Source organism: Chryseobacterium sp. CFS15 (assembly GCF_031118795.1).
GTDB lineage: Bacteria > Bacteroidota > Bacteroidia > Flavobacteriales > Weeksellaceae > Chryseobacterium > Chryseobacterium indoltheticum.
Genome location: NZ_JAVHYL010000001.1, coordinates 346,029 through 461,371, shown reverse-complemented (window position 1 = coordinate 461,371; position 115,343 = coordinate 346,029). Strand labels below are relative to the sequence as shown.

The following is a 115,343-nucleotide window of genomic DNA, read 5'->3' as shown; positions in this document are numbered from 1 at the left end:
TTCAGAAATTATAAGTGTTGAAAGTAAAATTATCTCTCTTAGTATTTCAAATACAGTCGCAAAACGCCGTCAAAAAGTAAGCCAGCTTTTAAATTTTGTTAAAATCTGTAGATAATGAAGTAAAAACCTTATTTTCGCACTAATTGATTTTATACTATGAAAAACTGGACTTTTAGGCAATGGAACACCCTCCTCGGATGGGTGACTTTCGTTATTGCATTTTTCACGTACTTATCGACTATAGAACCCAATTTTAGTTTTTGGGATTGTGGTGAGTACATTTCTTCAGCAGTAAAATTAGAAGTAACACATGCTCCCGGAGCTGCATTATTTCAGATTGTGGGAGCAGTAGCTGCCATTTTTGCTTTAGGTAAAGGTGAAAATTATTCTATCGTTATCAACGCAATGTCTGCATTATTCAGTGCATTTACAATTTTGTTTCTGTTCTGGACGATCACTCATTTTGTGAGAAGACTTCTTAATAAAGATTTTGAAGAAATCACAAAGCATCAGGAAATATCTATTCTTTTTGCTGGAGTTATCGGGGCTTTATGTTTTACTTTTTCAGATACATTCTGGTTTTCTGCAGTAGAAGGTGAAGTATACTCAATGGCGTCTATGTTTATTGCGCTTTTAGTTTGGTTAATTACAAAATGGGAAAACGAATATCTTGAGAAAGATAATGAAAGATGGATTATTTTAATCTTTTTCATTTTAGGCCTTTCTGTAGGAGTTCACATGATGGGTATGCTTGCAATTCCTGCAGTGTGCTTAGTTTACTACGCAAGAAATTACAAATTTACCTGGAAGAATTTCATTTTTGCAAACCTGATTACTTTAGGAATTTTAATTATCGTATTTAAAATTATTTTCCCGGTAATCATGTCACTATTCGGAAGACTTGAAATATTCTTTGTGAATGGTTTAGGATTGCCTTTCCATTCCGGAACGATTGCAGGCTTTATCATTATGGTGGCGCTTTGCTATTTCTTTATAAAATATGCGAGACAATCTAAGAAAAATATTTATCAGACCGTAGCTTTATCAGTGGTTTATATGATCATTGGTTTTTCTTGCTGGATGGTAATTCCGATCAGAGCGAATGCAAACCCGCCAATGAACCTTAATGATCCTGATACTGCAATTGGTATGCTTGATTATTACAACAGAGAGCAATACGGAGACTGGCCAACAATCTACGGACAGAACTATACTGCTTTTCTTGATGCAAACGGAATTCAGAAGAATGAAGACGGTAGTTTTAAAACTAAAAAAACAGGCGAAGTTTACGAGAAAGACGAAAAAACAGGAACATACAGAAAAACAAGTGAGCGTTTCAATTATATTTTTGATAAGTCGCATGTGAGTTTAATGCCAAGGATGTTTAATGATGATAAAGATGTAATGAGCAATTACATTTCTATGTACGGTGCGCCAGATTTTCAATTTAATTATGCAAATGAAGATGTTGCAGACAGCCCGGAAGCAAAACAAATTTTTGACGAATTGAGAGCTAAATATGAAGACGGATCAATCACCGCTTCAGATTATTTAAAAGTAAGACCTTATAACTTAATCACTGTTCAAAAGCCATCTTTGATGCAGAATATGGATTATTTTATATCATTCCAAAATGGTTATTATTTCTTAAGATATCTGATGTGGAACTACGTTGGAAGACAAAATGACCTTGAAGGAAACAGCGAAAATACAAAAGGTAACTGGATTTCTGGAATTGCACCAATCGACAATGCCCTTTGGGGAAATCAGGATGCGATGCCTGCAAAATTCAAAAATGAAAGTACAGTAGCATTTTTCTTTTTACCATTATTATTGGGGATTTTAGGATGTTATTTCCAGTTTAGCAGAGACTTCGGAAGATTCTATGCAATATTATCTTTATTTATTTTAACGAGTGTCGGAATTATTTTCTACACCGGAGTAAAACCTTTCGAGCCAAGAGAAAGAGACTACGCAATGGTTGGTTCTTTCTACGCTTTTGCCATCTGGATCGGTTTGGGAGCGGGAGCAATTCTCTGGTATCTGCAGTCTAAAGTAAAATCAAATGCAGCAAATATCGGTTTCGGAGTATTATTATTAGGAATTCCGTTTATGATGGGCTTCCAAAACTATAATGTACACGACAGAAGCAACAGATATACAGCATACGATTATTCTTATTCTGTATTAAAATCATTACCAAAAGAAGATATTTTATTTGTTTATGGTGATAATGATACATACCCTGTTTGGGCAATGCAGGAAACTGAAAGATTCCGTGATGATGTGAAGGTGGTTAACTTTACTTTGCTTTCGACTCCTTGGAATATCGATCAGGTAAAAAGAAAGACATACAATGCAAATGCAATTCCTAGCCAGCTAAATCATGAAGACTACAGAGATGGTGTGAATGACCAGATTTATCTGATGAAAAAGAGCGATTGGAAGAATATCATTTCCAATCTTCAGGATGCGGGAGCTCCGGAAAGTGCGTTACAGCCTTTCCAGAAATATCTGGTTCAGGATTCTATGACTTTGAAGGAAGCAATGAATTTTATTAAAATGAAATCTCCTGAAAAAGATGAAGTTTTAAAAATGATTTTTGGTGAAGAGCGTTACGAAAAATATAATTTTCTTCCGGTAACTAAATTTGTCATTCCGGTAAACAAAGCAAATGCTGTAAAAGCAGGAATAATCAATGCTTCAGATCTTCCGAATGCAGTAGACCAGATTGTCGTTGACTATAAATCTGGAACTTTGTACAAAAATAACCTGATGATGTTTGATATTTTGGCAAACTTCGACTGGAAAAGACCAATTAACTTCTCTTCCGGAGGTGTTTACGAAAGCGAAAATATTTTCTTCTTAGACGATTATCTACAGTTTGATGGTTTCAGCTACAGATTGGTTCCGATCCATACACCGAGAAGCAGTGATGGAGAAATGGGAAGAGTAGATGCAAACTCATTATATAACGTAGTAAAAAATTACAGATGGGGTAATTTCAAAGATTTGAATGTTCATTTCGATGAAACGGCAACTTCAAACATTATGAGCTACAGAAGCTCTGCAAGTAGAGCAGCAGCAGCTTTGGCATTATCTGGACAAAAAGCAAAAGCTTTAGAAATATTAGATATTGCAGCAAAAGAAATTCCTGCTGACAAATACAATGATCCTCGTTCTTTAAGCTCAATGGTTTACGGATATATCGTTGCAGGACAAGAAGAAAAAGGCTTAAAATTGGCTGAAATTCTTAAAAAAGGAATCTTTGAAGAATATGATTATTATCTGTCTTTAAGTCCGGCTGAACAGAGATTTGTAGGAAGACCAATGAGATCAAAACCTATGGAATATTCATTAGTTGTGACTTCGGTAACCGATGCTTACAAAAAAATAGGTCAGAACGAGAAAGCTTACAACTATCTTGTGAAATCTATTGAGCCGATTGATAAGAAATTTAATGTATTCATTAAAGATCTTCAGCAAATGGGCAAAGAGAAAGCAATGAAAGAATCTGAAAAAGTACAGAGAATTACACCTTTCTATCAATATTTGTTTGATGTGATGGAACCATTTGACTCCACTTATTCTAAAGAAAAAGAAGATCAGATTACCACAGCAATTATTAAAGCAACTCAGTAAAATAAATACTAAAAACGGAACTTCGGTTCCGTTTTTTTATGTTTGATATTCCTGAAATTTAGGATTATCTTTGTGTAACTAAAAAAACGCAATGGCTGAATCTCAAAACAAGAATCTCCCAATCTACGCCGTATTTTTTGCAATTATTGCAAAGCTTTATTTTTTGCTGACGCATCACATTCAGGAAGATGCATTTATCACCTGGAGAGTTGCTCAAAACCTGATGGATTATGGAGTAATCGGCTTCAACGGAGCTACAAAAATTTCAGCATCCACAACACATTTGTACGTTTTTGTTTCATATATTTTTAACCTGATTTTCGGTAAAGAAAACTTTATAGAGCCGTTGCTTATTTTCAATACCACGCTTTTCACCATTGGAAGTTTATTTCTGTCACATCTTTTATTTAAAAACAATTGGCATAAAGCAATTTTCATCTTTTTATTTGGAATTTTACCACCTTCCATAAAAATCTCGATTCTCGGAATGGAATACGGAATCTTGTTCTTCCTTGAAATGGCATTGCTGTATTATGGTTTTAAAAAAGAAAAAAAATGGGCTTTTATTTTACTTCCCACATTCATATTATTCACAAGAATTGACACCGTTATTTTTCTCGGAATCGTATTTTTAGTGGATATTTTTTGGAACAAAAAAATCAGATGGAGTTATATGTTAGGTGGGTTTTTGGGAGTTGCTGTCTGTATTTCTTTCAATTGGTTTTATTTCGGTGAATTGGTCAATAATACAATTGTTGCAAAAAAGTTAGCGTATGACAAAGTATTTACTTTACAGCAAAATATAGAATATTTCAGAGTAAACTACGGAAACTTTTGGGGAATGTTAAAATTGCCTGGAGATTTTAATCCGATTACTATTGTAATTGCTCTTTTTGAACTTCTTTGTTTTATTTATTTAATAAGGCAGCGTGAAAAAAGAAATTATTTTCTTTGGATAATTTTTCTTTTCGCATGGACAAAACAAATTGTTTTTCTTTCACAAAAAAGCTTGTTCGATTGGTATTACTGGGTTCCGCAGATTTTACTTTTTGTTCCGGTTTTGATCTTTGTTTTAGAACAGAAAGTGAAGAGACATCTTTGGCTGACTTTATTGATTTTGATTTATATATTACCGATGCTGGCTTTCCAAACCGTACATTCTATTGCAACAGGAAATGGCGAATGGAACTACAGAAGAACGATCGGATTGTTTCTCAATGTCTACGAGAAAGATAAAAAACAATGGATTTTGCTAGAACCAGCTGGCTATGTTCCTTATTTTTCTGGTTTAAAAACGATTGATGAAGTCGGATTGGTTGACAAACAAATTCAGGAAGAAATAAAAAAAGATAAACCCAATTATTGGTTAAACACCGTTAAAAACAGAAAACCGAAATATTTACTTTCCTACATTAATCTTTTTGAAGGTAAAGATTCGGTGTATTATAAAACACATTACCGTCTTTTGAACGAATTCAGAATAGATAATCATCTGAAAAGTGAATATCCTATTTTAGAAAAAATTTATAAGCTGAAACCGTCGGGAACAGACTATAATCTGTATGAAAAAATAAAAAAGTAATTTGGCTGGAAGCTGGATGTGGGATATTGAAAGTTTACAACTTAATGTATATTTTCAACATTTTAAAAAAACTAAGATAAGTCTAAACCTTAAACTCAACCTAAATTTATGCAATATTGTGCTTTTCTCCGTGGCGTCAATGTAAAAGGAAGCAATATGAAAATGGCGGAAGTCTGCCAAGTTTTCAAAGATGCAGGAATGGAAAATGTAAACTCGGTTCTAGCTTCGGGAAATATCATTTTTAGCTCAGATAAGAATAAAGATGAGCTTAAAACGGTTCTCGAAAAAGCAATGTCTGAATATTTTAATTATGAAGCATTCTTATTTGTAAAGACAGCAGATGAAACAGGGGTATATTGGGTTAAAAATCCTTTTGATAAAATTGATGAGTTTCATACATACGCTTTTGTAGGAAGCGAAAATGTAGAGAATATACTAATGAATGAGTTTAAAAATGCTTCAAAATCTGAAAATGAAAAAGCGAAAATTGTTGATAATATCTTTTATTGGCAGGTTTCAAAAGGAAATACATTAGACTCCAGCTTTGGAAAAGTTTTAGGTAAAAAAAGTCTGAAAGATCAGTTTACCAGCAGAAATATTAATACTTTTGAGAAGATTTTGAAAAAAATACACTTATGAAAAAAATATTTATTAGTTCACTAGTTACATTAAGCTTATTTGCTTATTCTCAAAAGTTTTCAGACTTGAAATTTGAAACTAACGTTCCGGATGCAGAAAACCATTATATCGTTTTGCCTGTAAAACAAGGTGAAAAGAAATTTAATTTTGGATTTATGTATTTTGACGAAGCCGCAGGCTACACGTTTGATTATATGGGGGATCTTTATGAAGAAGATGGTGTATTAAAATTTAGAGAGAGAGAAAATGCTAAAGCTTCATCAATGAAAGTTAGGATTGAAAACCTTTCATTTAAAAGTGCTATAGTTTTAGACGAGATGCTGAAAAAATTTAGTTTACCAACTCAGCCTGAATGGTTAAAAATTTACTTAAGCTCTGCACCCGAAAATGAAAAATCTCTGCGAAGAGCTAGTTTAATGAATGGAGCAAATTTCCCTCAATTGGCATTACCAAAACTTCTTCAACTTTATAATAATAATTACCGAACAGAAGCGTTATATTTCGAATTGGTTTTTTCGTATAATGCAATGGGGAAATTTGCAGAAGCTGAAAAGATTTCTGCTGAAGCAATAAAGAATAAAAAGGCAGATGATCTTGTAAAAAAAGAATATATTTATGCACTTGTACATCAAGAGAAATTAAAAGAAGCAGATGATTTTTTAACTAAAAATTTATCCTCTTTTACTACAGAAAATAATAAAATTGAAGCGATGATAAACACTATAGCATCTAGTGCTCACAATAGCAATTTTATAATTGCTGAGAAGTGGTTAAAAGAACTGAAATCTCAACCCAATATCAATCGTTATCAAAAAAATATCAATCAATTAGAAAGTATAATTAAAGAAAAACAAAGCAAAGTTCAATGATTCAACATTTAGATAACATACAGCACAAAGACTCAAAAAACTTTTTCTTAATTGCAGGACCATGTATTATTGAGGGCGAAGATATGGCATTAAGAATTGCCGAAAAAGTAATTGAGCTAACCAATAAATACAATATTCCTTATATTTTTAAAGGAAGTTTTAAAAAAGCAAACCGAAGCAGAGTCGATTCTTTCACGACAATTGGTGAAGAGAAATCTTTGGAAATTCTTAAAAAAGTAGGAGAGACGTTCAATATTCCTACAACAACTGATATTCACGAAAATGAGCATGCTGCTCTTGCTGCACAATATGTTGATGTTCTTCAGATTCCGGCATTTCTGGTTCGTCAGACCGATCTTTTGGTTGCAGCAGCTGAAACAGGAAAATGTGTAACGTTGAAAAAAGGGCAATTTCTTTCACCGGAATCAATGAAATTTGCAGTTCAGAAAATTACAGATTCAAACAACGAAAAGGTGGCGATCATTGAAAGAGGAAATTCTTTCGGATATTCTGATTTAATCGTTGATTACAGAGGAATTCCTACCATGAGAAATTATGCGCCGGTAATTCTGGATGTTACGCATTCTTTGCAACAACCCAATCAAAGTTCGGGAGTGACAGGAGGAAGACCAGATTTAATCGAAACCATTGCTAAAGCTGGAATTGTAGTAGGAGCAGACGGGCTTTTCATTGAAACCCATCCAACTCCGGAAACAGCACTTTCTGATGGCGCCAACATGTTAAGACTAGATTTATTAGAAGATTTATTGCAAAAACTAACAAGAGTAAGAGAATCTATACTATAATTGTTAAAAAATACTTAATTTTAGAAATTATAAATAATTCCTTTTGAAAAAACTAGTTTTGCCACTAAGCCTTATGGTGCCGGTTTTGATATTCTCACAATCAAGAAAAAGAGATACCACGACGACAAGGGTTACCAATATTGAGGAAGTTGTTTTCCAGAAAAAAGTTACCGGGAAAACCAACGATGTTACCGCAGTAAGAATTTCAGCCAAAGACGCCAAAAATGTCGCAAGTATTTCTGGCGGTGTAGAAGGAATGTTAAAAACACTTCCGTCGGTAAATTCAAACACTGAGCTTTCTTCACAATACATGGTGCGTGGTGGAAACTATGACGAAAACCTTATTTACATCAACGATATTGAAATTTACAGACCTTTCCTGATTAGAAATTCTCAGCAGGAAGGTTTAAGTATTATCAATCCGGATATGGTTTCGGCAGTTAACTTTTCAGCGGGAGGTTTTGAACCGAGATATGGTGATAAAATGTCTTCTGCTTTAAATATTTATTATCGTGAACCTAAAAAGTTTGAACTTTCAGGTGAAGCGAGTTTAATTGGCGGAAGATTAACGACAGGTTTTGCATCCGGAAAAGAAGACGAAAACGGAAACAAAAAATTTACGGCTTTATTTTCGGGAAGATACAGAAATACCAATCTGGTTCTGAATACCTTAAATGAAGATACCGATTTTAATCCTACATATTATGATTTTCAGTCGTATCTGAATTATCATGTTAACAGTAAACTTTCACTTTCATTTATCGGATATTATTCTAAGAATGATTACGAAATGGTTCCTAAAGAACGTAGTGTAGATTTTGGAACGATAAACCAGCCAATTAATCTGTCTGTTTTTTATAATGGTAAAGAAAATGATCAATATAAAAATATGATGGGTACTGTTTCTGTAAACTATAAACCGTCGGATAAATGGAGATTTACACTAGACAGTTTTTCTTATCAGAATCGTGAAAGAGAATATTATTCTATTGCATCAAGTTATATTCTGCAGACTTTTGACCCAATTACAGGAAATCCGATAACGTCTTATGATGTGGGTGGACAAATAGAGCATGCCAGAAATGATCTTTTTGTAAGAACATACGGAGCACAGTTAAGAGCCCGTTTTTCACCGAATGTGAATACGGACGTTGAATTTGGTTTTAAATATGAAAAAGAAAATCTTCGAGATTTAACCAACGAATGGAAGTTAGTAGACTCTTCGGGGTACAGCATTCCGCATCCGGTTGATGATCCTAGGTTTCCGGATGCTTCAGATTTAGATCTATTTTACAGTATTTCAGGAGCTAACCATATTCAGCCAACAAGATTATCGGCTTATGCACAGTATTCTCAGAAGTTTTACTGGGGTGCAAGTAAAGTTTTGGTAAATGGTGGAGCAAGAGTTGCACACTGGAGTTTCAATGATGAAACTATTTTCTCACCAAGAGCTCAGTTTGCGATAAAACCTGATTGGAATACAGAAATGTGGTTCAGGCTTTCTGGAGGTGTTTATTATCAGGCTCCTTTTTATAAAGAAATTAAAGATCTGAACGGTAATTTTAATCCTAATATAAAATCTCAGCGATCAATTCAGGCAATTTTAGCCAATGAAACCGAGTTTGAGTTTGAAAACAGGCCATTTAAATTAACGACAGAATTATATTACAAAAAGATGGATAATGTAATTCCTTATTATATGGATAATGTGAGAATTCGCTATTCTGGTCAAAATAATGCTTCAGGTTACGCTTACGGGATTGATACAAGATTATTCGGCGAGTTTGTTCCTGGTGTAGATTCTTGGCTTTCTGCAAGTTATGCACGAGTTTTTGAAAATATTGATGGAAGAGGAAATATTCCGAGACCAACAGATCAGAGATTCAGATTTGCGATGTTTTACCAGGATTATATGCCTAAATTTCCACAAATGCGTGTGAATCTTACCTTAACTTACGCAATGGGATTACCAAACGGAGCACCGGTTTTTACAGATCCTTATCAGTATCAGAAAACTTTGCCTTCTTATAAAAGGGTAGATTTAGGACTTTCGTATGCATTTGTAGATGCTGAAGCAAAAAAACAAACCTATGGTTTCTTGAGCAATTTTGATGAATTAACTTTAGGTGTTCAGGTTTTCAATGCATTTAATATCAATAATACAATTGCTAATCAATGGATTACCGATGCGAATAGTAGTATCATGTATCCAGTTCCGGTACGTTTGACGGGAAGATTTTTTAATGTAAAGCTTGAATTTAAGCTTAAATAAAATATATAAAAGTTTTTTGCCACGAATACACGAATTTTGTATTTAAATTAATTTGTTAAAAATGATTCGTGCATTCGTGGCATTTAAAAAACCATAATTTGTGAAATTAAAATGAAAAAACATATCATCACCTTTTTGTTTTCAGTATTTGTCCTTTTATCTGCAAACGCGCAAACGAAAGCAAACCCTCAATTATCAAAACTATATCAGAATTACATTTCTGTAAAATCTGCTTTAGCTTCTGATGATTTTAAGAAAACTTCAGTTGCAGCAGGAGAATTTCTTAAAACTGTATCTTCAATAAATTCAAAATCTTTAGATGAGAAAAAATTGAATTCATTAAAATCTGATGCAAAAATAATTTCTTCAGCAAAGAATATCGATGCACAGAGAAAACCGTTTTACAGATTATCTGAAGTAATGATTACCGTGGCTAAAGAAAACAAGATTTCGGATAAAACCATTTTTGTACAATATTGTCCGATGGCTGAAGGCAGCTGGCTGAGTAACGAAAAACAGATTATCAATCCTTACTACGGAAGCTCAATGCTTAAATGCGGCTCAGTAAAATCTGAAATAAAATAATAAAAAAAGAAACTCAAATTGAGTTTCTTTTTTTATATCTCCAGTTTTAAAATCTTTTCTACCATTTTCTGATTAATACTTTCAGGAATTGAGCACATCAAAAAATTCCGGATCTGATTTCCTTTTTCCCACTGAGAAATTTTTCCGATTGTCCAGCTGTTTTTAACGATCGTATCAACTTTTTTTCTTCTGATTTTCTGAAACTCTTCAAAGACTGAATTAAAATCTCTATTTCTTCCTAACAATTTTCCAATGACATACGCATCTTCAATCGACTGACAAGCGCCTTGTCCCATATTTGGAGTAGTTGCATGAGCTGCATCACCAATCAGACAAAGATTTTCAGCAAACCATTTAGGAATAGGAGCGAGGTCGATGATATCATTCAGAATAATATTTTCCGGTTTTGTTGCTTCTAAAATTTGCAAAACCAATGAGTCAAAATCTTTGAAGGTTTCAATTAAATCAAGGTTTTCTCTGAACTTATTTTCATTCACCAAAGCATACCAATAGACTTTTTGATTTGAAGTTTTCACAAAACCAAAACGTTTTCCTTTTCCCCAGATTTCCAACGCATGATTGTTGTATTTTTCGGGAAGTTCGAAATTGGTTAAGCCGCGCCAACATTTTTGACCAGCATTTCTGATATTTCCAGTTTTAAAAATCTGATTTCTGACTTTAGAGTGAATTCCATCGGTTCCAAAAACGATTTTACTTTCTGCTGTAAAACCATTTTCAAACCCTAAAAGATAATTTTCTTTTTTATGAATTTGCTGTAAAGAATGATTAAGTTTAATGTTTTCAAAACCTAAATTTTCAGCTAAAATATTTTGAAGTTCGGCACGGTGAATCGCAACATTACAAGAATTGAATTTCTTTTCTAAAGCTAAAACATTCGTTGTAGAAATAATTTTCAGCTTTTCATCTGTAATAAAGATTCCGTGAATTTTATTTCCTGCATTTTCAATTTTCTCTTTTAAACCCAATTTGTCAAAAATCTGCATCGCATTCACAGCCATCATAATTCCTGCTCCGACAGGTTTTATTTCTGGTGCAGATTCATAAATGGTGAAATCAAAATTTTGTTGCTTAAGAATGTTTCCTAGAGTTAAGCCGCCGATTCCTGCTCCGATGATTGAGATTTGATTCATTGTACTTTATTTATAAGCCGCGAATTCACAAATAATTTTAAATTACATATAAAAAAAAAATCGTGCATTCGTGGCAAAGATTTACTTCAAGTTTTTCAATTCATTCAACAATTGATTTTGCTTGTTGATGAAATTATTTAAGCTGTCCGTTTTCAAAGGATGAGCGTTTTGATATTTTTCAATTTCAGGAAGTGTTTTTTTGATTTTGAAAGTAATGTACTGATCTTCTATAGTGCTACTGTTTTGATTAATTTTCACAATTAAATCTTTGACTTTTTTTGTTTTTAAATCATATTTTTCAGAACTAAATTTAATTTCTCTTTCAATTTCTTTTTTCATCAAAGAATCATTGATAGATCTGGTTAATTGTTTTGCATCATTATAATAACTATCAGACTTATAAATTATTTTTTCATATTCAGAAATTGTAGATTGAGTTTCAGTTCTTACTTTTTCAATTCTTTGTTCTAAATCCTGTAATTTTTTGTCGTTTTTGAGGAGTTCAGAATAAATTTCAAGAACCATATTTCCTTTCCCCCGTGCACTTTTTAATGAATTTGAAACTGATGATTCTACATTATCAACCGCATTATTTTCTAACGGATTATTTTCTGATTTTTTTGAACAAGAAACTATTAATAAAAATAGAGTACAAGTAATAAGTATTTTTTTCATATATGTTTTTTTATTGGGTTTTTATTTTGACGATGAGAGAAATCTCTTAATCTTCTATTTATTGTAGAGATTCTTCACTCCGCTAAGCTTCATTCTGAATAACAGACGTTATGGTTAATTCATTATCTTAATGAGTTGAAGATACTCAAAAATTGTCACAAAAAAACGGAGTCTGAAAAATCAAACTCCGCTAATAATTATGTAAACTAAAAATTATTTACCTAAATAAGATTTCAAAATCTTACTTCTGGTATTGTGTTTTAGTCTTTTAATTGCTTTTTCTTTAATCTGACGAACTCTTTCTCTGGTAAGATCAAAAGTTTCACCGATTTCCTCCAAAGTCATTGGATGTTTTCCGTTCAATCCGAAATACAATCTTACCAAATCTGCCTCTCTCGGTGTTAAAGTGTTTAATGCTCTTTCAATCTCAATTTGAAGAGATTCAAGCATCAAATCTTTATCCGGGCTTGGAGATTCTCCAGAACGTAAAACGTCATAAAGGTTAGAATCTTCACCTTCTACCAAAGGCGCATCCATAGACAAATGTCTTCCGGAGTTTTTCATAGATTCTTTGATATCTTCCTCGCTCATGTCAAGAACTTCAGCCAATTCTTCCGGAGAAGGTGGTCTTTCGTTTTCCTGCTCAAGGTGAGCGTAAGCTTTGTTGATTTTGTTGATCGATCCAATTTTGTTCAATGGCAATCTTACAATTCTCGATTGCTCTGCCAAAGCCTGTAAAATCGACTGACGAATCCACCAAACTGCATAAGAGATAAATTTGAAACCTCTTGTTTCATCATATCTTTTTGCAGCTTTCATTAATCCTAAATTCCCTTCATTAATTAAATCGGGCAAAGAAAGACCTTGGTTTTGGTACTGCTTAGATACAGAAACTACGAAACGAAGGTTGGCTTTGATTAATTTTTCCAATGCGGCTCTGTCACCTGCACGAATTCTCTGCGCCAAATCTACCTCTTCGTCTGCCGTAATTAGTTCTACTTTACCAATTTCCTGCAAATACTTGTCTAGTGAAGCGGTTTCCCTGTTGGTAACCTGCTTGGTTATTTTTAATTGTCTCATTTATTTTATGCTCAAAAATAGAGTTGCTATTACATTATACGTTCGAAACATTAAAAAGGTTACACAAGTTACAATAATTTTTTATTCAGTTAAGATAATGTTGAGAATTTAGTTGTAGATTATCTGAAATTTTTTATAAAGAGCTTTTTCCCGCTATCCACTGTATCTTTTTGGTACCGATCTCCGCTTCGCTACGTCCGCCACCAAAAAGGATGTCGTTACTATCGGGGCTATGGTTGTAGTCATAAATTCAACATTCGGAAAAATATCCGCATAGTTTGTCATCCTGAAAGGATCTAAACTTGAATGTTTTCATTCTTTTTCTAATATTATATTGAGATGCTTCCAGCATGACAAAGTATTATAAATTATTACATTTAAAACAAAAAAGCGAAACCGAAGTTCCGCTCTATAATTTAAGGTAAAAATAAAATTGACTTTTAAAATTTACCATTGACTATTCACTTTTTTAGAATAAATCGTTTAATAATTTGGCCAATCTTAAACCTCCGTAAAGAAGTTGTCTTTCCATGGTATCATTAAATTTATACTGATAATCATAAGACAATTTTGATCCGTCCGGCGTTTGAGCATAGATTTTATTGGCAATCTGATGAGAATCGTACAACCAGTTTTCTAAAGTCCCGGATTGAATTTGTTTTACTTCATCTTTAGATTTAATATCTAAAAGCTTTGCATATTCTGTGTAGCTGTATTTTTGTGAATCTACTAATTTTCCGTCCCAAACTGAATGAAGATTTGTTTTATCACCAAAATAAGTAACGTTGATTTTGTTTCCACCCAAATCTTCAGATCTTCCGGTGTGCATTGGCTGTGCCAAGTCTCCCATCATATGAATAAGGAATATCAAAGCAATTTTTCTGTCTTTTTCAGAAGTTTTTTCATCCTTGATCTGACTCGATAATACTTTGATCTGCGAATAAAGATTGGCTCCGGCCTGAGCTTTCAAATCTTTTTCAAACGCTGTAAAATCTGTTTGTGGATCAATGTTTACATAATGCCATGCTGAAGCTTGTTTCCAGGCTCCCGTGGTATCAGATTTAATAAAATCTGGCCAGTTTGCCCAATACGCCATTCTTTCTTGCCCCAACATTTTTCTGATTTCTCTCTTTGCTTTTCCCGAAAGATGATTTTCTGCAATCTCCGCAATCACTCGATGACCCGTTAATCCCCATGCATAAGAATAAACTGAACTTGCAACGAATGCCAAAAGCAAAATTTTAGAATAAATACTTTTCATTTCTTTAATTAATTTTCGAGTTGCAAATATAAGTCAGCCACATGGAAATTTAGCTTTAAAATGATTTTTTGTTGGTTGGGGAACTGTTAATTTTACGTAAAGTATATTTCCAAATATCGCCGTAATTTCCATTAAATTTAAAACATTTCTATTTTAATAAAGATTAATACATAAGGAAATCAATAATTTATATTAAATTACATCATTAAACATAAAAATTTGAGATAAATACTTTTTCAATATAAAGAGATATTTTATCTTTACGATACCAAACATGATCACAGGAAAAAAATATGTACGATAACAGCACGATAGATATGCATTACAACAAGCTGCAGACAGATTTTAAAGCTGAAGCAGTTGCTGTAAATCTCTTAAAATATCACAGATCTGTAAGCAATATTTTTATTGACAGAATAGGAATAAACGACAGAGCTTATCTTAAAGACATTAAAAGTATTTCAAGTCATTACTTAGGTTTTGACGAGGAAGTTCTCAATATTAAAACGTATCGCGAAGGCATTTACGATTATCTTCCGGAAGGTGTTTTTCATCCGCCGTCACTCAATACATCAAGAAAAAATGTAGAAGGTGTTGTAAAAGAAATTCGTAAACAGAAACGGATAGAAGACGATGCGCGAAAGTTTTTCAGGCCTTTTGAATTAGAAATTTTTTTCACTGAAATAAGTGCTTTACTCAAAGAATATGATTTCGATCTGGCGAGTGATACCGATTCACTTCTTAATATCTTCAGTGAACTTTGGCCAATCATTAAAATGCTGGACAAGCAGAATGCGTACATTTTTCTTCATGTTTTACCATTTTTCCACCAGATCAGAGGCAATAAAAAATGGTTTGAACGTTGCATGACTGCGTTTCTGAAAGTTCCCGTTGAGATTACTTTTACGCCCAATGAAATCGACAGAATGAAAGAAGACGATTCATCAATACTTCTGGGAAATTCAAGATTGGGTGTCACTTACATTGCAAGCGGAAAACATATGGATGGCGAAAGAAACTGGATTGTAAATATAGGCCCGATCCCGTATGACGAGATGAAAAATTATATTCCCGGTCATCCTTTTAGAAAAGTTTTACAGGCTTTGTACGATTATTGCCTCCCTGTTTCTGCAGATATTGAAGAAAATTTTATCACAGAAAAAAGAGATTATTCTTTTGTGTTGGAAGACGATCAAAGAAATACAAACAGGCTTGGTTATTCTACTTTTCTGTAAAATATTTTAATTATATTTACATTCATCAATCAAACTAAATATTAAAAGAAATAAATGGAAATTTCTTCAGTAAAAGGTATATTTTTAAGGTATATTTTGGTCCCGCTTATTGCTGTTATCATGATGGTAATTTTGGGGGTCATCAGAAAAAACAAACCTGCCATAAAAATCAGAGTTATTATTGTTTATGTACTCTTGTGCAGTTTGTGTCTTGCTCTGCCTGGTCTTTTCGGCTTTTCAGGAAATTCGTTTAATCCGTATTGGTATCTTATTTCTCAGATAATTTATCTTATTTTCGGGATTATTCATGTCAATTTAATGCATACGTTTTTCAGAAAGCACTTTCAGTCGCAGACTACAAGCATTACTTTCGAGTCTATATTGTCGGTAACTTGTGCTCTTGTGGGGGCTTATCTTTTTGTTCTTATTTTCGGATTGATCAGTAAAGGAGCAGGATATCCTGTAATGTCTGCAACCAGTGTACTTATATTTTTTGTGCCGTTGGTATTCTATTATTGCTACATTCAGTTTATCAGTATTCCTGTTGATATTTATAAAACATGGAGATACTCTCCGGATCAGAAACCACCCGATTTTGACGGAGCAGACTTTGACCGTTTAATGGTTTTAAATGTTGAATTGAGCAAAAATCTGGAAGATGCAAACCGTTTTAGAATTAAGGCTAAAACTTTACCGACCGGAGTAACTTTTGGAGACTGGTTTTTCCGTGTTGTTGACGATTACAATCACAAAAACCCTAAATCAATTATTCATCTTACAGATGAGCAAAGACAACCTTATTACTGGATATTCTATACTAAAAAATCGTTTTTCAGTTTTAGAAAATACATCGATTTCGATCTGGATATTACAACGAATACTATTTCGGAAAACGAAGTGGTAATTTGTAAAAGAGTTATTCAGCACGAAGAAGAAGGAAAAAGATAAATAAAAATCACACAAATAACAATATTACAATATGATACAGCCCATAAAACATTTTGCTATCAACTGGGTTGATGGAATGAAAGTTTCGCAGAAACATCTCAACGACCAGGATAATTTTTTAATAGATACGATAAGAGACGGTAATTCGCTTGGGATAACCAATTATAACTACGGTTTGCTGCCTCTTTCGAATGAGTTTACCGATAAAACTATTTTTGATGTTCACAATACAGCAACCAACGATGTGCAATTATTTATTAAAAATTGCAGTGCTGTAACGTTGGCAGGCTATAGATTGGAATTGAAAGACAGGAGAGTGAGCGTAAAATCTTTAGCTAAATCTTTAAATCTTGATGAAAACCAGATGGATGGAGAATATTATATTTTAATATCCGTAAATCCGTTTGATAAAGTACCTTTTGGAGATATTGATCCTGAAGAAATTCCGCCAAGACATCCGAATTCACACGCCAATTATCATATCGAATTGCTTCCGGTAAGTTCACTGAACAGTAATCATTCGGGAGGAAATTATTTGGTAGTGGGAAAGGTTGATTTCAAAGGCAATATTGCTCAGGTAAACACCAATTTTATTCCGCCGTGCACTTCGATTCAGAGCCATCCGGTTTTAATTGATTATTACAACGGATATGCAAAATCTATTGGAAATTTACAGCAATACGCATTTAAAATCATCCAGAAAGCTTCACATAAAAACCAGAATACAGCTTTAGCATTGAATGTAAAAGCTTTGTGTAATGTATTGGTCAATACTTTTGGAGATATGTATTTTCAGTTCAGGAATATTATTCCGTATCAACCGCCGGTTTTCTTGATCGAAACTTTTGCTACACTAGCTTTAAGAATGTACAATTCAACACAGATTTTAGTTCCCGGAGAATTGGAAGAGATGCTGAATTATAGCTTAGAATGGAGCGAAATTGCACCGCACACTTTATTAAATCAGCTTTCTACTGTTGCAGAAACCAATTATGACCATCACAATTCCGGCGAACCACTTTTATACATCAGTCAGATGCTGAGAAGCCTGGAAACTATTTTCTCAAAACTGAGCGAACTGGATTACATCGGACAGAGAAAAGAAAATATCATTGTTAATGAACAGGAAGTTTCTTCAAACACCAATCCAAAAAGAGGTTGGAGTGTTTTAGATTAACAAAAATCATTTTTTAAATAAATAAATCCCGATACTTCAAATTCGGGATTTATTGTATAAAATTGTCTGCTCTAATTAGAAGAAAAAGTAAACACGATCTTGTCATTCTGCAAGAATCTAGGCAAAGATTTTAATATTAGATTCATGCAAATAGATCTAGATTCCTATGGATTGACAAAGTTGGCGGATAAGAAGTGTAAATAAATTACAGCACAATCATTCAAATTAAATGTAAAAAATGAATACAGATAAAATAAGACAGGAAATAAGAGGTTTATCAGACGGAAAATTATTCTTCAATAATGCTGGTTCTTCGTTAATGCCAAACACTGTAGTAGACTCAATGATCGATTATTTGCGACAGGAAGAACAGTTGGGAGGTTATGAAGTGGCCAATAGAAATGCAGAATTACTTGATAATTTCTATGCCGAAACTGCAAGACTGATCAATTGTAAACCTTCAAATATCGCTTTTATGACAAGTGCTACAGAAGCATTTGCGAAAGCGCTTTCGAGTATTATTTTTGAAGAAGGAGATACGATTATTACAACAGTTGATGATTATATTTCTAATCAGATTACATTTATTTCGCTTCAGAAAAGACTGAATATAAACTTACTCCGAATTAAAAAACTGGAGAATAACGAACTGGATTTGGAAGATCTTGAAAACTTAATCAAAGAACATCATCCGAAACTGGTTGCAGTCACACATATTCCGACCAATTCAGGATTGATTCAGGATATTGAAGCAGTAGGAAAAATCTGCCGACAATATGATGTTTTATATTTGGCAGATTGTTGTCAATCGGTCGGACAAATGGTTGTTGATGTCGATAAAATTGGTTGTGATTTTTTAACGGCAACAGGAAGAAAGTTTATGAGAGGACCAAGAGGAAGTGGTTTTTTATATGTTTCAGACAGGGTTTTAGAGCAAGATTATGCTCCGATTTTGTTGGATATGAGAGGCGCACATTGGTCGGAATACGATAATTACGAATTGTTTAAGACGGCTAAAAGATTTGAGCATTGGGAAGTTTCTTACGCTGCAGTTTTAGGGATGATGGAAGCTGTAAAATATGCCAATACGATTGGTCTGAATACTATCGAAAATTACAACAGAAAATTAGCTGAAACGCTTAGAACAAATCTTAAAAACAGTGGTTTTAAAGTTTTAGATATCGGACAAAACCTGAGCAGTATTGTAACTTTCTGCGGACCGGATAATGATCTGGAAAATATACAGAAAGTGTTGAGAGAACATAATGTTTTCTTTTCGGTAAGCTATAAAAATTCAGCATTAATTGACTTTACGGATAAAAAAGTTGATGGTGCAGTAAGACTTTCACCTCATTATTTTAATACTTTAGAAGAAGTCGAAAAAGCTTCTGAAGTCCTTAGAAATAGTTTATCATAAGTAAATTATTTTGTCTTCGCTGAGTGAAACGCCTTTGAGAATTTAAGAATATCGAACTGCACAAAGAAAAACCTTTGCGCACTTTACGCTAAAATTTTGGATTATTATGATGCATCAAAAACTTTAATTACTTTTCATTAAATTCGTAAAAAATCAAAAAGATAATGAAGATTAAATTAACTATCTGTCTTCTTGCGTTTCTTAATTTCTATGAAGCCCAGGAAAATATAACGTATCAGAAACCGTCTGCCGAAATTTTAAAGCTTGCAGATTACGACCGACCACCAAGTGTTTTGACCAATTCTAAAAAGGACTGGGTTGTTTTTGTATACCGGCCAACCTATAAAACGTTAGATGATCTCAATCAGCAGGAAATGAAATTGGGAGGATTAAGAATTAATCCTGTGACCAATATTTCGAGCTCTGTTACGTATTCCAACAATTTGAAAGTGCGTAAAATGAACGATAAAACGGAAGTTCAGGTTAAAAATTTGCCTGCAAATCCGAAGATCAGCAATACGTCATTTTCGCCGGACGAGAAAAAACTAGCTTTTACACATACTACAGATAAAGGAGTTGAACTTTGGGTCGTTGATCTTGAAACGGCAACCGCAAAAAAAGTCACTAAAGATAATCTGAATGCCAATTTAGGAAGTCCTTACAGCTGGATGAAAGATTCTCAGAGCTTCCTGATTAAAGTTCTTCCCGAAAACAGAGCCAAACTAACAGATTCTTCAAAAGACCTTCCTACAGGGCCAATTGTTTCAACAGCAGATGGAAAAGTTTCTCAAAACAGAACATATCAGGATTTACTTAAAAATCCACAGGATGAGAAGAATTTTGAAATTCTTACTGCTTCCGAATTATATAATGTAGATCTAAACGGAGGCTTAAAAAAGATAAAAGATCAGGATTTATATTCAGGAATAAGCTATTCTCCAGATGGAAATTATCTGATGCTGACTACGATTAAAAAGCCTTTTTCATACATCGTTCCGCTAAACAGATTTCCAATGACCACTACGGTTTATGATGCAAAAGGAAATATAGTAAAAACGGTGAATGAAGTTCCTTTAAATGAAATTATGCCGAAAGGATTTTCATCAGTAAGAACCGGAAAAAGAGATATGGGGTGGAGATCTGATCAGCCTGCAACCCTGGTTTACGCTGAAGCTCTGGATGGAGGAGATCAGTCGAAAACTGTTGATTTCAGAGATGAAGTTTTCACTTGGGAAGCTCCGTTTACGGCTCAGCCAAAATCTTTCTTTAAAACAAAACAAAGATATGGTGGTGTAAGCTGGACAAACAATCATTATGCTATCGTTGGTGAAAGCTGGTACGATACAAGAAACACAAAATCTTATTTAGTTGATTTAAATACAGGTAAATCTGAAGTCATAGAAGATAGAAATTACCAGGATGTTTACAGTGATCCAGGAAATTTTAACACGACAAAAAATGACTTCGGAAGATATGTTGTAGATATGAAAGGGGAGAAATCTTATCTAATTGGAGATGGCTTTACAAAAGATGGTCAGCATCCTTTCATCGATGAGATGGATATGAAATCTTTGAAAAAGAAAAGACTTTATACCTCAAATCTTAAAAATGCCAAAGAGGAAATAATTGATATTATTGATCCTAAAAAAGGAGAAGTATTGACGATTCAGCAGTCGGCAAGTCAGTATCCTAATTATTTTAAGAAAAATATTAAATCTAATAAATCGGAAGCGGTAACCAATTTTGCCAATCCTTTTGAAAGCATCAAAGATGTTTATAAAGAAGTGATTACCTACAAAAGAAATGACGGAGTTACTTTGACAGGAACGCTTTATTTACCTGCAAACTACGATAGAAAAGCTAAAAAAGAAAAACTTCCGTTATTAATCTGGGCTTATCCTACAGAATATAAAGACAAGAATACAGCAGGACAAAATACTCAGAACCCGAACGATTTTACATTCCCGTATTACGGTTCTTTTGTGTATTGGACGGCGAAAGGATATGCCGTACTTGATGATGCTGCATTCCCAATTATCGGTGAGGGAAAAACAGAGCCGAATGATACTTTCATTCCCCAACTGGTTGCCAACGGAAAAGCTGCGATTGATGCTGTAGATAAATTAGGATATATCGACAGAACAAAAGTGGCAGTTGGAGGGCACTCTTACGGAGCTTTTATGACGGCGAATCTTTTGACACACTCTAAAGATTATGCTTGCGGAATTGCAAGAAGTGGAGCTTATAACAGAACGTTGACGCCTTTTGGTTTCCAGAGTGAGCAGAGAAATTATTGGGATGTTCCGGAAATTTACAACACGATGTCGCCATTTATGAATGCCGATAAAATGAAAACGCCAATGTTATTGGTTCATGGTGATGCCGACAATAATCCAGGAACTTTTACTTTGCAGACCGAAAGATATTTTCAGGCTTTGAAAAACCTCGGAGCGCCTGTGAAAATGGTTCTTCTTCCAAAAGAATCTCATGGCTATGCTGCCAAAGAAAATATTCTGCATTTGCTTTGGGAACAAGATCAGTTCTTGGAAAAATGTTTGAAGAAATAAATGATAAAACCTCGCTTGAATAAGCGAGGTTCTTGTTTATTGCTGATCAGGCAAAATATAAAACATAAAAAATGATTTTATTTTTTCAAATTATTGATGATATCCTGTAGCTGGTCTATCATCTTATCTTTATCTTTTAGGCGCTCTTCATACAAAGATTCTATCTTTTCTGTTTTGTCCTTATTTTCCTGATATAGATTTTGAATTTCTTGATGTCCTACTGAAGCATCATAAAAATTTTGTTGATTATAAATATTGTTAGGATTTACATCTAAAAGTTCATAAACTGGAGTTTCTAAAATTTCAGCAATCTGATACAATCTGTCTACCGTGAGCTTGGTTTCGTTCTTTTCGATTTTACTATATGCAGCTTGGCTAATGTGAAGTTCATTTGCCATATTTTCATGGGAAAAGCCTTTCTTCTTGCGATATTCTTTTATTTTTTCAATAATGACTTCCATCGTTTCCATAACTAAAAATTGTAATTATTACTACAAAAGTAATAATTTTTTCGAAAAAGTTATGTGATTACTAGAAAAAATGTTTTATTATTGTATTCTTAAATCATAAAACACACAAATATGAAAAAAATTAATTTCCTAATGTTTTTCGCATTAGTTTCTCTATTATCGCAATGCAGAACTGAATTCGATTCTACAACAGATAATTCTTTACTTAATACTACCCTTAAGCCTGACTCCACCGGAATGTACAGGATGGAAGATGTTCCTATATTCAAAAATTATTTAAAGAAAAACTCGCCAGATACCTATCTTAAAAATGATAATAATACTGGAATTTATGAAAATAATAGACTTGTTGATGTCATTAATAAAAATGAAAGAGTCTCATATAGTACTCTTGTGAAAAAAGAAAATAATGTTTATCAGATATGGGTTTATACAGTTGGGAAAAATGAGTCTTTTTTCATTGCAGAATATGTTTCTTCAGTTTCTTTCGAATATTTTGAATTGGCAAAATTTACTGGTATAGTTGAGTACAAGGCTATGGATGGAGAACTACTGGGAACTGAAAATTTTGAAAATGGCAGACCTGTAAAAAATGTTTTAAATAAAGCGGTCTGCGGTGCCATAACAACTCCCATTTCTTGTATTGAAGGATTGCATTTTGGGAATGAGCCATGTGCATGGGCAGGAACTTCGAGTGCTGCATACTATGAAACTGAAATTATAAGATGTAAAAATTATCAAAATACAATTTATAATGATGGTGGAGCTGGTTATGGCTCTTCAGGAGGCGGAACTAATCCGGCTTATCATTTACCTGCCCCTCAAGCACTTAATTATATGCTTGCACAGATTGGTATGCCTTCATTAAATTCTCAACAGTTTAGTTACGTAAAGAATAATATTCCAATTGCGGAAAGACTCAGAACCTTTTTCTTTACAGATCAAACAGTTAACGGGTCTAATTTCTTATATTGGGGAATTGATTTCCTTAGACAAAACCCTTCTGTAACTTGGCCACTATTTGAAAATTGGTTTATAATAAATCCTATACTAAACAACACTCTACAGAACGAACTATTTGAAGATTGGGCTGATCCCAATAGAGTGAAACCAACAAGCAGATTTAAAAACCATACAAAACTTAATGGTATTTATAATAAAATTAAAACAGCTGCAAATTTTAAACAATATCTTGAAAATTTTGAACCTACTTTTTCTGTGGCGCATTTAATGTTCGATCTTGACGCTACTCAGAATCCAAATGCACTAGCAGAAACTAATCCTCCAAGTAATTATTGGATAAAAATTATATTTAATAAAAATAAAGATTGGGAAAATACTCCTAAAGCAGTAATTGCTGATACTTTTATGCACGAAATGATTCATGCGGAAATTTATAGAAAATTAATTTCACTTGCCTCTACCAATGGAAATATTGATGTAAATAAAATAACGGCTGATCTTTTGCAACATAATTATCCAGGACTTTTTGACTATTATGTTAGATTTACTAAGGGTGATGCTGATGCACAACATCAATTGATGGCAGCGCATTACGTAAATATTATGGTCAATTTTTTAAAACAGGTTTATGGAAGTCAATACACGGATATTGAATATAGAACAATCGTTTGGATGGGAATGCAAGATACTAAAGCATGGAATTTATTACCTGAGGTTGACAGAAAATTATATATTAAAACATGGAATGAAAATTATTGGTCATGGGAAAAATAGTAATACTAATATGTTTTTTAATTTGTCAGATAAATTTAAAATCACAAATTATTAAAATAGAGAAAACAGACTCATTTAAATTAGGCAAATTGAAGGAGTTTAAAGAAGATGGAGTTATTTTTAATAGAAACGAATATAATCTAATTATTTATAATAAAGATAATATTAATTTCAATAAAAAACATGGATATATATATCAGGAGCTTGCTGGTGGAAGAACATATTGTGAAAAATGTAAAAAAGAAGTTTACTATTTCAGAGTAAAAAAAACAAATTCTAAACCGAGTAAAAATATTACTGAAGTATATAGCTTTAATAAGCTATTTAAACTTCCGAGACAAAAAAATAATATCTTTAGCTCAATACAAAATTTTAATCTTAGTGAAGGTTATTTTCTAATAAATGGTGATTTTTATAAAAACTTGGGAACAGCTATAGAATGATATAACAGTTAAGGCGTGAAGTTATAGCCTAAGTTAAAGAACCATGAAATTAAAGCTCACTCAACCAAAACAATTTATAAACGGAGAAAGGATGGCTTTTTGAGAATGTACTTTTTATAGATTATAATAAGGGAAAAGAGATAAATTAGAACATCAAAAAGCTATTTTAAAAAAGGTTAACATACATATAAATACTACTTTGTAGATCATATCTTCAGAACAATAAGAGATTAATTTTTAGATCTTTATATTTTTAAACCGCAGAAATTCTGCGGTTTACTATTTAGTCTAATGCATTTAGTAAAATCTCTTCGAGGATTATAACAAAATCTCCCGTCGACTTATACAAATCCACAGGAGCTTTTAGAAAATGCAGGCGTGCAATTTTGAAAAGCTCGCCTACTTTTTTAAAATTGTTTACTTAGCTTTTCAATCTTTGAAAATAATTATTTTGATCCTAAAACGGCAGCTAAATAAAAAAAGCGATCCAAAGACCGCTTTCACTATTATATTTTGTTTGATTTAATTCTTCGGGCAGACATATCGAGAAAACGCTTAACCAGCATAAATGCTGAAATCGTTAATCCCAATCCAAGTGCAATCCACATTCCGAAAGCACCCATTTCTAAGGTTACACAAAGGAAATATCCTAAAGGAATTGTAATCAGCCAATAGGCAATAAATGTAATGATTGACGGAATTTTCACATCCTGTAAACCTCTCAACATTCCTAAAGCTGTCACCTGAATTCCATCAGAAAGCTGGAATAATGCTGCAATAATCATTAGTTTTGATGCTAACATAATTACTTCTACTTCTTCGGGTTTTGTAAAAAATGTAGGTAAAATATTTCTTCCTAAAATAAATATAACTCCACAGAAACACATAAATAGAAAGGCAATTTTTAAATTGTTGATTCCTATTTTTCTTAATTCCACAAAATTTTGTTCACCCAATTTTCTACCGATCATAACCGTTGAAGCGACACTGAAACCGATACATAAATTAAAGGTAAATGATGCCATACTTAAAGCGATCTGGTGTGAAGCAATATCGTGCGATGAAATTAATCCGCAGATAAACGCTGCTCCTGCAAAAGCGGTTACTTCAAAAAACATCTGCAATGCAGTCGGGAAGCCTAATCTTACCATTTTTTCAAACATTTTCTTAGAAAAAACCTGCATTTTTAATGAAAAATCTTTGATGTACTGTTTGGTTTTTGGTTCTTTCATTAAAACAAAATAAAGAAAGACAACCATAAAAATTCTGGCGATTAAACTTGCCAAGGCAGAACCTTTTACACCCATTTCAGGGAAAATCCAAATTCCTTCAATTAATACGTAATTCAGTACAATATTAATCACATTGGCGATAATGGTAGCTTTAGTCACTCCAATCGTATATGATAATCCTTCAGAAACTTCTCTCAAAGTCTGAAATGCCATAAACGGAACAATGCTGATGGCCATAATCCATAAAAAATCTACGGTATCAGGAATAATTTTTGCCGGCTGACCAGAGTGATAGAGTAGAGGTAATCCCAAAAATAAGATAATCATCAGAATAATTCCGACTGACATATTGATGATAAAACCGTGACTGAAAACAGAATTAATGGTTTTGTGGTCATTTTTTGAATGTGCCTCAGAAACCAATGGCGGGATGGCAAAAGAAAAACCAAGCGCCAAAACAAACATCGAGAAAAATACGGCATTCCCCAAAGATACCGATGCCAAAGCGTCTGCTCCCAAGAGTTTACCTACAATGATATTATCAAAAAGGTTGACAGACACCTGCCCAACCTGCGTAAGCATTACCGGAAGAGCCAGCGTTAAGGCTTCTTTCGTGTAATTTTTATTTAAAAAGCTCATAATAGTTCAAAAAAAATTTGCAGTATAGTTACTGCAAATTTTTATAATGTATTTTAATTAATAATTAAATTATTTTCTAACAAAACTTGCAACATCCTCTTCGGAAACCGTAGCTCCTCCAAGAATAATTAATCTTTCAACAACATTTCTCAGCTCTCTGATATTTCCCGTCCATGAAAGTGCTTTTAATGCATCAATCGCAGAATCATCAAATTTTTTCAACGCAGTACCGTGTTCATCAGCAATCAGTCCCGAAAAGTGATTCACCAAAAGGTTGATATCTTCTTTTCTGTCATCCAAAGGCGGTACATATATTTCAATTACAGAAAGTCTGTGATACAAATCTTCTCTGAATCTACCAGCCTCAATCTCTGTCTGCATATTTTTATTGGTTGCTGCCAAAACTCTCACATCAACTTTGATTTCTTTGTCGCTTCCTACCGGAGAAACTTTGCTTTCCTGTAGTGCTCTCAAAACTTTTGCCTGTGCAATTAAGCTCATGTCTCCAATTTCGTCTAAGAAAATAGTTCCGCCGTTTGCCTGCTCAAATTTCCCTTGCTTATCTTTGATTGCTCCTGTAAATGATCCTTTTACGTGACCAAAAAGTTCAGATTCAATCAATTCAGAAGGTATTGCCGCACAGTTTACTTCCACCATTGGTCCCCTAGATCTTTCACTTAGATTGTGAATAGCATGCGCTACCAATTCTTTTCCTGCTCCATTGGGTCCGGTAATTAAAACTCTCGCATCAGAAACAGCTACTTTTTCAATCATTTCCTGAATTTTCTTTAAAGCCGCAGATTCACCAATCATTTGGTATTTTTTGTTGACTTTCTTTTTCAGGGTTTTATTTTCGGTCTGAAGATTTTTATTTTCTTTTTTTAATGTTTCTTTCACCAAAGCGTTCTTCACACTTGTAATCAATCTATTGATATCAATTGGTTTAGAAATAAAATCGTATGCCCCGTCCTTTAAGCAAGAAACTGCAGAATCGATGTCGGCGTGCCCGGAAATCATGATAAAAGTGGATTCTGGCTTTAGAGCTAAACTTTGCTTTAAAAGCTCAGTTCCTGAAAGTTTTGGCATTTTGATGTCTGAGATCACCAATGCGAAATCTTCTTTCTCTATTTGTTTATAGCCTTCCAAACCATCGTCGGCAATGACAAATTCATAGTCAGTTAGTTCATCCGAAAGGATACTGTGAAGTACTCCGGAGATTGCTTTTTCGTCTTCTACAATAAGGATTTTTTGCATAGTTGCAAATTTAAGTATTTTTTGCTTGAGTATTAGCAAAAATCATTCCCAAAAGTCTATTTTGAGTAATCTCTTCGCCCAAAAATTGAAGAACCTACGCGTACAGAATTGGCACCACACTCAATAGCAATAGGGAAGTCATCACTCATTCCCATTGATAACGTTTCGAGTTTTTTGATCTGGCTTAGTTCATCAAACAGATTTTTTAAAACTGAAAATTCTTTTTTGATTTGATTTTCATCTTCGGTGAAAGTTGCCATTCCCATCAATCCTGTGATTGCAATATTTTCGAATTCTCCGTTGACAAATTTTTCAAATAAAGGTTTGGCTTCTTCTATTTCCAACCCGAATTTTGTATCTTCTTCGGCAATTTTCACCTGAAGTAGAACTTTTATTGTACGGTTGTACTTTCCGGCTTCTTTATTAATTTCTTTCAGAAGCTTTTCAGAATCTACACTTTGAATGGTGTCAACAAATTCGGCAATATATTTAACCTTATTAGTCTGAAGATGCCCGATGATATGCCATTGAATATCTTTCGGAAGGAGAGGGTATTTCTCAACCAATTCCTGAACTTTATTTTCACCAAAAACTTTCTGCCCCAAATCGTAAACCTCCTGAATAGCAGAAGTGGGATGCGTTTTTGAAACTGCAACCAATTCTACATTTTCCGGAAGACGGCTTTTTATATCGTTGTAATTTTCCTGAATACTCATAATTGCAAATTTCTGAATTTTAAATATGAAAAGCGAATGAAATTTAAATTTAGTTGATTGTTGTTAGTTTCTGGATTTTAAAGTTGCTTGAAAGGTTTATTGTAAAAAAACTTCCACTCCGCTCAGCATGACATGGGTTCAAATAAACTTTGATAAGACAGTTATTATTAAAGATGTCATGCTGAACGAAGTCGAAGCATATATTATAAGTGAAAAATATTAATTCAAAATCTCATTGATCTTAGGATAAGCCGAGACTTTTCTGAAAACAAACCGGTTTGATTTCTGTAATTTTTCTATAAAAAAATCCAGCTCGTTAATCGAATCTGAATCGTTAAGATATTGATCGTGGGTAAGCAGAACCAAATGTCTTGGTGTTTTTTCTAGATCATTAAAGAAAATGCTGTCTACTTTTTTTAGCATCGCTTCATGATTTCCTTTTAAAGTCATTTTATTGGTCGGTTTCCATTCCAGATCCCAACCTATTACCTTGTAGCCTGCTTTTTTTAATCTGTTTGCTGCTTCAGAAGAACTTTTAATATCGGTAACATTAATATTATTAAGCCTCCAAATATTTCTTCCGGGTGTTCTTGCAATTTTCCCGGGAAGTTTTAAGCTGTCTTTGGCAATATTAAAATCATTAACGACTGCCTCAGGATTTTTGTAAAAATCTGAATACCTGTTGTGAGCGTGAGTATGACTGTGATTGGCAAGCTCAATCAAATGGTCTCTTCTCATCTTTTCGAAATCTTCTTTTTGTCTTTTACTGTCTGATGCATGTTTTCCTACAACAAAAGCCGTTGCACAAACATTTCTTTTGTGTAATATTTTTAATAGATTTTCAGTGCCACGATTGGGGCCATCGTCGAAGGTAAGGTAGATTACTCTTTTATCGGTGGGTACATTCTCATCATCTATTTGAGCGACTTTTGCGACGGGAGGCAGTTTGGTAAGAATTTTTTCGGTTTCTTTTACTTCAGTTTTCTGATTGCATCCTGTAAATAATGTTGATGTTACAGTCAATACTGTAACCATCCTTAGAAAAGTCTTATTGATAGACTTTTCCGCAAAAGTTTTTTTCATAAAGATTAATGGGAATTAAATTGTTAAAAAATGTTAATTTTTACAAATTTTAGTTAACAAAGGTAATGCCAATTTTCCTATAAATATCACTTTTTAAGGATTTTTTAATTAAAATTATTTATCTAAATATTTTTTAAGCTGAATAGCATTTTTGATCGCTGCATTTCCCCAGGTATTATTAAAAAATACAAAACCTTTTTTTCCTGATTTTAAGATGTTTTCACTTAAAGATTTTATTTCATCTTCCGAATATTCAGATTTATAGAGTATAGGTTTTCCGTGAAGTCGGTAATAGAATAATTCAGGGTGATTGACGATGAAATTGTCAGGAAGATTCCCAGGAAAACTTACTCCGGAAAAGATGATGTTTTTTGAACTTAAAACGTTGTAAATTTCTTCACGCCACCAAGTTTCATGACGGAATTCAATAACATTTAAATACTTAAAATCTACATTATTTAAAATTAAATCCAGATTCTCTTCTGTATTTTTAAACGATGGCGGAAACTGATACAGAAATCCTGATAGCTTTTTACCTAAGTTATTTTGAATATGCAAACAGAATTCTGCAATTTCCTCTTTGCAATCTTTCAATCGTTTTTCGTGAGAGATCGTTTTAGGAATTTTAATAAAAAATCGAAAATCATCAGGCGTTTCGCCAAACCATTTTTGGAGTGTTTTTGCAGTTGGTTTTCTGTAAAATGTGGAATTAATCTCAACAGCATTAAATTCCTTCGAATATAAAACTAAAAAGTCTTTACTTTTGGCATCTTCCGGGTATAGCGAACCTTTCCAGTCGTTATTGTAGAATCCTGAACAGCCGATATAGAGATTTCCTTTTTTCATAGTTTACTTAGAGTTTTAGGTTGTTGATTTATTTATGTTCAAATAAATTATTATTTGCTTTAAAATCAATTATTTACCTGAAATAGTCAAACGTTCAATAAAATAATCCGTACATTTAGAAATGTCAAACAAAAACACTTATGATAAAAAAATTCAAAATTGCTTCTATTAATGTACTTTAGAGAGATTTGGGTTCCTTTATTAAATATTTAAAATAATAAAATCAAATCTTTTATATCGGAGCATCTCTACAAAATTTATTTAGATCCTATTACTACGCTGAACTAAATATTTCTAAATCGTCAACTTACTGTTTACACAAAGCGTTTAAAGTTATTTTCTTTGAAAGATTATAATAAAATAAATATACATCATTATAGTATATTTTAAAATAGCACATTACTAAAATTATAAAATATGAAAATTTTGAAAAAAAGTCTATTCTTATTATTTGTGCCTGTTGCTCTTGTTCTTTCGACATCAGGACATCATTTTGAAACTGATCTTGCGAAACAATATCCTCAAATGGATTTAACGGATTTATTTGTTTTCGAATCGAATCAACCTAATAAAACTGTTTTCCTTTTGGATACAAATCCACAATCAAGAAAAGATAGTTTTAATTTTGCCCCAAATGGAATTTATAAATTTCATGTAGCCAATAATAAAGCTTTTACTGAAGGACAAACTTTTAGTTTTACTTTTAAGGACAATAAAGTGCAATTTTATTGGGATGGAAATCCTGAAAACGAATTAAGTCAGACCGGTACGCTTATAGCACAAGGTCCTGTAAATCGTATTTTGGAACTCAACAACGGTATTAAAATCTGGACAGGAACTACCCAAGATAATTTTCAGGGAAATGCCGTAGGAGCCGAGCTTTTCAAGCATAAAGTACTAGACGAAGGCGTATATGACTTATCTGCCTTTGATGTAGGAGAAAAAGGGAATTATTTTGGAATAGGAAAATCTTCGGTTATAGTTTTTGAGGTTCCTAATGAGCTTTTATCAGATAATATATTTTATTATGCATCCACTGCTTTTGAGGAAGAGGCTAATCATTGGCATCAGGTAAATCATATCGCCAATGTATTATTTCCCCATTTTTACATGGGCTACGACAACAAATTGAGAAGTAAATACGGTTCTCAAGGAGCGGTGGAAGATGATGAAATAAAGCAAAATGTTATCAATAATCTCACTAAATATGTTACGACTGCTGGAATTCAAAAAGATCCAAAAGCCTATGTAGCAAAATTGACGGAGCGCGTTTATCCCGACGTAGTTCCTTATGAAGTGGGCACTAAAGCGTCTTATACGGTAGATAAATTTAACGGAAGACCATTGCTTGATGATGCGATGAATGTATCTTTAGGACTTTTGGTGGGTTCCGAAACTGCTTTAGACGATCAGGTGAGTATAAAGCCCGAAAGATATCAACCAAACTTTCCGTTTACCATTCCAATTGATGATGATTATTTAAAAGCTTCACAAAAATCGGTTACGATAAATGTAGAAAATCAAATCGGAACCGAAAAAAAGAATACTCAAAATACAAAAACTCCTCAAACTCCTATTAATAATTGGATATATTATATTGTAGGTGGTTTGTTTATCGTATTGCTTATCTATTTTTTTACAAGAAAAAAGAAATAATATAAAATATTTTAATAGCTAAATTAACAACTTCTCATTCTAATCAGAGTGAGAAGTTGTTATATTTAAATCCACAGAATTTAGTCGTAATGAGTTTAATATTACCGATAAAGAACTAAGGCTCATTGCCGCTGCCGCAATCATTGGTGATAACAAAATTCCAAAAAATGGATACAACAATCCTGCCGCAACAGGGATTCCCAAGACATTATAAATAAAAGCAAAGAACAAGTTTTCTTTGATATTTCTCAATAGTTTTTCGCTTAATATTTTTGCTTTGGCAATTCCTAAAATATCACCTTTCAATAACGTAATTTCTGCCGTTTCTATGGCTACATCGGTTCCTGTTCCCATCGCAATTCCGACATTAGATTGCGCTAAAGCAGGGGAGTCGTTGATTCCGTCTCCGGTCATGGCAACGATTTTTCCCTGTTCCTGAAGTTTTTTTACTTCATTTAATTTATCTTCAGGAAGACAGCTTGCTTTGTAATTTTTGATTCCTAATTCGTCTGCTACAGCTTTTGCTGTATTTTCATTATCACCGGTCATCATAATTACTTCAATTCCTTCATTGATTAAATGCTGAACAGCTTTTTTCGAGCTTTCTTTAATCTTATCGCTAAAACTTATAAACCCTAAAGCTTCGTTTTCCTGAGCAATAAAAGAGATTGTATGCGCCTTTGATTGAATTTCCTTCGCTTTTAATTTTAAATCTTTCGGAATTTGAATTCCATTAGAAACTAAAAGATTTTCGTTTCCTAAATAAACAGTTTTACTATTGATGATTCCTTTTACGCCTTTACCGGAAATATTTTCAAATTTTGCCACTTTTTCGGCTGAAATATGATCGGTTTTCGCTTTCTTGATCACAGCACTTGATAAAGGATGTTCTGAATTTTGATTTAATGAATAAGCCAGTTTCAAAATTTCCTTTTCAGAAGAGTTATTAACAGTTTCTATATGTTCTAAAGATGGTTTACCCTCGGTTAAAGTTCCTGTTTTATCGGTGATCAGAACGTTTACTTTGTGCATTAATTCAAGAGCTTCTGCATTTTTTATAAGGATTCCGTTTTTGGCACCTTTACCAATTCCCACCATCAGAGACATTGGAGTTGCCAAACCTAAAGCACACGGACAAGCGACAATAAGAACGGCAACTGCATTGATAAAAGCAAATAAAGTTTTCTGACCTTCCGGACCGAAAATCTGCCATAAAATAAAAGTAATGACAGCAACAACAATAACGGTCGGAACAAAAACTTTAGCCACTTTATCAGTCAGCTTCTGGATTGGAGCCCGGCTTCTGCTTGCGTCATTTACCATTTTTATAATCTTCGAAAGCAAGGTTTCGTCACCTACTTTTTCGGCTTTCATTATAAAAACCTGATTTCCGTTAATCGTTCCTGAAGTTACCTGATCATCAATATTTTTCTCAACAGGAATCGGTTCTCCTGTAATCATACTTTCGTCAACTACAGAATTTCCTTCGATAATTTTTCCGTCAACAGGAATTTTTTCGCCTGGTTTTACTTTCAGTATATCCCCAATTTTCACTTCCGAAAGCGGAACTCTTTTTTCTTCATTATTTACTATGATATTGGCTTCATCAGGTGAAAGATTCATCAGTTCTTTGATGGCATTTCCTGTTTTTTTGTGAGCTAAAGCTTCCATCAGCTGTCCTAAAATAACCAACGTCATAATCACGCAAACCGCTTCAAAATATAAAGGAATTTCATGGTTGTGACCTCGGATTTCATGTGGAAGCAGATCTGGAAAAGCTAAAGCAATGATGCTGAAAATAAATGCCGCAGCAACACCTAAAGCAATTAAACTGAACATATTCAGGTTCCAGGTTTTAAATGAAACCCAGCCTCTTTTCATCAAAAACCATCCGGAATAAAATAAAACAGGAAGCGTCAAAATCAATTCAAAAATCGCCTGTATATTATGTGAAAAAGGAAAATCGATCAGCATTCCGCCCATTGAAAGAATAAAAACAGGAATGGTGAAAGCTAAAGAAATAATGAATTTTCTTTTTAAAATAAGATAGGTATCATCAGTTTCTTCTTCGCCTTTTTCAGGATATTTTACCAGATCCATTCCGCAAACAGGGCAGCCAACATTACTGTCGTAAGTTTTATCGCCTTCGCAGAACATCGGACAATAATATCTTCCGGCCATATCATCTGTAACTTTTGGGGTTTCGTGATGTTGATGATTGTGGTGTTGATAGGAGTGGGAAGTAGAATTTTTAACCAAATCTTCTGTAATTTCTTCGAGATGCATGTGACAAACCGGGCAATCTGTTTTTTCGTCATACGTTTTATCACCTTCACAGAACATCGGACAATAATAATTTCCGATATTATCTTTGAAACTTTCTGGTAAATTAGTTGAAGAATAGGTCGGTTTATGATTGGGATCTTTTGCTAATTTTTCCTCAATCGGAACCAGATACATATTGCAATCCGGACATCTTTTTCCCTGTTGAAAATATACTTTATCACCTTCGCATTCCATCGGGCAGTAATAAACTGAGGATGGAGAAACACGGTCTTGAGGCCTTACAAAAGTATTTTCTGGCTTATTTGGATCTTCCAGTTTGTAATTTCCTATTTCTGAAAGTGATTTATTGAGATCATTAAGGTTAATTTCTTTATCAGAAGTGATTTCAACAGAGCTGTTTTCAAGATTTACTTTTGCTGAAATATGGTCTAAACTATTCAGTTTTTCTGAAATCTTTTTTTGACAACCCGAACAGGTCATCCCCAAAACTTTATATTGTTGGTACATAATTCTAAATTTATGTTACAAATTTCCAAAAATATAGAGAGAGGCTGTTATAGATTTAAGGATAATTGTTATAAAATTTGGCGGTTAAGATTTTGAAAATGAAAAGTCGAAAATAATATTACACTTTATCCAAGGATTTTCTGTTGTGAACTTTAAGTTTTTTAAATTCGGTAGGCGTGAAGCCTGTACTATTTCTGAATTGTGATGATAAGTGCTGCACACTTTTATAGCCCAGTTTTCCGGCAATTTCAGTTAAGGTAAATTCATTATAAAGAAGCAGCTCTTTTACTTTTTCAATTTTCTGAAGAATAAAAAACTGCTCAACCGTGATATTTTCATTTTGTGAAAAGGTTTTTGATAGTGAACTGTAATCTTTGTGAAGCTCAGAACTTAAAAATTTTGACAGTAAAAAGTTTTCATCAATATCAAGCTTTCCAATTTTAATAATGATAAGATTTTTAATTTTATCAACCAATTGATGAGTCGCATCTTTTATTCTTTCAAAACCGGTTTCCTTTAAACGATTTTCAATGAGCTGAATGTCTGTTTTTGAAATTTCAGCCACAGTTTCTACTTCTCCTAAGGCGATTTGAGTGATTTTTATATTAAATTCTTCAAAAATGGTTGAAACAGCTGCAATACACCTTCCACAAACCATATTTTTTATGAAAATTTTCATAGCAAATTACTCAATCTGTCTTTTACAAACTCTACTTTTGTTTTTCCGTGTGCTGCAGGATTTCCGTTTTCATCAAGGTTTACCATTACAATTTTATCAACAGTAATGATGGTTTGATGGGTCATTTTGTTTCTTACATCACATTTCAGTGTGAGAGAAGTAGATCCAAAAGATGAGACTTCTATTCCGATTTCGATAATGTCGCCCTGTTTTGCTGAGCTTACAAAATTTATTTCTGAAATAAACTTAGTGACTACTTTTTTGTTTTCTAGCTGAATGACTGCGTACAATGCAGCTTCCTCATCAATCCATTGCAAAAGTTTTCCTCCGAATAGTGATTGATTGGGATTAAGATCTTCCGGTTTTACCCATTTTCTGGTATGGTAATTCATTTTTTATGATTGTTTTCAGTACAAATTTAGTTTTAAAAATAAGTTTTTCAAAAGATTATTTAATGAAAAATTCATCAGTTATTTGCGATATTATTACAAGTTTATATTACAAGTGAATTAATCTATTAAAAAGTTTTGATTTGTAGTTTTTAATTGTATCTTGCACCTGTTTATATTTGGAATCAATATCATGTTCATTATTATGTTGCTTTTCTATTTATATACCAATCTTATATATTAATTTTTAATTTTTTTTTAAAATGAACATTTTTGTTTCAAACATCAATTACGCAACTAAAGAATATGAGTTGCACGATTTATTCGCAGAATTTGGCGATGTATCATCAGCTAAAATTGTAACAGACAGAGAAACTGGTCGTTCTAGAGGTTTCGGTTTTATCGAAATGGGGGACGAAGAAGGAGGTCAAGCTATTGAAGCTCTTAACCAGAAAGAATTTAACGGAAAAATTCTTAACGTATCTGAGGCTAAGCCAAGAGAAGAAAAACCAAGAAGAAGTTTTGATAATAACAGAAGCGGTGGTGGAAGTTATGGTAACAACCGTGGAGGAGGTAACTCTGGAGGTGGTTACGGAAGCAACAACAACCGTGGAGGTAACGGAGGCGGCGGAAGTCGTTGGTAAAAAAATTGAAGCGGCTTTTAAGCCGCTTTTTTTATGTCTTTATTTTTAAGAATTAGTTTAAAGTTATCTTTCAGTTTTGTGTTACATCAATTAACTAAAAACCAACAACCACCAACTAATTGTCATTCTTCTTTTTCTTCTTTTTCTTATCCTTTCCTTTCTTGTCTTTTTTAGGGTTTAGGATTTCTTCAGCATACTCCAATTTAGGTTGCTTTATTTTTACAGGTTTCATTTCGATCTTAAGGTCAAAATAAGTTTTAAGATCATTTTGTGAAATCAGATTTTCATTAAATAAGAATTCCAAAATTTCTTTTCCCGAATTGTTAAAGAAATTAAGTGAAAGTTCTTTAAGCAAAAACTTTTTATAATCTTCAAGAGGTACAATTACAGAGTATCTGAAAATTCTGCCTTCTTTTTCGGTAGACAAATATCCTTTTTCAACAAGTATTTTCAGGTAAGTTGAGACCGTATTCTGATGAGGTTTTGGTTCCGGGTGATGTTCCATAACTTCCTTTAGATAAAAGCTTTGCAGTTTCCAGAATAACTTCATTAGATTTTCTTCGGCAGAGGTAAGATGATTTATTTTCATATTTGAATTTAAATTTTATAAAGTAATAAGCTTACTATTTACACAATAATGTTACTTAATTGTAGTTTCCACCGGGATCACTTCGGTTGGCAAATCATTGCGCTGATACTTATTGTTGCAATAAAGATAAATAAAAGAAACCAAAACCGCGATGCCTGCGCCCATAAATACTTCTTTTACGGTGTGTCTTTTCAGAATAATTCTTGTAACTCCCACCAAAATGGCAATCCCAAGCCATACAAAACCTATTTTCACATCAAAAGCAAAGAATAATGCAGAGACCAATACATTGAATGCCGTATGCATCGAGCTTTTAATATATAAATTGCTGAATTGTAAAGCGAAAAGGAGAATTAAAATAAACAACATCACAAAGTCGATGAATCCGTTTTTAATATAGTTGAATGTTAAATACGAAACAATACACACCGCAATGAAGATATACAGTGTTTTTCTTTGAACCCTGTTTGACACATCCATATTCGTGTATCGCCCTGTTTTTACATTCCAGACAATCCAGATAATTACCGGAAGAATGGTAATCAGTAAAATGGGCAAAAAGTGTGTGAAGGCCTCTGTAAACGTATAATTCTGAATACTGAAATACACAAAATAAATAACCAGAGAAACTAAAGGATTGAAAAAGTCTGAGATAATTCTTGAAATAATGTGTAATAAAGAGGTCTTTTTTTCTTCCATAATTAAGTTTGAAATGTAAATATAACATTATAAGTAAAAAACAATTGCTGTGCATGTAATAAAAAACAAAGTTTTTTTTATATTTTTGCTCAACTATTTCATAATAAATAAGCAAAGGCTAGCACATGAAAGAATTTTCTAAAGAGATATACCTGAAGTGGTATGAAGATATGACAATGTGGAGAAGGTTTGAAGACAAATGCCGTTCTCTTTATCTAAAACAAAAAATCAGAGGTTTTTTACATTTGTACAACGGTCAGGAAGCTATTCCTGCAGGTTTTACGCATGCAATGGATTTAACTAAAGACAGTATGATCACTGCTTACAGATGTCACATTCATCCGATGGCAATGGGAGTAGACCCTAAGAGAATCATGGCAGAGCTTTGTGGTAAAGCTACAGGTACTTCCGGTGGTATGGGTGGATCTATGCACATTTTCAGCAAAGAACACAGATTTTATGGGGGACACGGTATTGTAGGAGGTCAGATTCCTTTGGGAGCAGGTATTGCTTTTGCAGATAAATTCTTTGACAGAAAAGCTGTAAACATTTGTTTCTTCGGAGACGGTGCTGCAAGACAAGGATCTCTTCATGAAACTTTCAACATGGCAATGAACTGGAAACTTCCTGTAGTATTTGTCGTTGAGAACAATCAGTATGCAATGGGAACTTCTGTAAAAAGAACAGCTAACCATGAAGATATCTATAAATTAGGTTTAGGATACGAAATGCCATGTCTTGCTGTAGACGCAATGGATCCTGAGAAAGTGGCTGAAGCTGCTTACGAGGCTATCGAAAGAGCAAGAAGAGGTGATGGGCCTACTTTTATCGAAGCTAGAACTTACCGTTTCAGAGGACACTCAATGTCTGATGCTGAACCATACAGATCTAAAGACGAAGTTGCTATTCATAAGAAAGATGACCCGATTGAATTGATCAAAGAAAGAATCTTGGCAAACAGCTGGGCAACTGAAGAAGAATTGGAAGCTATGGATAACAAATCGAGAGATTTCGTGGAAGAGTGTATCGAGTTTATGGAAAACTCTCCGTATCCTGATGCAGAAAAAGTATATGAGTATGTATATGCTCAGGAAAACTATCCGTTCTTAGATAAATTAGAAAATTAAAAATATAATAATAATTAATTTGATATTCGTATTTGAGTTTCCCTAATCTCAAATCTCGAATCTCGAATCTCAAATCAATATAAATTATGGCAGAAGTGATTACAATGCCACGTCTTTCCGATACAATGACGGAAGGAAAAGTGGCTAAATGGCATAAAAAAGTAGGAGATAAGGTAAAAGAAGGAGATATTTTAGCCGAAATCGAAACTGATAAAGCAGTACAGGATTTTGAATCTGAAATTGAAGGAACTCTTTTATACGTTGGTGTTGAAGAAGGTTCTGGTGCTGCAGTAGATTCTATATTGGCAATTATCGGTAAAGAAGGCGAAGATATTTCTTCTCTGAAAGGAGGAAGTGCTCCGGCAGCTGAAGGAGCTTCTGAAGAAAAAAAATCTGAAGAAGAATCTAAAACTGAAAACGAAACTACAAGCGTTGAGCAAACTTCGGTAGAAGTTCCTGCAGGAGTAGAAGTAATTACGATGCCAAGACTTTCTGATACAATGACAGAAGGTAAAGTAGCAAAATGGCATAAAAATGTAGGTGACACCGTAAAAGAAGGTGATCTTCTTGCTGAGATTGAAACCGATAAAGCTGTTCAGGATTTTGAATCTGAATTTAACGGTATTCTTCTAAAGCAAGGTGTTGAAGAAGGTGGTGCTGCTCCGGTTGATACCGTTTTAGCGATCATCGGACCTGAAGGAACTGATGTTTCTAATGTTGGTGCTGCACAGCCAGCTACAAAATCAGCAGATAAGCCAGCTGAACAAAAATCTGAAACGAAAACAGAAGAGAAATCGGTTGCATCAACTGAAAACTCATCTTCAGACAGAGTTGCAATTTCTCCTTTAGCTAAAAAAATGGCTCAGGAAAAAGGTGTTGATATCAACAGCGTACAAGGTTCCGGAGAAAACGGTAGAATCGTTAAAAAAGATATTGAAAATTATCAGCCATCTCAAAAGGCAGAATCTGCTGCTCCGGCACAAAGCACTGCAGCAGCTCAGGTTGCTTTAAGCTTTGTACAGGGAGAAGATACAGAAACGCCAAACTCTCAGGTAAGAAATATTATTGCAAAACGTCTTTCTGAAAGTAAATTCTCTGCGCCGCATTATTATCTGATGGTTGAAATCAACATGGATAAAGCGATTGAAGCAAGAAAAGAAATCAATTCTTTACCTGATACTAAAATTTCTTTCAATGATATGATCATCAAGGCGACAGCAGTTGCTTTAAGAAAACATCCGCAGGTAAATTCTAGCTGGGCAGGTGATAAGGTGATTCACAGAGGTAATATCAACGTTGGTGTAGCAGTTGCAATTCCTGACGGATTGGTAGTTCCGGTTCTGAAGAATACAGATCAGATGAATTATACTCAGATTTCTGCTGCTGTAAAAGATATGGCCGGAAGAGCAAAATCTAAAGGTCTTAAAGCAAATGAAATGGAAGGTTCTACATTCTCGATCTCAAACTTGGGTATGTTCGGAATTGAGACTTTCACAAGTATCATTAATCAACCAAATGCTGCAATTCTTTCAGTAGGTGCAATTATCGAAAAACCAATCGTAAAGAACGGTCAGATCGTTGTAGGAAATATCATGAAGCTTTCGTTAGCATGTGATCACAGAGTGGTAGATGGAGCAACAGGAGCTCAATTCCTGCAAACACTTAAAACATATTTAGAAAGTCCTTTAACTTTGTTACTGTAACTTTTTGATATATAAATTACTAAAACCTCTCATTTCGAGAGGTTTTTTTGTTTTCAGATTATTATTAAAAATATTTCTCCTCACTTTTTTAATTATTTCTAAGTTTAAAAACTTTGTTGGTCAAAAATAAAATTCTACTTTAGTAAAAAAATATCTAAATGAAGAGAATTATTATTGGAGTCTTTTGCTTTTTAAATGTTGCACTTTTGGCTCAAAATCAACGTTTTGCATATGAGTATAAATTTATAACAGATTCCACTAAAATTGATGATGTTAATTCTGAGCTCATGTATCTTGATATAGCTAAAAAAGGTTCAAAATTTTATAGTCAAAAGAATAATATTGCTGATTCAATTCATCAGGATCGAGTGAAAAAAGGAACCAGAGACTTTACGGGGATTGATTATGGTTTGGTGCCTTACGTTGTAGAAAAATCTTATCCCGATTTCAAAATAGATTTTTTCAACAATCTCAACATGAATAAATACAAGGTTTCTGACAACAGAAAAATGGATTGGAAAATTTTACCGCAGAAAGAAAAAATTGGCGAATTTAATACTCAAAAAGCTTCCCTTAATTTTGCCGGCAGAATCTGGACAGCATGGTTTGTTTCAGATATTCCCATACAAGATGGTCCATACAAATTTCATGGTTTACCAGGACTAATTGTCAAAATTGAAGATAAGACAAAATCACATTCTTTTGTTTTAAAAGAGATTAAAAAACTTACTTCTGATCAGGAATGGGTAAGTGACAGTGAGAAAAAAGCTTTCGGCAGTATCATTGCTATTGATCAGGAAAAATACAAAAAACAAGTTATAGATTTTAGAAATAACCCTACAAAAGGCATGCGCCAAATGATGTCCGGAAACACTAAAGTGATGATGATGGATGAAAATGGAAAGCCATTGGATATCGAAAAAATGTTACGAGACCGTGAAAGAGATGCTAAAGCAAATAATGCAAAGAATAATAATTTATTAGAATTAGATTTGTTGAAATAATTATTAAAAAGATAACCTGTTGATCGTACAACAGGTTACTTTTTATATTGACTTCTCTTTTAAGAATTATAAAATCTTATCCTAAAACAGTAACTCCTTTCTGCAACATTTCAAAAATTGCATCTTTACCGTTATCTGGTTTTACATTGACAGCACGTGTTCCGTTGAAGTGAAGGCAAGTGATATATCCGTTGGCAACGGCATCTGTACAAGTGAATTTCACGCAGTAATCCATTGCTAAACCTACGATTTCAACCAATTGAATTTCGTGATATTTTAAAAAATCATCCAATCCGGTTTTCATAAAATGATTGTTATCCTGAAAACCGCTGTAAGCATCAATCTCAGTATTTTTACCTTTCTGAATAATGTGGGTTACTTTTTCTCTGTTTAAATCTTTATGAAATTCTGCACCGAAAGTTCCTTCTACACAGTGATCTGGCCACATAAACTGTGGAACACCATTTAATATAATGCTTTCGCCAACCTTTCTATTGTTGTTACTTGCAAAGCTTTTATGATTGGCAGGATGCCAGTCCTGGGTAAGAATTATTTGGTCGTATTGGTTTTCTTCCATTAGAAGATTGATGTAGGGAATGATCTCATTTGCTCCGGGAACAGCCAGTGCTCCGCCTTCACAAAAATCATTCTGTACATCTACTATTATTAATGCCTTTTTCATATCTAGTTTATATTTTTTAATTTAATAGAAAACCGCCTTTTTAAAATACTTGTGTAAAGTGCCTATTTATCGCGATTCATGTATTTTTTTGTATTCTGATAAATTTACAAAAACTAAATGTCAAATATAAATCCAAAACAGGAATATCTGACAAAACGGCATTTTATAATAAAAATGATCATCAGAAGATAGATTCAACATCAATAGTGTCTTAATAGTTTATCTTTGCACTAAATATATAGTTTTATGTCATTCGAATCGCTAGGATTATCACACAATATTATTCATTCTGTCAAAAAATTAGGTTATCTAAAGCCGTTTCCTATTCAGGAGCAGGCTGTACCTGTTATTTTACAGGGTAAAGATTTGATGGGAATTGCACAAACAGGCTCCGGAAAAACCGCTTGTTTTGTAATGCCGATATTAGAAAAATTACAAAACGCAGAAATTAAAAAAGATCGTAATATACAGGTGCTGATCTTGGTTCCTACCCGTGAACTGGCTATTCAGATTGATGAGGTTTTTCAGGCTTTTACAGATAATCTAAAACGTGAGATTCGTACAATGGCTGTTTATGGTGGTGTTTCTATCAACCCACAGATGAAGGGGATGTATGGGGTAGAAATTCTTATCGCAACACCTGGACGTTTATTAGATCTTATTGATCATAATGCATTGAGCATATCCGGCATTCAGCATTTGGTGGTAGATGAAGCAGATAAAATGTTTCAATTAGGTTTTGGTGAAGAGATGAATAAACTTTTTGCCATGATGCCGGTTGCGAAACAAACTACCTTATTTTCTGCAACATTAAATGATAAAGTTTCTGAAATTAAAGAGCGTTTATCCATCAATCCTGTGATGATAGAAATCAAAAAAGAGGAAGTGGAAATTGATCATATTGAGCAATTGGCTTATCATGTTTCTCCGGAAAATAAAGGTCCGTTTTTACGCTATTTAATTAAAGAAAAAAAGGTTGAAAAAGCTTTAATATTTGTTTCGTCTACAAGATCGGCAGATAATTTAGTTGAAAAACTGAAGAAAAATAAAATAAAAGCTGTTGCGATTCACAGTCAAAAATCGCAAGGGGCACGTAGAAATAATCTGGAAGAATTTAAAGTGAACGGAGCTCAGATTTTGGTCGCAACTGACTTAATTGGTCGTGGTATTCACATCGAATCTCTGCCTTGTGTTATCAATTATGAATTGCCTCGATCGCCGTTAGATTACATTCACAGAATTGGTAGAACAGGTCGTGCCGGCGAAAAAGGAACTGCCATTTCGATTTTAACAGATGATGAATTGCAGCATTTTAGAGTCATTCAAAAGAAAATGGGTAAGAAAGTGACTTTGCAAAGAACAGAGGATATTAATTTACATGGTTATTAATATTTAAAATATTTTTTTTTAAAATGATGCTGATTTAATTATTTTTAATTTACAATAACCAGATTAACAGCAAACTTTTCAGCAACAATCATCATAGTAAATATTTGTACAAGAATTATATATTTATCACTAAAAATGGACAGTTTAGAACATAAAAGATTTCCAATCGGTCGCTTTGAAATTCCTGAAAATATATGCGACATCAAACTCAACGAATACATTAAAGTCATTAAAGATTTTCCTGATAAATTAAAAAATCTAATTGCAGATTTTAGCGATGAACAATTAGATACACAATACACGGAAGGTGGCTGGACGGTAAGACAACTTGTTAATCACATTGCAGACAGTCATATGAACAGTCTCATTCGTCTAAAGCTTGCACTTACCGAAGACAATCCCACGATAAAGCCTTATGACGAAGCCAAATGGGCAGAACTTCAAGACAGTGTTGATATGCCTGTAAAGCCTGCCATGAGAATGATAAAAGGAACTCATCAACGATGGACGGCTCTTTTAAAATCAATGACCAATAAACAGTTTGAAAGAACTTTTCATCATCCCGAGCACAACGAAAACCAAAACCTTCGGGTTTATCTCGCACATTATGTCTGGCACTGTAACCACCATTTTGCTCATATTGAAAATCTGAAGAAAGAGAAAAATTGGTAGTGAAAAGTCTACATAACGAAAATGATTTTAACGAAATAAAGCATAGAATTGCTCAGCTCTCAGAAAATTCTGAAAGAAAATGGGGGAGTATGAATGTTTCGCAAATGCTCGTTCATTGTGATTTGATTTTACAGATTGCATTACAGAAACTTACTCTTCCAAGGATTAATTTCTTTTTCAAATCAATAGGAAATTTCACAAAAATAGAAATGCGAATTTTCAATAACGGAATTCCCCGAAATATGCCTACTTTTAAAAAAGTAATCGTTAATTTTGAGTGTAACTTCGAAGAAGCAAAAAATAATCTTTTACAAAGGCTAGATGAGTATTATTTTGCTTACAAAAACAATCTTTTATCGAATTGCCATGAGCTTTTTGGTGAAATGAAAGAAAAAGATTGGGGATTTATGGAGTATAAGCACCTCGATCACCATTTAAAACAATTTAATGTATGAGTTTCTTAGATAAAATATTTGGCGGAAAACAGGAGCCGGGAGAGACAAAATCTTTCTGGAAAACGATAAGATCTGAAGAAGATCTGGAAAATGCTGTTAAGCAATCTTATGAAAATAGAGTAGCAATCTTCAAACATTCTACAAGTTGCTTTATCAGTAAAACGGTTTTGAAAAATTTTGAGAAAGAGATAGAAAATTCAGATAATCAAAATGTAAGTTTTTATTTTCTTGATCTTTTGGCATTCAGACCTATTTCAAACAAAATTGCCGAAGATTTTGCGATTCGTCACGAAAGTCCGCAGCTGATTGTTCTAGAAAATGGGAAAGCGATCAATAATGCATCTCATCAGGATATTTCTTTAAGCCAGATTGTATGAGTAATATAAATAATTATCTGGCAAAGGTTTTTGAAGTTCCTGCTGAAAAAGTAAATTTATGCAGCATTCAGTATGAATTGAAAAAAGTGGGAAAGAACGAAATGCTTTTACAGGAAGGAGAAGTTTGCCGCAATACTTTTTTTGTAGAAAAAGGGCTGCTCAGAATGTATTCTATTGATAAAAACGGGAAAGAGCATGTGATACAATTTGCTCCTGAAAATTGGCTGATTGGTGATCGCAGCAGTCTTTATTTTAATGAAAAATCCCGATACTACATTGAAGCTGTTGAGGATTCTGAAGTGTTATTTCTGCAACCGGATTTTTTTAGTAAACTTATTGAAGAATTCCCCAATACGATCGAAAAAAATGATCTGATTATCCAGAAACATGTAAAAAGTCTGCAGGATAGAATCAATTCTTTATTGGGAGAAACGGCAGAAGAGCGATATCTAAAGTTTATTAAAATGTATCCCGATCTTTTACTTAGAGTTCCGCAATGGATGATCGCTTCATATCTCGGAATAACTCCTGAAAGTTTAAGCCGCGTGAGAAAAGAGCTGGCAAAAAAGAATTTTGTTACCGATAAATAATCGTTGTTTTAAAATAAATTAAAATCACCGCACCAAACAATTAATCATTGTTTAGTGTGGTGATTATTCTGTTAAGATATTCCTGTTCTCTCAAAACTTTTTCATAAGACTGTTTCGCATAAGAAGGTGACAACTGATACCCGTCGGTCTGAAGCTGATAGATGTCGTTTTCTACATATCCCGTAAAGTTTACAGTATATTCATGAATAAACTTTTCTATCACTTTCCTTTTAATTTCGCAAATAGTGCTGTTCTTGATTTTCTGCAGAGAATTCAATATAAAAGATTTATCTCCACTGAATTGAATTACCTGAGTAATCATTGCAAAATTGCTCAATGGTTTGTTATTGGCTTCGTGAACAACAGCGTGCGGGTCATCTTCAAATATCATGGTCTTATAGTTTTTAAAGTAAGAAAATAGTCTAAATTTAAACTGAAGCTTTACCTTCTACACCGTCAGAATTGTCGGTTTTATTTCCTGTAACCGCAGCAGCTACAAAGGTAATAAGACTTACCAGTTTGCCAGCTTTGGTGTCCCAATAGTATGTATCTGTAGGCGTTACACGGATGATCGAAACATTTGGGTCATCTTTTCCGTCAAACCATGCATTTGCCATCGCAGACCATTTGTCTTCAATGGTTGATCTGTCTTTGTAGATCGCAGCTTCACCAAATACAGAAAGATATTCTGAATCTGAATTGTTCATAAATAAAAGCTGCACTCTTTTGTCGTCTTTTATTTCAAAATTTTTGTTGCTGGTGTCACTGCTGATAAACCAAAGATTTCCGCTTTCGTCTGTTTCCTGAAGGCTCATCGGGCGAGTATTGATTGGTAAACTTTCCAGATTGGTGCAAAACATACAGATTTTAGCTTTTTCTGAAAGTTCTTTAATTTTTTTTGCCGCTTCTGCGTGGCTCAAATTTTCTGTTGACATAATAAAATAATTTATGGTTGTGGTGTTATCTTTAGAATAAGAAATTCTATGATTATTGGTCGCTTCAAAAATCTAACCAAAAATCTAAAATCATTTAAAAATAATTAATTTTTCGTAAAAACAGGTTAAAAACATACATTATAAATATAAATCTGACAACCGTGAAAGAAATTTGTGATCGAAATCATAAAAACACAATTACTTTTGTTGTACATTTGATTTGATAGATTATGCTTTTTAAAATTTGCCTTAAACTATCATCATTCACATCATACAATTGTGAAAGATTTTGCTATTTACAATACTAAATACTTAATTCAGTAAAATATTTAATTATTGATATTATTTTAAACGTAAACTACTTATTCGTTTAAACTTTGTCACCTTCTAATATTTACTCATATCTTTTGTGAAGATTACCATCACAAGTCATCATCACACAGTAAGAAGCTATGGTAATACATCAACAAATCCTGAAATCTGCAGGAGCAATCATTAAAAAGTATCAACCCAAAGAAAAGATTTTTACAAAAGGAGATTCTGCTCAATATTACTTTCAGATTGTTTCGGGAAGTGTAAAAATGAATAATTATGACGAGTCGGGCAGAGAATATATTCAGAATTTTTTGAAAGACGGAGAATGCTTTGGTGAATCACTTCTTTTTATTGATCACAAATATTCTATGAATGCAATTGCTATTACTTTCTGTGAAGTTTTAATCCTGAAAAAGACTTTATTTTTTAATTTGATACAGCAAAATCCAAAATTATGTTTTGAAATGAATAAGTGGCTCTCAAAAACAGCGTTTTAAACAAATAATGGCATAAAATGTGTTCACAAAATGTGACAGTAAAAACTTACAATTCTTAAAGATTATCTGAAGAATTTTTAGTCGCCAAAAAACATTCGTTATTCAGCTTCTGCAATGAGAAATAAATGGTAATTACTGTATTAAAGAAAAATTTTTTATACCATGAAAACAATAAGTTGCATGAAGATCGATGAGCAATTGCTAAAATCGTACAGTGCGGAAATTAAAACTTACAAAAAAAGAGAACTTATTTTTAGAGAAGGAGAGTCTCCGGCTTTTTATTACCAGATTATAGAAGGTGCTGTAAAAGTGAATAATTTTAATGAAGAAGGGAAGGAGTTTATACATAATATCTTAGAAAAAGGACAAAGCTTCGGAGATGCGCATCTTTTTATTGAAAAAAAATATTCTGTAAACGCATATGCTCTTGTTCCTACGACAGTAATAATGTTGCCCAGAAAAAATTTCATCAATCTTGTCAAAGAAAATCCTCATGTTTCTCTGGAAATAAATGCCTGCTTATCACATCGTCTTTATTTCAAAATGAAAATGATACATGATATGGTCTCACAGCATCCATCTGCAAGAATTCTTGGTCTCTTCAATTATCTTAGAAGTTATACCGACTGTGAAGATCAACATTCTTTTAATGTAAAGCTTACAAGGCAACAAATTGCTGATCTTACAGGTTTACGTGTAGAAACAATCATCAGAACCATTAAAAAAATGGAAAATGAAAATCTGGTAAAAATTAAAGATCGTAAGATATACTACTAAAATATGACTGAAATCATAAATTAAAAAATCTGTTACAGAGTATATTTGACCTCTTTTACTTTTAATAATTAGTATAAAAGAAAACACCACCAATCATTTAAATAAATATATCGATATGAAAACAGAACCTTTCTATTTTACCCAATAAGATTTTGAAATTTGCAGTTGTATAATCTCAGATTTAAACTGTAAAGTATGTCTTTATCAGTAATCTCTTTCTCCATTATATTCTTTGTAAAAGTTGGAGGAGCGATGCACAATTCGACTGTCAGGATATTATCAACGCATATAAATAAAATAGCTGATGCTTTTTATTAGATCAAAAATGATGTATCGAGAAAATACAAATCACAACTTCATTAAAAACAAATCTTATGGAATTTCAACAAAACTTACTCAATTATATCAGCGAAGCATTAATTACAACTAATGAAACCATTTCTATCGCTGAAAGTGTAACTTCAGGTCTTTTTCAGCTTGCTTTTTCACAAATGCCAAATGCTGCACTATTCTACAAAGGCGGAATTACCGCATATGCATTAGAACAAAAAGTAAAAATTTTAAACGTAGATTATGATGAAGGTAATTCATGTGACTGCGTTTCTGAGCAAATTGCTGAAACAATGGCACTCAGCGTAGCCAAATTATTCGACACCGACTGGTCTATTGCTGTTACGGGCTATGCCAACCCGATCAGGAGCTCTACTTACAAAATATTTTCATATTATTCTTTTGCCTACAAAGGTGAAGTAATTTTATCCAGAAAACTTGAACTTCATCCTAAAACACAGGCATTGGGAGCACAGCAATATTATACAGAATTTATTTTGGGATGTTTTAAAAGTGAGATCAATAAGCTTTTGATACTAAAATAAAAATTATTTCATCTGATTTAATATATCAACTAGAAGTTAATAAAAAATTTTTCTGTTTTTGATTTTTAAAATTCCTTCTTTCTCCATATTTTTTATAACCCGGATGACAGTTTCTACACTCAATCCGGTAAGGGAAGCGAGTTGCTGTCTGGTTAAAAGAATTTGCAAAGCGTATTTTGACTGATCGTGATGATGATCTTTGAGATAATTCATCAACGTTAAAAGTTTTTGAGCAGGATTTTGAAATGCAATGCTTTCTGCCATCAAAAACTTGTAATGCATATGCTCAGAAAGACTCTGTATCGTTGTAAAATAATTGTCAGGGTTTTCCTGCAAAAGCTGCAAATATTGTGCTTTTGGCAATCTTATAACTTCAGATTCTTCTACTGCAACGGCATTTACAGGATACGATTTTTCTGTAAAAAGTGACGATATACCGACACTATTGCCGCGTGAGAATATTCCTTGAATAAATTCTTTACCTCCTTCATTATAATTATTTAATTTTACTTTTCCACTTGAGATCAGGAAAAAAAAGCTGGGAACTTCACCTTCAGAAAATATAAAATCATCAGGGTCATAAGTTCTTAAATCTGCTCCAAAAGAAAATAAAATATCTTCATTTATCATATTATAGGGATTAATTGAAACTAAAAACCACCTGTTTATGCTACGAAACATAACAATGCTCGGATTTTTAGACCTGTAAAGAAAGAATAATTTTATGCAAAAGTGAATTAATTCGCTACCACACAGATACCACATTACTGATTAAATACCAAAATTTTTGCAGAAAATAAATTTTTAATAAAATATTATTGCTCAGTTTGAATTAATAAATCAAAAAAAATATAATCTTTATTTGTTGATTAGAATCATAAAAAGAAATATGAAAATTCCGATACATTTGAATCAAGAACTTAACGAGAGAAAGGTTTGGCGAAATTTAATGTGTCATTTGATAATAAATAAAATATTATTGAGGCTAAATTTTGCGCTTTAGACCGCATTAATAAAAAAACTGATAATAAGAACGTTAATCATATTGAGGATTACATCTTTGATTATGATAGAGAAAAATTCTGCCCATAATGAATAATAATAGAGACAACACGCAAGACTTTAACGCAGAACACACCGCAAAAATTTTGGCTGACGAAGAAATAATCAGGCTTGCTAAACAAAATTCACCGCGTCTTTTAAGTAAATTTAAATCTGCATATCCCGAATTTTTTGAGCACCTTGCCTTAATTAATGGAAATTTGCAAAATTCTGAAATTATTTTTTGTATCTATCTCAAGTTGAGATTGAGTACAAAAGAAATTGCAACTTACACATTTGTAACACCAAAGGCAATTCAGAATAGAAAAAACCGATTACGAAAAAAACTTAAAATTTCTTCAGACACCGATATTTATAAATGGTTTGATCAGCTTTAAAAATCAGATCTCATAGATTTCGGCATCTGTAAAAACATAGAATCTTCCTTTTTGAGGGAGATTTTTTGTATCCAAACCGGTAAATTCGCTGAAGGCCGGAAGCAATAGTTGGTTTTCAGTGAGCACAAAACACGGAAGCTTTATTTTTTTAACCAAAGAATTAATCACAAAACCTGGGTGAATGTGTCCAGTAATCTGAAACTTTTCTATATTTTTATCAAAATCATGCACAAAAGAAATACCATCAATTTTGAGAGAATCAGATCGTGAATCTAAACACAATTTCTTCTCTAAAGTTTTTGAGATCCTGTCATGATTACCTTCTACCAAACAAAATTTAATGTTTGAATATTGATTTTTCCACACGCAAAATTCGTCTACATCAGAATTGTTTCCGGCATGAAGCAAGTCGCCGACGATAATAAATTTTTCGGGTTGAAAATATTCTATTAAAACCGAAAGCCTTTCGAGATCATTTTTCATAATATGGCTCGCCAAAGCAATTCCGTTTTTACGAAAATGTGCCGTTTTACCGATGTGTAAATCCGAAAAAATCAATGCTTTTTCTTTTTTCCAGAATAGTGCACGCTGATTGGTTAAAGTAAGAGTTTCGTTGTTAATATTGATATTTTTTGTTACTATTTTCATTTTAATTTTTTGCTTGTCAATATCAGAATCTAAGATGTTTTGTAAAAAAAGAGATTCTTCACTGCACTTTAGTTCCGTTCAAATGACAAAAAGTTTTAATAATTTTCAATTGACTTATTGACGATTCATTTTATATTTCTTCCCGATTGTTTAATCAATTTCTGAATTCTCACATCCAGATTTTCACTCGTTAAGGTTTGTCTTAAACTATCAACTTTTATCGGGAAACTCAAAGGCGTAAATCTATTTGAATATTTTAAAATAAGCTTTGATTTTTCAATTCGCTTAAAAGCTTCTACCAAGCGCTGCTCCTGCAATTGCATATTGAAAACTTCTGTATATGCCTGTCTCACTAGAAAATGATTGGGATCGTAATCTTCCAATACTTTAAAAATCAAACCTGCAGAACTTTGTAAAGCTTTATTTGACCGTTGCTGTCCAGGGAAATTCTGAACGACCATTCCTGAAATTACGGCAATATCCCTGAATTTCCGTCTTGCCATTTCAGCAGAATTAATACTGGAAATCACATCTATCATCAGGTTTTCTCTCGTCAATATTTTTTCTAAATTATCTTCATTCAACGGTATTTCTTTATCGCTGAATAATTCGAAACCATAATCATTCATCGCCATCGAAAAAGAAATAGGCGCCAATTTTGAAATTCGGTAAGCAATCAAAGCTGCCATTACTTCGTGTACCAATCGGCCTTCAAAAGGATACATAAAAAGATGATAGCCTTCACGGTTTTTAATTAATTCAACCAAAAATTCATCCTCCTTCGGAATGTGTGAGCGCTCTTCCTGGTTGATTAATAATGGATGTAAAAATTTGAGTTCTTTTTCAGATGCTTTTGGGTTTAATGCTCCTGATAATTTTTCTCGTAAAAAATGCCCCAAATTTGAACTTAAAGGTAACCTTCCGCCCAGATAACTTGGCGCCATCGCTTTTCCTTTAGATGCACGTACAAAAACCGTCATATCCTTTATCATTGCCACTTCCAAAACACGACCGGCAAGAATAAATTTCTCTTCTTTTTTCAGTCTCGAAATAAAATATTCCTCAACCATTCCTATATATCCGCCGGAAATAAATTTCACTTTCAACATTGCATCGCTTACAATTGCTCCCATATTCATTCGGTGAAGCATTGCGATTTTTCTTGAAGTGACTTTGTGTAAACCGTCTTCCATTATGACAACTTTGTGATATTCTTCGTAGTTTTTCAACGCACTTCCACCGATTGTCAGAAAGTCAACAATCTCCTTCCATTCTTCATCTCTGATTTCCTGAAACGTATATACTTTTTTAATTCTTTCGTAAATTTCATTAGGAAAAAAACCGTCACCAACCGCCAAGGTCATCAGAAATTGCACCAATACATCAAAGCATAAAACCTGCGGCTCGCGTGGTTCTATTACTTTTTGTTTTACGGCTTCTTTTAAAGCTGCTACTTCAATCAGCTCTAAAGAATGCGTAGGAACACAGAATATTTTGGAAGTCTCAAAAGGAGAGTGGCCACTTCGTCCCGCCCGTTGTAGAAACCTTGCAACACCTTTTGCAGAACCAATTTGTATAACCGTATCAACAGGTTTAAAATCGATTCCTAAATCTAAAGATGAGGTCGAAACAACGGCTTTTAATTTTCCTGAACTTAAGTTTTCTTCAATCCAGATTCTCAAATGTGCATCGATTGAGCTGTGATGAATAGCGATTTGTCCCGCAAAATCAGGATAAGCATTGAGTAATAATTGATACCACATTTCACTTTGGCTTCGGGTATTGGTAAAAACAATGGTCGATTTAGATTCCAAAATAATAGGAACCACTTTATCCGCTAATTTTTGACCGAGATGTCCTGCCCAAGGCAAAAGCTCAACTTCGTCTGGAAAAACTGAAATAATATCAATTTTCTTAAGCTCTTTAGCCGTGATTTTTGTTTTCTTGATATCGTAAGGAATCAAAACATCCTGCGCTTCATCAAGATTGCCTATCGTTGCGGTAATTCCCCAAATTTTAAGTTTCGGAACATAATGAAAGAGCTGGGAAATCGCCAACTCCACCATTACGCCACGTTTTGAGCCTAGCAATTCGTGCCATTCATCTACGGCCACACAATGCATATTATTGAAGAATCGCTGATGATTTTTTTGACCTAAAAGTAAGTGTAAACTTTCGGGAGTTACCACTAGAATTTCAGGCATATTTTTAACCTGCTGTTGACGCACTTTCGGATCGGTGTCGCCATTTCTTACCCCAACGGCCCAATCCAGGCCAATCTCATCAATCGCTTCCTGCATTGCTTTGGCGATATCTTTTGAAAGCGAGCGAAGTGGTGTAATCCAAATCATTTTCAGACCTTTCTTATACTTGTTTGGATAAGTGAGAAAGTCTGAAATTAAAGCTAAAAACACCGAAAATGTTTTCCCGAAACCCGTCGGAGCTACAACCATTCCGCTGTACCCATTACCGAATTTTTTCCAGGTATCAATCTGAAATTTAAATGGAGAATTGCCTTTTTCCATCATCCAGTTTTGGATGATTTTGAATCCTTCGGTATTTTCGTAGTTGCTCAAATTGTTTTTATAAATTAAATATTAAATCTACTGATTTAGAAGAAAAACTGCAAAGCCGTTTTATCTGTGTAGTATTTAATTAATGTTATTAGCGGCGCTCAGTAGGAGCGCTATTTCTTTAAAATTTAGTTATAAGATAGAACTTCTACAGAGTTCTCCAATGTTTATGTTTTTTCTTCTACACAGATAAAGCTCCTCGGGAGCTTTGAAGAAATTTATTGTATCAGTTTTTTAATCTCTTCAATATCATCAATTTCGTCAACGGTTTTATCTTTCCGCCACCTTAAAATTCTTGGAAATCGCAATGCGACACCACTTTTATGTCGATTGCTGAAGCCAATTCCTTCAAAAGCAATCTCAAAAACCAATTCAGCTTTTACCGTACGCACAGGGCCGAATTTTTCAATCGCATTTTTGTTGACAAACTTGCTGACTTCCATTATTTCTTTATCGGTCAATCCCGAATAGGCTTTGGCAATCGTAACTAACTTTTCACCACTTTTCACGGCAAAACTGTAATCGGTATAATAAGCGCTTCGTCTTCCGCTTCCTTTTTGGGCATAAATGAGAACCGCATCAATCGTCATCGGATTGATTTTCCATTTCCACCAATCTCCTTTTTTTCGTCCTGAATGATAATGTGAATTTTTCTGTTTCAGCATCAATCCTTCACTGTTAATTTCTCTTGAATTTTCTCTTATTAAATCTAATTGTGACCACTTTTCAAAATCAATGGCCTGAGAAATTTTTATGTTTTCCGGAGCTTCATTTAGTAGTAATTCTGCAAGCATTGCTCGTCTTGCTGAAATGGGTTTCTCCCTCAGATCAGTTCCTTCCAATTCTAAAATATCGTATGCAAAAACTTCAATCGGAATGTCAGCGAGCATTTTTTTTGTTAATGTTTTACGATTTAGTCGTTTTTGTAATTCGTTAAAATTTAATACGTTACCTTCCTTGACTGCAAGTATTTCTCCATCAATTACAAAATTACCTTTCATCGCTTTTACGGTTTCAGCAATCTCCGGAAATTGCTCAGTCACCAACTCTTCCCCACGTGACCAGATAAAAACTTCATCATTTCGTCTGATGATTTGTCCGCGAATTCCGTCCCATTTGTATTCAATGAGCCATTCATCGGGTTTACCCAAATCTTCCAAATCTTTTTCCAAAGGATACGCAAGGCAAAAAGGGTAGGGTTTTGAGTTGTCCGGATTAATATTTTCAGCAGAAATCAATTCTTTAAATGAAACTTCATCAGGCTGCCATTTTCCCATCAAACTGTGCATCAAAGTGCTTGCTTCCTGTCCGGAAAATTTTGTCAGAGAATTAATCAATGTTTTTGACGAAACGCCTATTCTAAAGCTTCCACCTAATAATTTATTGAAAATCAACCGTTCTGTATAATCTAAACCATTCCAGGAATTAAGAACGAATTCTTTTTTTTCGGCTTCGGTTTTTGTTTTCAATCCGATAATTTCATTCATCCATTCAGAAAGTGATTTTTCAATATTTTCGGTTGGTGGCGGAAGAATTAACGATAAAGTTTCACCTAAATCTCCTACCGAAGAATAACTTTCCTGAAACAGCCAAAATGGTAATTGCGTAATTTCCAACGCCCATTCTTTCATAAAATTGGTGTTGACATTTCGCTTCGGTCTTTTGCCTGTAAACAAAGCGATGAACCACAATTTATCATCATCCGGCGCACGTTCAAGATAATCGATAATGGCATCGATTTTAGCATTGGTTTTATTGGTGCTTTCGAGAGCGTTGATGAGTTCTGCGAAATTTTTCATTCTAATCTTTGTTTTATTTGGGCAGCTTAATCCGCCTTCCGTTCCCAATCTTTTTTTGCAAGACGTTCTATCTTTAATCGAAGCTTCAGTTTATGCAAAAAAAGGATTTCCTCTCAAGTCGGGCTGCGAGCAATTCGACGTTTAAAAATTAACAGGCCGCTCCTACGGAGCTTTTAGCTATTTTTATTCTGATTTGCTATTAACAGGTCACTCCTACGGAGCTTTTTAAACCTTCAATGTTTAATTTTAATAATTAATCTTCTTTTTTATCGGACACAACTTCCTTTTCAATGACTTCATCATCATCATCTCCATATAAGGTTTCTACAACATCAGATTTAATTCCGATTTCGTTTAAATATTTAGAAAAAACTTCAGTCTGTCCGTGCGTTACGTGAACAATTTCAGCCTCTGTAGCTTTTATTGCCTGTAAAAGACCTTTCCAGTCTGCATGGTCACTCATTGGAAAACCTGCGTCCATACTTCGCCATCTTCTGGCGCCGCGAACCTGCATCCACCCTGAACAAATCGCTGTTGCCGCATCCGGAATTTTCTTAATCACATTGCTGTCTAACAAAGCAGGAGGCACGATCACAATATCGCCGGCAACGTGTTTGATGCTTTCTCTAAAATCTGGTACTTCGTAATCAGGAAGCACGATACCAACTTCTTCAAAGGCTTTATTGAGTTTTCCGATCGAATAATGAACGTGAATTTTTCCCATTCCTTCAACCGCTTTCATAATCCTTTGCGCTTTACCCAAAGAATAACCTATAAATACAGATGTTTTTTGATTTTCCTGATTTCTTAATACCCAGTTTTGAAGTCTTTTATTTAAATCGGGAACTTCGAGCCAGTTGTAAATGGGAAGCCCGAAAGTGCTTTCACTAACAAATTCATTACATTTTACCACCTCAAAAGGAGTGCTCAAACCATCATCCTGTACTTTATAATCTCCCGAAATAACACTTACATAACCTTTATATTCGAGACGAATCTGCGCCGAACCAATAATATGACCGGCCGGATGGAGCGAAAGTTTTACGCCATTGATGTCTAAAACTTCACCATACTGCAAAGTCTGACATTCAATATTCGGAGAAATTCTTTGATGTAAAATAGGTTTTGTAAAATGATGGCAAAGATATTTTTTCATTCCCCATCGAGCGTGATCAGCGTGACCATGAGTGATGACTGCAAAATCAACAGGCCGCCAAGGATCAATATAAAATTTTCCCTGCGGACAGTAAATACCTTTGTTTGTGAATGTAATGAGTTTCAAAAGTGTGATGATTAGTGTATTTTGAATATTCAAAAACCTAACCATTTTCATTACAAATCAAAAAACCGATACAGAAATTTAATCTACCTGAAGCTTCAATGAATTTTTCAACGAACTTTTATAATATTCTGAAGGAGTTTTGCCAATTATTTCTTTAAAATAACGATTAAAAGAAGATTTTGATTTGAAACCTGCTTCATAAGCCAATGATAAAAAATTGATATTTTCGTTTTTTTGAATAGTATTTTCTACCCTGTTTTTGAAATATTCTATTCGATATTCGTTGATGTATCGGTAAAAAGGTTGGTTTTTGTAGCCGTTCAGCATTTCGCTGATCTGGTATTTATTGATTTTTGTTTGTGAGGCCAATTCATCGAGATTCAAATCACAATTTCTGAACAATTGTTGTTGTTTTACAATTTCGTCCATTTTTTGCCACAATTCACCAAATTTCACTTCATAATCCATTGTATTCAAAAAACTAATTTCGGTGTCAATATAAATATCTTCGCTTTCTAGCGTATTTTTAACGGTATTTTCCGGTGCTTTTCTTAATTCAGTATTAATATTTTTTTTAATGATCAAAAGACAGATAACAAGCAGGAGAAAATAGGAAACACTTCTTATCAATACATTGATTTCCTGTATTTTTTCAGGATAAAAAAACAGGGCTATTTTTGTGAAAACAAGAATACATTCCATCATAAGAATACATACAGAAATTCTTTTAATGATATTAAATTCAACCTTTTCAAGAGTTTTGCTTTTATTAATTATTAAAATACTTTTTAAAGGATAATATAAATTGATGGCAAAAAGTAAAACTAGACTAAAGGTATTGTACAGATATAGAAGCTTTTCATCAACACGGTTTAGAATTATAAACACGCATGAAACTGTAAAATACGCAATCATTAAAATAAATAACGGAATAAAAAGATACCATTTTCTGCCTACTGAAAAACCCTTTTTGGTTTTACTTAAGGTATATAAGTAAATCAGCGGGCCATAACAGACCGAGATAAACGTATTCATTTGCAATCTGATACTTTGGTCTGGAACGAATGTGAAAATAACAAACTTGATCGTCAGATGCACCGCAATGGCTGAAATAAAAAATATAAACAGATAATTGGAAGAGGTTTTTCTCTCTCTGAACTGTAATAACCAGAGTGCGACAACCGCCTGAAAAGCCCCGATAATAATGATATATTGCATTCTAGCTTTAGGTTTGTACAAAGTAAATTCAAAATTGGTATTCTGCAATCTTCAAGTCGATTATATATCTGTTAAAAATTTATTTTTCCTATTAATATTCTGTTCATAAATAAATAATAAATAGTTTATTCAATGTAAAATACTATTAATCAATGTTTTAATAGTATTAAAACAACGAGTGATACGTTTTTTATTTTGATTTTTTTGTAAGGACGAATCGGTACATCATTCTGTGCAGTTTTGCAGAAAAAATAAATCAATGAAAAATTCTGCTGGTTTTTTAAAGCATAAATCGAGAATTATACAGGTATCTGCTTTTTTCTTGTTCGCTTCTTTTGGAACCATCCATGCACAAACTGTAAAGGGAACTATTGTAGGGAAAACAAACGGTGCGCTTCCCGGAGCCAATATCTCTATTGTAGATGCCGATGCAAAAGCCGTTTCATCTTTAGACGGAGATTTTCATCTGCTTTCACCAAAATTAGGAGAAGTAACTCTTAAAATTGAATATATAGGGTACGAAACCCAGGTTTTTCCGTATACCATAAAAGAAGGAACAAACGATATAGGCTATATTACCATTGTACCTGAAGAAAAACTGATTTCAAATAAATTAACCGACATTCAGGAAGTAATGGTTTCACGCCCCAATGCTTTGACCCAGGCGAAAGCCTACGAAATTAAAAAGAACAACAACGCCATCATGGAAGTCATTGCAGCCGATGCAATCGGAAAGCTTCCGGACAGAAATGCTGCTGAAGCGGTGCAAAGAGTTCAAGGTGTTGCTGTTGCAAGATATCATGGTGAAGCCGACCAGGCAACGGTAAGAGGAACTCCTTTTGCATGGACCTCGGCTTTGTTCAATGGAAATCGTTTACCAAGCGCAAATGTTTTAGGAAACAGGTCTTTCGTTTTGGATGTTGTTCCTTCAGAATTGATTCAGTTTGTGCAGGTTTCTAAAGCAATAACTCCCGATATGGACGGTGATGCGATTGGTGGAAGTATCAATTTTATTACAAGAACGGCTCCCGCAAAGAAAACATTGAGCGTAAGCGGGGCAGGAGGTTACAATACATTTTCTCAGGACGGAACGTATAATGCATCGATTGTGTATGGTGACCGTTTTTTCAAAAAGAAATTGGGTGTGCTTTTATCAGGCGCAATTTGGGACAGACAATGGGGTGCGGATTCTTTTGATGTGACTTACAATACAAGCGTAGCAAATGATATCCAAAGAAAATCTATCAATTCGGTAATGATGAAAAGGTACATGGGAACGAGAAGAACCATTGGTCTGAATGGCGGATTGGAATACAAATTTAATGCAGACAACAAAATCTACTTCAGAGGAATGTTTAATAAATTTGATGACATTCGCCCTGTTTATGAAACGTATGTAGATTACACCAACAAGCGTTATCAATACAATTTCAGGTATTCACATTATCAAACCGAGCTTTACGGGATGGAATTGGGTGGTGAGCACAGCCTTTCTTCAAAATTAAATTTAGATTGGATGCTGAGCGATTATCAGGCAAAATATTTTCTTGATACACCGCCTACCAATTCTACCAAAGGTCTTCCTATCGCAACTTTCAGACAGAAAATAACCGGCGGATTTAATAATCTTTCCAGTGACGGAAACCGATATTGGGGATTTGATTCGCCAGACGGAATTGGTGGCGAATATATGGACTACAGCTCAGATATAACCAATCAGAACGACAGGTTAAGTGCCGACAAACTGCTTCTTTCACAATTGGTCATCGCCAAATTAGATAATAACGAAAGAGATAAAATTGCACGGGTAAATTTAAAATATGATGTAAATCCTAATATTTCAATAAAATTAGGAGCTAAATATCGTGATAAAGACCGTACGAGCACTTACGGATACAATACAGTTTACCTTCCTGGCGCTTCTTTGGGGATCCCAAATTCGTCTGCACTGCTTACCTTGTCACAATTGGCAACTACAGATGCGCCAAGCGGAACTGCCTTTCTGGGAGGGATGAACGGAAATTATGATTCTTATATTATGAATCCGCCAACTAAAGACCAACTTTTTCAGATGTTTTCTCCAGAATTTTTGCAGCAGAATGGTTTCAGAGATTTTTCGAGTGCCGAAACCAATGCAACAAGCGTTTATACAGGTGAAGAATCTGTTTTTGCAGCCTATGCGATGGCAGAGATCAAAGCAAGCGATAAATTCAAGATTGTTGGAGGTTTCAGAAACGAATCCACAAGAATGACCCTAAACGGTTCAAAAGCTACCAAAGAAGGAACTCCTGCAACCACCGTTATCAGTGAATCTATTGTAGAAAGCAATTACAACGCCTTTCTTCCGATGCTTCATTTGCGATATAATATTTCGCCAAAAGCAAACATAAGATTTGCCTATACAAACTCTTTCATCAGACCCAATTTTGGTGACTTGTCACCGGGCTCGAGTATAGATAATACGTCAACACCGTTCACAATCACAAGAGGAAATCCGGATTTGAAACCTACTTTCAGTCACAACTTTGATGTAATGGGTGAATATTATTTCAATAATATCGGGATTCTTTCGGGAGGTGTTTTTTATAAAAAAATATCGGATATCGTATTTTCAGATACATCTATTCTCAATATTGGCGGAACAAACTACAATGTAACGCAGGCAAAAAACCTGCAGGATTCAAACTTAATAGGTTTTGAAGCAGGCATCAACAAACGTCTCGATTTTTTACCGGGTTTTTGGAATGGTTTCGGGGTTGAATTTAATTATACCTTCATCGATTCTAAAGTTGAGGTTCCAAGAACTGATGCAAACGGAATACAATATTTTGACAAAACATCACTTCCCAACCAATCTAAAAATCTTTTCAACGCCATTTTATATTACGAAGGCAACAAAATAATGGTTCGTCTGGCAGGAAATTACAGAGGGAAATCAGTTGAAACCATCAACCAAAAACTAGGTCCGCAATATTACATCTGGTCCGACAAAAATTTCACAGTTGACTTTTCTGCAAGTTATGACATTACTAAAAAGCTTAAAATCTTTGTTGAGCTAAATAATTTAAGCAACGAAAGTTTACGACTTTATATGGGAGACAATAAAAAGAGGGTTACCTCACATGAATGGTACGGAAGCAGAGGGCAAATGGGAGTTCGCTGGCAAATATTTTAATTTAATTTATATGAAAAAAATAGTATTTACATTGGCAGTACTGGCCTTTGGAACAACTGCAAATGCGCAGATTAAAGACAGTTTGAAACGTGTCGTAAAAATGGAAAACGCCTATAACTTCAGAGATACTGGTGGCTACAAAACTGCTGACGGAAAAGAAGTGGTTCTCGGAAAAGTTTTCAGAAGTGATGCCATCGATAAGCTTTCGGATAAAGATCTGAAAACTTTCAAAGACAGAAAAATTACAACTGTTGTCGATTTCAGAGGGGTGGAAGAAGCTAAAAAAGCTCAGGATCGTTTACCCCAAAATACCAATTATCTTTTGTGTCCTGCAGGAAGCAACAACCTTCCGACTGCTCAGGATATGGTGAAATTTTTGAAGGATAAAAACTTCTTGTTTGATATGTACGGAGAAGGCGGACTTCCTTATTTCGGAGAAAGATACAGGTCGTTATTCGTTCAGTTATTGACTTTAAAACCCAATGAAGCCTTACTTTTTCATTGTACAGGTGGCCGTGACAGAACGGGAATGGCATCGGCTTTATTCCTGAAAATATTAGGAGTTCCGCAAGAGGTAATTGAAGATGATTATGTCGCTTCCAATTTTTATCTGGCGAAAAATCCGACGATGAAAAATATGTATTCCGGACTTTCAAAAATGGCAGGAATGAGTGAAGCTGAAATCAAAGCACAAATGGAACTGAGACCTGAACTCATCAGAAATTTCTTCGGAGCCATCAATAAAAAATATGGAAGCGTAGAAAATTTCTTTCAGGTTGAGATGGGAATCGGACCACGTGAAATTGCTGTTTTAAGGCAGAAATACACCAAATAATCAATTGTGAATAGTCAATTTGCTTTGCTTGTCAATTTTTTAAATTACTTTCAAAATTCATTACTGACTTACAAAGCAAAATTGACCATTTATTTATAAAAACTCAGTTAGAATTAAATTTAGAATAGGCTGTCTCAAATTTGAGATGGCTTATTTTTGCTAAAAATAAATGAGAGTGTACTAAATTCACCATTAAGGAAAAGTCGGGACAACATTCTACAAAACCTTTATTAATCAAAAAAAGAGATGCTTTACAACAACTCTTTTATATTAACGATCTAAGGAATCAGATTTTCTTCCTTTAATTTTTTAAACAAATCAAGAAAAGATTCTTCAGTATTTTGATATTCCAGAAAACCTGATTTTCTACTGTTGCTCATGTCAGTCATTACTTCCAGAGGTCTTCCCAAATCTAAATCGGTATGCCACGCTGAAGATAAACGGTCTAAATTGTTTTCTTTTAAACCATATTTTTCGGCAATTGTTTTCCAGATCTCATGATGTTTCTGCATTTCTTTTTCAAGAGGTTTAATTTCGTTTTCAAAACCGACAGCTTCTATTTCAAACCAATCTGCAAGTCTTTTCCAAAGCCATTTCCAGCGAAACACATCACCGTTTGAGATATTAAAGGCTTTATTTTTAGCCTCTTCTGAAGTTGATGCCCAAACCAATTGTTTTGCCAAAATTCTGGCGTCTGTCACATCAGAAATTCCGTTCCATTGTGCAGAAGATCCCGGCCAGATAAATTTCTTACCTGTTTCTTTGCAAATACTTGCATAAACCGCCAAAGTAGTTCCCATATTCATCGCATTTCCTACTGCATAGCCTATTACAGTATGCGGTCTGTGAATGCTCCAGGTAAAACCATCTCTTTCAGAAGCTGCATAAACCTCATCTTCCTGAGCATAATAAAAATTAGGAAGTGGAAGTCTCGGTTGTTCTTCTCTCAAAGGAGTTTCAGGTAATTTTCCTTCTTTTGCATAGGCTTCGAATGGTCCTAAATAATGCTTTAATCCTGTAACCAAAGCAACATGTTTTACAGATTTTTTCTGAGACAAAACATTTAACAGATTTCTAATCAAGGCGCTGTTTACACGAATGTTTTCCTCTTCTGTATCATTTCGCATCCAGGTTGTGAAAAAAATGTGAGTAGGAGAAATATTTTCTAAGGCTGTTTCTAAACTTTGTACGTCCAGTAAATCAGCTTTTACCGGGATTAATCCTTCAATATTATTGTTTGTATTTCTGGATATTCCGTAAGTTGTCCAGCCTTGAGATATAAGTTCCTGAGCGAGATTACTTCCCGTAATTCCAGTTGCACCGACAACCAATGCGATATTTTTATTGTTTTCCATAATGTAAAATTTCTTCTACAAAATTATGGTGGTGATCAGCGAAAACACTTGATCTACATCATGAGTTTCAGTTGACCTCAGTCAAGTTTACATTCAGTAAGCATCAACCTTTCAAAATTTTCTTACGAATTCGGCTGATCGTTTCCGGAGCCAAACCAAGGTAGGATGCAATCAGATTATGTGGAACTCTTTTGATCATTTCGGGATTTTTTTGAACTAACTGAAGATATTTTTCTTCAGCTGTATAACTGTTTGAAGCTATTAAACGATAATCTTTTGTCACCAAACTATTTTGATACAAAATCCTAAAGTAACGATCCATCACTGGAATCTTCAGCATTAGTTTATCATAATCTTCAAGAGTGATCATGAGCAATTCTGTTTCTTCAACTGCATCGATATTCAAAACTGCTTTTTCCTGATTGATAAAACTCTTAAAATCTGAAATCCACCAACCTTCAAATGCAAACATATTGATATTTTCACCACCTTTTTCATCAGTAAAATAAGACTTTAGCAAACCTTTATTAACAAAAGAAAGGCATTTACAAACATCGCCTTCCTGCAACAAATATTGTTTTTTCTTCAATTTTTTAACCGAAAAAAAAGACTGAAGTTCAGTTTTTTGTTCTTCAGTTAAACTGACTTTGTTTTGAATATGAGAAATAAGAATGTCAAACATTTGAAAAAATATAAAACAAAATTAAGGTTTCTCATCAGACTTTTCAAAATCATAGAGATTGATTCCTACTTCTTCATTTTTAGTTTTATATACCGCTGTTTCCAAAGGATAGAAAAAGAATTCTCCTGCGCCCCGAATTTTTGCATCTTGCAAATGTCCGGCAATTGCAGAATAATCCTGTCGGCCCAAAGTAATGTGAAGATGAAGCAACGGTTTTTCGTCAAGTACAGAAACATTTCCAGAAATATTGGTCACTTCCATTTGTTCATCAAACTTTTTATCAACATAATCTTTCGTCGAGAAGTCAAAAAACCTCAGCGTTGCTTCACTTACCGCACCAATTCCTGTTACCTGACCAGATTTGATATTCTGATTTAGTACAAAATCATTCAAAGCCTGTACAATGCTAGATTTGTCTTTAATGCTAACAATATAATTGTTTTCAACTTTTTTGGCGGTCCAAAGTTCACCTTCTAAAATTCGTTCGTTCATAGCTTATTAAATTAATGGTTGATTTTCTTCAGAACTGTGTTTTAAATAAAACCACAAAAGCGCAAACAGATACAAAGAATGGAGTAGTTGCGCTTCAATCGCTGACCAGTTTTCAACAGAACTGCTTCCCAAAATCAAAATACTCATCAAGGCAATTGCAGAATATATCGTTAGTTTAAGTTTAAAACCAATTAAAAGAGAAATTCCTATAATCGCTTCTAAGAATGGCAAAACATATCCGAAAGGCGTAATCAACGCTTCAGGAATTGCAGATTTTTCCATAGACTTTACCATTCCTTCGGTGAAGGTCTGCAATTTTGGTAATCTTACTAATCCGTGTCCTGCTAATGAAATGGCAATTGGAAGTTTTAAAAAGAAAAATATGGTTTTAAAGTCTTTCATAGTTTACTGACTTTTCAGTTTTTTCATAAATTCTGTGATAGCAGGTCGCAAGTCTTCAAATAAAGGATGTTGCTTGTTTTTTAGCATCACTTCTGTGAAAAGCTTTAGCCCTAAACTAAATTCGTTTGCGGTATTTTCATCCTCAAAAATATTTTTAGATTTTATCACCTCAAAAATTTTAAAAAGATCATCATGATTTTCAAATTCAAAACTTAGTTTTTTTTCAGCTGAAGAACCATCTTTAAGCGACAGTTCATTCAGTTGAAGTTGGTATTTATTATTTCTTTTTTCCATAATTTATCCTTTTGGAACGGGTGCATTTTCTTCTATTAACTTTTCTTTCTTTAATTCTGCCCAGAAACCTGCAGGAATTTTTGCTTTAAATGAAGCTGCATTTTCCTGAGCCTGTTTAACGGTGTGAGCTCCCGGAATCACTCCTGAAACCACGTCCGGAGCAGCTGCAAACTGAAGAGCAGCCGTTCTTATATCTACTTTATGATTATTGGCTACACGCTGTAAAGACGCCAGTTTTTCTTTAACTCCGGCTGGAAAGTCTCCATTATATAAATAACGGTCTTTACCGGACAAAAAGCCTGCACACAAAGGTGCACCGACAACAATTGAAATATCTTTTTCAGCAGCTTTCGGGAAAACTTTATTCAAATCATCTTTGTGATGAATCAATGAATATTGACAAGCAGATAAGAAAACATCGGGATCTGAAACTTCGATGGCTTTTAAAATGGGTTCAATCGTGTTTACGCCAAATCCCCAGCCTTTAATCAAACCTTCTTCACGCATTTTGATCAATTCGGGCATAGCCCCTTTTGCGGCAATATCAAAATATTTTTTCCAATCGCCTTTCATATCCTTGTTATCAGGAGACAGATCATGAATGAAAACAATATCTAATGAAGCAACGCCCAATCTTTGCAAGCTGTCTTCTACACTTTTTCTAGCTCCTGCAGCAGAATAATCGTAGTCATAAGAAAAATTGAGTTTTCCTTTCCATAACCCGTCTAATTTGAAATCATCGTGAGGTTTCAGAATTCTTCCGATTTTTGAGGAGAGTGTAAATTCATCACGTTTTTTATCTTTCAAAAACAATCCCATTCTGTGTTCGCTAAGACCTAAACCGTACCAAGGTGAAGTGTCAAAATAACGAACTCCGGCATTCCATGCTGCTTCAATGGATTGCAGACATTCAATATCCGGGTTGGCATTAAATCCATTTCCTAAAGCAACCCCGCCAAAGCCTGATTTATTTTTTGGTCTGAATCTTTTTCCAAGGCCTGTATTTTCAAATTGTTCCATACTATTTTCTTTTAATAATTGGGATGCAAAAGCAGGAACGGCAGATGATGCCATTAATCCTGCAGCTGCGAGCCCGCTGTTTTTTAAGAAAGTTCTTCTTTCCATTTTATTATTGTGAGTGGTGATTTTTAAAATTTAAAAAGCATTGACCAGATCGTCAATAGTTTTTAATTCTTCTTTGCTTAAGCTAATATCAATTGCTTTTGCATTTTGTACAGCCTGTTCCGCATTTCTGGCTCCTGCCAAAGCGATGGTAATTCCGGGTCTTTCTATTGTCCATCTCAAAACAAGTTGTCCTAAACTTGCATTATGGTTTTCTGCAATTGGTTTTATTTTATCTAAAAGCTGATTTGTTTTTTCAATAAACTCTGGTTGGAAGTGTGGCAGTTTTGCTCGGTGATCTCCTTCCTGAAATTTGTAATCTGTAGTTATTTTTCCTGTCAGCAAACCTCTTTCTAAAGGACTGTATGCCAAAATAGATTTATTGTGTTCTATACAGTAAGGAACTGTCTCTTCCTCAATTCCACGATTGACCATACTAAACGGAATCTGATTGGAAACTAAATTCAAAGTTTTTTCTGCCTCTGCCATTTGCTGAGCATTATAATTACAAACTCCGGCAAAACGAACCTTTCCCTGATCGATCAATCTTGAAACGGCTTCAAAAGTCTCATCAATCGGCGTGGTAGAATCGGGCCAGTGAATTTGATACAGATCGATATAATCTGTGCCTAATCTTTTTAAACTTTGTTCGCATTCATAGATGATGCTCTCTTTCCCTGCATATTTATAGACATCAATATCTTGTCCGTCATTATTTTTGCTGTGCATTGCAAAATCTCCTTTCGCCAAATCCCAACGCATTCCGAATTTTGTAAGAATCTGTACTTTATCACGGGAAATACCTTTGATGGCTTCACCCACTATTTCTTCACTTGTTCCTTGTCCGTAGATAGGAGCCGTGTCAATAGAACTTACACCAACATCGTAAGAAGCTTTTATCGCTTCAATAGCGTCATTTCTATCTGTACTTCCCCACATCCAGCCTCCAGCAGCCCAAGCTCCAAAGGTGATTGCTGAAATTTCTAAATCGCTGTTTCCTAATTTTCTGTATTGCATTGTTGTATATTATTTTTTATGATGAATTCTGAATAATGAAAGATGCAGAATAAGCTTTACAAATTTTTAAAAAAGCTTTAAAACGCTCTTAATCCTATAAATCTCAATCCTATTTCTTAATCTTTGGGTATTACGAACATTTTTTGACATCAAAAAATCAACCAAATTCGATTTCTTAAAATATGACGACAACTATTTAATTTTTTAGAAGAACCTTTCTCCGGATACATGCATTCACCTGTGTTAACAGCGAAACCCTTTCTTCAAAGAAGACAAGCCAAGATTTGACGAGAGATAAAATATTTTAATGAAAGCATTCTCCCAAAATATCAAATTTCTGTTTTTAGTCACTTTAGAATTGATAAATCTTCCGGAAATTTGTAAAAAATAAATCAATGAAGGTTATAGATATTGAAAACTGGAACAGAAAAGAACATTATGAGTTTTTTTCTAAAATGGCGAGTCCATATTTTGGGTTTACAACAGAAGTTGAATGTACCAAAGCTTACAACACAGCCAAAGAAAATGGCATTTCATTTTTTGCCTATTATCTTCATAAATCGATGGTCGCGGTAAATTCTGTAGACGAATTGAAATTGAGAATTGTTGACAATCAAATTATTTTATTCGATGAGGTACATGGGGGAAGCACAATTGGCAGAGCGGACGGAACTTTTGGATTTTCATTTTTTCATTATTCTGAAGATTTTGAGACTTTTAACGAAGGGCTTCAAAAAGAAATTAAATCGGTGCAAAATTCCACGGGTTTAGGAATAAGCAATGATGTATTGCCGATTAATCACATCAGACACACCACAATCCCATGGAGATCTTTCTCAGCTTTGCTTCATCCTACCAATTTCGATCCTAAAGAATGTATTCCGAAGATTACATTTGGGAAATTCAGTATTCGTGATGGCAAGAAATATCTTCCTGTCTCTATTGAAGCTCACCACGGATTAGCAGACGGAATTCATCTGGCAAAATATATAGAAGAATTTGAAAGACAATTAAGCTTATAGCAATTGATGGTTTTTAGTTGATTATTTATGGATTAGAGTTCAAAGTACTATAAATTAAAAATATATTCTTTTTTCAACCGCAAAAGAATCAAGAGATTGTCCTAGGATTGAGTTATTCAAAAGCTTGCAAAACGATTGGCTATTCAGGCTTTTTAGATTTTGTAAACTTTTGAATTTCTATTTTTTCAATCATTTCTTTTGAACCTTTTGCGGTCATATATTTTCAAAAAAGTACAAAGAAAAATCCTGATTTCTCAGGATTTTATTACCAATTATTCAGTCCGTTTTCTAATGCTTTTTTATAGTTTTCTTCATCAAAAGAGTAGAGATCAGGAGATTTGTGGGCACCGCCACGACGTTGCTCATCTAATTTTCTAAGAATACCCAAATTCTTTATTTTTCTGTAGAAATTTCCACGGTTAAGCTCTTTCCCTAAAATAGTTTCATAGAGTTTCTGTAGTTCTGAAAGCGTAAATTTTTCCGGTAACAAATTATAGCCAATCGGTTTGTAAGAAATTCTTTCTCTAAGCGTTAATAAAGCTTTTTCTATAATTTCACGATGATCCATTGCCAAGTCTATGTCTTTGAGCTGGCTGAGATAAACCCATTCACATTTGTCACTAAGCTCATCCACAACAAGATTTGCATTATCGGGATTGTATAACGCATAATAACCTATAGAAACAAAACGTTGTTTCTGCCACAGAGATTCATCGAAATCTTCAAAATAAACTTCGCTTCTTTTATTTTTACCAAAAACGGCAAACTCTTCCAAATATACATCCGAAATTCCTGCTCTTTCTTTTAAAACGCGCTTAGCGGCATCGTCTAAATCTTCTTCTTTTTTTACATAACCTCCTGGTAAAAGCCATTGCTTTCTATAGGTCATCTGAAGGAGAAGAACCTTTAATTCACTTTGATCAAAGCCAAAAACGACAGGGTCTGCAGAAAGATGCGGAAGAAAAAGATCTTTTGCCTCCTCAGATTTCTTTAAAAATTGTTGTTGTGAATCCATAAAACTATTTGTGAATACTTATTGCGACAAATTTAAGATTAAAATTTAATATTAACTTAATAATGCCATTTACAAGCTGCTTTTTTGGTTTTATATTTAAAGAAAGTTCATAATGAAGCAATGATGTTTTTGTTTTCAAAGTAAGGGTAAGTTAATTAAAATCAATTATTTAATTAAGTAATTTTATTTAATGCTATCCTTAAAAGCGATAATCTCAGATAAAATTATTGTCTCAAATTAAGAGATTATCAGTAAAAGGGATTATCTTAGCCTCTTAATTTTAATGTATATGATAAATAATGAAGTAAAATCTAAAAGGAATTATACCATTCCTCTGATTACCATTACGCTTTTATTTTTTATGTGGGGATTCATCACCTGTATGAATGACATCCTTATTCCATACCTGAAACAGCTTTTCAAACTGACCTTTTTCGAATCGATGTTGGTGCAGTTCTGTTTCTTTGGAGCTTATTTTATAGGTTCGCTAATTTATTTTCTGGTTTCCACATCAAGCGGAGATCCCATCAACAAAGTAGGTTACAAAAAAGGAATTCTTTTTGGGATTTTTCTTGCAGCTTTCGGATGTATTTTATTTTATCCGGCAGCAACATTCTCTTCTTACGGATTGTTTTTAGGCGCTTTATTCGTTCTTGGATTAGGCTTTACCGTTCTTCAGATTACGGCAAATGCTTATGTTTCGCTTTTGGGTTCGGAAGATTCTGCATCAAGCCGATTGAATATGACGCAGGCTTTCAACGCATTCGGAACAACGATCGCTCCGGTTTTGGGCGGACATTTAATTTTTGAATTCTTCTCTGCAGCAGACGGATCTTTCTCTGCTGTCGCAACGAGAATTCCTTATTTAATTTTTGCCGGAATTTTATTATTGGTGGCTTTATTGATTTCAAGAGTAAAGTTGCCATCTTTCCAAACTGCGGAAGAAGAAATTGAAAAAGGCTTTGGAGCTTTTAAGTTTAATCACTTAAAGTTCGGTGTTTTTGCAATGTTCTGTTATGTAGGTGGGGAAGTAGCAGTAGGAAGTTTTATTATCAGCTTTCTGGAGCAACCTCAGATCATGAATCTTTCTGAAGTAGTAAGTAAAAACTATCTTTCTCTGTATTGGGGTGGTGCGATGATCGGGCGTTTCTTAGGTGCGATTTCGTTAAATCATTCAATCAGTCAGGGCAAGAAAGCATTATATATGTTGGGAGCTGCAGCTGCGGTTTTCCTTGTGATCTTCAGCATTGTTGATCTTACATTTTCACAAATAAGTTTCTTCCTGGTATTTATTGCTTTAAATTTTGTGGCATTCTTTGTAGGAAAATCTGCTCCGGCAAGAACGTTATCGATCTTTGCAGGAATCAACGTTTTATTACTGATCTCAGCGATGTTAAATCACGGCGAATTAGCAATGTACAGCATTTTAGGAATCGGAATTTTCAACTCGATTATGTTCTCTAATATTTATACTCTCGCTATTTCAGGATTAGGAAAATATACGAGCCAAGGATCTTCATTGGTTGTAATGGCTATTTTAGGAGGTGCGATTGTTCCTATTTTCCAAGGCTATTTGGCAGATGTTTTCGGAGTACAGCAATCATTTATCATTCCTGTGTTCTGTTATATTGCCATCTTAATTTTTGGTGCGTATTGTACTAAATATTTAAGCCATGTAAAACAGGATGCTGATGCAAAATCTGGACATTAAGATTTTTAATTTTATATAGGGAAAAACCTGCTTTGAAGCAGGTTTTTTTGTTTGATTTACTAGATAAGCATGAGGTGAAGCTTGCGCTGGTACTATAATAATTTATTAAGTTGGTGCTGGCTCAAGTATCTCGTTCGTAATGAATGCAAAGACTAACAAAAATTTTGATAACTTCTGAAGCTGGCGCGAGCGTCTCGCTCGTGCCTAACACTAAAGATTTACATCAATTTTCAAAACATCTTCAAAATCATCACAATAATTTCTTGCACTGCTATATTTCCATTCCCAAGGTTCTATAATAAAACCAGATTCAACAGGATTTTGATGGATGTAATTTAATTTTTGTTTAAAAACTTTTAATGACCATATTTCTATGGGTTGATTATTCTGCTGCCAAAATTGATATTCTTTCACATTAGAATTTTTACTCCCTGCTTTTTTAAACATCCAAAGCATCCATTCTTTTCTGCTTTCTTGGTTGTTTTCTTGAATTGCAGTAAGCATTTTTCTGGATGTAAACCCTTTAAAATCCCTAATCAGTTCTGAAGGTTTTCCATTACCAGAACGAAATATTAAATGAATATGGCTAGGCATAATACAATAGCCGAAGATGATCATTCCTTTATTCTTTCTACAATAATCTAAAGAATTGATGATGATGTCGAAATATTCTATTCTGGTAAAAACATCTATCCAATAAACAGTTGCAAAACTTATAAAATAAGCACCATCTTTTTCGTGAAATTTATATTTTCTACTCATTGTGTTTTGTTAAAATAAAAATACACTTTTTTGTCTATTACCATATTGTATCTTGTTAAATGTGGTTTGGTTATAAAAAAGCACGAGCTGGAAGCTCGCGCTAGCGTATGATATAAATACAATTCTTACGGTTTCCACAATAAATAAATAAATAAATAAATAAATAAATAAATAAATAAATAAATAAATAAATAAATCCAAATTCAAAATCTTCCGTACTGAAAGTAAAATATTTAAGCATATTAAAGATTAAAATAAAACACAACCTACAATAAGTATAAACCAACAAATCAAGCATTCCGTACACCCACAAAACCTCTAAACCGATAGATTAAACCCTCTGCACACCTACAGAATATCTAATCCAACAGAATAAACTCTTCTTCACACTACAAAAAGTTTAAACCAACTGTTTTACTCAAATGAAAAAATGAGTATCTTCATACTTGAAATATTTAAGATAATTTCTAAACAAAAACACACTTGATTATGAAAATTTCATTGACAAGGCTGAGTACGAAAGACTTGGCTACACTTACACAACGTATTATCAATACATCGGATTCCGGTACTTATGGAGTTATTACCAACCATCCGCTTCTTACAGAGCTCAAAACAAACTATGCAGGTTACGATGCTGTTTACGCCAAAGAACCATTCAGTGGTAGAGGCGGAGATGTTGCGGGTGCAGACAGAAATAGGGACATTGCTTTCAGAAGCTTAAAAAACTTCCTGAACGGATACCGGAAAATGCCTACCATGCCCAATTATCATCTTGGTGAAGATTTATTTGAGATTTTTAAAACCTACAGTCTCAATCTTGACAAAATGAGTTATTCATCGCAAACCGCACAGATGAAAAAGCTCATTGAAGAGCTTGAAACTTCGGAAAATATTCAAAAGCTCAATGCACTGTTATTACTTCCTTCTTTTAATGAAATGAAGGCTAAACATGATGCTTTTGAATTGTTATTTGCAGAACAGGCAGGAGCAAATGCCAATCTCAGACAAATGAAAAATGCATCGGCAATACGCAGAGATCTCGAGAAAATCTTAAAATCTTTTCTGTACATGATTACCGCCATGAAAGACATTCAGGATTGGAGACTGTTGTATGCGGATATGAATGAACTGGTAAAAGCTGCAAAAAATTCCACGCTAAATAAACCCAACGATAACATCCAGTAAGCATGAAAAATTTCCTTCCTTTGGAGGGGTGGCGAAAATTTAAAGAATTTTTGACGGGGTGGTTACATAAAGGTAGACCAACGTCAATTCGAGTGTCCCGATGCAATAGGGATGTATCGAGAATCAATGAACGGAAGCACAAAACCTGTTTCCATAAAACTTCTTGATACGCTTTTTTGCAAAAGCTACTCGAAGTGACGGCTTTTCGGAGAAGTATACTTGATAATAAAAAACGAGAACCTTTTACAGGTTCTCGTTTTAGGTTTTAAGTAATGTTCTCGATATAAATACTTTTCAGAATTTTACTTGAACTGACGGGGATGATCATTAATCCTCCAGATAAATTTCTTTATCTGCTTTTCTTGATTTTAGTAGCATAAAAGCTAATCCCAATCCAAGTCCGGCAACCAAAGCAATTTTGGTTTTCTTTCCGGGAACGGGAAGAATGGTTTCTCCATATATTCGATGAGGTTCTGATGAAGGTTCAAGTACATTTCCGGAATCGGATGGTGCGTTTTTAAGTTTCATCATTAATCGCATTCCTGCAGAAGCGGTATTGATAATGATTTTTGGAAACATTTCGTAAAGATTTACTAGAGCCCGTGATCTGAAATCCGGGAAAAGATCTTTCTGTGGCTCTTTTGCCAACTGTACAATTTTTTCAGCGGTATCTCTTGGGTCTGAAGCAAACGATGGAATTTTAAAATCAAGTCCTGAAAACTTTGCAGAATGCATATTTCCCGTTGATCTTTGGATTTGCGGATAAAGATTGGCTATATGAATATCGGGATAATCTGAAATTTCGCCATGAAGACATTCCATCATTCCACGGATTCCGAATTTTGTTGCTGAATAAACTGCACTGTAAGGAGCGGGCATAAATCCGCCAATTGAAACATTATTGATAAGAATTCCCTCATTTTGTTCCTTGAAAAGCGGTAAAACAGAATATGCTCCGTGCATATATCCGAAAAGATTGGTTTTAATGACCTGTTCGTGAAGATCCATCGGTATTTCTTCGAATTTTCCACTTGCCATTACTCCGGCATTGTTAACCCAGATGTCGATTCTTCCAAATTCCTGTACGGCAGCTTTTACAAGATTTTCTACCTCTTCCGCTTTCGAAACATCAGTGGAAACGGCAATGGCATTTACGCCTAAATCTTTGCAGATATTTAATGTTTCATCTAAAGCTTCCTGACCTCTTGCTGCGATAACAATATTGCAGCCTTCAAAGGCAAAGGCTTCGACTGCAGCTCTTCCGACTCCGCTGGTTCCTCCTGTAACTACGACAGTTTTACCTCGAAGGCTTCTTTTTTCTAAACTGTTTTGTGATTTCATATTGTGATATATTTTATATTGAGACAAAGTGTTATCTGTTACGTATCTATTTTTACACCAAATAAGGATTTTGGAGACATTAATTTTAAACCTACTCATTATAAAACAAAAAACACGGACTTATTGTCCGTGCTAATTTTGAAATAATATTTAATCAGATGTTTTATCTGTATAAATCGAGTTCCAGGAAATTGTTATTTTTTTGAAGTTCTTCTTTTCTTTCTTTTTCAATTAATTTTAGCATCTCATCCTGAGAATATGTTTTACCATCGAAAGTAATTGATGCTGAAACGGATACAGGGGCTGAAATACTTGTGGAACCTGAAGTTTGTCGCAGATTTTTTGCAGGATCTTTTTTGTAATCACTCCAAAGTTTTTTGAATTTCTCTTCGTTGATGACTATTTCCCTTGCTTTTTTATTTAAAATTTCATCCGGACTCACTTCTGTTTTTCTTGTTCCAATAAGTGTAAAACTATGGTCACCTTTAGCATCTTCGGCTTTTACAATTAAACCCGGAAGACCACAAAATTCGTGCGGACCGTCCTGAATTGGGATCTCGGGAGCAAACCAAACATTCCATTTTCTTCCATACATAGTTGTTGTCGCTTTTTGAACATCATATCCTAAAACCTTAGATTTTTCGTTGCTTATTTTCCAATCAAGTTTTTTATCATTATTAATCAATAAGTCGTTTGAACTAATTTCTTTTTTCAAAGTACGCTTATAATCAGGATATGTTTTTATAACTTCTGTATTTACTTTAGCTTGCTTCAAACTCGTAAAATCAAAATGCACCTTCTGGGTTGTCCGTGCATCTTTAAATGCTGCAGTCATGGTAGAATCATAAACAGCTTTTACCTGACTGTAAAATTTCGATCCTTTAGGTGTAGTCTGCAAAACCATGTTTTCAGTATCTGATTTATCGCGGTTCAGTGAATCTATTTTGAAAGTGTATTCGTAAATGAACTGGTTAGATTGTGCGAAATATAAGGCTGTCATCATCAATAACAGAATAGATAATTTTATTTTCATACTGTGAATTTTGTTAAAATTAATTATTGAAAGGTGATACTTTCTTCTTTGGTATTATATACGATTATATTTTTGTTGCTTTCTCCTTTTTTTGATACCGTTTTCGCATAAAGTAGTTTAAAATCTTTTGGATTGTAAATAGTAACCGTATTGTTTTTCTCGTCTATCGTTACTTTTTCAGCATTTACCAAAGAAATGTTTTTTGTTTTTAGCATTACATTTCCTGTCAGAATAATTGTTCGATTTTGAGTATTTTTTTTGATGTTATCTCCTTTATATACCATTTTAGGTTCAGACTGTACTTCCTGAGCAAAAGTATTTTGAGAAAACAAAAGGAGTGTGAAAATTCCTGAGATTGTAAAAAGTCTTTTCATATATATTCAATTTTATAAAACGAAAATACACTTAATTCTCAATGCTGTGGAAAATTTAATATTATTTATGATTTCTAAGAATTTTTTAACTAAAACATTGACAGTAAAAAGCTTCACGTGAAAAAAGACAAGAGATATACAAAACCGGAATTAAAAATAAAAGCAGAAAAGGAACATTAATCAAAGCAATAGAATATTGTTTCTTATAAATCCTGACAATAGAATCTGTAATAAAACCCACCATCAGAATAATCAAAACAAATACAAGCAGAAATGCAATACCCAAACCGGCATCAGTACGATGCTCACGTTGACGATTGGCTTCGAAAGCCATTTCAGAATAGAAATATAATAAGAGCAAAGGGATTGCTATAGCCAAAATTCTGATGATAATATGTTTGGTAATTTTCATAGATTCAAATTAATTATTTGTTTGTCACTTTCATATTCTTTTTTAAACTTTGTGAAGAAAGATCATTTTCAAAACTGAACGGAACTGATTTTAAAGTCTTTCCTTTCTCCGGAATTAAGACATTAAAATGCAAATGCTCACCGGAAGCAAAACCAGTCATTCCACTCAAACCAATCGGTTGATTTCTTTCAACTGCATCACCTACTTTCACCAGGCTTCCGTCTTTTTTTAAATGTACATATTGCGTAAATAGCCCGCTGTGAGGATGATAAACAGTGATGTAATTGGCATAAGGAATCCATTTTCTATCGTTTCCGCCATATTCATAATCTTTAATAACACCAACTACAAAACCATCATCGGCACTTGTGATGGTATCACCGGTTTTCATATCAAAATCTACGGCATACCTGCTATAATCATTATCGTGACTAAAGCTTCCTTTATTGGATTGCATAATATGGTATGTTTTACCTTTCGGAAAGGGGAGTGCAAGATTATTTTGTTTAATAATTTTATCGTTATCACCAAATGCCTGATTTATATTGAGTTCTAATTTTTCAACATCGATATTTTTAGCGAATATCTTTATTTCAGCAAAAGAATTTTCATAGGCTATCACTTTCAAGGTATCATCAATTAAATTTTTACTTTTTAAATAGTCCGAAAAAATTTTAATTCTCAAAGGACAAGCCAATGGATTCTCAATTTTAAGAAAAAGTGTATCGTTGCGATAATCTTGTTTATAACTATTTCTAAACTGATTCAATTTCACCTTTGGAAGTTCCTGCGCATTGCAAAAGGAAAAGCAAAAAAATAAAAGAAGAGAAATAACTTTGGAGAATTTCATACGGCTGAATTTTATCAAAAATAAACATTTTTATCACAAATATTTGAAAATTAAACTTTTCGCATCTTAGTTTTGACTACAACAATCTTTGATTCGGTCACATCGGTCTTTCAATCATTTTCCAACTTTGCAGTATAGAAATTAATCAATTAAAACAATCAAAAAATGGACACACAAAAAGTATGGTTTGTAACCGGAGCGTCAAAAGGTTTAGGATTAACCTTAGTAAAAAGATTACTGAATGAGGGATATTCTGTAGCCGCAACTTCAAGAAATCTTGCTGAACTAAAAACGGCAGTCAATTCTGAAAGTGAATCTTTTCTTCCCTTAGAAATGGATTTAATTAATGAAAACAATGTTGCTGAAGCCATCCAGAAAACCGTTGAAAATTTTGGCAAAATTGATGTAATTGTCAACAACGCAGGATACGGTCAGTTGGGAACTTTAGAAGAATTAACAGATGAAGAAAGCCGTAAAAATTTTGACACCAATGTTTTCGGCTCACTCAATGTTATCAGAAAAGCAATGCCTTATTTAAGAGCTCAGAAAAGCGGACGTATCATTAACATCGCTTCAATTGCTGGACTTACAGGAGATTTTGCAGGTTGGGGAATTTACTGTTCTACCAAATTTGCAGTAGTGGGTTTCACAGAAGCCTTAGCGGCAGAAATAAAAGAGTTTGGTCTTCATGCAACCGTTGTTTATCCCGGATACTTCCGAACTAATTTCCTTACAGGCGGTTCATTAAGAACTCCTGAAAATGAAATTGAAGAATACACCGCAGCAAGACAGCTACAAACCGTTCACGAAAAAGAAATCAATGGAAATCAGCCTGGAGATCCTGAAAAAGCAGCAACTGTTTTGATAGAGCTTGCTTCAGTGGAAAACCCGCCGGTACATTTAATGTTGGGTTCAGATGCATTTCAATTTGCAGGAAATAAACTGGATGCACTTCAAAAGGAAATTTCAGAATTTAAAAACCTGAGTATATCAACAGATTACTAAATTTGTAGAGGCAGTAGTTTTCTGCTGCCTCATTTTTCAATTATGAATAAAAGAAAATTATACACCATCGATACGATATCTGAACTGCATAAAATTTCAGGATTATCGCAACCGGAACATCCTCTAATCAGCCTTGTTGATTACAGTCTGGTGAATTATCAGATCGACGAACCGGAAATTAACTGGATTCAGGATTTATATTTTATCGGTTTGAAACGTGACCTTCATGGAAAAATGACTTACGGACAAGGAAAATATGATTACGACGGCGGATTGGTGTCTTTTATTGCTCCGAGACAACTCGTCGGCTTAGACATCAGTCGTCAGGAGAAGAAACCTTCCGGTTATATTCTAGCTTTTCATCCCGATTTTTTGTGGAATACTGATTTGGCAAAAAAAATTCACAATTATGATTTTTTCGGATATAAAGTAAATGAAGCCTTATTTCTTTCAGAAAAAGAAGAACAGATCCTGATTGGAATTTTTCAAAGTATAAAACAAGAATATCAGTCTGGAATTGATCAGTTTACGCAGAATATCATCATTGCTCAGATTGAAGTTTTGCTCAATTATTGTGAACGTTTTTATCAGCGGCAGTTTATTACCAGAAAGAAAACCAATCATCAGATTTTAGATAAACTTGAAATCTTTCTTGAAGAGTATTTTACAAGTGAAAATATCATCAATAACGGACTTCCAAGTGCGCAACTGATCGCTGAACAGTTAAATATTTCGACCAATTATTTAAGCAGCTTACTCAAATCTCTTACCGGACAGACAACACAGCAGCACATCCACGGAAAACTGATCGAAAAAGCCAAAGAAAAACTGTCTACAACCGAACTTTCTGTAAGTGAAATTGCTTATGAATTAGGGTTCGAACATTCACAGTCTTTCAGCAAATTATTTAAAGCTAAAACGGAGGTTTCACCTTTAGAATTCAGAAAATCATTTAATTAAAATTTTAAACTAAAAACTTATTCGGCTACAACAAACTACTTTTTGGATACATCGATTATCAGATGAAAACTGAACTTTGCATCATAAATAATAGTCAAAAAATGAAAGTATTTGTTACAGGCGCTACAGGTTTCGTAGGAACTGCTGTAGTACAAGAATTATTAGCAGCCGGTCATCAAGTTTTAGGATTAGCGAGATCTGAAGAATCAGCAAAAAAATTAACTGAAGCGGGTGCAGAAGTGCATCGTGGAGATTTAACTGATTTTGAAAGTCTGAAATCGGGAGCTTCCGTTTCGGATGCGGTGATCCATTTAGGATTTGTTCACGATTTTACCCGCTTTGAAGAAATGTGTGCTTTAGATAAAGAAGTGATTGAAACTATTGGTGATACTTTAGTGGGAACCGATCGTCCTTTTATCATTACTTCCGGTACAGCTCTTTTTTCAAAAGATGGGATTACCACAGAAAATGATCTTTCAGCAAACAATCCGCATCCAAGAATTGCAACAGAAAATGCAGCAGATGCTTTAGCTGAAAAAGGTGTAAAAGTTGCCGTTGTAAGATTATCTCCGTCTGTTCATGGGAAAGGAGATATAATCGGATTTGTTCCGTTATTGATTAAAATTGCAAAAGAAAAAGGAGTTTCAGCTGTTATTAATGATGGAAATAATCTTTGGCCGGCTGTTCACAGATTAGACGCTGCAAAATTATACCGTTTGGCTTTGGAAAAACCAATTGAAAAAGGAACAAGATATCACGCTGTCGCAGAACAGGGAATTCCTTTTAAAACAATTGCCACACAAATTGCAGATCGATTGAATATTCCAATTGTTTCTCTTAATTCTGAAGAAGCAGCAGAACATTTTTCATGGTTTACGCATTTTGCGAAATTAGATAATAAAACATCAAGCGAAGAAACAAAAAGATCGTTAGGCTGGAATCCTGAACATCCAACGTTACTCGAAGATTTGCAGGGTTCAGTTTATTTTACTGAATATCAATAATTTGTATCTTTATTATTCTTGAAATTTGATTTAAATTCCAAAAACACTTACAATCATGCCTGATAATCAACCGATAAGATTAAAAACCATTTCCGAATTTCATACGTTGCGAGGTTTACCAAAACCAAAGCATCCATTAATCAGTGTGATTAATTTTGAAGATATGGCAGAAACTTCAGTGATAGGAAGACAAAATTTAATGTTTGATTTTTATATGATTTCTGTAAAAAGAGATATGACTCACAAATACAGATACGGGCAACAGGATTATGATTTCGATGAAGGTGTAATGTTTTGTATGGCGCCACATCAAATTTTAAGTGTAATAAGAGAAGAACAAGGTAAAAACCCTTCCGGATGGATGCTGATGATTCATCCGGATTTTCTTTGGAATACACCCATGGCTTCTGCGATCAAAAAATATGAGTTCTTTGATTATTCTGTAAATGAAGCTTTATTTTTATCTGAAGATGAAGAAATAAAAATTCAGCAGATTATCGAGAATATCAAGCAGGAATATCAGACAAATATTGATAAATTCAGTCAGAATATTATAATTTCCCAACTCGAAACCCTTCTCAATTATTCTGAGCGTTTTTATCAGCGTCAGTTTATTACACGCCACAAAGCGCATCATCAGTTTTTAGAAAAACTGGAAAATCTTCTTAATGCTTATTTTGAAAGTGATGATATAAAAGAGCAAGGATTGCCAAGTGTTCAGTTTCTCTCAGAAAAGCTGAATATGTCGCCTCAATATATGCGTAGTCTGCTGAAATCATTAACCGGACAAACTACACAACAGATTATTCACGAAAAACTGATAGAAAAAGCCAAAGAAAAATTGTCAACAACCGATCTTACTGTAAGTGAAATTGCTTACGAATTAGGCTTTGAACATTCACAATCTTTTAATAAATTATTTAAATCCAAAACTGATATTTCGCCTTTAGAATTTAGGAAATCTTTTAATTAAAATTTTATCAATCTGTATAATACTCTCAATTTTATTTGCATTAAAAATCTTTTACATTTACTATTTTTTTAATACGCACCTATTAGAAATAATCTGTTAATCACTATCTTTACTTAAGTTTTCTCATTAAAGGAGATTTTCAAACTTAAATTTTCATGCTCAATTCTACTCAATCAGGCATTTCCAAAACTGTAATTTGGTCAATGTCAATTATTTCAGGCCTTGTCGTTGCCAATAATTATTATAACCAACCGTTGTTGGGACTTATTGCAAAAGATTTTTCGGTAAGTGAAAGTGCGGCAGGAAAAATCTCTGTACTTACACAGCTCGGTTATGCTTTTGGTTTACTGCTAATTGTTCCTTTAGGCGACAAATTTCTAAGGAAAAAATTAATTTTAATTGATCTGGTTTTAGTTTTCGCTGCACTTTTGTGGATGACATTTGCCACAGAATTGTGGATGCTGTACGCTGCAAGTTTATTGATCGGAACGACTTCGGTAATTCCTCAATTATTTGTTCCCATCGCTGCCGAATTATCTTCAGAAAAAGACAAAGCAGCCAATATCGGATTGGTTGTTTCGGGATTGTTATTAGGGATTTTACTTTCCCGTTTTGTAGGTGGAATCGTAGGTGAACTTTGGGGCTGGAGATCTATGTTTGGAATTGCTGCAGGTTTAATGCTTTTAGTCTGGGTTTTTGTGTATAAAATGCTTCCGGAATTACAACCAAATTTCAAAGGAACTTATCTTGAACTGATGAATTCTGTACTGCAATTGGCAAAAACACAACCTGTTTTGCAGTTGGCCTCTTTTCGTGGAGCAATGGCATTCGGATCGATGTGCGCATTGTTCACAACCCTGGTTTTTCATATGGAAAGACCGCCTTTTGAAGTAGGAGCTTCTGTTGTAGGAAGTTTTGGATTGGCAGGAGCTGTAGGAGCTTTGGCAGCCGCAAAAGTGGGCAGTTTACAAAATAAAATGAGTATCAATCGTATTATTTTATATGCTCTTTTAATCCTGATCGGAAGTTGGGGATTCACTTATTTTGCAGGAAATACATATTGGGGATTGATTATCGGGGTAATTTTGATTGATCTTGGCGTACAATCTAGTCACATTATGAATCAAACCAATTATTTCTTATTGAAAACCAATGCCGTAAATCGTTTGAATACTGTTTATATGGTTTCTTATTTTATTGGTGGTTCACTTGGAACTTTTTTCGCTTCTTTGGCATGGCAATATGCACAATGGGAAGGTGTTTGTTTTGTAGGAATTACAATGGGATTGCTGGCTTTAATTGCACATATAATTTTCAGTAGAAAAGTAAGTTTAAAATCTAAAATTATTTAATTTTCATGATTACATTCAACTGGTACTATTTGGCTCTGAATAAGTTCTCTGTGCTTTTTTCCCCATTGATCTAGTTGTTTCCAAATGGGAACCAGCTCTTCTGCGATTTCTGTTAATTCATAATCAACTCTTGGAGGAACTTCAGCATAGACGGTTCTTTTGACCAATCCTTCTTTTTCCATTTCTCTCAACTGAAGGGTAAGCATTCTTTCGGTTATTCCTGGGATTCTTCTACGAATTTCACTGAAACGCAGTTTTCCATTTTCAAGTTTACATAAAATCAAAAGCTTCCATCTGCCACCGATTTTACATACTGCATACGTCAAATCACATTCTTGCGTAAGATATTGAGCATTAATACTATTCGTGGAGTTTTCTTTTTTTGTTCCCATTACTTACAAATTTGTTAGTACCAAACAATTAGCTGTGTACAGTGCAAAGTTAGGGTTTCAGATTAATTTTGTGTCATTAATTTTACCTGAAATACTTGGCGACAATAGAAATCGCTGAATTTATAACTAAAGATTTACAAAAATAAAAACCTATATGAAGAAGTTTGCATACATAGGATGTTTAGGATTTATAGCAGTCATTACAACCGAGTTTGGCGTAATAGGAATTTTACCTCAAATTGCCGAACATTACAAAATCAGTATCGACAAAGCCGGATATTTATTAAGTGCTTTTGCCTTGATTATTGCCCTTACCGGACCTTTCATGACATTACTTACCTCCGGATTCGATCGCAGAAAAGTAATGCTCACAGCAATTTCCATTTTCTTGATTACAGGAATTGTCTCTTCATTATCACCACCTTTTTGGCTTTTAATGATTGTGAGAATACTTCCTGCATTTTTACAGCCGGTTTATATTGCTACCGCTTTGTCTGTTGCCATATCTAAAGTTGATAAAAAATATGAAAATCAAATGATGAGTATTGTTTTTAGCGGTGTTGCAATTGCGATGGTTACCACAGTTCCTTTTGCCACCTGGCTTTCAAGCTTATATTCGTGGGAATCTTCATTCATCGTTCAGACAATTGTAAGCCTAATTGCTTTATTTGTTATTTACTTTTCATTACCACCCATTCCGGTAAAAGAAAAGAAATCATACGGAAGTCAGTTAACAATATTAGTACAGCCAACATTTATTATCAGTACGGCAATGAATTTTTTTATGATCACAGCATGGTTTTCCACATACAGTTATTTTGCAGATTACCTTAATAAAGCCAAAGGAATGGATATGACCATGATAAGTTATATGCTCTTTTTATTTGGAATTATCGGAGTATTTGCCAATTGGGTTGCCGGGAAAATGCTAGGCAAAAGCATCGCGAAAACAACAGCTTTTTTTCTTTCAGGAACTATTTTAATACCTGTTTTATTGTATTTTTCAGAAGAAAACTTCGTTGCCAATATTCTTGTGATCGGAATATGGGGCTTTCTCTATTCTCCGAGTTTTCTCAACGCTTCAGCCTACATGATTTCGTCTGTTCCTCAATCTATGGAATTTGCCAACAGTCTCGCTACATCATTCGGAAATTTAGGTGTTACATTAGGAACGACTTTAGGTGGATTTATGATTGTAAATAAAGGCGTTGAATATAATCCCTGGATAAGTCTCGTTTTTGGAGTTCTTGCTTTCTTAATGATAATTTTAAGAAAAATAGTAGAGAAAAAACAGGAAACATTACAATTATGCAAAGAATAAATCGGCTTAATTTTTTACAATCCGGCAGATAGGCTAACTTTGACAAGCTAATGATTTTGATGGTTCAATTTTTATTTAACTCATATTTTCTTGGTTGAAAAAACGAATCATTATTATTAATTTATTAAAATTTAAAAATATGAAAATAGAAATCTGGTCGGATGTGATGTGTCCGTTTTGCTATATAGGGAAGAAAAATTTTGAACAGGCTTTAGAAAATTTGTCGTTCAAAGATGAAGTAAAAGTAGAGTGGAAGAGCTTTCAGCTAGACCCGACTTTAGAGCATTCTGAAACAAAAACAACTGCAGAATATTTCAGAGAGAAAAAAGGTTTCCCGGAAGAACAGGCAAAACAAATGACTACTCAGGTGATACAGATGGGAAAAGCTTCAGGAATTGATTTTAATTTCGAAAAAGCATTGATTACCAATACGTTTACGGCTCATAAACTTCTTCATTTAGCTAAAAAATATAACAAATCTTCAGAAATGGAGGAGGAGTTGTTTAAAGCTCATTTTCTGGATGGGAAAAATGTGGGCGACATTGATACGCTTGTTTCTTTGGCAGTTTCTTTGGGCATTGACGCTGAAGAATCAAAAAGATTTTTACAGTCTGAAGAATTTGATTACGAAATCAATCAGGACATTTTGGAAGCCAGAAACAATGGAATTTCAGGCGTTCCATTTTTTATTTTGAATGGCAAATATGGCGTGTCGGGCGCACAACCTGCAGAAGTTTTAAAAAATGCCCTGACACAAACTTACGAAGAAACGGTTGTTCCTTTTAAAGATAATACGCAAAACAATCTTTCTTGTGATGCAGACGGCTGTTCAATTTAACATAATATAGTTCATGATTACATTAAATAAAGAATTGAGCTATCCGATTTCCGAAACTCTTTTTGTGTTTGCGTTAGATTCAGAAGCAGGAAAAGTATTTGATCACACCCGAAAATCAATTACCGGAATAGGAAAAGTAAATGCAGCCATTGCATTAACAAAAGCAATTCACGAAAAAAAACCAAAACTGATTGTCAATCTTGGTTCAGCAGGCGGTTACGGCTTTAAAAAAGGAGACGTAATTTGCTGTACAAAATTTATCCAGAGAGATATGGACGCCCAAGGTTTGGGTTTTAAGAAATTTGAGACTCCACTTTCAGGTATTCCTATAATTTTGGAAAACGGACTGAAAATGGATCATCTAAAAGAAGGAATTTGTGGAAGTGGTGACAGTTTTGAGATGAATCACATCAATACAGAATACAATGTTATCGATATGGAAGCTTATCCTTTAGCGTTGATTGCGATGCAGGAAAATATTCCATTTCTATGTTTAAAATATATTTCTGATGATGCCGGAAGCGATGCGGCAGATGATTGGTCGGTTCAGGTACATCTTGCTTCAGAAGCATTTAAGCACATATTATTTACAGAAGTATAAAATTTAAACCAATCTAAAATTAAAATATGAAAGCAATTATTTTAGAAAATGCAGGCGGAACAGAAAATTTAAAACTTACGGAAATAGAAAAACCAGCTATTAAACAAGGTGAAGTTTTAGTTGAAGTAAAATCTATAAGTATCAATCCAATAGACATAAAAACCCGTTCAGGTAAAGGAGCTTTTCAAAAATTAAAAGATGAAAATCCGTTGATTTTAGGTTGGGATATTTCCGGAATTGTAGTTGAAACTCATTCTTCGAAGTTTAAAGTGAATGACGAAGTTTTTGGAATGATTAATTTTCCCGGACATGGAAAAGCCTATGCTCAGTTTGCCACTGCTTCTGAGAATCATATCGCTTTAAAACCAAAAAACATTAATTTTGAAGAAGCAGCGGCAACAAGTTTAGCGGCCTTAACCGCTTTACAAGCAATTGAAAAAGCTGAACTAAAAGAAGGTCAAAACGTTTTGATTCATGCAGCATCGGGTGGAGTCGGGCATTTTGCAGTTCAGATCGCAAAATATTTGGAAGCTTCCGTAACCGGAACTTCATCTGCCAAAAACAGGGAATTTGTCTTAAGTTTGGGAGCAGATCATCATATCGATTATAAAAATTATGACTGGGAAAACTCTGAGGAAAAATTTGATTTTATTTTAGATACTATCGGTGGTGAAAATATTGATCATTCTGTGAAAGTTCTGACAGAAGGAGGGATTCTGATTAGTATTCCAAGTGGCTTGAATGAAGATGTTGAAGAAAAAGCAGCTTCTGTAAAAGGAAAAGGATTTAAAATGATGGTTCAATCTGATGGAAATGGTATGCAAAAACTCGCTGAACTTTTAGAAAAAGGATTTTTAAAGCCTCATATTTATAAAACATATCACTTTAATGAAATGTCTGATGCTCATGAAGAATTGGAAAAGGGGAGAACGGTAGGAAAAATTGTGGTTTATTTTTAGAAATAAAAGATTAAATCGATTAACACAAATGAATTATGGAAAATATTTCTGAAATAATTTTAGTGAACAATAAAAACATTATGTTGTTACATTTGGAATCTTTTCTTACAGAGAATAATTTAACATTTACTTATAAGCTAAAAGAAGGCTGGTCTAAAATGGAAATCGGAAAAATACTTTTTGATAAGCATGGATTAAATGATCTATTAAAACAAAATTATCAATAAAACCTACATATGAAGAACTATATATTTCTGGCATTTGCGATACTTTTCGAATCTGTCGCAACATCTTTTTTAAAAGCATCTGAAGGATTTACAAAACCTTTGCAAACTGTAATTTTTGTCGTAGCAATGTCAGCTTCATTTTATTTACTCACACACGCCATAAAAGTTATTCCAATCGGGATTGCGTATGCAATTTGGTCGGCCGTGGGAATCGTTTTAATTTCTTTGGTTGGGTATTTTGTTTATAAGCAAACTCTTGATCTTCCTGCAATACTTGGGATTCTTTTGATTATAATCGGAGTAGTGATTATCAATGTATTTTCAAAATCGGCATCTCATTAATTTGAAGTTGAAAATTGTATGTATAGAAATCTGAAAAAATATCTAATTTAACATAATGTAAATTATAGGACTTTTTATAATTACGGAATAGTGTACTTAATAGGCAATATTCCTAAACTCGATATTAAATTAAAGCCGATTCAGGTTTTCACAGATTAATGGTAAATTCTTAAAGTTCTCTTTTAATTTTAAATGATACACTGAAATATATAATTGTCAAAAAATTTAAAATTTCTAATTATAGAATTTCTTTAAATAAACTGCTGATTATAATTTTGATTAGACGATAAAATATCAGTGAAAAAAATTTTAAGCGATTCTCAGCGATTAGAATTTGAAGGAAAAATTTCAATTTGTCTCAGATTAAAAATACAATGTCTAAATTAGCAGTTATAATGTTTAACATAATATTAAAATCATGAAAAAGTATATTGTATTTGGAGCATTGTCTGTTTTGATGATAAGCTGTAATAAAAAAGATGAAACTGTAAAACCTGTAGCTACTACAGATTCTCTTGAAGCTCCGGCTGAGCAGGTAATTGATACTTTAGGAGCAAAAACTTTTTGTTATTTGGGGGTTACCGGCAAAGACAGTGTTTTTGTAAGCATTGATGATAATTTAGGCACACTTTCTGGAAAAATGGCTTATAAAAATAGCGAAAAAGACAGTTCAAAAGGTGAATTATTTGGATTTAAATCCGGTGATACTTTAAAACTGACTTATCAATTTGCGTCTGAAGGTACAACCAGCAAAAGAGATATTTTCTTCATTCAGAAAGACAATACTTTAATGGAAGGAATCGGAAGCCAGAAAGATGAAAACGGATTGATGCGTTATGCTGACGAAAAGAAAATAACCTATAAAGACGGGCAAAAACTTGAAACAGCTGATTGTAAAATGGTCACAAGAGCTTTAAAATAATTATTGTTATTAAATAAAAAAATGCAACTCTTGTGAGTTGCATTTTTCATTTATAATTCACCATTAAAAGTTTTAATAAACTCTTCAACAGCAGTATTATTAGTATTCCATGAAGTTATCAGACGGATTGCTGATGAATTTTCGTTTATTTTTTTCCAAACATAAAATTCAAATTTTTTAGATAAAACTTCAATGATTTGATTGTCTAAAATAGGAAAAATCTGATTGGTATAGGTATCAGAGAGAAACTGCACTCCCCTTTCAGACAAAGCATTTTTTATCTTCATTGCCTGCTGATTGGCATTCTTAGCCAGCTCAAAATATAAATCGTTCTGCATCAGCTCCAAAAACTGAATTCCCAGAAGCCTTCCTTTTGCCAATAACGCTCCTTTTTGTTTGATATTAAAAGCAAAATCTTCCTGTAAAATTTTATTATTAACGATAATTGTTTCTCCTAATAAAGCTCCGTTTTTAGTTCCGCCGAGATAGAAAACATCGGTCAGTTGAGCAATATCTTTTAATTCTAAATCACTGATTTCTGAGGTTAAAGCATGCCCCAACCGCGCACCGTCCATGAAGAGATAGAGATTATTTGCTTTACAAAATGCTGAAAGGTCTTCCAGTTCTTTTTTTGTATAAATCGTTCCGAGCTCTGTAGAATTTGATATATAAACTAACTTCGGCATCACCTGGTGTGGAATATTCTGATGGCTCTCCAAAACAGGAATAATATCTGATGGAAATAGTTTTCCGTCTTCCTTTTCGATACTCAAAATTTTATGTCCCGTTGCTTCAATTGCTCCGGTTTCATTATTCAGAATATGACCTGTTGCAGCAGAAATTACGCATTGATAAGGTCTTAAAATAGATGAAATAACAATCAGATTTGCCTGCGTTCCCCCGGATACAAAATAGACATCGGCATCCTGTGCTTCAATCTTATTTTTAATTAAATCTTTAGCTTTTCTAGAATACTCATCTTCACCATAGCCTGCCTGTTGATCGAGATTATTGCGAAGGAGAGATTCTAAAATCTGAGGATGACAACCTTCGGAATAATCGTTTTTAAAAGAAAATTTCATAGTGTAAAATTAAAAAATCTTAAAATAACAAGACCAACATTTAAAAAATATTTTGTTAGATTTGTAATGAAAATCATCTAACATTTTGAGAACAACATTAACAGAAGAAAATTATCTGAAAGCTTTGTTTCATGTAGTTGACCATGAAGGAAAAGTCACGATTAATGAATTGAGCAAATTTCTTAACGTAAAAATGCCGAGCGTTAATAATATGATGAAGAAATTTGCCGATAAAAACTGGGTGATTTATGAAACCTATAAACCGCTTAGAGTTACCGAAAAAGGCAGACGTGAAGCCGCTTTGGTGGTAAGAAAACATCGTCTTACTGAAATGTTTTTGGTGAAAAAGATGAATTTTGGCTGGGAAAATGTGCACGAGATTGCAGAACAGCTGGAGCATGTACATTCGCAGATTTTCTTCGATAAAATGGATGAGATTTTAGACTATCCGAAATTTGATCCTCACGGCGAGCCCATTCCCGATAAAGACGGAAATATTATTGCACAGGATCTTCAGCAGTTAAGTAACTGTAAAGTGGGTGAAACTGTAGTTTTTGCCTCTGTTACGTTATCTGATGATGCCTTTCTTAATTACCTTACTGAAAGAAAACTTCTTCTGAATACTAAGATTAAAATTCTTAAAATTGAAGATTTCGATAAATCAATTACCATAGAAATTTCCGGAAAAACAGAGGTTCTCAGCAAGAAAGCGACAGAAAAGATTCTGGTAAAGCATTAAAAAAAGCGGATTAAAAATCCGCTTCAATAATATAATTAATTATTTCAAATATTTGGTAATTTCTTCGTCTGTAGGCTTTACTTTGCTTACAAAACTATCAATTAGCTTCCCGTTTTCATCAATTAAAAACTTGGTAAAGTTCCATTTTACTTCGGTATCTTTTACTCCGTTTAGTTGTTTTTCAGTAAGATATTTGAAAACTGGAGCAGTATCATCACCTTTTACAGAAACTTTAGCTGCTAAAGGAAAAGTAACCCCATAATTTTTCTGACAAAAAGCACCAATCTCAACATTCGTTCCTGGTTCTTGTCCGCCAAAATTATTTGCAGGGAAACCAACAACGACCAGTTTATCACCATATTCTTTAGAAAGCTTTTCCAAATCTGCGTATTGAGGGGTAAAACCACATTCTGAAGCAGTATTTACAACAAGAATTTTCTTTCCTTTAAAATCTGCAAAGTTGATTGTTTTGCCTTCTTCAAGAGCGTCTACTTTATAATCGTATATTGTTTGTGACATAGCCTGTTTTGTTTTTACTTTAGAAACTTCGCTTTTTTTCTGAGCGCAACTGTTAGAAAACGCCATAAAAGAAATAAGCACTATAAAAAAATTCTTCATTTTGAGATATTTATTTAAAATTTAAAATTGTTAGCAGGAAATACTTTATTGATTTCCACTTTGTAGAGAAGCATCACGTAATCGCCATCTTTTTTGGTGCTCGATGATTCTAATCTGAATGGCATCATCAAATTCCCGACCTTTTTGTAATCTGAATACGTTAAAGTTTCATCTTTTTTTATTTCTTTTAAAAGCATGAATGATTTAGTATCAAAATAGTAGTAGTTTTTATTAACGTTTTTGGTCAATTCTACTTTATGGCAATAGATCTCTCCTACTTTTTCTTTCCCTAAATATTTTGCTTCAAAACCTTTATTTTCCCAGTCAATAAAATCATTATCAAAGCTTTCGGGAACATATTCTTTATACTCCTGAAGTTTATTGGCTGCATAATTCATGGCGTACCCTTTATTGCCGTCATACCCTTCAATGGCGGTGTCTTTTCCTCCGATTGTAATGACAGTTTTGGTTAAATTGGGTCTTTGCTGATATATTTTGATAGGATATTCGTCTTTAATTCCTAAAATTACTTTTCCTTGAAGTAATACTGAATTTAAAAGTTTCCAATTGGTCAATCCTCCCGATAATTCTATATTTTTTTCGATAATTTCTTTAGCAGTCTGAGCAAAAGACAGTTGAGAAAAAATCAGGACGAAAGCGATGAGTAATTTCTTCATTAAATCAATTTATAAAATCAAATATAAGGCTTTTTTAATTTTAAAAGTTGAAAATGAGGCAATTTGAAAATGAAAGCCGATAACATAACATTTTCAAAATTATCTAATTTAAACAAATTTTCAAATTAATTTTCTGGCTTTTTCCAGATCTTCAGGCGTATCAATTCCTACTCCGATGAAATTGGTTTCAATCAACTTTATTTTCATACCATATTCAAGGTAACGAATGCATTCTATTTTTTCTGAAATTTCTAAAGGTTTCATTTCCAGTTTTGAAAATTGAAGTAAAGCATGTTTTCTGAAAGCATACACGCCGATATGTTTGAAATAATCAACCTGAAAAGAAATTTCTCTGTGAAAAGGAATTACAGAACGGCTGAAATACAGTGCAAAACCGTTGTTATCGGTAATTACTTTTACATTATTTGGGTTTTCTATTTCTTCTTTTTCGTGAAGTTTTATTTTTAATGAAGCCAAAGAAATTTCCTGATTTTCATCTTCTTTAAAAACGTCAATCAATTGTTGTAAAGGTTCTAATTTTAAGAACGGCTCATCCCCCTGAACGTTGATTACGATATCGCAATCGATATTCTGTACAGCTTCTGCAATTCTGTCACTTCCTGTTTCATGTTGCCCCGTCATTACAGCTTTTCCGCCATTGTTTTCAATTTCGTTAAAAATAATTTCAGAATCCGTTGCTACAAATACTTCGTCAAAAAGTCCGGTTTCCACAACATTTTGGTACGTAGTTGTAATGACTGTTTTTTCACCCAACATCTGCATCAGTTTTGCGGGAAAACGGCTGGCTTCATAGCGCGCAGGAATTACAGCGATAATTTTCATGTTAAGAGTTATAAGTTATTAATTATAAGTTATGAGTCTTATTCTTTGTGGTTATTATTATACTTCGTATAATTTTTAGTAATTGTGAAGCCTGGTTTTTTAAATTCTCAAACTCTTCTTTTGAAATATATTGAGTTGCAAAAAGAAGTTCAAGCCAATAAATTGTTTCATCGCATTCTTTTTGAGAAATGGATAATTTATGAATAAAATCCATTTTACTTTGAGCATTCAATGCTTCACGTACATTTGCTCCTATAGAAGTTCCTGAACGTAAGATTTGTTTGGATAAAATGTATTCTTTTTTTTCAACACTAAACTTTTTATAGAAATTGACAATATGTATTGCGAATTCAAAGCTCTCTTTCCCAACAATACTTTCACTCATAACTTATAATTAATAACTTATAACTTAAAAGCATTATTTTAAATTATTTAAAGCATTTTCCAATTTAGGCATCATCAATTCAATTTCTTTGATATCTAAACCTCCAACAGAAGCTCTGAACCATGGCTCAGATTTAGCTTCGCCAAATGCAGAGAAAGGTACTAAAGCAACGCCTGCTTCATTGATTAAATAAAATACCAAATCAGAAGAATTTTCAATCACTATTCCGTCTGGCTTTGTCTTTCCGATGTAATCTAACTTGATTGTCAAGTAAAGTGCACCCATCGGTTCAATACTTTCAACAGTTAAACCTTTCGTTTTCAGACCCTGAATTCCGTTGTGAAGAACCTTTAAGCTTGCTTCCAGTTTTCCTTTAAAATCATCGATAAATGTATTGACATTATCAGCATTCTGGAAATATTTTGCAGTTGCTTCCTGCTCTGGTTTTGGTGCCCAAGCTCCAACGTGAGTCAATAAAGCTTTCATTTTATCAATAATATGAGCCGGACCAAATCCCCATCCTACACGAACTCCTGTTGCGGCAAGACATTTGGAAATACCTTCAATATAAATTGTAAATTCTCTCATTTCAGGGAAAAGAGATACCGGATCAACGTGTTTTGCACCAAAAGTAAGATTAGAATAAATCTGATCGTACATTAAATATAACGGCTTTTGGTCTGCTCCTCTTTTGCTGTTTTCCTCTAAAATCATTTCACAGATTTCTCTCAACTGAGCTTCTGTAAACATGGTTCCTGTAGGATTTAACGGCGAACAAAGTGCTAAAAGAACAGCTCCGCTTAAGTGAGGTCTTAAATCATCAGCAGTGGGTAAGAAATTGTTTTCCGGAGTTGTCTTCACTTCAACAGCATCTGCAGAAGTAAGATAAGCGTAATGATTATTATTCCAAGACGGTGTAGGATAAATTACTTTATCGCCTTCATCAACAATTGTTTTATATACGGCATAAATCAACGGTCTTGAACCTGCTGTAATCAGAATATCGTTTGCTGAATAATCAAGATTCCATCTTGTTTTAAGGTCTTTAGAAACTTCACTTCTTAAAGATAACAATCCGTTTGCCGGTGGATAATTGGTTAAATTATTCTGATACGCTTTCTGAATTTCTTCTTTTAATTCTGCAGGAATCGGGTAAAGATTAGAATTTAAATCTCCAATCGTAAGATTGGCAATCTCTGCTCCTTTCGCCTTTAAATCATTTACTTCATTACCAATTTTTACAATTTCAGAACCAATAAGGTTCGCTGCTAATTTTGAAACTTTCACTTTTTATTATTGTTAGATATTAGATACTAGATGTTAGATGTTAGATTTAAAAGTTGAAATCTAACATCTAATTATTTTAATTCAACTGAAGATCTTTTCTTACTTCTTCTATTTTTGCTTCTAAAGCTTTTAAAGTTTCCTCAAAATCTTCTTTTGAAGTTATATTTTCTTTCACAGAAACATAGAATTTAATTTTCGGTTCTGTTCCTGAAGGTCTTACGCAAACTTTTGTTCCGTCCTGAGTGTAATAAATTAAAACATTAGATTTTGGAATATCATCCATTACATGTTTTTCATTTTCAGAAACTACGAAATTGGTCTGCTCTTTAAAATCTTTTACTTCTTCAACCAATGAACCAGCCAATGATTTTGGAGGATTTTCTCGGAAATTCTTCATCATATTCTGAATTTCTTCCGCTCCGTCTCTTCCTTTTTTAACGATATTAATTAAACCTTCGTAATACATTCCGGTTTCCTGATAAATCTCAATCAGGTATTCGTACATCGTTTTTCCGTTCGCTTTACACCAAGCTGCAATTTCGCAGGCTAAAATGATACTTCCGCAAGAATCTTTGTCACGAACGAAATCTCCGGTCATGAAACCAAAACTTTCTTCACCACCACAAACAAATTTTTCCTCACCTTCAAAATCACGGATCATTTTTCCGATCCATTTGAAACCTGTCAATCCAACTTTACAGTCTACACCGAATTTTTCAGCTATATCAAAGAAAATATCTGAAGTTACAATTGTAGAACCTATGAATTCTTTTCCTGTAATTTTTCCTTGTTTTTTCCATTGGTCTAAAATATAATACGTCAAAATCGTATTACACTGGTTTCCGTTTAATAATTGAATTTCACCTTCCAGATTTCTGACGGCAATTCCCAATCGGTCTCCATCGGGATCTGTTCCGATTACGATATCTGCATTGGTGATTTTAGCTAAATCCATCGCCATTTCCAAAGCTGCAGGTTCTTCCGGGTTTGGAGAATCTACGGTCGGAAAATTTCCGCTCGGAATCATTTGTTCTTTAACTAAATCAATCTTTTTGAAACCAGCTTTTTCCAAAGCTTTCGGAACAGTTGTGTAAGTTGTTCCATGAATGGAAGTGAAAACAATATTTAAATTACCTTTTCCAACATCCTGATATGAAGAGTTTTCGATACAGGCATCGATATAAACATCATCTTGCTCCTCTCCGATCCACTCGATAAGATCGTCATTTCCTTCAAATTTTATTTCTTCAAATTTTACCGAATATACTTCATTGATAATCGCTTCATCATGTGGCGGAACGATTTGCGCGCCGTCATTCCAATATACTTTGTAACCGTTATATTCAGGCGGATTGTGAGAGGCTGTCAATACAATTCCTCCATTACATTTTCTGTCACGAACAGTGAAAGATAACTCCGGAGTTGGTCTGTGATTTTTAAACAGAAGAACTTTTATTCCGTTTGCTGTTAAAACATCTGCTACCAATTTTCCGAATTCTTTTGAATTATTTCTTACATCATAAGCAATCGCAACGCTTATTTCTTCACCTTGAAACTGCTGCAACATATAATTCGCAAGTCCTTGTGTTGCTTGACCTAACGTATATTTATTTAAACGATTGGTTCCAACACCCATAATTCCTCTCATCCCTCCTGTTCCGAATTCTAATTCTCTGTAAAAAGAATCTTCCAAATCAGGAGAATTGCTGTCGATTAACAATTGAACAGCATCCTTCGTTTCTTTATCAAAGGAATCATTTAACCAAAGTTTCGCTTTTTCTAATGTTGTCATATTTGTATATTTTTTTAGTTGGAAGTTTGGAAGCAGGGAGCTGGAGGTTTTCCATCATCCTGTTTCAGGCTTCCATCTTTTTTAATCTTTTATTTGATTTCTAAAAGCTATAATCTGATTCATTAAACTATAACTTTCATTATATAATTTATTAAATTCTTCTTCCGAAATATATTTTCTGTTTTTTGCTTTGTACAAACAGGTAACTACTTCAGCTAATGATCGTATCGAATATCCTAAAAATTTTCTAAACTCTAATTTTGATTGTAAAATACAGCCTTCAGAAATATTTAATGCAATAGAATCAGAAGCTCTTCTAATTTGAGAAGTGAGATTAAACGATTCGTCTTTTGGAAAATTCAAAGTTATTTTATAAATACTTTCTGCAAATTCCATTGATATCTGCCAAATTCTCAACTTTTCAAATTTAAAACTCATCTCATTTGTGTTTAATTAATAAATTTTAACTTCAAACCTACTTAACTTCCCTCATCAAGCCTCCAACTTCCAGCTTAGTTCAATTTTTTATTCTCTACTCTCGTTGTTTTGTCAACTTTAAAAGCTCTGATCGGATCGTTATAATACACAAATTTTGCTGTATTTTTCACAGTTCCTTTTAATGTATCTTTTACGTTGACTTCTGCGTAGTTTCCGTTTTGAGAATCTACATTCAAATTGACAATTTTCCAGTAAGGAGCAATTAAACTTGCAGTGTCAGAGATTTTTATTACCGCATCTTTAGTTGCACCTAAAAAATTAGCGCGGCTTTTGTTCTGCATATCAATTTCCGCTCTTCTTGTGTTCAATGACCCCATAAAAGTAGCATAATTTTTTAAATTTAATTTGAAATTATCGGTCTTAATTTCACTCGAAATATTCATTTCTACAGAATCTGAAATTGAAATTTTTTCCAGATTATATTTTGAATAAATCGTGATATTATAGAAATCAACGCCTTTAGTTTTCCTGCTTTCTTTGATGGAAAGGGTTTTGTCATCCACATCAATATCCAGATTTCCGGCTATATTCGGGTAGGTCTCTACTTCTACAAAGTTTTTCGGTCCTCTTGCATAAAATACACGAAACTTTCCTTCAAGATTAAGGTTTACAAATTCTTCAACATTAATTTCTTTCTTCTCTAAATTTCCTTTTGGAGAAATTTTACCACAGGAAAATATAGCCAGTAAACTTATTCCTAAAACTATTTTTTTCATTATTTACTTTTTTTATAAAGCCATGTTAGTTTTTTACCATCAGTATTTCTTAAAAGCAAGTATTTTTTGTCAACAACAGAATAATTAAACTTTATTGGCTCAGGCAGATTAGAATATTGCATAACCAAAGTGTTATTTTTTAAAGTATAAGTACCCGCACTTTTATTTTTGCTTCCCAACGATAAAAAAGACAAATCATCTTTAAATTCTAATGTGCCAGTACCGTTTTCTTTGTTGATGTTATTCAACATTTTAGCATTAACTTCGTATCTTTCGCCTTCATTAATGCTGATAAATTCCCATTGTGAAGTTATCGGCTCTGTCTGTTTCACTTCTGAACATGATAGAAAAAAGGTACATAGAATTAATAGATAAAATTTCATACATCTTATATCACTTCGTCAATATTATAATTTTTATGCTCCCTGTTTGTACGGATAATCATTTCACCTAAAAATCCTGCGATAAAAAGCAAAGTTCCCATTAGCATCATCGTTAATGCAATAAAAAACCAAGGATTATTGGTAATTAAATGTCCGTAAATTCCTCTTGCTACATCAATCAGTTTCGAAATTCCCAGCCAAAAAGCTGAAAGAAAACCTACAATAAACATAATCGTTCCTACGGCTCCGAAAAAATGCATTGGTCTACCTCCAAAACGACTTACAAACCAAAGTGTTACCAAATCTAGAAATCCGCGAACAAATCTTTCAGTCCCAAATTTTGATGTTCCATAAGGTCTTGCCTGATGCGGAACTTCTTTTTCTGTAATTCTTCTGAAACCTGCATTCGCAGCCAAAACCGGGATATATCGATGCATATCGCCGTACACATCAATTGATTTTACAACCTGTTTTTTATACGCTTTCAGCCCACAGTTGAAGTCATGCAAATAAACTCCTGAAACTTTTCTTGCCGCAGCGTTGAATAGTTTCGAAGGAATATTTTTGGTCATTACATTGTCAAAACGCTTCTTTTTCCAGCCCGAAACAATGTCGTAATTATCTTCAATCACCATTCTGTAAAGCTCAGGAATTTCTTCTGGGAAGTCTTGTAAATCTGCATCCATCGTGATAATAACATCACCGTGTGCTCTTTCAAAAGCAGCATGTAAAGCCTGAGATTTTCCGTAATTTCTGGAAAATTTTATTCCGTGGATTTGTGGATGCTGCACTTTTAAATTCTCAATAATGCTCCACGACAAATCTGTACTTCCGTCATCGATAAACCAAACTTCATAAGATAAGTTACTGGTTTTGCAAACGTTGTCGATTCTTGTAAACAACTCTTCGAGAGACTCCTCTTCGTTGAGTAACGGAATTACTATAGATAAATTCATTTAATTTTAATAAAAATTATTCTTGATTAATTACTTCCTGATGGTTTGTTTTTTTTCTGAAAAACGCTCCAAAAAAGACAGACAAAATTACGTAAAATATAAGAATTGCTGCAAAATATCCTGAAAAATGACTCGCCGTAAGCATATCTTTATCTTTTATCGTCGCAGGATCAAACCTTTGAAGACCTTCCTGATATTTTTGCTCCAGCTCATCAATGTCTTTTTGATGCTTCAGAATCTTTTTTGCTGACTGATATTCTTTATCTAATTCAGATTTTTGGCGGTGTACATATTGGTAATTTAATAGTTTTTTCGCATCCGTATCGATGAAATTTAAGAAAGAAAAGATACTTACGATAGATAAAATTCCACCTACAAACATTGGCACAAACGCTCTTTTAAAAGCTTCTTTAAAATTCATTTGATGGTTATTCCAATGAGATTTTACAGACCAAAAAGCAAATAAAACATAGACAATTGGCAAAACAAAAGCATTGACTTTCAGTGTAGTATCAAAATATTCGATACCTGAAAAAAATGTGTAGACTACAAAAAAGATTGCCATTGTAACAGCATACAATAAAACTCCTAGGGTAAATGGACTTTTCGTCATAATTCTAATTTTTAGAAAATTTCTTAAAAAATATTGCTCTAAATTTCAGCGTTTTAGCCTTAATAAAGGGATTTTTAAAGATTTTTTCTGTAATAATATTTTTAATTTTAAAATAAGTTCCTATCTTTGCAACGGCAAGTCCTAAACAACCAGCTCCTGAGAATCCTCCAGGGTGGGAACGCAGCAAAGGTAATTGGTCGTAGCGGTGTGATTTAGGTAGCTTGCCATTTTTTATTTTTATAAGTTAAGAGATTAAGATGATTTTATTTAAATTACTTAATCTCTTAATTTTTTTTGTTATATGTAGAAACTTTCTCCGAGTTTAGGTAAAACCAATTCAACATTTTTATCAGCAAAATGCTTCGCTGCATTATCATGATTGATTTCAATTGCCGGGAAAGTATCAAAATGACATCCGATTACTTTTGGAGTTTTCAATAATTCTGACGCTGCAAAAGCTGCTTTTCTTGCACACATCGTATAATGACCGCCAATTGGAAGAATTGAAAGATTTAAATTCCCGTACAACGCCGGAAACAACTGCATATCTGCCATTACTCCTGTATCGCCAGCCAAATACACGTTTTTACCTTCAGGAAGTCTGAAAATATATCCTACAGGCACACCACCGTAGCTTCCATCAGGAAACGAACTTGTATGATGAGCAGGAACCATAGAAATTTTAAGGTCATCAATCTTTGCAGATCCTCCTAAATTCACATCGTCTTTATTTTTAGCATTTTTAAAGTACGCACAGATTTCCGGCTGACCGATAATTGTAGCTTCAGGATGATGCTGCAAAACCTCTTCTACATCAGCAATATGATCGCCGTGAGCATGAGTGATTAAGATATAATCGATTTTCTGAGCCGAAATATCAAACCCAGATTCTGCTTTTTTATAGTTGTAAAAAGGGTCACAAAGAATTGTTTTGTCTTTGTACGTGAACAAAAAACAGTTTTGTCCTAAGTATTGTATTTTCATTTTAAATTTATTTTTGAATTTTTACATTTAATAGAGATGCTTCGACAAGCTCAACATGACAACGCTAATACTAACTGTTTTTAACAGTGTCATGCTGAGCGTAGTCGAAGCATTTTTGTTTTAATCCTAATTATGATTATTATTTCGAAGGAAATTTATCTTCAATCAATCTCAAATTAATTCCGTGTTCTAAGTAAGCTTTGCAGCCATCTAAAACCGTTGTAAAACCGCCTGTGTTGTCATTGATTACAGATATAAGTGCATCTCCGGTTTCAGAATATCCGTAACTTTTGATAATGACTAAAGTTCCTTTTTCCATTTCTTTAAACTCATAATCTACATTGTTAGAAAACAACCCCCACTCTGTTTTTATCAATTGATTTGGAATAACAAGGAGAACTTTTACTTCAGATTTTGCACCATACATTTCCCATTCCCACGTAATTGTTTTACCTTCTTCCAGCTTGCCAGTTGACTTTGTAAACCAAAAATTGGTAGTGACTTCTGGGTTGATAAATGCTTCAAAAACGTTGTCAATCGGTTTTCTGATCAACATCTGAGCCTGTACAAATATTTTAGATTCCATAACAGAAAGTTTTAGCTAAAATAATTAAGTCCCAAAACTGTTAAAACAGCCATCATCAGAGTAAGTATACCAACTTGCTTCAAAAATGGATCGAGCTTTTTCGGCTCTTTTACATCCATTATATTTCTTCTCAGTTTCGCAACCGGAATCAATAAAATCATGACAATAAATACGTAATATTTCTGTAACTGAATAAAGTTGTTTATGCCTAAAAAAACCAGAATAAGAATCAATGGAAGTTGCAATAAAACCATTTCGTAAATCATCGCATTTCTAAAACCAATTCTTAGAGCAAAACTATTTTTTCCTGATAATCTATCGCTTTCGATGTCACGCATATTGTTTAGATTCAAAACTGCCATACTCATCATTCCGATGGCGGTTCCCGGTAAAAGTATATCCCAAGAAAAAGTTTTTGTAAACAGAAAATAACTTCCGCAAACCGAAACCAAACCGAAGAATATAAAAACGAAAATATCGCCCAATCCCATATATCCGTAAGGTTTTTTACCTACCGTATACCCGATTGCAGCCAGAATACTTGCCACTCCCAATCCGATGAAAATATAAAACTCATTCATATAATCCGGAATAAAAGCCAGATACAAAAGTGCGAAAGTCGCTACGAAAGATAAAAAAGAGAACAAAATGACAGCATTTTTCATCTGTTTTGCGGTAATTCTACCCGAAGCTACTGCTCTTGCTTCTGCTTCACCAATTCTTTTGGCATCGGTTCCTTTTACACCGTCTCCGTAATCATTCGCATAGTTTGATAAAACCTGATACAGCAAAGTCACCAAAAGCGCCAAAGCAAAGATTTTCCAGTCCCAAATTCCTCCTTCTTCTCTGAGTCTCCATTTTGCAATGAAAGAACCCATGATAATTCCGCTTAACGAAAGCGGTAACGTTCTCAGCCTTGCGGCTTTTATCCAATCGGTCATAATTATAATTGATAAGAGATAATTGATCAATGATATATCTTTTATCGTTAATCAATTATCATTTATTATTTTCGTATTTCTATTTTATAAACGCAGTAATTCAGCAGTTTTTTGAGCTTTGTAAAGTTTAAAGCAACCATTTTAAAGCGTCCTGCAGAGGTATAAAAAGTAATACTTCCTAAGTTTGTTTTTCTTTGCCAAAAATACTGAGAAATTTTCACAGTTTGAAGCTTTTCTACCTCAAAAGTTCGGTTATCGATGTCCCAAATTCCTGATTTTAATCTTATGAATCTCTCGCTGTAAAACAATTTTAAATTTCTGAAAGACATCAGAATAAATAATTCGGCTAAAACAATGTAGACAATCACTAAAAACCAATAATTTACAAGCAACTCTTTTTCAATAAAGAAAACCAGAAGTAAAGGCAGAACAATATATTGAAAAGTATGGACGATAATTAATCTGAAATTAGGCTTTAAATAATCTGTAAAAACCGGATTTTCATTCCAAATTGTTGAAATCAGTTTTGCTTTTTCAGTATTATTAATTCCGGGAACTGCTGCAACTTTTTTTTCATCTTCCTCATTTTTTCCAATCTGAAGAAATTTCACAAAAGAAATGTTCATTTTCTTCTGAATCCAGTTCTGTGTTTCAGTAATCACCTGAACTTTTGATTTGTTGACAATTGAATTTCGGGTATTAAACAAGCCGTACTCAAAAGAAAAACTTTGGTTGTTTTCGTTGATTTTAAAGTTGAAAAATTTAATCAATGTACGAACCGTATTAATCAGAATTCCAACAATAATGACAACCACAACAATCCCAAGAATAACAGGAATAGAAAATGCCAAAAACTGAGATTCTACCGTATCATAATCTAACTGCGTTTCAAATTCAGCCTTTTTCAGCAAGTTGCTGAGTTCGGAAAAACCATAGATCATTAAACTGACCAGTGCGAAAAAACTTTGAATATAGTTCGCAGTAATTCCGTATTTTAAAATACTGAGCGTTGAAATTTCAATGGAACGAAGCTTTTCAACTTTCTGATTTTCGGTAATTTCAGTTTCTTCTTTTAAACTGTTTTCGAGCCTAGTTTCTGTTAAAAGATATTTTTTAAGGTCAATTGCATTCTGTTTCGTCAATGCCGAAATTTTAACTTCTTTTTCTGAACTTCCGGGTGTATCGATTTCGAGTTTGTAGATATTAAAAAACCGATGAACAAAAGGCTGTGAAATATTAACTTCCTGAATATTTTCTTTTTTAATCTTAGTTACCGATGTATTGATGATTCCTTCATGAATGACGAATTCCTCGTTTTCTTCATCAATATAATATTTGAAATGATAGTATTGTAAAACCGCAGAAACAATGAGAATTAAGAGTCCGGCAATAATGGCAAGAACAATAATCCAAGGTTCTATTTTGTCTTTTCTGACAAAAAAAAGGATAACGAAAACCCATAAATTTTTAATCACCATTCCGATATTGTAGAGAAAAAGCAATACAATACCCGTTTTCGACTGTCTTTGAGGTTGAAAAAAAGAATTAAGCTTCTCCTCCATCGTCTGTTTTTTCTTTCGAAATTGTTCCTCTGATATGATGATTAATTCCTTCAGCAATATCTTCAGGAAGCCCATTTACAGTAACATCTCCACCGCTAACTCCAGCCGTAAAAACCGAAACCGATTTTAAGCCCAATATTTTAGAAAACCAACCCTGCTCTACTTTGATGTGCTGAATTCTGTTGAACGGAACAATAATCACGCTTCGTTTCAACCAACCATATTGGTACACCAAATCTTTTTCACGAACTGCGTATTTCCTGAATTTAAAACCAATCAGAGTATTCAGAAAAAGAAAAACAATCATCAGAAAAATTCCGATGACAATTGCCCAAATTTGAATAAGACTCAAATTGAAATAAAAAAAATAAAAAGCTGCAGCAACCGCTCCGATTAGAAAAACAGAGAATAAACCCAGATTAAATAAAATAATCCTGAGATATTTTGGCGATACCGAAGTCAGTTTTAAATCACTGAAATCAGGAATTTCGAGATCAAAAATCTGTGGGTTTTGAAAATTTTGTTCCATTAAATTAAATATTGAAACTCAGTTTAGGTCTGAGCATAGCGCAGTAAATCAGCATTAGAAAACCAAAAATTAAATAATAAGATTCTTTGGGAGAATAGTGAATAAGTTTTTGCCAAAAACCTGCACTATCATAATAATATTCATTCATATCAACATACACTACACAACTACCACTATTATTATCTATTCCCAAAAAAGTATTTTGTGGTTTTTTATAAAGAACATATAAACTGTTGGTTTCATCCATATCAAGACCGTACATTTCCTGTTTGGTTTTTAACATTATATTGAGTAAACCAACAATATCTGCGTAAACATTTTTGTCGGAAAGCTGAAATCTTATTCCAGTTTTGTCAATATCATTTTCTTTTAACTGATTAATTTCTTTAATGAAATTCTCTTCAGTTTTTTCATCAAAATCAGGCTTTACATTGATTGTTTTGTAACTCCATCCCTCTTTCGGAATTTGTGTATATTCCGGAATCTTTTCTCCTTTTTTAGCTTTATAGGGAAGTCCAATATCTATAGCTCTCATGCTCATTTGATAATAAACAGGAGTAGCGTAGTACAGAAACAAAAGCGGAACTAAAAGTGCACTGATAATTCCAGCAACATAATATATTTTTTTATGCTTTCTCATTTCTAATATTTTTTTTTTAATATCAGCAAATTGTAAATAAATTATTTTTAACGGTCTGTTTGTCATTCAGAAGGAATCTCGATACGCTGGAAATAAATAAGTTTAGATTCCTGCGGAATGTCAAATCGAACGTTGATTTCAGCTGTAATTAAAAACGGATATTCCCGTAATTTTTAGAACTTCCCTAAAATTACAAAATAATAGGTAATGAAATCACTCATTACCTATTACTTATTATTTATATTTTAAGAGATCCACTGATCTTTGCCGAAGTCTGGCTTTCTTTTTTCAAGGAAAGCATTTCTACCTTCTTTTGCTTCTTCGGTCATGTATGCCAAACGAGTTGCTTCACCAGCAAAAACCTGCTGACCAACCATTCCATCGTCTGTAAGGTTCATTGCAAATTTCAACATTCTGATTGACATCGGAGATTTAGCTAAAATTTCCTGCGCCCATTCGTAAGCAGTATCTTCAAGCTCGTCGTGAGGAATTACGGCATTTACCATTCCCATATCGAAAGCTTCCTGCGCATTATAATTTCTTCCTAAAAAGAAAATCTCACGTGCTTTTTTCTGTCCGACCATCTTAGCTAAATAAGCAGAACCGTAACCACCATCAAAGCTCGTTACATCAGCATCAGTTTGTTTGAAAATAGCATGCTCTTTACTCGCCAGCGTCAAATCACAAACTACATGAAGCGAGTGACCGCCACCAACTGCCCAACCCGGAACAACTGCAATTACCGCTTTTGGCATAAAACGGATCAGTCTTTGAACTTCCAGAATATTCAAACGGTGTCTTCCGTCTTCACCTACATAGCCTTGCTGACCTCTTGCTTTTTGGTCGCCTCCGCTGCAGAACGCCCAAACTCCATCTTTAGAACTTGGTCCTTCTCCTGAAAGCAATACCACCCCAATTGACGGATCTTCTGATGCATCATAAAAAGCATCGTACAATTCTGAAGTTGTTTTTGGTCTGAACGCATTACGGATTTCCGGTCTATTGAAGGCAATTCTTGCCACTCCGTTGCATTTTTTATAAGTAATATCTTCGTATTCCTTTACGGTTTTCCACTCGATCATTTTGTAAAAATTTTCCCCAAATATACGGAATTAGAGAGAGAATTTTGATATGGTTAATGAGTAATTAGTGATGAGTAATTTTGAAACTTTTAAAATTTAATTTAATTTGATTTTTACTTTTTACCATTAAAACCCATTCTCATTAAAAGAATGCTATCCGTCCATTCGAGTGTTTTTCTGGAATGAAATGAAAGAAAAATGTATCGGGAACTTAACGAGATGAAGCATAAAACAGTCTACCTGATAAAAAAAATTCTCGATACACTCCGCTTAACTGTGTTGCTCGAAGTGGCGATACGGAAGCAGTCGTGAAGTTTAAACATGTTCTTGAAATGATGAAAGAAAATTTTTTCTCTCAACCTATTGATAATTATGCTACATTTGAATAACACAAATACAATTAAGATGAAAAAAAGCCACATTTCAAGCCTTCCATTTTGGTTTACACCTTCCCAATTTGGGATAATGAAAATTTAATAACATCCTCACTTCCCCCAATTTGGGAAAGTCTCCCACTAAAGAGTTTAATGCTGTCCCAAATTGGGAAACCTTCTTCCTTTTTGGGTTTGCTATAAATACATCCAATTTTAAAGTATAATACTAAAACACAAATTTATGAGTACAATTAAATTAAGTAGTCTTTATATGAATGGGCTACAAAACGCAGAATTTGGTCAACTGATTGTAAGATTCTTTGAAGATTTCAGTACCAAATCACTAGACATCAATGTCGATGCAGACCTCAAAAGACTTTACGAAGCTTTACAGTATCAGCTTCCGGTATACAATGCAGCTCTTGATCAAATCAGGGCAAGTGAAGAATCTGAACAGATCGCCAGACTTGATAAAGTGAGGGATCGGGATATTCAGGCATTAAGGGATTCTTTAAAACCCTATCGAAATGCCAAAACACAGAATGAAACCGATGCTTATAATGCAATTCAGCTTCTTATTTCTGAATACAAAGGCGTAGAGGATGATTCTTACGAATCTGAAACCAACAGGCTTAATTCGCTGATCATAAGATTACAGTCCCCAGAATTTTATAACTCAGCTTTGACTTTGGGAATCGAAAAATTCATCATGAATCTGGCAGCATCGAATACAGATTTTAATCAGCTTTTTGCACAAAGGTCTTTTAAAACCTCTCAAAAAGTAGTTGCCGATGTTAAAGCTCTCCGCAAAACACTGGCTTCAGATTATAAAATAATGACCAACTATATCTCTGCAATGGCTTCTGTGAAAGAAGACACCTATTACAAAGATATTCTTACCATTATCAACAACGGAAGGAATTATTTCTCGAATGTGGTTCTTTCGAGAAGAATGGGAAATAAGGATGCGAAGAAGCCTGAGTAATAGAGAACCGCCTTGTGAGGGGCGGTTTTTTATTCAATTTATATTCTTTTAAAGACCCTCCAATAAAAATTCGTCACTACCTTTATCTATCTCATTCTTTATTTCATTAAACCTTTTAATTGCCTCTGAATGATTTATAATTATACTTTCATCCACATAGTCTGAAATTAAACTATTTATTTCTTTAAAATTTTTTTCATTATTAACACCATCATTATATACATAATCAATCCTAGCAAATTTAACTTCCTCATTAAATTCAAATGGAAAATTAGAAGAAAAATCATATTTTTCACTACTAAATTTTTTCACAATTGGATTTTTTTTATTCTCGAATATGTAAAATAATTTATTTTTTGGGTGTACATATTGAAATAAATTTAATTTCTGTAATTTAAAAATTCTTATCTGACTAACTAATATATCGTCAAGATTATTTTGTTCGGAAATACTAGTTATCATGTCTGTCATATTATCATTATGTGCCTCTTCATCTTCGTCTATATCTTCATCCAAATAAAAAATGACAGTCTCGTTTAAAAAAGTCATTTCTGCTCGCAGCGGAATTAATTGAAGATTTAAATCACTTTTAAAATTTTGGTAATAATTTTGAAGATGATGATGATATTCCTCTAAAATTTTAAACTCAATCCTGTATCTAAATGTCTTATAATCCATATCATAATATAAATCAAGAACATTTATGAACTTATCTAAGTCAGCATGATTATAAATTAAATCAATAATTTTAGATTGATTCTTTTTAGCGTCAAGAAAAATAAATTGAGCCGCAAAATATTCTTGCAGAGATTTATGTGACCATTTATAATAATTTCCATCTTCACTAAATAAAGGAACTGTTTTTAATATATCTGAAAGAAAGTTGGATTCTGTAAACTCAAGTCCAACACAAAATACCTTACTTTCTGATATAAGTTTCAATATTTCATCTTTCGTAAACTCTATTTTTTGAGATTTTAAACATGAAAAACCAATATGCCGTAATACTCTATGGAAATCATCTATCTCCAAATTACTATACTTTTTATGTATGTAAGAATCGCCTTTAGTTAAATCATGATTTTCAAAATTCGCATCGTAAACTTGACGATAAAATAAATGCTTTTTAAAAGGTATTGACTGCTTATGTTCAAAAGCTGTAAAAAGTAATGAAACTAATAATGGGTTCACTAAAAACTCCTCAATATTTTGTAAGTATTCTTCTTCTAATTTCTTAATAAGCATCGATGAAATATGACCTTGTTTATCATATTTTCTCAGTAGTTCATATGCTTCTTTTTTAATTAGTGGATGTATATAAAACTCTCTAAAACTGCCAAAACTTAATAATGCTTTTTCTGGTCTAGAAGTGATAAAATATTTATTGTTACCTGCTTTATTAATAAAATTCTGAATATCAGTTGTAACCACTTCTCTATCTTTAAGCGTAATTTCATCATAGCCATCTAATATGAATATAAATTCGCCATCAGCCAACAGTTCGTAAAGTAATTCTTTGTCAAAGTTTTTATCAATAGAATTTAATTGTTCAATAATTTCATCAATTAAAGTTTTTTCTTTAGATAAGCGCCTCAATTCAATAAATATTGGAATACCTAGTTGACGATTTATACAATCTATGAAAATGGTTTTCATTAAAGTTGATTTACCCATACCCGCAGTATCAGTTATCAAAATATTAGAATAATCATTTGATAGCTTGTCAGGAAAACCTTTTATTTTTAGCCTAACCCTTCTTTCACTTTTGCACTCAATAGTCAAAGGAACATAAATGTCATCTAAAAACCTTTGTGAATTATTAAAAACCAACGTATTTACTACCATCAATCTTTTATAAGTCCTATGAAAATATTCTGTGAAATTTGATTCTATTGGTAATAAATTTATATTATTTTCATCAGTTAATCTATTTCTAAATTTCTCAAGTTTAGGAGTTACAAAAGTATCTACAACAGTTTTTATAAAAGGGCTTGCTATTGTCAAAGCATCCTTTATTGCAAAAGAATCATCCATTATTTATTGTTTAAGAACAAAAATATTAAAACTTAACTTCAAAATTAAATTTATAATTATCAATCACTAAAATAATTACTAATTATAAATTTAAAAGCCAATTCTCACGAATCGGCTTTTAAATTACAATTTATCCAAAATCTTTTTTGGTAGAACTTTCGTCAGTTGCTTTTTATACTCTTTATCTGCAAAAACTACTTTCCAGTCTTTCTTATCTTTTGAAACGGCAACCATTTTCATTGGGGCGTTGATGATGTAAGCATCTTCTTTAGCAAGATATTCCACGCTGCCTTTACCATACTTTTTTTCGAGCATTTCTGAGACTGATTTTTTCATCTGCTCGTTCATTGAACTTACATCTGCTTTCAGCTTTAAATAATAGCTTGTAATCGAAAAATTTTCGCCTTCAATTAACTCAGGTTTTCCTACTGAGATAAATTTCATATCCAGAACATCTATTTTCACAAATGGGTTATTGTAAGTCATGTTCAGCATTTGTGTAAACTGTTCTTTATTGACGATTGTAAAAAATTTAGGATAAATACTGTCAACTGTCTGATCAAGTTTTTTATATTTGATGGTATTGGCAAAGTAAACCATCGATTTTCTGATTGCCTGATCATCCGAATTTACCTTTTTTTGCGCAAAAGAAAACGTAGAAATAAGAATGAATAACGATGTAATTAATTTAGTTTTCATCTTTAAATTATAATTTTTTATTGAAGAAACCTCACAGGTTTTAAAAACCTGTGAGGTTTAAAGATTTAAAAGTAATAAAAAAAACCGCCTTTCACAAGACGGTTTTAAAATATTTTATCAGCGTTGATTAAGGAACTTTTACCAATTCTACATCGAAGATCAACCATGCATTTGGTGGAATAACTCCTCCTGCACCTCTTTCTCCGTAACCCATTGCTGGTGGGATCAATAAAGTAGCCGTTTCACCTTCTTTCAATAATAAGATTCCTTCGTCCCATCCTTTGATTACTCTACCTGTTCCAACAGGAAAATCAAGAGGTTGATTTCTTTTGTATGATGAATCGAATTCCTCGCCGTTTGTTAATTTACCTGCATAATGTACAAAGACATTGTCACCAGCTTTTGGAGTTTTCCCGTCAGTTTTTTTAGTGATTTTATAGTAAAGACCAGATTCAGTTACCTGCATTCCCTCTTTTAAACCTTCAACTAATTTCAATTGATTGGCTTTAAATTCTTCTTCTTTCTTTACTTTTTCAGCTTCTTCTTTAGTAATAAATGCTTTGTTGTTTTCAGCAATTTTACCTTTTCCTTCGTTGAAAGTTTTTGCAGCATCGTAACCTTTGTACTCATCACCTTTGCTGAAAATACTTACTTTTTCTAGAACGATGTCAGTTTTTGGTTTATCCTGAGCTCCTTTTTCTACATTAGCAATAGCATCGATCACATCATCACCTTTTACAACTTTACCAAAAATAGTATGTCTTCCGTCTAACCAAGGTGTTGCCACTTCAGTGATGAAGAACTGAGAACCGTTTGTATTTGGTCCAGAATTCGCCATCGAAAGAATACCTTTTCCTGTATGTTTAAGGTCGTTTTTCTCGTCTTCAAATTTGTATCCCGGATCTCCTGCTCCAGTTCCTTTTGGATCACCTCCCTGAATCATGAAATCTTTGATTACTCTGTGGAAGATCGTTCCGTCATAAAAAGGAACTCCTTTTGCTTTTGATTTATTATCGATTTTTCCTTCTGCAAGACCAACAAAGTTAGCCACAGTTACCGGTGATTTTTTGTCTTCAAACTTTACAATAAGGTTACCTTTTGTCGTTTGAAGATTAGCATAAAGTCCGTCTTTAAGCCCTTCGTAAGTTTCTTTGTCTACGTTCATCTTTTTATAAATTGGAGTACAGCTTAAAAGCGAAATGCTTGCCGCTGCTAAGATTATATTTTTGTTTAAGAATTTCATTTATAGTACTTTTAATTTTATAATTAAAGGAATATCGTTATCAATTTTATTTTCGTCTCCGTAAGTTCCGTAAGCTAATGATGATGGAACGAGAAGTGTTACTTCTTCGCCATTCTGCATGTATCGAAGTGCATTTTCAACAGCTTTAAGCTCATCGAAATGTCCGAATCTTGCATCATTTCTGCTTATTGATTTATCATAAATTTTAGTCTGATCAAAATCGTAAAGGTCATACGAATACGAAACTGTAGACTCATCAGGTCTTCTTTCCCGCTTATCAAAACCATCTACTGTCGTCCAGTAATTAAGCTGTGTCGGGAAAAATTTTATGTTTTGACTTGCAATCCAATCCTGAATCTGCTGTCTTTCGATGGTATTGAGATTTTTCATGCGATTTTTTGAAACGTCCAGGTCACTCTGGCTCAAAACACCGCCAACCGGTGGATGCACCGGGTTGTTTCTTTTGCAGCCCAACAGGCTTAAAACTGATATGAAGACTAATTTTTTCATAAAAACTTTTGCGAAAATAAGCATTTCGGGAATCAATTACAAAACTTGATGAATTTATATTTTGAAACTATTGAAAATTTCATTAAGATGCTCATATTATTAAAGATACTTTTACTTTAATGATAAAATCAATTGCTTTTTTGCGAGATAATCTGGCATAAAAAAAATCGGGAAATAATCCCCGATTTTATATTGATATTTAATTCTAAAATTAAACTGTTTCTAGTGCGTGATCAACCAAAACTCTCCATCCGAAAGGATCTTCAGAAAGGTTGTTTTGCAAATCTACTAAGTCATTTTTAAGAATTACAGCAAAGCTTTCTTCGTCTGAAAGTCTAGGCAATTCCAATTTTTCTCCATTATATCCCAAAGCCTGAAAAACAGTAGTAACAACTGCAGTTCCTACACCCCAAACCTCTTTCAAAGTTCCGTTTTTCTGAGCTTCGATAACATCTTTTACTTTAATAGGTTCTATTTTTATTTCAAAACCTCTTCTCTTAGCCAATTGAATGAAACTATCTCTTGTAACACCATCCAAAATTTTCTCTGAAGTAGGCGGCGTATAAATTGTATCGTTGATTCTTACGAAAACATTCATCGTTCCACTTTCTTCGAAATATTCGTGGGTAGCATCATCAGTCCAGATAATCTGATCGTATCCTTCTTCCATTGCCAGTTGAGTCGGATAGAAAGAAGCAGCATAGTTTCCTGCAGCTTTAGCAGAACCTACTCCACCACTTGCTGCTCTAGAATAATGATCTGAAATTTTTACAGAAACAGGTTCTGTATAATACATTTTTGCCGGTGTTGCTACAATGGCAAACATATATTTATTGGCTACTCTTGCCTTTAGAGCTTCCTCAGTAGCGAAAATTAACGGTCTGATATATAGTGAATTACCTTCTCCTTGCGGAATCCATTCTCTGTCAACATCAATTAAAGCTTTCAAGCCATCCAAAAAGATCTCTTCTGTAACTTGAGGCATTGCCAGACGAGCAGCAGATTTATTGATACGTTCAAAATTCTTTTCTGGCCTGAAAAGGAAAACCTGTCCGTCTTTGTCTTTGTAAGCTTTCATACCTTCAAAGCAAGCTTGCCCATAATTCACTCCCATCATCGCAGGCGTAAACAATAAAGGCCCGTAAGGAACCAATTTTACCTCGCCCCATTTTCCATCCTCGTACTCACAGATAATCATGTGATCGCTGAAAGTATTTCCAAAAGAGAAATTATTGGGATCGAAAGTAGAAATTCTAGAGTTTTCTGTTTTTTGAATTATCATTTCTTAAAATTTTTATGATGTTCTACAAATTTAACATAATTTTCCAAATATAAAAATTTTAGATTAAATTTGAAAAAAAATACCTTGGAAAGAGAGATTAAGACCACCAATGACGGTAGTAAAACATTGTTTATCAACGAATTAAATGAAAACTACCATTCTCATCACGGAGCGCTTCAGGAAGCTGAACATGTATTTATTAAAAATGGATTAAATTTAATAAATGATTACGAAATTAACATTTTAGAACTCGGTTTTGGAACAGGTTTGAATGTTTTGGTAACAATTAATGAATATTTAAAAACTGATAAAAATCATATCATTAACTATTTTACGCTTGAAAAATATCCAATAAATGAAGCTGAAATTGAAAACTTGGCGTATTTTGAGCTTTTTGATAACCCTGAATTAAAAAATATTTATCAGAAAATTCACCAATCAGAATGGGAGAAATCAATAGAAATTACTAAAGGTTTTTATCTTCATAAGATTCAATGTGATTTTTTTGATCTTAAAAACATTGATTTACCGAAGATTAACCTTGTTTATTATGATTGTTTCGGCGCAAGAGTACAGCCGGATCTTTGGGAAAAGCCTTTATTTGAAATGGTTTCGGACAAAATGAATGTAAACGGACTGTTAACAACCTACTCTTCTAAAGGAAGTGTAAGAAGGGTTTTACAAGACCTCAATTTTAAAGTTGAAAAAAAACAAGGGCCTCCGGGAAAACGAGAAATGATTAATGCTATAAAGTTATAGGCTATAATTTATAAATGATTAATGATGAATGATTAATGATGAAGGATTAATGATGAAGGATAAGTTATTGAACATAGAAAGTCTTTAATTTTGTTAAAACTCATAATCCATAACTCTAAACTTCTAACTATTTTCCCTATTTTAGCTAAGCAAATTATTATTTATGATTGACAATATTAATGTAAGAGTTTATGCATGTGTTGTAAAAGACAAAAAAGTTCTTACACTTTTTGAGGAATATGCAGGTGAAGCTTTAATGAAATTTCCCGGTGGCGGTTTGGAATACGGAGAAGGATTGATAGATTGCCTGAAACGTGAATTTGAGGAAGAATTGAATGTGAATATTGAAGTTGTGGAACATCTTTATACTCAGGAAGATTTTTTAGTATCGCGTTTCAAAGAAAACGAACAGCTCCTTACTATATATTATATGGTAAACATAATTAATGAAGAAGACTTTATCATTCTCGATCCCTGTATTGAGAAAATAGATTGGATTCCTATTGAATCAATAGAAAATCCTTTCAGTTTGCCTATCGACAAAATTGTATTTGATAAACTGAAAGAAAAATTCCTGTAAATATTTACAGGAATTTTTTTATTTTGATACTCTAAAATCGGTTGCTCCGGGATACGGTTGCAAATAACCTGAATTCCAGTTGGATTGCAACAGTGATTCTAAAAATTCATCCGTTCTGTTCTTATGAGGATTGTATTGATCTTTCAAATCTATATCAGCCATTTTTCCTTTTACATTCCACCAAAATGCGCTCCATCCGCCACGTAATTCCTTGATGATTTCGTATACGTTTTTTCCGGTTGCCCTGTTCATTAATTTAGCAAAAACCTGACCTTCCGTAGTTGTAAGATCTCGCAATTGTTTTTCATATTGATCGGCCAGCATATTTTGTCTGTCTTTTACATATTTTCTTTTAGCAGCGGTATCCAGATTATTCATTTCTCCCTGAATATCTCTGTATTGCTGTAACGCAGTTAAAAATAACGGATAAACCCTGTATAATTTTTTATTTAGAAAGAAATAATAATTTTTATCGAGTTGATTATTAAATTTAGGCTTGTTCAAAAGAACCAGCTCATCCATCACAACGACAGTTTCACCGTTGATTTCGTAGAACTTAGCTTTTTGCCTTGCATCGTAGTAGTATTTATTGCCAAACTCATCAGTTTTCAATTCTTCCGGGGGATATTGGCTTAAAGGTTTGATACTTATAGAATCTTTCTGCTGCCCGAAAATACCGATCACAAAAAACAAGAGAAAAAGACAGACGATTTTATGAAATTTCATTATTTTTACACGTATTATAACAAAATTTGATAACAAAAATCATTCCCTTTATATGAAATTCGAAAAGAAATCTTTGAAATTTTTAGAGAAATATTTAAACACTTCATCACCAACAGGTTATGAGCATAACGGGCAAAAAGTCTGGATGGACTATATTACACCATACGTAGACAAAGTAGAAGTTGATCATTATGGAACCTGCTACGGAATTATCAATCCTGAAGCAGAATTCAAAGTGGTAATCGAGGCTCATGCTGATGAAATTTCCTGGTACGTAAACTATATTACTGATGACGGGTTGATCTACGTAATCAGAAACGGAGGTTCGGATCAAACCATCGCACCTTCTAAAGTAGTTAATATCCACGGTGAAAAAGGAATTGTAAAAGGAGTCTTCGGATGGCCGGCAATTCACACAAGAAGCACTAATCAAAATGAACCGACTCCAAAAATTGACAATATTTTTATCGATTGTGGAGCGATCTCAAAACAGGAAGTTGAAGACTTGGGAATTTTTGTAGGATGTATGATTACGTATCCTGATGAATTTTTCGAAATGAACGATCGCTATTTTGTATGCAGAGCTTTAGATAACAGAATCGGAGGATTTATGATTGCAGAAGTTGCAAGACTTTTAAAAGAAAACAAGAAACAAATTCCTTTCGGTTTATATATCACCAATTCTGTACAGGAAGAAGTTGGTCTTTACGGAGCAGATATGATTGCAGATACTATAAAACCTAATATCGCAATCGTTACAGATGTTACCCATGACACAACAACACCAATGATTGAGAAGAAAAAAGAAGGTGATCAGAAGTGTGGTGACGGCCCGGTTGTGTTTTTTGCTCCAAGCGTACATCACACAATCAGAGAATTGATTATCGACACTGCAAAAGCAAAGAAAATACCTTTCCAAAGAGCAGCAGCAAGCAGAGCGACAGGTACAGATACAGATGCTTTTGCGCACTCTAACGGCGGTGTGCCAAGTGCTTTGATTTCCTTACCTTTGCGCTACATGCATACAACGGTAGAAATGGTCTCTAAAGAAGATGTCGGAAATGTGATTCAACTGATTTACGAGACACTTTTGAAGATAAAACCAGAAATGAAGTTGAAGTATCATTA

The 115,343-nt window shown here is 33.6% G+C and carries 114 protein-coding genes and 1 other RNA gene (1 of these 115 only partly in view); 51 read left to right on the top strand and 64 right to left on the bottom strand.

The genetic code is table 11. From position 1 onward, the window contains the following. Positions 1 to 156 precede the first annotated feature (156 nt). From OH814_RS02235 to OH814_RS02205, 7 genes are all read left to right on the top strand, one after another. Positions 157 to 3,642, top strand: a complete 3,486-nt coding sequence (locus tag OH814_RS02235; protein WP_308826934.1) for a DUF2723 domain-containing protein — start codon at positions 157 to 159, stop codon at positions 3,640 to 3,642. A gap of 91 nt (positions 3,643 to 3,733) precedes the next feature. After that, complete coding sequence (locus tag OH814_RS02230) at positions 3,734 to 5,224, top strand: hypothetical protein (protein ID WP_308826933.1); 1,491 nt, start codon at positions 3,734 to 3,736, stop codon at positions 5,222 to 5,224. 108 nt (positions 5,225 to 5,332) lie between these two features. Beyond that, entirely contained in the window at positions 5,333 to 5,863 is a 531-nt protein-coding gene (locus tag OH814_RS02225) for a DUF1697 domain-containing protein (RefSeq protein ID WP_308826932.1), read from the top strand. Beyond that, positions 5,860 to 6,732 (top strand): hypothetical protein, encoded by an 873-nt coding sequence (locus OH814_RS02220; RefSeq protein WP_308826931.1) that lies wholly within the window; start codon positions 5,860 to 5,862, stop codon positions 6,730 to 6,732. The genes OH814_RS02225 and OH814_RS02220 overlap by 4 nt, the downstream gene beginning before the upstream one ends. Then, entirely contained in the window at positions 6,729 to 7,538 is an 810-nt protein-coding gene (kdsA, locus tag OH814_RS02215) for a 3-deoxy-8-phosphooctulonate synthase (protein WP_076558453.1), read from the top strand. Before OH814_RS02220 ends, kdsA begins: the two co-directional genes overlap by 4 nt. A 43-nt stretch (positions 7,539 to 7,581) precedes the next feature. Then, a complete protein-coding gene (locus tag OH814_RS02210) occupies positions 7,582 to 9,810 on the top strand; it encodes a TonB-dependent receptor (RefSeq protein WP_308826930.1) in 2,229 nt (742 codons plus the stop codon). A 111-nt stretch (positions 9,811 to 9,921) separates the two neighbouring features. After that, entirely contained in the window at positions 9,922 to 10,395 is a 474-nt protein-coding gene (locus OH814_RS02205; protein WP_308826929.1) for a DUF3347 domain-containing protein, read from the top strand. Between the two features lie 32 nt (positions 10,396 to 10,427). On the opposite strand, the gene OH814_RS02200 is transcribed toward OH814_RS02205, so the two are convergent. The 4 genes from OH814_RS02200 to OH814_RS02185 form a co-directional block, all read right to left on the bottom strand. After that, on the bottom strand, positions 10,428 to 11,546 hold the full coding sequence (locus tag OH814_RS02200) for an FAD-dependent monooxygenase (RefSeq protein ID WP_308826928.1): 1,119 nt from the start codon (positions 11,544 to 11,546) through the stop codon (positions 10,428 to 10,430). Between the two features lie 81 nt (positions 11,547 to 11,627). Further along, positions 11,628 to 12,221: a hypothetical protein gene (locus tag OH814_RS02195; protein WP_308826927.1), complete on the bottom strand. Its 594-nt coding sequence runs from the start codon at positions 12,219 to 12,221 to the stop codon at positions 11,628 to 11,630. 213 nt (positions 12,222 to 12,434) lie between these two features. Beyond that, positions 12,435 to 13,301 carry an RNA polymerase sigma factor RpoD/SigA gene (locus OH814_RS02190; protein ID WP_027385416.1) on the bottom strand — a complete coding sequence of 289 codons (867 nt, stop codon included), beginning with the start codon at positions 13,299 to 13,301 and terminating at the stop codon, positions 12,435 to 12,437. A gap of 469 nt (positions 13,302 to 13,770) precedes the next feature. Beyond that, positions 13,771 to 14,562 carry a S1/P1 nuclease gene (locus tag OH814_RS02185; RefSeq protein WP_076558463.1) on the bottom strand — a complete coding sequence of 264 codons (792 nt, stop codon included), beginning with the start codon at positions 14,560 to 14,562 and terminating at the stop codon, positions 13,771 to 13,773. Between the two features lie 293 nt (positions 14,563 to 14,855). Between OH814_RS02185 and OH814_RS02180 the strand changes: the two genes are divergently transcribed. From OH814_RS02180 to OH814_RS02160, 5 genes are all read left to right on the top strand, one after another. Further along, positions 14,856 to 15,797, top strand: coding sequence for a type VI secretion system baseplate subunit TssG (locus OH814_RS02180; RefSeq protein ID WP_308826926.1), 942 nt, complete (start codon positions 14,856 to 14,858; stop codon positions 15,795 to 15,797). 54 nt (positions 15,798 to 15,851) lie between these two features. Next, positions 15,852 to 16,745 carry a TssN family type VI secretion system protein gene (locus OH814_RS02175; protein WP_308826925.1) on the top strand — a complete coding sequence of 298 codons (894 nt, stop codon included), beginning with the start codon at positions 15,852 to 15,854 and terminating at the stop codon, positions 16,743 to 16,745. 31 nt (positions 16,746 to 16,776) lie between these two features. Then, positions 16,777 to 17,922, top strand: a complete 1,146-nt coding sequence (locus tag OH814_RS02170) for a hypothetical protein (protein ID WP_123884991.1) — start codon at positions 16,777 to 16,779, stop codon at positions 17,920 to 17,922. 238 nt (positions 17,923 to 18,160) lie between these two features. Continuing rightward, positions 18,161 to 19,339: an aminotransferase class V-fold PLP-dependent enzyme gene (locus tag OH814_RS02165; RefSeq protein ID WP_308826924.1), complete on the top strand. Its 1,179-nt coding sequence runs from the start codon at positions 18,161 to 18,163 to the stop codon at positions 19,337 to 19,339. 164 nt (positions 19,340 to 19,503) lie between these two features. After that, positions 19,504 to 21,906 carry a prolyl oligopeptidase family serine peptidase gene (locus tag OH814_RS02160; protein ID WP_308826923.1) on the top strand — a complete coding sequence of 801 codons (2,403 nt, stop codon included), beginning with the start codon at positions 19,504 to 19,506 and terminating at the stop codon, positions 21,904 to 21,906. Positions 21,907 to 21,983: 77 nt separating this feature from the next. Here the strand turns inward: OH814_RS02160 and OH814_RS02155 are convergent, their stop codons facing one another. Next, positions 21,984 to 22,376, bottom strand: coding sequence for a helix-turn-helix transcriptional regulator (locus tag OH814_RS02155; protein ID WP_308826922.1), 393 nt, complete (start codon positions 22,374 to 22,376; stop codon positions 21,984 to 21,986). A 111-nt stretch (positions 22,377 to 22,487) separates the two neighbouring features. Between OH814_RS02155 and OH814_RS02150 the strand changes: the two genes are divergently transcribed. Together OH814_RS02150 and OH814_RS02145 are read left to right on the top strand one after the other, a co-directional pair. Then, positions 22,488 to 24,113, top strand: a complete 1,626-nt coding sequence (locus OH814_RS02150; protein ID WP_308826921.1) for a hypothetical protein — start codon at positions 22,488 to 22,490, stop codon at positions 24,111 to 24,113. After that, positions 24,101 to 24,556: a hypothetical protein gene (locus tag OH814_RS02145; RefSeq protein WP_308826920.1), complete on the top strand. Its 456-nt coding sequence runs from the start codon at positions 24,101 to 24,103 to the stop codon at positions 24,554 to 24,556. The genes OH814_RS02150 and OH814_RS02145 overlap by 13 nt, the downstream gene beginning before the upstream one ends. A 506-nt stretch (positions 24,557 to 25,062) precedes the next feature. Here the strand turns inward: OH814_RS02145 and OH814_RS02140 are convergent. The 5 genes from OH814_RS02140 to OH814_RS02120 all read right to left on the bottom strand — a co-directional run bounded on the left by OH814_RS02140 (position 25,063) and on the right by OH814_RS02120 (position 30,326). Further along, positions 25,063 to 26,427 carry an MATE family efflux transporter gene (locus OH814_RS02140; protein ID WP_308826919.1) on the bottom strand — a complete coding sequence of 455 codons (1,365 nt, stop codon included), beginning with the start codon at positions 26,425 to 26,427 and terminating at the stop codon, positions 25,063 to 25,065. A 69-nt stretch (positions 26,428 to 26,496) separates the two neighbouring features. Further along, positions 26,497 to 27,681 carry a sigma-54 dependent transcriptional regulator gene (locus tag OH814_RS02135; RefSeq protein ID WP_076558474.1) on the bottom strand — a complete coding sequence of 395 codons (1,185 nt, stop codon included), beginning with the start codon at positions 27,679 to 27,681 and terminating at the stop codon, positions 26,497 to 26,499. Between the two features lie 56 nt (positions 27,682 to 27,737). Next, positions 27,738 to 28,397: a YggS family pyridoxal phosphate-dependent enzyme gene (locus tag OH814_RS02130; protein WP_308826918.1), complete on the bottom strand. Its 660-nt coding sequence runs from the start codon at positions 28,395 to 28,397 to the stop codon at positions 27,738 to 27,740. Positions 28,398 to 28,616: 219 nt separating this feature from the next. After that, positions 28,617 to 29,480 carry a polysaccharide deacetylase family protein gene (locus OH814_RS02125; RefSeq protein ID WP_308826917.1) on the bottom strand — a complete coding sequence of 288 codons (864 nt, stop codon included), beginning with the start codon at positions 29,478 to 29,480 and terminating at the stop codon, positions 28,617 to 28,619. 114 nt (positions 29,481 to 29,594) lie between these two features. Beyond that, positions 29,595 to 30,326 (bottom strand): DUF72 domain-containing protein, encoded by a 732-nt coding sequence (locus OH814_RS02120; RefSeq protein ID WP_308826916.1) that lies wholly within the window; start codon positions 30,324 to 30,326, stop codon positions 29,595 to 29,597. Positions 30,327 to 30,743: 417 nt separating this feature from the next. On the opposite strand from OH814_RS02120, the gene OH814_RS02115 reads away from it, so the two are divergent. Beyond that, positions 30,744 to 31,982, top strand: a complete 1,239-nt coding sequence (locus OH814_RS02115; RefSeq protein ID WP_308826915.1) for a DUF4331 family protein — start codon at positions 30,744 to 30,746, stop codon at positions 31,980 to 31,982. A gap of 39 nt (positions 31,983 to 32,021) precedes the next feature. Here OH814_RS02115 and OH814_RS02110 read toward each other — a convergent pair whose 3' ends face one another. From OH814_RS02110 to OH814_RS02100, 3 genes are all read right to left on the bottom strand, one after another. Further along, positions 32,022 to 34,775, bottom strand: a complete 2,754-nt coding sequence (locus tag OH814_RS02110) for a heavy metal translocating P-type ATPase (protein ID WP_308826914.1) — start codon at positions 34,773 to 34,775, stop codon at positions 32,022 to 32,024. A 118-nt stretch (positions 34,776 to 34,893) separates the two neighbouring features. Further along, entirely contained in the window at positions 34,894 to 35,454 is a 561-nt protein-coding gene (locus OH814_RS02105; protein WP_308826913.1) for an AraC family transcriptional regulator, read from the bottom strand. After that, positions 35,451 to 35,846, bottom strand: a complete 396-nt coding sequence (locus tag OH814_RS02100) for an acyl-CoA thioesterase (RefSeq protein ID WP_115618987.1) — start codon at positions 35,844 to 35,846, stop codon at positions 35,451 to 35,453. Before OH814_RS02100 ends, OH814_RS02105 begins: the two co-directional genes overlap by 4 nt. Positions 35,847 to 36,106: 260 nt before the next feature. Between OH814_RS02100 and OH814_RS02095 the strand changes: the two genes are divergently transcribed. After that, positions 36,107 to 36,487, top strand: a complete 381-nt coding sequence (locus OH814_RS02095) for an RNA-binding protein (protein ID WP_066680485.1) — start codon at positions 36,107 to 36,109, stop codon at positions 36,485 to 36,487. A 115-nt stretch (positions 36,488 to 36,602) separates the two neighbouring features. Here OH814_RS02095 and OH814_RS02090 read toward each other — a convergent pair whose 3' ends face one another. Both OH814_RS02090 and OH814_RS02085 read right to left on the bottom strand, forming a co-directional pair. Next, the gene (locus tag OH814_RS02090; RefSeq protein WP_123884980.1) at positions 36,603 to 37,076 is read right to left on the bottom strand and encodes a BlaI/MecI/CopY family transcriptional regulator; all 474 of its coding nucleotides are present in this window, start codon (positions 37,074 to 37,076) and stop codon (positions 36,603 to 36,605) included. Positions 37,077 to 37,127: 51 nt separating this feature from the next. Continuing rightward, positions 37,128 to 37,775 carry a phosphatase PAP2 family protein gene (locus OH814_RS02085; protein ID WP_308826912.1) on the bottom strand — a complete coding sequence of 216 codons (648 nt, stop codon included), beginning with the start codon at positions 37,773 to 37,775 and terminating at the stop codon, positions 37,128 to 37,130. Between the two features lie 125 nt (positions 37,776 to 37,900). On the opposite strand from OH814_RS02085, the gene pdhA reads away from it, so the two are divergent. From pdhA to OH814_RS02070, 3 genes are all read left to right on the top strand, one after another. Then, complete coding sequence (gene pdhA, locus OH814_RS02080) at positions 37,901 to 38,902, top strand: pyruvate dehydrogenase (acetyl-transferring) E1 component subunit alpha (protein ID WP_076558496.1); 1,002 nt, start codon at positions 37,901 to 37,903, stop codon at positions 38,900 to 38,902. A gap of 86 nt (positions 38,903 to 38,988) precedes the next feature. Then, complete coding sequence (locus OH814_RS02075) at positions 38,989 to 40,605, top strand: pyruvate dehydrogenase complex dihydrolipoamide acetyltransferase (RefSeq protein ID WP_201134102.1); 1,617 nt, start codon at positions 38,989 to 38,991, stop codon at positions 40,603 to 40,605. A gap of 158 nt (positions 40,606 to 40,763) precedes the next feature. Beyond that, positions 40,764 to 41,609, top strand: coding sequence for a GLPGLI family protein (locus tag OH814_RS02070; protein ID WP_308826911.1), 846 nt, complete (start codon positions 40,764 to 40,766; stop codon positions 41,607 to 41,609). Positions 41,610 to 41,685: 76 nt separating this feature from the next. Here the strand turns inward: OH814_RS02070 and pncA are convergent, their stop codons facing one another. Then, positions 41,686 to 42,291, bottom strand: coding sequence for a bifunctional nicotinamidase/pyrazinamidase (gene pncA, locus OH814_RS02065; protein WP_076558502.1), 606 nt, complete (start codon positions 42,289 to 42,291; stop codon positions 41,686 to 41,688). Between the two features lie 246 nt (positions 42,292 to 42,537). Between pncA and OH814_RS02060 the strand changes: the two genes are divergently transcribed. The 5 genes from OH814_RS02060 (at position 42,538) to OH814_RS02040 (ending at position 45,774) form a co-directional block, all read left to right on the top strand. Next, positions 42,538 to 43,680 (top strand): DEAD/DEAH box helicase, encoded by a 1,143-nt coding sequence (locus tag OH814_RS02060; RefSeq protein ID WP_308826910.1) that lies wholly within the window; start codon positions 42,538 to 42,540, stop codon positions 43,678 to 43,680. 135 nt (positions 43,681 to 43,815) lie between these two features. Further along, positions 43,816 to 44,352: a YfiT family bacillithiol transferase gene (locus tag OH814_RS02055; protein WP_308826909.1), complete on the top strand. Its 537-nt coding sequence runs from the start codon at positions 43,816 to 43,818 to the stop codon at positions 44,350 to 44,352. After that, the gene (locus OH814_RS02050) at positions 44,352 to 44,807 is read left to right on the top strand and encodes a DUF1569 domain-containing protein (protein ID WP_308826908.1); all 456 of its coding nucleotides are present in this window, start codon (positions 44,352 to 44,354) and stop codon (positions 44,805 to 44,807) included. The genes OH814_RS02055 and OH814_RS02050 overlap by 1 nt, the downstream gene beginning before the upstream one ends. Continuing rightward, a complete protein-coding gene (gene ytxJ, locus OH814_RS02045; RefSeq protein ID WP_076558508.1) occupies positions 44,804 to 45,184 on the top strand; it encodes a bacillithiol system redox-active protein YtxJ in 381 nt (126 codons plus the stop codon). Before OH814_RS02050 ends, ytxJ begins: the two co-directional genes overlap by 4 nt. Next, a complete protein-coding gene (locus OH814_RS02040; protein ID WP_279196145.1) occupies positions 45,181 to 45,774 on the top strand; it encodes a Crp/Fnr family transcriptional regulator in 594 nt (197 codons plus the stop codon). Before ytxJ ends, OH814_RS02040 begins: the two co-directional genes overlap by 4 nt. Before the next feature lie 40 nt (positions 45,775 to 45,814). Here the strand turns inward: OH814_RS02040 and OH814_RS02035 are convergent, their stop codons facing one another. Both OH814_RS02035 and OH814_RS02030 read right to left on the bottom strand, forming a co-directional pair. Further along, the gene (locus OH814_RS02035; protein ID WP_308826907.1) at positions 45,815 to 46,165 is read right to left on the bottom strand and encodes a hypothetical protein; all 351 of its coding nucleotides are present in this window, start codon (positions 46,163 to 46,165) and stop codon (positions 45,815 to 45,817) included. A gap of 37 nt (positions 46,166 to 46,202) precedes the next feature. Next, entirely contained in the window at positions 46,203 to 46,709 is a 507-nt protein-coding gene (locus OH814_RS02030; RefSeq protein WP_308826906.1) for a pyridoxamine 5'-phosphate oxidase family protein, read from the bottom strand. Between the two features lie 452 nt (positions 46,710 to 47,161). On the opposite strand from OH814_RS02030, the gene OH814_RS02025 reads away from it, so the two are divergent. The 3 genes from OH814_RS02025 (at position 47,162) to OH814_RS02015 (ending at position 49,173) form a co-directional block, all read left to right on the top strand. Beyond that, positions 47,162 to 47,521, top strand: a complete 360-nt coding sequence (locus tag OH814_RS02025) for a cyclic nucleotide-binding domain-containing protein (RefSeq protein ID WP_308826905.1) — start codon at positions 47,162 to 47,164, stop codon at positions 47,519 to 47,521. Between the two features lie 162 nt (positions 47,522 to 47,683). Then, positions 47,684 to 48,298, top strand: a complete 615-nt coding sequence (locus OH814_RS02020; RefSeq protein ID WP_228421272.1) for a Crp/Fnr family transcriptional regulator — start codon at positions 47,684 to 47,686, stop codon at positions 48,296 to 48,298. 374 nt (positions 48,299 to 48,672) lie between these two features. Then, positions 48,673 to 49,173, top strand: a complete 501-nt coding sequence (locus OH814_RS02015) for a nicotinamide-nucleotide amidohydrolase family protein (protein WP_308826904.1) — start codon at positions 48,673 to 48,675, stop codon at positions 49,171 to 49,173. Between the two features lie 36 nt (positions 49,174 to 49,209). Here the strand turns inward: OH814_RS02015 and OH814_RS02010 are convergent, their stop codons facing one another. Next, the gene (locus OH814_RS02010) at positions 49,210 to 49,803 is read right to left on the bottom strand and encodes a Crp/Fnr family transcriptional regulator (RefSeq protein ID WP_308826903.1); all 594 of its coding nucleotides are present in this window, start codon (positions 49,801 to 49,803) and stop codon (positions 49,210 to 49,212) included. Positions 49,804 to 50,264: 461 nt separating this feature from the next. Here OH814_RS02010 and OH814_RS02005 point away from each other — a divergent pair, with 461 nt between their 5' ends. Continuing rightward, a complete protein-coding gene (locus OH814_RS02005; RefSeq protein ID WP_076558524.1) occupies positions 50,265 to 50,612 on the top strand; it encodes a hypothetical protein in 348 nt (115 codons plus the stop codon). A 3-nt stretch (positions 50,613 to 50,615) separates the two neighbouring features. On the opposite strand, the gene pdeM is transcribed toward OH814_RS02005, so the two are convergent. The 5 genes from pdeM to OH814_RS01980 form a co-directional block, all read right to left on the bottom strand. Then, the gene (gene pdeM, locus OH814_RS02000) at positions 50,616 to 51,260 is read right to left on the bottom strand and encodes a ligase-associated DNA damage response endonuclease PdeM (protein WP_308826902.1); all 645 of its coding nucleotides are present in this window, start codon (positions 51,258 to 51,260) and stop codon (positions 50,616 to 50,618) included. Positions 51,261 to 51,385: 125 nt separating this feature from the next. Next, positions 51,386 to 53,788: a ligase-associated DNA damage response DEXH box helicase gene (locus OH814_RS01995; RefSeq protein WP_374990542.1), complete on the bottom strand. Its 2,403-nt coding sequence runs from the start codon at positions 53,786 to 53,788 to the stop codon at positions 51,386 to 51,388. A 263-nt stretch (positions 53,789 to 54,051) separates the two neighbouring features. Continuing rightward, positions 54,052 to 55,632 carry an ATP-dependent DNA ligase gene (locus OH814_RS01990; RefSeq protein ID WP_308826900.1) on the bottom strand — a complete coding sequence of 527 codons (1,581 nt, stop codon included), beginning with the start codon at positions 55,630 to 55,632 and terminating at the stop codon, positions 54,052 to 54,054. 253 nt (positions 55,633 to 55,885) lie between these two features. Beyond that, positions 55,886 to 56,914, bottom strand: coding sequence for a ligase-associated DNA damage response exonuclease (locus OH814_RS01985; RefSeq protein WP_308826899.1), 1,029 nt, complete (start codon positions 56,912 to 56,914; stop codon positions 55,886 to 55,888). Between the two features lie 78 nt (positions 56,915 to 56,992). After that, the gene (locus OH814_RS01980) at positions 56,993 to 58,132 is read right to left on the bottom strand and encodes a helix-turn-helix domain-containing protein (RefSeq protein WP_308826898.1); all 1,140 of its coding nucleotides are present in this window, start codon (positions 58,130 to 58,132) and stop codon (positions 56,993 to 56,995) included. A gap of 259 nt (positions 58,133 to 58,391) precedes the next feature. Here OH814_RS01980 and OH814_RS01975 point away from each other — a divergent pair, with 259 nt between their 5' ends. Together OH814_RS01975 and OH814_RS01970 are read left to right on the top strand one after the other, a co-directional pair. Beyond that, complete coding sequence (locus OH814_RS01975; protein ID WP_308826897.1) at positions 58,392 to 61,307, top strand: TonB-dependent receptor; 2,916 nt, start codon at positions 58,392 to 58,394, stop codon at positions 61,305 to 61,307. Positions 61,308 to 61,317: 10 nt separating this feature from the next. Continuing rightward, positions 61,318 to 62,142, top strand: a complete 825-nt coding sequence (locus OH814_RS01970) for a tyrosine-protein phosphatase (RefSeq protein WP_308826896.1) — start codon at positions 61,318 to 61,320, stop codon at positions 62,140 to 62,142. 278 nt (positions 62,143 to 62,420) lie between these two features. On the opposite strand, the gene OH814_RS01965 is transcribed toward OH814_RS01970, so the two are convergent. The 7 genes from OH814_RS01965 to OH814_RS01935 form a co-directional block, all read right to left on the bottom strand. Beyond that, a complete protein-coding gene (locus tag OH814_RS01965) occupies positions 62,421 to 63,497 on the bottom strand; it encodes an SDR family oxidoreductase (protein ID WP_308826895.1) in 1,077 nt (358 codons plus the stop codon). Positions 63,498 to 63,600: 103 nt separating this feature from the next. After that, positions 63,601 to 64,179 (bottom strand): Crp/Fnr family transcriptional regulator, encoded by a 579-nt coding sequence (locus OH814_RS01960; protein WP_308826894.1) that lies wholly within the window; start codon positions 64,177 to 64,179, stop codon positions 63,601 to 63,603. Between the two features lie 21 nt (positions 64,180 to 64,200). Next, positions 64,201 to 64,671, bottom strand: coding sequence for a DNA-binding protein (locus tag OH814_RS01955; protein WP_308826893.1), 471 nt, complete (start codon positions 64,669 to 64,671; stop codon positions 64,201 to 64,203). A gap of 6 nt (positions 64,672 to 64,677) precedes the next feature. Further along, the gene (locus OH814_RS01950) at positions 64,678 to 65,073 is read right to left on the bottom strand and encodes a MauE/DoxX family redox-associated membrane protein (RefSeq protein ID WP_308826892.1); all 396 of its coding nucleotides are present in this window, start codon (positions 65,071 to 65,073) and stop codon (positions 64,678 to 64,680) included. Positions 65,074 to 65,076: 3 nt separating this feature from the next. Then, positions 65,077 to 65,367, bottom strand: coding sequence for a DUF3861 domain-containing protein (locus tag OH814_RS01945; protein ID WP_066678299.1), 291 nt, complete (start codon positions 65,365 to 65,367; stop codon positions 65,077 to 65,079). Between the two features lie 3 nt (positions 65,368 to 65,370). Continuing rightward, the gene (locus OH814_RS01940) at positions 65,371 to 66,492 is read right to left on the bottom strand and encodes an aldo/keto reductase (protein ID WP_308826891.1); all 1,122 of its coding nucleotides are present in this window, start codon (positions 66,490 to 66,492) and stop codon (positions 65,371 to 65,373) included. Positions 66,493 to 66,522: 30 nt separating this feature from the next. Next, the gene (locus tag OH814_RS01935; RefSeq protein ID WP_308826890.1) at positions 66,523 to 67,506 is read right to left on the bottom strand and encodes an aldo/keto reductase; all 984 of its coding nucleotides are present in this window, start codon (positions 67,504 to 67,506) and stop codon (positions 66,523 to 66,525) included. Positions 67,507 to 67,901: 395 nt separating this feature from the next. On the opposite strand from OH814_RS01935, the gene OH814_RS01930 reads away from it, so the two are divergent. Then, entirely contained in the window at positions 67,902 to 68,528 is a 627-nt protein-coding gene (locus tag OH814_RS01930) for a chloramphenicol acetyltransferase (RefSeq protein WP_308826889.1), read from the top strand. Positions 68,529 to 68,793: 265 nt separating this feature from the next. Here the strand turns inward: OH814_RS01930 and OH814_RS01925 are convergent, their stop codons facing one another. After that, a complete protein-coding gene (locus OH814_RS01925; protein WP_076558552.1) occupies positions 68,794 to 69,543 on the bottom strand; it encodes an NUDIX domain-containing protein in 750 nt (249 codons plus the stop codon). Positions 69,544 to 69,832: 289 nt separating this feature from the next. On the opposite strand from OH814_RS01925, the gene OH814_RS01920 reads away from it, so the two are divergent. After that, positions 69,833 to 71,254 carry a sugar MFS transporter gene (locus OH814_RS01920; RefSeq protein ID WP_076558554.1) on the top strand — a complete coding sequence of 474 codons (1,422 nt, stop codon included), beginning with the start codon at positions 69,833 to 69,835 and terminating at the stop codon, positions 71,252 to 71,254. Positions 71,255 to 71,464: 210 nt separating this feature from the next. On the opposite strand, the gene OH814_RS01915 is transcribed toward OH814_RS01920, so the two are convergent. Further along, entirely contained in the window at positions 71,465 to 72,016 is a 552-nt protein-coding gene (locus tag OH814_RS01915) for a transposase (protein WP_308826888.1), read from the bottom strand. 489 nt (positions 72,017 to 72,505) lie between these two features. On the opposite strand from OH814_RS01915, the gene OH814_RS01910 reads away from it, so the two are divergent. Then, positions 72,506 to 73,204 (top strand): DUF6261 family protein, encoded by a 699-nt coding sequence (locus OH814_RS01910; RefSeq protein WP_308826887.1) that lies wholly within the window; start codon positions 72,506 to 72,508, stop codon positions 73,202 to 73,204. A 327-nt stretch (positions 73,205 to 73,531) separates the two neighbouring features. Here the strand turns inward: OH814_RS01910 and OH814_RS01905 are convergent, their stop codons facing one another. From OH814_RS01905 to OH814_RS01885, 5 genes are all read right to left on the bottom strand, one after another. Then, positions 73,532 to 74,545 carry an SDR family NAD(P)-dependent oxidoreductase gene (locus tag OH814_RS01905; RefSeq protein WP_308826886.1) on the bottom strand — a complete coding sequence of 338 codons (1,014 nt, stop codon included), beginning with the start codon at positions 74,543 to 74,545 and terminating at the stop codon, positions 73,532 to 73,534. A gap of 163 nt (positions 74,546 to 74,708) precedes the next feature. Further along, the gene (locus tag OH814_RS01900) at positions 74,709 to 75,578 is read right to left on the bottom strand and encodes a GLPGLI family protein (protein ID WP_308826885.1); all 870 of its coding nucleotides are present in this window, start codon (positions 75,576 to 75,578) and stop codon (positions 74,709 to 74,711) included. 23 nt (positions 75,579 to 75,601) lie between these two features. Beyond that, entirely contained in the window at positions 75,602 to 75,952 is a 351-nt protein-coding gene (locus OH814_RS01895; protein ID WP_308826884.1) for an LptA/OstA family protein, read from the bottom strand. 85 nt (positions 75,953 to 76,037) lie between these two features. Then, positions 76,038 to 76,364, bottom strand: a complete 327-nt coding sequence (locus tag OH814_RS01890; protein WP_076558564.1) for a hypothetical protein — start codon at positions 76,362 to 76,364, stop codon at positions 76,038 to 76,040. Positions 76,365 to 76,377: 13 nt separating this feature from the next. Continuing rightward, entirely contained in the window at positions 76,378 to 77,214 is an 837-nt protein-coding gene (locus OH814_RS01885; protein WP_308826883.1) for a M23 family metallopeptidase, read from the bottom strand. Between the two features lie 165 nt (positions 77,215 to 77,379). Here OH814_RS01885 and OH814_RS01880 point away from each other — a divergent pair, with 165 nt between their 5' ends. The 5 genes from OH814_RS01880 to OH814_RS01860 all read left to right on the top strand — a co-directional run bounded on the left by OH814_RS01880 (position 77,380) and on the right by OH814_RS01860 (position 82,508). Beyond that, a complete protein-coding gene (locus OH814_RS01880; protein ID WP_308826882.1) occupies positions 77,380 to 78,219 on the top strand; it encodes an SDR family NAD(P)-dependent oxidoreductase in 840 nt (279 codons plus the stop codon). A gap of 42 nt (positions 78,220 to 78,261) precedes the next feature. Beyond that, positions 78,262 to 79,179 carry a helix-turn-helix transcriptional regulator gene (locus OH814_RS01875; protein ID WP_308826881.1) on the top strand — a complete coding sequence of 306 codons (918 nt, stop codon included), beginning with the start codon at positions 78,262 to 78,264 and terminating at the stop codon, positions 79,177 to 79,179. 101 nt (positions 79,180 to 79,280) lie between these two features. After that, positions 79,281 to 80,183 carry an SDR family oxidoreductase gene (locus tag OH814_RS01870; RefSeq protein ID WP_308826880.1) on the top strand — a complete coding sequence of 301 codons (903 nt, stop codon included), beginning with the start codon at positions 79,281 to 79,283 and terminating at the stop codon, positions 80,181 to 80,183. A gap of 55 nt (positions 80,184 to 80,238) precedes the next feature. Further along, positions 80,239 to 81,156 (top strand): AraC family transcriptional regulator, encoded by a 918-nt coding sequence (locus OH814_RS01865; RefSeq protein ID WP_159474984.1) that lies wholly within the window; start codon positions 80,239 to 80,241, stop codon positions 81,154 to 81,156. A gap of 203 nt (positions 81,157 to 81,359) precedes the next feature. Then, positions 81,360 to 82,508 carry an MFS transporter gene (locus OH814_RS01860; protein ID WP_308826879.1) on the top strand — a complete coding sequence of 383 codons (1,149 nt, stop codon included), beginning with the start codon at positions 81,360 to 81,362 and terminating at the stop codon, positions 82,506 to 82,508. Here OH814_RS01860 and OH814_RS01855 read toward each other — a convergent pair. Further along, entirely contained in the window at positions 82,505 to 82,900 is a 396-nt protein-coding gene (locus OH814_RS01855) for a helix-turn-helix domain-containing protein (RefSeq protein WP_279196111.1), read from the bottom strand. The two genes, OH814_RS01860 and OH814_RS01855, sit on opposite strands and share 4 nt — an antisense overlap. A gap of 154 nt (positions 82,901 to 83,054) precedes the next feature. On the opposite strand from OH814_RS01855, the gene OH814_RS01850 reads away from it, so the two are divergent. The 7 genes from OH814_RS01850 to OH814_RS01820 all read left to right on the top strand — a co-directional run bounded on the left by OH814_RS01850 (position 83,055) and on the right by OH814_RS01820 (position 88,110). Next, positions 83,055 to 84,221, top strand: a complete 1,167-nt coding sequence (locus OH814_RS01850; protein WP_308826878.1) for an MFS transporter — start codon at positions 83,055 to 83,057, stop codon at positions 84,219 to 84,221. A gap of 139 nt (positions 84,222 to 84,360) precedes the next feature. After that, the gene (locus tag OH814_RS01845; RefSeq protein ID WP_308826877.1) at positions 84,361 to 85,059 is read left to right on the top strand and encodes a DsbA family oxidoreductase; all 699 of its coding nucleotides are present in this window, start codon (positions 84,361 to 84,363) and stop codon (positions 85,057 to 85,059) included. Between the two features lie 13 nt (positions 85,060 to 85,072). Continuing rightward, on the top strand, positions 85,073 to 85,660 hold the full coding sequence (locus tag OH814_RS01840) for a nucleosidase (protein WP_308826876.1): 588 nt from the start codon (positions 85,073 to 85,075) through the stop codon (positions 85,658 to 85,660). A gap of 26 nt (positions 85,661 to 85,686) precedes the next feature. Continuing rightward, positions 85,687 to 86,619, top strand: a complete 933-nt coding sequence (locus tag OH814_RS01835) for an NADP-dependent oxidoreductase (RefSeq protein WP_308826875.1) — start codon at positions 85,687 to 85,689, stop codon at positions 86,617 to 86,619. Positions 86,620 to 86,654: 35 nt separating this feature from the next. After that, the gene (locus OH814_RS01830; RefSeq protein ID WP_308826874.1) at positions 86,655 to 86,846 is read left to right on the top strand and encodes a hypothetical protein; all 192 of its coding nucleotides are present in this window, start codon (positions 86,655 to 86,657) and stop codon (positions 86,844 to 86,846) included. Positions 86,847 to 86,855: 9 nt separating this feature from the next. After that, a complete protein-coding gene (locus tag OH814_RS01825) occupies positions 86,856 to 87,188 on the top strand; it encodes a multidrug efflux SMR transporter (protein ID WP_079466891.1) in 333 nt (110 codons plus the stop codon). Positions 87,189 to 87,606: 418 nt separating this feature from the next. After that, entirely contained in the window at positions 87,607 to 88,110 is a 504-nt protein-coding gene (locus tag OH814_RS01820) for a hypothetical protein (protein WP_308826873.1), read from the top strand. A 50-nt stretch (positions 88,111 to 88,160) separates the two neighbouring features. Here the strand turns inward: OH814_RS01820 and OH814_RS01815 are convergent, their stop codons facing one another. Continuing rightward, positions 88,161 to 89,192 carry an aminotransferase class V-fold PLP-dependent enzyme gene (locus tag OH814_RS01815; RefSeq protein WP_308826872.1) on the bottom strand — a complete coding sequence of 344 codons (1,032 nt, stop codon included), beginning with the start codon at positions 89,190 to 89,192 and terminating at the stop codon, positions 88,161 to 88,163. A gap of 85 nt (positions 89,193 to 89,277) precedes the next feature. Between OH814_RS01815 and OH814_RS01810 the strand changes: the two genes are divergently transcribed. Beyond that, positions 89,278 to 89,931: a metal-dependent transcriptional regulator gene (locus OH814_RS01810; protein ID WP_115618938.1), complete on the top strand. Its 654-nt coding sequence runs from the start codon at positions 89,278 to 89,280 to the stop codon at positions 89,929 to 89,931. 39 nt (positions 89,932 to 89,970) lie between these two features. Here OH814_RS01810 and OH814_RS01805 read toward each other — a convergent pair whose 3' ends face one another. The 11 genes from OH814_RS01805 to OH814_RS01755 all read right to left on the bottom strand — a co-directional run bounded on the left by OH814_RS01805 (position 89,971) and on the right by OH814_RS01755 (position 98,699). Then, positions 89,971 to 90,549: a glutathione peroxidase gene (locus OH814_RS01805; protein ID WP_076558613.1), complete on the bottom strand. Its 579-nt coding sequence runs from the start codon at positions 90,547 to 90,549 to the stop codon at positions 89,971 to 89,973. A 14-nt stretch (positions 90,550 to 90,563) separates the two neighbouring features. Next, positions 90,564 to 91,226 (bottom strand): histidine kinase, encoded by a 663-nt coding sequence (locus OH814_RS01800; protein WP_279196102.1) that lies wholly within the window; start codon positions 91,224 to 91,226, stop codon positions 90,564 to 90,566. A gap of 120 nt (positions 91,227 to 91,346) precedes the next feature. After that, positions 91,347 to 92,069 (bottom strand): 3-deoxy-manno-octulosonate cytidylyltransferase, encoded by a 723-nt coding sequence (gene kdsB, locus OH814_RS01795; protein ID WP_308826871.1) that lies wholly within the window; start codon positions 92,067 to 92,069, stop codon positions 91,347 to 91,349. 22 nt (positions 92,070 to 92,091) lie between these two features. Beyond that, positions 92,092 to 92,454, bottom strand: a complete 363-nt coding sequence (locus OH814_RS01790) for a four helix bundle protein (protein ID WP_308826870.1) — start codon at positions 92,452 to 92,454, stop codon at positions 92,092 to 92,094. 33 nt (positions 92,455 to 92,487) lie between these two features. Continuing rightward, positions 92,488 to 93,741 carry an aminotransferase class I/II-fold pyridoxal phosphate-dependent enzyme gene (locus OH814_RS01785; protein ID WP_308826869.1) on the bottom strand — a complete coding sequence of 418 codons (1,254 nt, stop codon included), beginning with the start codon at positions 93,739 to 93,741 and terminating at the stop codon, positions 92,488 to 92,490. Positions 93,742 to 93,817: 76 nt separating this feature from the next. After that, a complete protein-coding gene (locus tag OH814_RS01780; RefSeq protein WP_308826868.1) occupies positions 93,818 to 95,533 on the bottom strand; it encodes a phospho-sugar mutase in 1,716 nt (571 codons plus the stop codon). Between the two features lie 81 nt (positions 95,534 to 95,614). Then, a complete protein-coding gene (locus tag OH814_RS01775) occupies positions 95,615 to 95,971 on the bottom strand; it encodes a four helix bundle protein (protein ID WP_308826867.1) in 357 nt (118 codons plus the stop codon). 74 nt (positions 95,972 to 96,045) lie between these two features. After that, complete coding sequence (locus tag OH814_RS01770) at positions 96,046 to 96,747, bottom strand: GIN domain-containing protein (RefSeq protein WP_308826866.1); 702 nt, start codon at positions 96,745 to 96,747, stop codon at positions 96,046 to 96,048. Then, positions 96,747 to 97,079, bottom strand: coding sequence for a hypothetical protein (locus OH814_RS01765; protein WP_308826865.1), 333 nt, complete (start codon positions 97,077 to 97,079; stop codon positions 96,747 to 96,749). Before OH814_RS01765 ends, OH814_RS01770 begins: the two co-directional genes overlap by 1 nt. A 56-nt stretch (positions 97,080 to 97,135) precedes the next feature. After that, entirely contained in the window at positions 97,136 to 98,086 is a 951-nt protein-coding gene (locus OH814_RS01760) for a glycosyltransferase family 2 protein (protein WP_074228842.1), read from the bottom strand. 16 nt (positions 98,087 to 98,102) lie between these two features. Continuing rightward, a complete protein-coding gene (locus OH814_RS01755; RefSeq protein ID WP_308826864.1) occupies positions 98,103 to 98,699 on the bottom strand; it encodes a DUF4199 domain-containing protein in 597 nt (198 codons plus the stop codon). Between the two features lie 132 nt (positions 98,700 to 98,831). Between OH814_RS01755 and ffs the strand changes: the two genes are divergently transcribed. Next, positions 98,832 to 98,929: signal recognition particle sRNA small type (ffs, locus tag OH814_RS01750), an RNA gene on the top strand. A 67-nt stretch (positions 98,930 to 98,996) separates the two neighbouring features. On the opposite strand, the gene OH814_RS01745 is transcribed toward ffs, so the two are convergent. The 7 genes from OH814_RS01745 to OH814_RS01715 form a co-directional block, all read right to left on the bottom strand. Then, positions 98,997 to 99,683 (bottom strand): metal-dependent hydrolase, encoded by a 687-nt coding sequence (locus OH814_RS01745; protein WP_308826863.1) that lies wholly within the window; start codon positions 99,681 to 99,683, stop codon positions 98,997 to 98,999. Positions 99,684 to 99,822: 139 nt separating this feature from the next. Beyond that, complete coding sequence (locus OH814_RS01740; protein ID WP_308826862.1) at positions 99,823 to 100,269, bottom strand: SRPBCC family protein; 447 nt, start codon at positions 100,267 to 100,269, stop codon at positions 99,823 to 99,825. A gap of 11 nt (positions 100,270 to 100,280) precedes the next feature. Continuing rightward, the gene (gene menA, locus OH814_RS01735; protein WP_308826861.1) at positions 100,281 to 101,210 is read right to left on the bottom strand and encodes a 1,4-dihydroxy-2-naphthoate octaprenyltransferase; all 930 of its coding nucleotides are present in this window, start codon (positions 101,208 to 101,210) and stop codon (positions 100,281 to 100,283) included. 65 nt (positions 101,211 to 101,275) lie between these two features. Next, positions 101,276 to 102,772, bottom strand: coding sequence for a PH domain-containing protein (locus OH814_RS01730; RefSeq protein WP_308826860.1), 1,497 nt, complete (start codon positions 102,770 to 102,772; stop codon positions 101,276 to 101,278). Further along, a complete protein-coding gene (locus tag OH814_RS01725; protein WP_308826859.1) occupies positions 102,756 to 103,301 on the bottom strand; it encodes a PH domain-containing protein in 546 nt (181 codons plus the stop codon). The genes OH814_RS01730 and OH814_RS01725 overlap by 17 nt, the downstream gene beginning before the upstream one ends. A gap of 4 nt (positions 103,302 to 103,305) precedes the next feature. Next, a complete protein-coding gene (locus OH814_RS01720; protein WP_308826858.1) occupies positions 103,306 to 103,941 on the bottom strand; it encodes a hypothetical protein in 636 nt (211 codons plus the stop codon). A gap of 245 nt (positions 103,942 to 104,186) precedes the next feature. Continuing rightward, the gene (locus OH814_RS01715; RefSeq protein WP_066677606.1) at positions 104,187 to 105,023 is read right to left on the bottom strand and encodes a 1,4-dihydroxy-2-naphthoyl-CoA synthase; all 837 of its coding nucleotides are present in this window, start codon (positions 105,021 to 105,023) and stop codon (positions 104,187 to 104,189) included. Positions 105,024 to 105,638: 615 nt separating this feature from the next. Here OH814_RS01715 and OH814_RS01710 point away from each other — a divergent pair. Next, positions 105,639 to 106,382: a DUF6261 family protein gene (locus OH814_RS01710; RefSeq protein WP_308826857.1), complete on the top strand. Its 744-nt coding sequence runs from the start codon at positions 105,639 to 105,641 to the stop codon at positions 106,380 to 106,382. Between the two features lie 48 nt (positions 106,383 to 106,430). On the opposite strand, the gene OH814_RS01705 is transcribed toward OH814_RS01710, so the two are convergent. From OH814_RS01705 to OH814_RS01685, 5 genes are all read right to left on the bottom strand, one after another. After that, positions 106,431 to 108,416 carry an NACHT domain-containing protein gene (locus tag OH814_RS01705; RefSeq protein WP_308826856.1) on the bottom strand — a complete coding sequence of 662 codons (1,986 nt, stop codon included), beginning with the start codon at positions 108,414 to 108,416 and terminating at the stop codon, positions 106,431 to 106,433. A 123-nt stretch (positions 108,417 to 108,539) separates the two neighbouring features. Further along, a complete protein-coding gene (locus OH814_RS01700; protein WP_308826855.1) occupies positions 108,540 to 109,115 on the bottom strand; it encodes a hypothetical protein in 576 nt (191 codons plus the stop codon). Positions 109,116 to 109,242: 127 nt separating this feature from the next. Then, entirely contained in the window at positions 109,243 to 110,280 is a 1,038-nt protein-coding gene (locus OH814_RS01695; protein ID WP_308827004.1) for a peptidylprolyl isomerase, read from the bottom strand. 78 nt (positions 110,281 to 110,358) lie between these two features. Further along, positions 110,359 to 110,868, bottom strand: a complete 510-nt coding sequence (locus tag OH814_RS01690; protein WP_115622010.1) for an FKBP-type peptidyl-prolyl cis-trans isomerase — start codon at positions 110,866 to 110,868, stop codon at positions 110,359 to 110,361. Between the two features lie 211 nt (positions 110,869 to 111,079). Beyond that, entirely contained in the window at positions 111,080 to 112,150 is a 1,071-nt protein-coding gene (locus OH814_RS01685) for a branched-chain amino acid aminotransferase (protein WP_279196076.1), read from the bottom strand. A gap of 84 nt (positions 112,151 to 112,234) precedes the next feature. Here OH814_RS01685 and mnmD point away from each other — a divergent pair, with 84 nt between their 5' ends. Further along, complete coding sequence (gene mnmD / locus OH814_RS01680; protein WP_308827003.1) at positions 112,235 to 112,909, top strand: tRNA (5-methylaminomethyl-2-thiouridine)(34)-methyltransferase MnmD; 675 nt, start codon at positions 112,235 to 112,237, stop codon at positions 112,907 to 112,909. 163 nt (positions 112,910 to 113,072) lie between these two features. Then, a complete protein-coding gene (locus OH814_RS01675; RefSeq protein WP_308826854.1) occupies positions 113,073 to 113,489 on the top strand; it encodes an NUDIX hydrolase in 417 nt (138 codons plus the stop codon). 18 nt (positions 113,490 to 113,507) lie between these two features. Here the strand turns inward: OH814_RS01675 and OH814_RS01670 are convergent, their stop codons facing one another. Beyond that, a complete protein-coding gene (locus OH814_RS01670) occupies positions 113,508 to 114,215 on the bottom strand; it encodes a DUF4294 domain-containing protein (protein WP_076558651.1) in 708 nt (235 codons plus the stop codon). Between the two features lie 52 nt (positions 114,216 to 114,267). On the opposite strand from OH814_RS01670, the gene OH814_RS01665 reads away from it, so the two are divergent. Then, positions 114,268 to 115,343 carry the 5' portion of a M28 family peptidase gene (locus OH814_RS01665; protein ID WP_308826853.1) on the top strand. Its footprint extends 1 nt past the window's final position, so 1,076 of the gene's 1,077 nt are visible here — the first part of the coding sequence; it begins with the start codon at positions 114,268 to 114,270; the stop codon is cut by the window's right edge — 2 of its three bases fall inside, at positions 115,342 to 115,343.

Excerpts from the sequence above, each read along its gene's own strand:
- OH814_RS01995 (WP_374990542.1), bottom strand. The coding sequence starts at position 53,788 with ATGATGGAAAAAGGCAATTCTCCATTTAAATTTCAGATTGATACCTGG.
- OH814_RS01745 (WP_308826863.1), bottom strand. The coding sequence starts at position 99,683 with ATGAAAATACAATACTTAGGACAAAACTGTTTTTTGTTCACGTACAAA.
- OH814_RS02100 (WP_115618987.1), bottom strand. The coding sequence starts at position 35,846 with ATGAATTACCATACCAGAAAATGGGTAAAACCGGAAGATCTTAATCCC.
- OH814_RS02160 (WP_308826923.1), top strand. The coding sequence starts at position 19,504 with ATGAAGATTAAATTAACTATCTGTCTTCTTGCGTTTCTTAATTTCTAT.
- OH814_RS01675 (WP_308826854.1), top strand. The coding sequence starts at position 113,073 with ATGATTGACAATATTAATGTAAGAGTTTATGCATGTGTTGTAAAAGAC.
- OH814_RS01890 (WP_076558564.1), bottom strand. The coding sequence starts at position 76,364 with ATGAAAATTACCAAACATATTATCATCAGAATTTTGGCTATAGCAATC.
- OH814_RS01780 (WP_308826868.1), bottom strand. The coding sequence starts at position 95,533 with ATGACAACATTAGAAAAAGCGAAACTTTGGTTAAATGATTCCTTTGAT.
- OH814_RS02225 (WP_308826932.1), top strand. The coding sequence starts at position 5,333 with ATGCAATATTGTGCTTTTCTCCGTGGCGTCAATGTAAAAGGAAGCAAT.
- OH814_RS02005 (WP_076558524.1), top strand. The coding sequence starts at position 50,265 with ATGAATAATAATAGAGACAACACGCAAGACTTTAACGCAGAACACACC.
- OH814_RS02060 (WP_308826910.1), top strand. The coding sequence starts at position 42,538 with ATGTCATTCGAATCGCTAGGATTATCACACAATATTATTCATTCTGTC.
- OH814_RS01865 (WP_159474984.1), top strand. The coding sequence starts at position 80,239 with ATGCCTGATAATCAACCGATAAGATTAAAAACCATTTCCGAATTTCAT.
- OH814_RS02150 (WP_308826921.1), top strand. The coding sequence starts at position 22,488 with ATGAAAAAAATTAATTTCCTAATGTTTTTCGCATTAGTTTCTCTATTA.
- OH814_RS02015 (WP_308826904.1), top strand. The coding sequence starts at position 48,673 with ATGGAATTTCAACAAAACTTACTCAATTATATCAGCGAAGCATTAATT.
- OH814_RS02220 (WP_308826931.1), top strand. The coding sequence starts at position 5,860 with ATGAAAAAAATATTTATTAGTTCACTAGTTACATTAAGCTTATTTGCT.
- OH814_RS02110 (WP_308826914.1), bottom strand. The coding sequence starts at position 34,775 with ATGTACCAACAATATAAAGTTTTGGGGATGACCTGTTCGGGTTGTCAA.
- OH814_RS01695 (WP_308827004.1), bottom strand. The coding sequence starts at position 110,280 with ATGAACGTAGACAAAGAAACTTACGAAGGGCTTAAAGACGGACTTTAT.
- OH814_RS01760 (WP_074228842.1), bottom strand. The coding sequence starts at position 98,086 with ATGAATTTATCTATAGTAATTCCGTTACTCAACGAAGAGGAGTCTCTC.
- OH814_RS01885 (WP_308826883.1), bottom strand. The coding sequence starts at position 77,214 with ATGAAATTCTCCAAAGTTATTTCTCTTCTTTTATTTTTTTGCTTTTCC.
- OH814_RS01980 (WP_308826898.1), bottom strand. The coding sequence starts at position 58,132 with ATGCAATATATCATTATTATCGGGGCTTTTCAGGCGGTTGTCGCACTC.
- pdeM (WP_308826902.1), bottom strand. The coding sequence starts at position 51,260 with ATGAAAATAGTAACAAAAAATATCAATATTAACAACGAAACTCTTACT.
- OH814_RS01690 (WP_115622010.1), bottom strand. The coding sequence starts at position 110,868 with ATGAAAAAATTAGTCTTCATATCAGTTTTAAGCCTGTTGGGCTGCAAA.
- OH814_RS01800 (WP_279196102.1), bottom strand. The coding sequence starts at position 91,226 with ATGAAGAAATTACTCATCGCTTTCGTCCTGATTTTTTCTCAACTGTCT.
- OH814_RS02090 (WP_123884980.1), bottom strand. The coding sequence starts at position 37,076 with ATGAAAATAAATCATCTTACCTCTGCCGAAGAAAATCTAATGAAGTTA.
- OH814_RS02040 (WP_279196145.1), top strand. The coding sequence starts at position 45,181 with ATGAGTAATATAAATAATTATCTGGCAAAGGTTTTTGAAGTTCCTGCT.
- OH814_RS02030 (WP_308826906.1), bottom strand. The coding sequence starts at position 46,709 with ATGTCAACAGAAAATTTGAGCCACGCAGAAGCGGCAAAAAAAATTAAA.
- ytxJ (WP_076558508.1), top strand. The coding sequence starts at position 44,804 with ATGAGTTTCTTAGATAAAATATTTGGCGGAAAACAGGAGCCGGGAGAG.
- OH814_RS01990 (WP_308826900.1), bottom strand. The coding sequence starts at position 55,632 with ATGAAAAATTTCGCAGAACTCATCAACGCTCTCGAAAGCACCAATAAA.
- OH814_RS01755 (WP_308826864.1), bottom strand. The coding sequence starts at position 98,699 with ATGACGAAAAGTCCATTTACCCTAGGAGTTTTATTGTATGCTGTTACA.
- OH814_RS01955 (WP_308826893.1), bottom strand. The coding sequence starts at position 64,671 with ATGAACGAACGAATTTTAGAAGGTGAACTTTGGACCGCCAAAAAAGTT.
- OH814_RS01940 (WP_308826891.1), bottom strand. The coding sequence starts at position 66,492 with ATGGAAAGAAGAACTTTCTTAAAAAACAGCGGGCTCGCAGCTGCAGGA.
- OH814_RS01830 (WP_308826874.1), top strand. The coding sequence starts at position 86,655 with ATGGAAAATATTTCTGAAATAATTTTAGTGAACAATAAAAACATTATG.
- OH814_RS02055 (WP_308826909.1), top strand. The coding sequence starts at position 43,816 with ATGGACAGTTTAGAACATAAAAGATTTCCAATCGGTCGCTTTGAAATT.
- OH814_RS01715 (WP_066677606.1), bottom strand. The coding sequence starts at position 105,023 with ATGATCGAGTGGAAAACCGTAAAGGAATACGAAGATATTACTTATAAA.
- OH814_RS02205 (WP_308826929.1), top strand. The coding sequence starts at position 9,922 with ATGAAAAAACATATCATCACCTTTTTGTTTTCAGTATTTGTCCTTTTA.
- OH814_RS01835 (WP_308826875.1), top strand. The coding sequence starts at position 85,687 with ATGAAAGCAATTATTTTAGAAAATGCAGGCGGAACAGAAAATTTAAAA.
- OH814_RS02175 (WP_308826925.1), top strand. The coding sequence starts at position 15,852 with ATGGAAATTTCTTCAGTAAAAGGTATATTTTTAAGGTATATTTTGGTC.
- OH814_RS01895 (WP_308826884.1), bottom strand. The coding sequence starts at position 75,952 with ATGAAAAGACTTTTTACAATCTCAGGAATTTTCACACTCCTTTTGTTT.
- OH814_RS01970 (WP_308826896.1), top strand. The coding sequence starts at position 61,318 with ATGAAAAAAATAGTATTTACATTGGCAGTACTGGCCTTTGGAACAACT.
- OH814_RS02155 (WP_308826922.1), bottom strand. The coding sequence starts at position 22,376 with ATGGAAACGATGGAAGTCATTATTGAAAAAATAAAAGAATATCGCAAG.
- OH814_RS01805 (WP_076558613.1), bottom strand. The coding sequence starts at position 90,549 with ATGAAGAATTTTTTTATAGTGCTTATTTCTTTTATGGCGTTTTCTAAC.
- OH814_RS01915 (WP_308826888.1), bottom strand. The coding sequence starts at position 72,016 with ATGAGTAGAAAATATAAATTTCACGAAAAAGATGGTGCTTATTTTATA.
- OH814_RS01700 (WP_308826855.1), bottom strand. The coding sequence starts at position 109,115 with ATGAAAACTAAATTAATTACATCGTTATTCATTCTTATTTCTACGTTT.
- OH814_RS01820 (WP_308826873.1), top strand. The coding sequence starts at position 87,607 with ATGAAAAAGTATATTGTATTTGGAGCATTGTCTGTTTTGATGATAAGC.
- OH814_RS02195 (WP_308826927.1), bottom strand. The coding sequence starts at position 12,221 with ATGAAAAAAATACTTATTACTTGTACTCTATTTTTATTAATAGTTTCT.
- OH814_RS01875 (WP_308826881.1), top strand. The coding sequence starts at position 78,262 with ATGAATAAAAGAAAATTATACACCATCGATACGATATCTGAACTGCAT.
- OH814_RS01880 (WP_308826882.1), top strand. The coding sequence starts at position 77,380 with ATGGACACACAAAAAGTATGGTTTGTAACCGGAGCGTCAAAAGGTTTA.
- OH814_RS01730 (WP_308826860.1), bottom strand. The coding sequence starts at position 102,772 with ATGGAGGAGAAGCTTAATTCTTTTTTTCAACCTCAAAGACAGTCGAAA.
- OH814_RS01920 (WP_076558554.1), top strand. The coding sequence starts at position 69,833 with ATGATAAATAATGAAGTAAAATCTAAAAGGAATTATACCATTCCTCTG.
- OH814_RS02170 (WP_123884991.1), top strand. The coding sequence starts at position 16,777 with ATGATACAGCCCATAAAACATTTTGCTATCAACTGGGTTGATGGAATG.
- OH814_RS01845 (WP_308826877.1), top strand. The coding sequence starts at position 84,361 with ATGAAAATAGAAATCTGGTCGGATGTGATGTGTCCGTTTTGCTATATA.
- OH814_RS01720 (WP_308826858.1), bottom strand. The coding sequence starts at position 103,941 with ATGAGAAAGCATAAAAAAATATATTATGTTGCTGGAATTATCAGTGCA.
- OH814_RS01910 (WP_308826887.1), top strand. The coding sequence starts at position 72,506 with ATGAAAATTTCATTGACAAGGCTGAGTACGAAAGACTTGGCTACACTT.
- OH814_RS02120 (WP_308826916.1), bottom strand. The coding sequence starts at position 30,326 with ATGAAAAAAGGAAATCTCTATATCGGCTGTTCAGGATTCTACAATAAC.
- OH814_RS01815 (WP_308826872.1), bottom strand. The coding sequence starts at position 89,192 with ATGAAATTTTCTTTTAAAAACGATTATTCCGAAGGTTGTCATCCTCAG.
- OH814_RS02200 (WP_308826928.1), bottom strand. The coding sequence starts at position 11,546 with ATGAATCAAATCTCAATCATCGGAGCAGGAATCGGCGGCTTAACTCTA.
- OH814_RS02085 (WP_308826912.1), bottom strand. The coding sequence starts at position 37,775 with ATGGAAGAAAAAAAGACCTCTTTATTACACATTATTTCAAGAATTATC.
- OH814_RS01685 (WP_279196076.1), bottom strand. The coding sequence starts at position 112,150 with ATGATAATTCAAAAAACAGAAAACTCTAGAATTTCTACTTTCGATCCC.
- OH814_RS02235 (WP_308826934.1), top strand. The coding sequence starts at position 157 with ATGAAAAACTGGACTTTTAGGCAATGGAACACCCTCCTCGGATGGGTG.
- OH814_RS02190 (WP_027385416.1), bottom strand. The coding sequence starts at position 13,301 with ATGAGACAATTAAAAATAACCAAGCAGGTTACCAACAGGGAAACCGCT.
- OH814_RS02010 (WP_308826903.1), bottom strand. The coding sequence starts at position 49,803 with ATGATAAATGAAGATATTTTATTTTCTTTTGGAGCAGATTTAAGAACT.
- OH814_RS01870 (WP_308826880.1), top strand. The coding sequence starts at position 79,281 with ATGAAAGTATTTGTTACAGGCGCTACAGGTTTCGTAGGAACTGCTGTA.
- OH814_RS01775 (WP_308826867.1), bottom strand. The coding sequence starts at position 95,971 with ATGAGTTTTAAATTTGAAAAGTTGAGAATTTGGCAGATATCAATGGAA.
- OH814_RS02185 (WP_076558463.1), bottom strand. The coding sequence starts at position 14,562 with ATGAAAAGTATTTATTCTAAAATTTTGCTTTTGGCATTCGTTGCAAGT.
- menA (WP_308826861.1), bottom strand. The coding sequence starts at position 101,210 with ATGACCGATTGGATAAAAGCCGCAAGGCTGAGAACGTTACCGCTTTCG.
- OH814_RS01925 (WP_076558552.1), bottom strand. The coding sequence starts at position 69,543 with ATGGATTCACAACAACAATTTTTAAAGAAATCTGAGGAGGCAAAAGAT.
- OH814_RS01975 (WP_308826897.1), top strand. The coding sequence starts at position 58,392 with ATGAAAAATTCTGCTGGTTTTTTAAAGCATAAATCGAGAATTATACAG.
- OH814_RS02145 (WP_308826920.1), top strand. The coding sequence starts at position 24,101 with ATGGGAAAAATAGTAATACTAATATGTTTTTTAATTTGTCAGATAAAT.
- OH814_RS02165 (WP_308826924.1), top strand. The coding sequence starts at position 18,161 with ATGAATACAGATAAAATAAGACAGGAAATAAGAGGTTTATCAGACGGA.
- OH814_RS02025 (WP_308826905.1), top strand. The coding sequence starts at position 47,162 with ATGGTAATACATCAACAAATCCTGAAATCTGCAGGAGCAATCATTAAA.
- pncA (WP_076558502.1), bottom strand. The coding sequence starts at position 42,291 with ATGAAAAAGGCATTAATAATAGTAGATGTACAGAATGATTTTTGTGAA.
- OH814_RS02095 (WP_066680485.1), top strand. The coding sequence starts at position 36,107 with ATGAACATTTTTGTTTCAAACATCAATTACGCAACTAAAGAATATGAG.
- OH814_RS01840 (WP_308826876.1), top strand. The coding sequence starts at position 85,073 with ATGATTACATTAAATAAAGAATTGAGCTATCCGATTTCCGAAACTCTT.
- OH814_RS01740 (WP_308826862.1), bottom strand. The coding sequence starts at position 100,269 with ATGGAATCTAAAATATTTGTACAGGCTCAGATGTTGATCAGAAAACCG.
- OH814_RS01855 (WP_279196111.1), bottom strand. The coding sequence starts at position 82,900 with ATGGGAACAAAAAAAGAAAACTCCACGAATAGTATTAATGCTCAATAT.
- OH814_RS02125 (WP_308826917.1), bottom strand. The coding sequence starts at position 29,480 with ATGAAAAAAACTTTTGCGGAAAAGTCTATCAATAAGACTTTTCTAAGG.
- OH814_RS01710 (WP_308826857.1), top strand. The coding sequence starts at position 105,639 with ATGAGTACAATTAAATTAAGTAGTCTTTATATGAATGGGCTACAAAAC.
- OH814_RS01950 (WP_308826892.1), bottom strand. The coding sequence starts at position 65,073 with ATGAAAGACTTTAAAACCATATTTTTCTTTTTAAAACTTCCAATTGCC.
- OH814_RS02130 (WP_308826918.1), bottom strand. The coding sequence starts at position 28,397 with ATGAGTATTCAGGAAAATTACAACGATATAAAAAGCCGTCTTCCGGAA.
- OH814_RS02020 (WP_228421272.1), top strand. The coding sequence starts at position 47,684 with ATGAAAACAATAAGTTGCATGAAGATCGATGAGCAATTGCTAAAATCG.
- OH814_RS01960 (WP_308826894.1), bottom strand. The coding sequence starts at position 64,179 with ATGTTTGACATTCTTATTTCTCATATTCAAAACAAAGTCAGTTTAACT.
- OH814_RS02035 (WP_308826907.1), bottom strand. The coding sequence starts at position 46,165 with ATGATATTTGAAGATGACCCGCACGCTGTTGTTCACGAAGCCAATAAC.
- OH814_RS02230 (WP_308826933.1), top strand. The coding sequence starts at position 3,734 with ATGGCTGAATCTCAAAACAAGAATCTCCCAATCTACGCCGTATTTTTT.
- pdhA (WP_076558496.1), top strand. The coding sequence starts at position 37,901 with ATGAAAGAATTTTCTAAAGAGATATACCTGAAGTGGTATGAAGATATG.
- OH814_RS02105 (WP_308826913.1), bottom strand. The coding sequence starts at position 35,454 with ATGAAAATTTTCATAAAAAATATGGTTTGTGGAAGGTGTATTGCAGCT.
- OH814_RS02180 (WP_308826926.1), top strand. The coding sequence starts at position 14,856 with ATGTACGATAACAGCACGATAGATATGCATTACAACAAGCTGCAGACA.
- kdsA (WP_076558453.1), top strand. The coding sequence starts at position 6,729 with ATGATTCAACATTTAGATAACATACAGCACAAAGACTCAAAAAACTTT.
- OH814_RS01670 (WP_076558651.1), bottom strand. The coding sequence starts at position 114,215 with ATGAAATTTCATAAAATCGTCTGTCTTTTTCTCTTGTTTTTTGTGATC.
- OH814_RS01825 (WP_079466891.1), top strand. The coding sequence starts at position 86,856 with ATGAAGAACTATATATTTCTGGCATTTGCGATACTTTTCGAATCTGTC.
- OH814_RS01725 (WP_308826859.1), bottom strand. The coding sequence starts at position 103,301 with ATGGAACAAAATTTTCAAAACCCACAGATTTTTGATCTCGAAATTCCT.
- OH814_RS01945 (WP_066678299.1), bottom strand. The coding sequence starts at position 65,367 with ATGGAAAAAAGAAATAATAAATACCAACTTCAACTGAATGAACTGTCG.
- kdsB (WP_308826871.1), bottom strand. The coding sequence starts at position 92,069 with ATGAAAATTATCGCTGTAATTCCTGCGCGCTATGAAGCCAGCCGTTTT.
- OH814_RS02070 (WP_308826911.1), top strand. The coding sequence starts at position 40,764 with ATGAAGAGAATTATTATTGGAGTCTTTTGCTTTTTAAATGTTGCACTT.
- OH814_RS01965 (WP_308826895.1), bottom strand. The coding sequence starts at position 63,497 with ATGGAAAACAATAAAAATATCGCATTGGTTGTCGGTGCAACTGGAATT.
- OH814_RS02115 (WP_308826915.1), top strand. The coding sequence starts at position 30,744 with ATGAAAATTTTGAAAAAAAGTCTATTCTTATTATTTGTGCCTGTTGCT.
- OH814_RS01905 (WP_308826886.1), bottom strand. The coding sequence starts at position 74,545 with ATGAAATCACAAAACAGTTTAGAAAAAAGAAGCCTTCGAGGTAAAACT.
- OH814_RS01770 (WP_308826866.1), bottom strand. The coding sequence starts at position 96,747 with ATGAAAAAAATAGTTTTAGGAATAAGTTTACTGGCTATATTTTCCTGT.
- OH814_RS01930 (WP_308826889.1), top strand. The coding sequence starts at position 67,902 with ATGAAGGTTATAGATATTGAAAACTGGAACAGAAAAGAACATTATGAG.
- OH814_RS01900 (WP_308826885.1), bottom strand. The coding sequence starts at position 75,578 with ATGAAAATAAAATTATCTATTCTGTTATTGATGATGACAGCCTTATAT.
- OH814_RS02135 (WP_076558474.1), bottom strand. The coding sequence starts at position 27,681 with ATGCAAAAAATCCTTATTGTAGAAGACGAAAAAGCAATCTCCGGAGTA.
- OH814_RS01935 (WP_308826890.1), bottom strand. The coding sequence starts at position 67,506 with ATGCAATACAGAAAATTAGGAAACAGCGATTTAGAAATTTCAGCAATC.
- OH814_RS02140 (WP_308826919.1), bottom strand. The coding sequence starts at position 26,427 with ATGAGCTTTTTAAATAAAAATTACACGAAAGAAGCCTTAACGCTGGCT.
- OH814_RS01790 (WP_308826870.1), bottom strand. The coding sequence starts at position 92,454 with ATGAGTGAAAGTATTGTTGGGAAAGAGAGCTTTGAATTCGCAATACAT.
- OH814_RS01860 (WP_308826879.1), top strand. The coding sequence starts at position 81,360 with ATGTCAATTATTTCAGGCCTTGTCGTTGCCAATAATTATTATAACCAA.
- OH814_RS01850 (WP_308826878.1), top strand. The coding sequence starts at position 83,055 with ATGAAGAAGTTTGCATACATAGGATGTTTAGGATTTATAGCAGTCATT.
- OH814_RS01705 (WP_308826856.1), bottom strand. The coding sequence starts at position 108,416 with ATGGATGATTCTTTTGCAATAAAGGATGCTTTGACAATAGCAAGCCCT.
- OH814_RS02075 (WP_201134102.1), top strand. The coding sequence starts at position 38,989 with ATGGCAGAAGTGATTACAATGCCACGTCTTTCCGATACAATGACGGAA.